The sequence below is a fragment of the Nocardia sp. NPDC023852 genome (genome assembly GCF_040639505.1).
GTDB lineage: Bacteria > Actinomycetota > Actinomycetes > Mycobacteriales > Mycobacteriaceae > Nocardia.
Map to the genome: position 1 here is coordinate 1 of NZ_JBFAAB010000010.1, position 115,343 is coordinate 115,343.

Genomic DNA, 115,343 nt, shown 5'->3' on the forward strand with positions numbered 1-115,343 from the left:
ACCGACAATGTGGATCGTGTGTCTGGTGAGGTGTTGCCGCCGGCGCGGGTGGTGCGTCGTGATGGTGATGACACCTATTTGGTGGTTGCTGCGGACAAGGGCACTGCGACGTTCTCCGATATCGCGAATGATGTCGCGCAGAGCTACGGGTTCTGGTTGGGGGATGCGTTCGCCTCTGGTGGTTCGGCGGGGTATGACCATAAGGCGATGGGTATCACGGCCAAGGGTGCGTGGGAGAGTGTCAAGCGGCATTTCCGTGAGATGGAGATCGATACGCAGACGCAGGATTTCACTGTTGTCGGTGTGGGTGACATGAGTGGGGATGTGTTCGGTAACGGGATGTTGTTGTCGGAGCACATTCGTTTGGTGGCGGCGTTCGACCATCGGCATATCTTCCTCGATCCGGTTCCGGATGCGGCCCGTTCGTTCCAGGAACGTCAGCGTATGTTCGCGCTTCCGCGTTCCTCGTGGGCCGATTACGACGCTTCGCTGATCAGCCCAGGCGGCGGCGTCTATGATCGTTCCGCCAAGGCGATTCCGGTGACTCCTGAGGTGCGCGCGGCACTCGACCTGCCTTCGGGCGTGACCACGCTGTCGCCGCCGGAGATGATCAAGGCCATTCTCTTGGCCCCGGTCGACCTGTTCTGGAACGGTGGCATCGGCACCTACATCAAGGCGAGCAGCGAAACCAATGCCGATGTGGGTGACAAGTCGAACGACGCGGTGCGAGTCAGCGCGAACCAGTTGCGGGTCAAGGTGATCGGCGAGGGCGGCAACCTGGGCGCGACGGCGCTGGGCCGGATCGAGTTCTGCCGCAACGGCGGCCGAATGAACACCGACGCGCTGGACAACTCGGCGGGCGTGGACTGCTCCGACCACGAGGTCAACATCAAGATCTTGTTGGATGCCGTCGTCTCCGGCGGCGAACTCGCCGTTGCCGACCGCAATCCGCTGCTTGCCTCGATGACCGACGAGGTCGCCGAACTCGTGTTGCGTGACAACATCTCGCAGAACTTCCGACTGGGGATGTCGCGGGCCGACGCGGCGGGCATGTCGAGCGTGCACGGCAGGCTGATCAACGACCTCGAGGCACGCCGTGGCCTCGACCGCGAGCTCGAGGCGCTGCCGACAGACGCGGAGTTGGCGCGACGTGCGGCCGATGGAGCCGGGCTCACCTCGCCCGAGCTGGCTAACCTCATGGCGCATGTGAAGCTTTCGCTCAAGGCCGATCTGCTCGCCGGTGACCTGCTCGACAGCGCGGCGTTCGCGTCGGTGCTGCCTGCCTACTTCCCCGCGCCGCTGCGTGAGCGGTTCGCGTCCGCGATCGGCAGGCACCCGCTGCGGCGCGAGATCGTGGCAACGGTGGTGGTCAACGACATGGTCGACTACGGCGGAATCACCTATGCCTTCCGCCTCGCGGAGGAGGCCGGGGCCACCACCGACGACGCGGTACGCGCCTACACGGCGGCGGTCGAGATCTTCGATCTGCACGCACTCTGGCAGCGGATCAGGCAGACCCCCATGTCCACGGCGGCGCGCAACGAACTGGAACTGGAGACCAAGCGGACCCTCGACCGCGCGTCCAGGTGGCTGCTGTCCAACCGTCCGCAGCCGATTGCGATCGGTGCCGACATCGCCAGGTACCGAGACCGGGTGTGGGCCCTGGCTGGGCGGGTGCCCGCCTTGTTGACCGGCTATCTCGCCGACGACTTGGCCGAGCGGTCGCGCCGGTCGATATCCCGCGGAGCGCCACACGAGCTGGCTGAGGAGGCGTTCGGGCTGATCCACCGCTTCCCGCTGCTCGACGTGATCGACTTGGCCGAGATCGCCGAGCGTGATCCGTCGGAGGTCGCGGTGCTGTACTACGCGCTCAACGAGCACTTCCAGATCGAGCGCTTGCTGACCGCGGTCGGCAAGCTCGAGCGGGGCGGACGTTGGAGTGCGCTGGCGCGGCTCGCGGTCCGTGAGGATCTCTACGATTCGCTGCGTTCGCTGACCCTCGATGTGCTCAGCGCCACCGAACCGCAGGAGAGCACGGCGGAGAAGATCACGTACTGGGAGTCGACCAACCGGTCTCGGCTCGCTCGCGCCGGCGCGTCGCTGGCGCAGATCTTCGCCGTCGAGACCCAGGATCTGGCGTCACTCTCGGTCGCGGCGCGACAGGTCCGCAGTATGGTGACCGGGGGTGAGTCGACCACGGTTGCACCGACGGTCGTCGGCTGAGAATCCGGACGATGCCCGGAGGGTGGACGCGCTCGGCGTCAGCCTCCGGGCATCGGCGTTCCGCAGCTCCCGCAGAACTTCGCCGTAGCCGTCGATTCCGCGCCGCAGCCGGGGCAGTGCCGCGGTTGCGGCGCGAGGGGCTTGCCGCAGTTCATGCAGAACCGTGCACCTGCCGGATTCGCGGCTTGGCAAGCAGCGCAGGGTGATTGCCCGGCTTCGGCAGCGGCGGGCGGCAGTTGCGGCGTGCCGGACTGGTTGCCCACGTGCTGTCCGATGGCATTCAAACTCAGTGCGGCACCGAGAAAACCGCCCTCGGCGCCGCGGTTGCCGTGCGCGAACCCTTGGCTCGCACCGAGCGCTAGCTCGCCCGCGGCATAGCGCTGAAAGTCACCGGTCAGGCGAATGTATTTGACGTCCTTGGCGAGTCGCTTCAGCCGGTCCGCGTCCTCCGGCGCCAGCGTGATGTCGAAGTTGCCCATCCGTGGGATGCGCAGTCCGTATTCGTACAGCGCGGTATTCGTCTGGCGCAGGACGGCGGCCTCGATCGGCTGTATTTGTGCCGAGAGCCCGAGCACCTGCCAGTCGCCACGCGAAATACCCTGAGTAACAGCGATTTTCATAGACTTGAGCAGCAGATCGGCACACCAGCTCTGCACCCGGTCCTGGTCGGTGAGATCGGCGGTGCCCGCCAGCGATGTGAGCAGTTCGGCCGGATCGCGGATGGCGAGCGCGAACTCGCCGAAGACGCGCAGAGTAACCACTTGCTCGCTGACCGGATCGAGGATGTCGGCCAGTCGTCCACCGAACCGGACGCCGGGAACTTCCCGGGTAGCGACGAAATACAGCTCGGCACGATAGAAGTTTCCGCCGGTGACGGTGTCGACGAGCGCGCCGAGCACCGGCAGTTCGTCGGCGTCGATGCGATGCCGCCCCGGGCCCAGCGCGGCGACCACCTGCCCGGACTTGACGAACAAAGCGATCTCGTCGGCGTTGACGATCGCACGGGTGTAGCGGCGGATGTTGACATCCGGCCACTTGTAGACCATTTGGTTCTTACGGTCCTCCGGGACCGCGATGAACTCCCGCTCGAACCACGCCATCTGCGCTCCATCAGCCGATTTTCACATTGAGCGTACCGATATCCAGTGGTCCGATCAACGAATGACTCGCGATCGCCCCTGCTCCGCGCGCTTTGCTCACAATTTTCGATGTCCAGGTTGTTACAGGAGCCAAGTCACTATTGAACGTGCCGCTATATAACGGTACATTGATCGAAGTTATGATCGCCGTCACCTGAAAGGCCATCCCCATGACCACAGTTCGACCTCCCTCGGAGCTGCCCGCGCCGGCGGGCACGCTCCACGAGGAGGACGCGGGGTACCACAAGTCCCTTCGCCCGCGTCAGCTGCAGATGATCGCGATCGGTGGCGCCATCGGCACCGGGCTGTTCCTGGGCGCGGGTGGGCGTTTGGCCAGTGCGGGCCCAGGATTGTTCATCGTGTACGCCATCTGTGGCGTGTTCGTATTCTTCATCCTGCGGGCGCTCGGCGAGCTGGTATTGCATCGCCCCTCCTCGGGATCGTTCGTCTCCTACGCCCGTGAGTTCTACGGCGAGAAGCTGGCATTCGCGGTCGGGTGGATGTACTTCTTCCACTGGTGCATGACCGGGATCGTAGACATCACCGCCATCGCCACCTATGTCCATTTCTGGGGAGCTTTCGAGGCGGTACCGCAGTGGCTGATCGCCCTGGTAGCCCTCGCGCTGGTGGTGAGTGTCAACCTCATCTCGGTGAAGTGGTTCGGCGAGCTCGAGTTCTGGGCCGCGCTGATCAAAGTGGTCGCGCTGGTCGCCTTCCTGATCATCGGCTCGATCTTCCTCGCGGGCCGGTTCACCATCCAGGGCCAGCACACCGGTCCCAGCGTCATCACCGACAGCGGCGGGCTTTTCCCCACCGGCATACTTCCGCTCGTCCTGGTCACCACTGGGGTCGTCTTCGCTTATGCCGCAGTGGAATTGGTTGGCACGGCGGCCGGTGAGGCGGAGAACCCGGAGAAGATCATGCCGCGGGCGATCAACTCCGTGATCGCCCGGATCGCGCTGTTCTACGTCGGATCGCTGGTGCTGCTCGGTCTGCTGCTGCCCTACACCGCCTTCAAGGAGGGCGAGAGCCCCTTCGTCACGTTCTTCTCGCGAATCGGCGTGGATGGCGCCGGCTCGGTGATGAACCTCGTGGTGCTGACCGCGGCCTTCTCCAGTTTGAACGCCGGGCTCTACTCGACCGGCCGGATCCTGCGCTCGATGTCGATGAACGGCAGTGCGCCCACCATCGCGTCGCGAATGTCGAAGGGCGGTGTGCCTTACGTCGGCATCCTCGCCACCGGCGCGGTCGCGCTCATCGGCGTCGGCCTGAACGCTGTGGTGCCGGACAAGGCGTTCGAGATCGTGCTGAACATGTCGGCGCTCGGCACGATCGTCGCGTGGGCCGCCATCGTGGTCTGCCAGCTGCAGTTGTGGCGCTGGTCGCGCACCGGTCGTGCGGAACGTCCGTCCTTCCGGCTGATCGGCGCGCCCTACACGAGCTTCGCGACACTGGCCTTCCTCGTTGCCGTCGTTGGTCTGATGGCCTTCAGTGACGACGAAGTGCAGCGCGGCGCGGTGATCGCCATGGGCCTGGTCGTGGTTCCGGCGCTGGTCGGTGGCTGGTTCCTGGCGCGGAAGCGGGTGCTGCGCATCGCAGAGGTTCGCCAGGGCGTCACCGGCCAGTTCCCGGTTCTGGCCGAGCGGCCGCCGCGCAAGAACGCGGCGGCTGGCGACACGGTGGTGATTCTCGACAAGCCCGACGAGGAGTAAGCCGGCCTCCGCCCCGGGATTACCGCCCGGGGCGGTTAACCTATTCCCAATGCAGGGAACAATACTCGCGCGCATCGACAGGTAGCGGACCAGAATGAAACCCCGATCGAACGGTGGGTCTGAGAGGTTCGTATGCCGGAGCACTCCAGCGCATCCGATCGTCCACTCACGAATCCGTGGGCGAATCGGCGAATGCGCGGCACCGAGGTGCCTCGGCGAAGTTCTCACCCATGGACGACTCGGCACCTACTCAAGACCGAGATGCCCCCACGGCTGCCCAATCCGTGGTCGACGCCTCAATTTGCCGAGGGGCAGCCGAAGCAGCGTGCCGTCGCCGTCGAGTCGGTGCCGAGCATCGTCGAACGCACGGCCGCCGCGGACATCGCGTCCCTCGCCGCCAACGCCGCCAACGCCGCCAACGACGCCAACGGCTCTTCGGAACTCACCATCAGCACCGCTGAGCTGCTCGACGGCCTCGAACCGGATCCCGGTTCCGGCCGCAGCGCTCGGTCACGACCGAGCGGGCGAAGGTTGGGTGACGGCCTCGTGTCCATGCCCAAGGTGAGCCCGCTCGATCCGCGTTCCGCGGTCATGCAGAGCCCGGAAATGCCGGAGAACAAGCGGTTTTGCTGGAAGTGTCAGCAGCCGGTCGGCCGCACCACCGACGCCGGACCCGGGGTGGTGGAGGGCGAGTGCGGCCGGTGCGGATCGCCGTTCAACTTCCGGCCCTCGCTCCAGCCAGGGGAGATGGTCGCCGACCAGTACGAGGTGCAAGGCTGTTTGGCCCACGGCGGGCTCGGCTGGATCTATCTCGCCGTCGATCGCAACGTGAGTGATCGCTGGGTGGTGCTGAAGGGGCTGCAGAATCCGCTCGACTTCGAGGCCCATGTAGTCGCCCTGGCCGAACGTCAGTTCCTCTCCGAGGTGGCCTATCCCGGCATCGTCAAGATCCACAATTTCGTCAAGCACCAGTCTCGTCGCGACGTTCCCGACGGCTATATCGTCATGGAGTACGTCGGCGGTCGCTCACTGAAGAAAATGCTCGATCTGCGTGCACCGGAACGCATTCCGGTCTCGGAGGCGATCGCCTTCATGATGGAGATCCTTCCCGCGCTGGACTATCTGCACTCCTTCGGACTGGCCTACAACGACTTCAAGCCCGACAACATCATGGTCAGCGAGGACGAGGTCAAGCTGATCGATCTCGGTGCAGTCGCCGCGATGGAGTCCTACGGAAGCATCTACGGCACGCCCGGCTACCAGGCGCCGGAGATCACCGAGACCGGCCCGACAGTGGCCTCGGATATCTACTCCGTCGGCCGCACCCTGGCCGCGCTGGTGCTGGACATGCCCAAGACCGCCGACGGCCATCAGCTGCCCGGCATTCCCTCCGCGGACGAGCAGCCGCTGCTGCTGCGCTATCCGTCGTTGGACCGGCTGTTGCGGCGGGCCACCGACCCGGATCCGCAGCACCGTTTCCCGACCGCCTACTCGATGTACGGCCAGCTCGCGGGCGTTCTGCGGATGGTACTCGCCGCCGACACCGGCATGGAGCATCCGCAGGCTTCACTCGAATTCGGCGCCATGCGTGGCGATTTCGGCATCGAAACGCTGATCGGACAGACCGACGGCATGGCCGACGGCCGCCATCGGCTCCCCGCGCTGGATGCGCCGAGCGTCGTCGCGGCCCTGCCGGTTCCGTTGATCGACAGTGAGGACCCCAGCGCCGACCTGCTGTCCACCCTGCTGCACGGCGACCCGAGGCACGCCCTCGACGCACTGCGCCGCACTGCCGACCGGATCGTCTCCGGCACGATCCGGGAGCCGGAGACCTTCGAGCTGGAGGGAACGCTGACCGCAGTCCGCGCGCACCTCGACTTGGGGGAGGTCGTGCCCGCGTGCGACCGGCTCGCCGACCTGCGGCCGAACTACGCCACCGACTGGCGCATCGAGTGGTACTCGGCCGTCGCCGCGCTGCTGGACGGCCAATACGAGCGCGCCTACGAGTACTTCGATCTGGTGCACGGCATGCTGCCCGGCGAGATCGCGCCCGCCCTTGCGCTGGCCGCCACCGCGGAACTCACGCTGCAGCATCTCGGCGAGCCCGACGACGACAACCGCTGGCATCAGCTCGCCATGGAGTATTACCGGACGGTGTGGCGGACCAACCACGGTGTAGTGAGCGCAGCCTTCGGACTGGCCCGTAGGCTCGCGGCCGATGGCGCACTGCTCGAGGCCGTCGCCGTCCTGGATAAGGTGCCGAAGGCATCGCGGTATCAGAGTGTGGCGCGGATGACCGGCTGTCTGCTGCTGGTCTCGCAGCCGATCGCGGATACCACCGAGGCCGACCTCATCGAGGCGGCGGCGCGACTCGACGCCGCGCCGGACGAGCCGAGGGCGCTGCAACTACAGGTCATCGTGGTAGGCGCGGCGCTGGAGTGGGTGCGCGCCGGCGGGCAGTCGGCGAAACCCGAGGCGACCCTGCTCGGCTTCCCAGTCACCCCGCTGGGGTTGCAGCGTGGGCTCGAGTCGAGTCTGCGCGCGCTGGCCCGGATCGCGCCGCACCGCCTGCACCGGTATCGCCTCGTCGACCTGGCCAATCACGTGCGGCCGAAGTCAAGGTGGTGACCGGACTCAGGCAGCCCGTGCTGTGAACATGAAAAGCGCTGGTGCGGCCAGGATAATGAGCAACCACAGCCAGTTGCCAGTGGACAAGGCGAGGACTACCGCCAAGACCACGGCCGCCCCCGCGAGCACCGCGAGGCGAGGCAGTGGATTGGTCGGTGGCACCTCCGGTGCCTGTGGCGTGCTGCCTGGCAGGTCGGCGAACAGTTCGGCCAGCTGACTCTTGCTGGTCGCCGCGGCGACAACCGCGCTGAGTTCGTCGAATTCGGTCAGGCTCAGTCTGCCCGCGCCGAGGTGGTGGGTCAGCTCGCGCAGTGCTCGCTCACGGTCCGCGATGCTGGCCGGGGGGCCCGCAGATTCACCCATGTCGGAAGGATAGGCGTAGCGGCAAAAGCCGTGCATCACGTGAGTTTTCCAAGGGCGGGAAGCTCGGCCTGCCGCGCAGGCACGGCCGGACGCCGCCGTGCCATGTCCGAATGAATCGGCGCGGATCACGCGGCGTTTGCTGATTTGTCGCCGGAGACCCAGTGGCCGCCAAAATGCCCGCGCACCGGCCATCCTTTCGTGTTGCGATGTGGTTTCCTTGAGGTATGACTGCGGGCGTGGAGTACACGATCGACGAGCTGGCGCGGGAGGCCGGTACGACCGTGCGCAGCCTGCGGGTTTACCACGAACGGGGCGTACTGCCGCCGCCTCAGGTCAAGGGGCGGACCGGTTTCTACGGCGCCGACCACCTGAACCGGGTGCGGACCATCAGCAGGCTGCTCGATCGGGGGATCAAAATCAATGGCATCAAGGAGTTGCTCAAAGCCTGGGATCGCGGTGACGACCTGGGCGATATTCTCGGCGTCGTCGAGCCCGACATGGCCGAGCCGGTCGTCGTCGCTGCCGGAGACATGATCGCGGCGACCGAACTCGCCGAGCGCTACCGCGACGTGCCCAACGGTCTTGCGCGAGTGGTCGCGGTGGGGCTGTACGAGCCGGTGGACGCGGCGACCTATCGGATCGCGGATCGGCGGCTGGTGCGCAGCCTTGATCGCATCGTGGATGCCGGTATTCCGGCCGACGAGGTGATCGGCGAACTGGAGAAGCTGCGCGCTGACGCCGACCGCATCGCTCGCCGTTTCGTCGACCTCTTCCGCCGCACCGCCTTGGCGTCGTTCCAGGAATCCGGCCAAGGCCCGGCGCAGGTCGCCGAGCTCGAGGGACAGTTGGCGGCGATGCGCGCGGTCCCCGGCGCGGCGACCGCCGAGCTCGTAAACTTGTTCATCACACGGTATCTCGGCCAGGACGCCGAACTCGCGGACGCGCTGCCGGAGGCATGACCTGCTCGGCCGGGCGGGCCGACCGGAGCTGTTTCTGTTCCACTTTCCCATCGTTGGAGATACGTGGCAGTAACGTGCCGTTGATTAGCGGTATATTGGTGGCATCTGGCCGCGTGCTCGCCGCACGCGCAGCTACCTATGACCATGTACCTAGGTATGCCATGCCCGATCTACTGATGCGCGCGAGTGTCGCTTTCGCTGAAAATGTCCCAGTCGCACAAGGCAGCAGATGGGTGTGGGCAATGGGAAGCGTGACCCTGTGGATGCAGATGTCGCTGGACGGCTTCGCGGAGGGGCCGGATCAGGAAATCCACTGGCCAGTGGTGGACGAGGAACTGTGCGAGTCGTTGATGGACGAACTCCGCTCGGCCGATCTGTTCCTCTACGGCCGGAAGACGTACGAGATCATGGCATCGTTCTGGCCGACCGCCGACGTGGATCCGGCGATATCGGAGTTCTATGTCGACTTCGCGCGGTGCTGGAAGGAGACGCCCAAGCTCGTCTTTTCGCGCAGCCTGCCTACCGCCGGCTGGAACACGAAGATCATCCGGGAGGATCTGGTCGAGGAGATCACCGCGCTGCGCGGGCGGCCCGGTTGCGACATGGTTCTGTTCGGCGGTGTGGAGACGGCGTCGGCGTTCATGAAGCACGATCTGATCGATGAGTACCGGCTGTTCGTCCACCCCATCCTGCTGGGTGGTGGTATCCCGTTGTTCCCGACACCCGCGGTGGTGTCCGGGTTGCAGCTCGTCGATGTGATGACGTTCGACAGCGCTGTCGTCCAGATGCATTACCAGCAGATGGCCTCAGTGTCTTCGGCCTAGCGTGCACACACATCCAGGTAGCGGCCCCGCCGCCGGAACGGTGACGGATGTCGCGTGAACTCGAGCCGGCATTGTCGAGCGCGTAGCGGCTTCGTGGGCTAACTTTCGTAATATGTCCCTGGTTCAGGTACGTGGCGGGGTGCTGCCTGCACCCACCAGTGAATTCATCGGCCGGGAAACAGAATTGGACCGGTTGGGTGCGTTGCTGGACGGTGACGCGCGCCTGGTCACCTTGGTCGGTCCGGGTGGGATCGGCAAGACGCGATTAGCGGCGGAGGGGCTACGCCGCGGCGCGCGTGCCAGGCGCAGGCCGGTCTACTGGGCCCGGCTCGCCGAGTTGGAGCCCGACAGCACCGCCACCGCGCAGGATGTGATGCAGTCGGCGGTGCGCACGGATCTCGAGTCCCGACCGCCGAGCGGCGGACCGGTACGCACGTTCAGCAGCGGCGACCGCTCCGCTGACCGCGCTGTGCTGGTGCTGGACAACTGCGAGCATCTACTCGGCGCGGTCGCCGCGATGATCGCCGATCTGTTCGAGGCCACGCCGGGGCTGACGATCCTTGCCACCAGCCGGGAGCCGATCGGCTGGGTCGACGAGCACATCCTGGCCGTGCCTCCGCTGTCCCCGTCCCAATCCCTCGAGTTGTTCCGCCAGCGGGCCCAACTCATCGGGCGGGCGATCCCCGACGCCCACGAGCAGGTTGCCGTCGCCGCGCGGATCTGCCGCCGGGTCGACCACAACCCGCTGTTCATCCGGTTGGCGGCGGCGCGCCTGCGGCATCAGCCGCCGGTCATGGTGTTGCGTGAGCTGACCGGCGACGCCGACGACAAGCGTCTGCACTGGACGCACGGGGCGCGCGCCGGCACCGTGGAGCGTCATCGTGGCGTGTATGACGTCCTCGCGTGGTCCTTCGCGCTGTGCAGCGCGAAGGAACAGTTGCTGCTCGAGCGGCTCTCGGTCTTCGCGGCGGGCTACGAGACCGACGACGAGTCTTTGCGTGGCGGCATCGAGCTCGACGCCGCGATCGCGGTCTGCGCGGACGATGCCCTACCCGCGGAGGAGATCGAACACCTACTGGAACGGCTGACCGAACAATCGCTGGTATCGACGCATCTCACCGCGACATCCGTCAGCTGGTACCTGGTGGAAAGCGTCCGCGTCTTCGCCCGCGACCGGCTACGCGACCGCGACCGCGACGCGTCCGACCGTCTCGCCGCCCGGCATCGTCGGTACTTCCGGGACAAGGTCGTCGCCGCACAGGCTCTGTGGCTCGGCCCGCAGGACGGGGCGTGGATGGAGTGGGCGCGGTCGACTTGGAACGATCTCGTGCTCGGCATCGAATCCGGCCTCGCCGATCCTGCGGAGGCCGTCGTCGCGCTGGAGACCGCCACCGTCCTGCTGTCGATGAAAGTCCCGTTCGTGAAATCCGGTGCCGGCGCGCTGACTCGGCTGACCGAACGCGCGCTGGAGGCCACCAAGAGGTTCGGACTCGATCTCGCCGGCCTGGGTGACCTGGCGACCGCCCTGCTGGGGTGGATCGCGCTCTGGCAGGGGCGCACCGATCACGTTCCGCAGCTGCTCGCGGGCTGCGTCGCCCGCCCGGGGGCGCGGGACGCCTGCACCGGCCCGCGCTCCACCGACGTCGATCTCGGACTGTCCGCTCCGGTTGAATGGATGTGGGGACTCGAGCTGATGCTGGTGCGCGGCGATCCGCACGCGATCACCGTGCTGACCCGCGCTCGGCGCAAGTTCACCGAGCTGGGCGACCGCATAGGCGCCGAACGCAGCGACGTGTTCGTGGCGTTCTGCTCGGCCCTCGTGGGCGACCGGCAGGAGGCGCTGGACAATACGGCGCGGTTCCTGGAGCGCTCGGTATCGTCTGGCTCGACGTTGTCGACGGCGTGGGCCGAGATCGCGCGCGCGGTGGCGCTGGCCAAGCACGGCTCCGCGGCCGAGGCGCTGGCGATGACCAACGGCGTGCTCACCCGCCACCGGGGTGAGCGGGACACCTGGACGGCGAGCTGGGCGGTCGGCGCGCACATTGTCGCCCTCGCCCAGGTCCTCCTCGACGACCTGGCCGCCGGCGGCGACCCGGTCACCACGAGTGCGGCGGCTACTGAAATAGCCTATCTGGTAGGGAGTTTCAAGACGCGTCAGCGTTCGATGGGCATCGCGATCGATCAGGTACCGCTGATCGCCGCCGAGATCCGCAGCGCCGCCGAGGTTTCCCGCGCGCTGCTGGGCGACCGGACGTACGCGGCGGCTGAGCGACAGACCCGACTGCGGCCGGAGCTGGACGAGTTGTGGTGGACCGATTCGATGTCTACCCGCCGACGACCCGAGCGGCCCTCCGATATTCGCCCGGTGTCGCAGCGGCCCACGTCCCGCTGGGGCGAGCTGTCCGAGGCCGAGCGCGACGTCGCCGTATTCGCGGCCGCGGGCTGGCCCAACAGTGCGATCGCCTCCCGGCGGCACAGCTCCATCCGGACGGTCGACGCTCAGGTCGCCGCCATCCGGGCGAAGCTGATGATCTCCTCCCGCGCCGACATCGTGAGCCACATTCCCGAAGAACTCGTCGACCGCGTCCGGATCGAAGCCGAGCGACGACCCCACCGTGCCCGCAAGGGAGCGCGCAGTCGATAGGCTGCCCCGACCGATGGTTTTTGATCGATAGGTGCACCTGCATGTCGGAACTGAACCGTGGCGGTGGCGACAGCCCCGCCGCGCCCAGTGAGTTCGTGGGCCGGCACGCCGAACTGCGGCAAGTCGACGCGCTGCTGGACTCGCCGAATGCCCGGCTGATCACCCTGGTCGGACCAGGTGGCATCGGCAAGACGACGCTCGCGGCCGAGGCCGTGCGCCGGTACCGGGAGGCGGCGCGGCACACGGTCTACTGGACACGGCTTGCCCGCCTGGCGCCCGGCGCGGAGACCGGACCGGTCGCCGAGGAGGTGGTGCAGTCCGTCGCGAAGGGCGGCATCGCGGGCCGGTCCGCCTGGGACGCCTTGGTGGACACCTTCAGCGGTGGCGGCGCGGGCGAAACCGACCGGACGATCCTGGTGCTGGACAACTGTGAGCACGTGCTCGACGGGGTGGCGCCGCTGATCGTCGGCCTGCTGGAAGTGGTGCCCGGCCTGACCGTTGTCGCGACCAGCAGGGAGCCGGTCGGCTGGATCGACGAGCACTTGGTGGCCGTGCCGCCGCTGTCCAGCGATCACGCCCTCGAGCTGTTCCGGCGGCGAGCCCAACTCACCGGACGGCCTATTCCGGAGGAGCCGGGACAACTTGCCATCGCCGCGCGGATCTGCGGGAATGTGGACAACAACCCGCTGTTCATCCGGCTCGCGGCAGCCCGCTTGCTGCACCGACCGCCCGCGATCGTGTTGCGCGAACTGTCCGGCGATACCGACGACCGGCGTCTGCAGTGGTCCCACGGCGCCAGGGGCGGGGTCGGGGAACGTCACCGCAGCGTCCGCGATGTGATCGCCTGGTCCTACGGTCTGTGTACCGATCGCGAACAGCTGCTGCTGGACCGGATGTCGGTGTTCGCCACCGGATGCGACACCGACAACGACGAAACCCCTTCCGGCGCGGAATCCGATGCCATCGCGGTGGTGTGCGCGGACCCGGCGCTGCCGGAGGAGGAAATCGATCGCCTGTTGGAGCGCCTGGTCGAACGGTCGCTGCTCTCCGTGCGCATCACGGCGGTCACGGTTCGGTATTACCTGCTCGAGAGCGTCCGTGTGTTCGTGCGAGACCAGCTGTCGGTCCGCCGCGACGGCTTGGACGAGGCGCGGCTGCTGGCCCGGCATCGCCGCTACTACCGGGACCGGGTTGCCGCGGGCCCTGCCACCTGGTACGGCCCACGAGAACAGGACTGGCTCGACTGGGCGCGCGCGGCGTGGGACAACATCCTCATTGCCATCGAGACCAGCCTCGCGGACCCGGAGGAGGCCGTCGTCGGCCTGGAGACCGCCACGACGCTGATGGCGCTGCGTGTCCCGTTCATTACCGGATCCAACCGTGCCATCACCGGTCTCACCGAACAGGCCCTGGAAGCCACCCGGTGGGTCGACCCGCCACCGACCCGGCTGCGGATCAACGCGACCGCGCTGGTCGGATGGATCGCCATCTGGCAGGGCAGACACGTCTACACCGCGCAGCTGCTGGACGAATGCGCCGCGGAGTGCCTGTCCGACCCCGATCTGCGCCGCCGCTGGCGCGACAGCACCGCCATCGACATCGGCTTGCCCGCCCAGGTCGAGTTCACCTGGGGCCTCGAGCTGTTACTCGTCCACCTCGACCTGCGGGCGGTCGACGTCTTGGCGAGGGCACGAAGGAAGTTCGCCGCCGCCGGTGACCGGGCCGGAGAGCAACGCAGCGAGCTGTTCGAGGCGCTCACCTGCGCGAACCTCGGTGACGCCGACTTGGCGCTCGGTGTCGCGCGCGGCCACCTGGACCGGGCCGTCGCTTCCGACGCGGGCTGGGCGATCTCCTGGGCGGAACTCGCCTGGATGATCGCTGTGTCCAGGCACGGTGACCCCGAGGAGGCGGTGAAGCTCGGACAGTCGACTCTCGAGCGCGTTCTGACGACCGGGGACACCTGGACAGCGGGCTGGGTCGCCCACTTCATCACGATGGCGCTGACCTATATCCTTTCCGCCCGGATCGCCGCGGGCGACGCAGGCCGGGCCACACTGACCGCCGCCGCCACCCGAATAGCCCATCTCCAGGGCGGAATCGCCACGCTGCACCGATCGATGGGCATCGTCGCGGACCGGGTGACGCTGGTGGCGCGCGGTACCGCCCATGCCATCGAGGTCGCGACCTCGGTCATCGGCGCGGAGCCTTATGCGGCCGCGGCTGGTCGCGGTGCCCGCCTGCGGCCAGAACGCGACGAGCTGCAACGATTTCTGCTCGGCAGGCTCGCCATCGACCACGTGCCGAGCCTGCGCCCGCAGGTCAGGGCGACCGCCTCGCGCTGGGACGAGTTGACGCCCGCGGAACGCGAGGTCGCGGTGCTCGCCGCCGCCGGCTGGGCCAACAGCGCGATCGCCGCGCGCAGGGGTAGTTCGATTCGGACGGTAGACGCCCAGGTCGCGGCGGTCCGCAGGAAGCTGATGGCGGCCACCAGGGCCGACATCACCTGGCATGTGCCGGATCACCTCGACGAGCGGGTACGGCTCGAATCCGAGCAGCGGGCGATGCGAACGCGGCTGCGCCCGTAACCCTCGCGAGGATTACGGGCGCAGCCGCGTTCGATTTCGATCAGGTCAGGGAGCCGTCGTTGCAGAGGCTCGCCGATCGCCAGGACTTCTGTGGCGCCGAGCCCGGATCGAAGGCCCACTGATCGATCGACCCGGCGGCCTTCCAGAACAGCCCGCCCCGACCGTCCGCGACCACCTGATATACGCCCTCGGAACCCTCGATGAGCTGGCTACCGACGCAGTAATCGTTGTACTCCGTGCCGAACTGGCGCGCGCCCGCGCTGAACTGGCCGGCGGGGTGGGTGTGTGCGCCAGGGTTGGGAACAGTGCTGCGCTGCCCCACCGCGTGGCCGCGGTGCCAGTACGGAGCGCCGAACTGGTCGGTTCCGCAGGAGAAACTCCAGCCGCCCGCGGCGACCGTCTCGCCCTGACCATGGGCGCCGCCCGCCCAGAGGCAGGCAGCGCTTTCGGCCTCTGCGGTGCCCGCGCCGAGGCTGAGGCCGCCCATCGCCACCGCGGCCGACGCCAGCAGCATGAGCGTGCGCGCCGAGGTGGACCTCTTCTCGGTACACGTAGACGTGGCGCGCAGCCCTCGGATTGTGATCATTTGGTGTTTCTCTTTCGTGCTAGAGCTTGGTCCGTGGATGTCGATCGGACCTGGAAATCTTGATGCTTCGAGTAGTGTGCCGCTATATAGCGGCACACTTGACGGAGAAGGTTTTATGTGGGGACCGTTCGAGTCGACGCACTCGCCGGGAACGAGTGCGTCGACTACGAGGTCACTGGCACCAGGTGGCCTGCGGGCGGCACACGGTGTAGCCGCTGCCGTCCGGCCGCTGCACCTGCGACCAGCTCGAGCTGCCGTTGTCGCCCGTGGTGTCGCTCGGCGCCGGCTGGTTCTGACGCTGGTGGTAGTCGCGAATGGCGTCGCGCTGCTGCTGTTGCCTGAGCGGGTTGCGCTCCTGGTGGTGGTAACCCATAGGGTCGATGTGGTGCCAGCCTGTCGTGTTGCCCGAGCCGTTGCGGGGGTCCGAGGGACCCGAGTGCGACTCGGCGGCGGCGAGGCCCGCACCGCCCGCTGTGATGGCGCCGATGATCGCAGCGCAGGTGAGCAGTCGCCGGGCGGCAGTGTTGGTGGTCATCGTAAGTCTCCGTTCGGATTTGAGCTGTGGTCGGCGGTGTCCTTCGCGGATCGGTCGATCCGGCGAGAGTCGGTGGACGGAGTGGCCGCCGAAGAATGGGGTGGGGAAGGGGTCCGGGCGGCAGCCGTCGCGGTCGTCGTCGCGGTCGCGGTGCGGTGCCGGTCGTCGCGGTCCCGGTCGTCGTGGTTTGAGGAGCCCGGCCTGTCGTGTCCATGGCGGCCCGGGCGTTCGGGGCTCGATGCCGCGACGGTCGCGTCGGGCTCGGCCAGCACTTCGGCCGGCGCCGGGGTTTCCGGCGTGGCCGCTATCGCGCTCACGATCAGCGGGCGGACGAGCCAGGTCTGTGTCCGTCGCTGTGGTGGCGTGATCCCGGTCATTGTTGAAGTCCGTTCTCTCGTCACCTCGGGATCGGCGAGCGGGCCGGTGTGGTCCGCTTGATCGTTCCCCATCTATCGTGCCGTTGGATAACGTCACATTAACTGACGGGTCGATCGTTGTCGAGCGATTTTCTCAGGACTGGGAAGGGTCGCGGCGGGCGGCTTGCCCCTCGGGGTATCTACCTGCGGTGATGCCGGCCGTGTTCGGGGCAGAGTTGCTCCCGGTTTCATCGAAAATACGGCCGATCGACCGTATTGCTCGAGGTGCAGTAGATGTCAGCGGTACCTCGGGCGCGAAGTTGGGCGAGTCGGCGGGGCTGCCGCCACGTTCGTTTTCGCGACCATGGCGACGGTGCCGGTGTCCCGATTGCCCGCGCATGCTTGGATACTGCGTGACAACGTCGAGTGGCCGCGAAATACGGGGATCGGTCGTGCGATCAGATTTCGGGGATCGCTTCCATCGAAGGCGGGGCTCCTCTGCCGCGGCCCGAACTTCGCGGGCAGGCGGTGCGGCGCGCATAGCGAAGCGAGAGCCGAGCCGCCCCGGCGGCGCTACCACTCCGAGAACCGAGCGTCGCCGCGCAGGCGATCATCACAGCCGCGGGTCGACCGGCTCGGATTCCAGCGCGAGGACCGCGAACACTGCCTCGTGGATTCGCCACAGTGGTTCGCCCGCTGCGAGCCGGTCCAGCGCCTCCAGGCCCAGGGCGTATTCGCGCAGCGCCAGCGAGCGTTTGCGGCCCAGGCCACGGGTGCGCAGGCGATCGATGTTGGCGGCACGCAGGTACTCGGGGCCATAGATGATCCGCAGATACTCCACGCCACGGCATTTCACGCCGGGCTGAACCAGGCGGCCGTCGCGAGCCACCTCGCCGGTGCCGGCGCGGACCAGCGAAGCCAATGGCTTCACCACCATTCCCTCACCACCTGCCGCTGTCAGCTCGGCCCACCACGAGACCGCGGCGGCCTCGCTGTCCGGATCGTCGAGATCGACATGCACGTGTCTGGTCGGCGTCAACAGCGCGGAATCGGCCGCTACCAGCCGGTCGATCCGGTCGAGATGCCATTCGTGGTCACGGACCGCGAGATTCGCGCCCTCGGCGGCGAGGATTTGAAACGGCGCCAACCGCAGTCCGGCCATGCCCTCGACCGGCCAGCAGTAGCGCCCGTATGCCGTGGTGAACGCCGCCGCGTCGTCCGCACGCGCGGACGTGCGCGCCGCGAGATCGGCGACATCCAGACCGCGCGCCGCGACAGCGCCGAGCACCTCGGTGGCGGCGCCGAGCGCGGACCTGGCCGCGGCGCCCACCGCGGCGTACTGGTTGCGGAGCAGGCCAACGGCCTTGGCCGACCATGGCATCAGCTCGGCGTCCAGAAGCAGCCATTCGCTACGCAGCTCCTCGAAGAGGCCCGCCGCGTCGGCGGCCGCGCGTACGCCGGCCAGCAGCGACTCGGTCTGCGCGGGATCGTCGAAGAATGGGCGTCCGGTGCGGGTGTAGAGCGCGCCGGTGCCGCCGTCGTCGATGCCGAAACGGTCGCGGGCCGCGGCCGCCGAACGCGCGACGAGGACGATAGCCCGCGAGCCCATGTGCTTCTCCTCGCACACAAGTCGCCGCACCCCTTCGGCTCGGTAGTAGGCGAACGCCTCGGCGGGGTATTCCAGGAAGCCCGCCAGCTGCGAGGTCGCGCACGGTGCCATGGTCGGCGGCAGGTAGATCAGCCGCCGCGGGTCGAGGGCGAAGCGGCTCATCAGCTCGAGCGCGGCGCTCGCGTTCTCCTCGCGCACGCCGACTCTGCCGTGGTAGCGGGTCTCCACGACGCGACGGCCGAGCACGTCGTCGAGGTCCAGCACGCCGGGGTCGCGGCGCACCACACCGTCCGGCGTCACACTGGTGACGGCTTGTAGCGGTCGCACCGGCTCGTACCAGACGTGTTCCGCGGCAACGGACACCGGCTCGCGCTCCGGATAGCGCAGCGCCGACAGCCGGCCGCCGAATACCACGCCGGTGTCCAGGCAGAGGGTGTTGTTCACCCACTGCAGGTCGAGCACCGGCGTGTGGCCGTACAGCACGGTGGCGCGGCCGCGATAGTCGTTGGCCCACGGGTAGCGCACCGGAAGACCGTATTCGTCGGTTTCCCCGGTCGATTCGCCGTACATCGCGAAGGATCTGACCCGGCCGGACGCGCGGCCGTGATACTCCTCCTTCAGCCCGGCGTGCGCGACGACGAGTTTGCCCTCGTCCAGCACGTAGTGGCTGACCAGCCCCCGGCAGAACTCGTGCGCCGCCATACGGAAATCCGAGTCCTCGGCCTCCAGTTGGGCAAGGGACTCGGCGAGGCCGTGCGCGACACGGACCTTCTTGCCGTCCAGCGCACGGACCAGCTTGTTCTCGTGATTTCCGGTGACGCACAGAGCTGTACCCGCGGCCACCATGCCCATCACGAGGCGCAGCACGCCTGGGGTGTCCGGTCCGCGGTCGACCAGGTCGCCGACGAACACCACAGTGCGCCCCTCCGGGTGCCGCGCGCCGACAGGTCGGTTCCGATCGTCCCGCTCCAGGACGTATCCGAGTTCACCGAGCAGCGTCTCCAATTCGCTACGGCAGCCGTGCACGTCGCCGATCACGTCGAAGGGTCCGGTGTGGTCGCGCTTGTCGTTCCACGCCTTCTCGTCGACCAACGTCGCGGCGTCGATCTCCTCGACGCCGCGCAGCACGTACACCTTGCGGAATCCCTCGCGCTCCAGTCCACGCAGGCTGCGGCGCAGTTCCCGCTGCTGCCTGGCGACAACGTGCACGCCCAGGTCGGCCCGGTCGGCGCGGCGCGCATTGCGCTCCAGGCACACTGCGTCCGGCACGTCCAGCACGATCGCCACCGGGAGCACATCGTGCGCACGGGCCAGCGCGATCAACTCCTGGCGCGACCGCACCTGCACGTTGGTGGCGTCGACAACCGTGCGCAGGCCGCGCCGCAGCCGAATGCCCGCGACGTGGTGCAGCAGCGCGAATGCCTCCGGAGTCGCCGCCTGATCGTTCTCGTCGTCGCTGACGACCCCGCGGCAGCTATCCGACGACACGATCGCGGTCGGCCGGAAATGCTTGCGCGCGAATGTCGACTTGCCCGATCCGGTGCTACCCACGAGCACCACGAGCGACAGCTCGGGTACCGAAAGCTCTGTCATGACCCGTCCCTAGTTCCGCGCTTGGTGAACACTGCCATCTGCGTCGGCGGCCCTAGTTCGGGGTCCGCCACGCCGATCGGCACGTACCACACCGTGTACCCGTGCCGTGCCGCCACGCCGCCGCCCCACTCGGCGAATTCCACACGGTTCCATTCGAATCGGTGATCGGCGTGGCGGAACTGTCCGGCCGCCAAGCCCTCGAATCGTTCATTGATCTCGGCGTTCGGAGTCGTGACCACGACCGTGGTGGGTGCGGCATCGGCGAACACTGCATGTTCGAGCGCGCCGAGTCGTGGCGGGTCGACATGCTCGATCACCTCCATCAGCACAGCGGCGTCGTAGCCGCGCAGCCGGGCGTCGGTGTAGGTCAGCGCGCCTTGCCGCAGCGTGAGGCGCCGCGACACCTGCTCCGGCAGGCGGTCGACACGCAACCGACCCTCGGCGATCCGCAATGCCCGCATCGACACGTCGACGCCGACGATCTCGCTGAACCGCGTATCCGCCAGCAACTCTCGCAGCAGTGCGCCCTCGCCACACCCGAGATCGAGCACGCGCCGCGCGCCTGCCTCGTGTAGCGCCACGAGCACTGCCGCACGGCGCGCCACCGCGAGCGTCGGTATACGCACATCGGTTTCGGAATCGTATGAATCCGAGCTGGAGGCGGCACCGGCGGTTCTTTCGGCTTCACTATCCGAAGCTCTTGCCGCCTGCGAAGATTCGCGTTCAGGCACGAGACCCGGCCCCGCGGTGGCCGCTGTGCCTACGGTGTCGAGTGCGCCGCCGACGGCGGTGCTCGTCACCGTGTCGCCGGCGTTGTGCGGCCACACCGCGTCGGCCGAGTCGGGCGACGGCACCGCGTCATCGGTCTCGTCGACCGCGTCCAACTGCTCGGGTTCGACGTCGTCTACCTCGGCGAGTCGCGCCAGCGCTGTGCGCACCAGCGACTGCCGCCGCGCCAGATACCGCCGCGTGATCCAGCCGCGTTCCGGGTGCGCTCCGAGCCATCCGCCGCCGGCCCGGATCAGCTTGTCCACCTCCGCACCAGCCACCCAGTAGTGCTTGGCTCCGTCGAGCACCGGAAGCAGCACGTAGAGGTGGGACAGGGCGTCGGAGAGTCGCACGGTACCGTCGAGTTCGACGCGGAGCAGATGCGAGTCGCCCCAGTCCGGAAAGGCCGGGTCGAGGGGGAGCGGGGTCGCCGTCACCGTCCAGCCGAGCGGTTCGAACAACCGCTCGGCCACTGCCGCGCCCCCGCGACACGGCACCGACGGCAACGCGATGCGCAGCGGCAGCGTTGTACGCACCAGTTCGGGCCGCAGATCGCAGCGACCGTGCAGCGCGGTGCGGAACACCGCCCCGATCGCCACGGACAGCAACGAAGAAGCCGCGTACGGCCGATCGTTGACGTACTGGCCGAGGCTGAAGTCGGGGGTGCTGCGCGCGCGTCCGCGCACCAATCGAATCGGGTCTACCTCGAGTAGCAGCGCCGCCGTGCACTTGGCGTCGGTGGCCTCCGGGTATACGACATGCGCTGTGCCGTAGGACTGTTCGAACGCCTGCACGCGGCCGGGGTTCTTGTGCAGCAGGAATCCGAGATCGGTCGCAGGCCACCCGGCACCGTCCGGTGGCCTGCAGGTGATCGTGAGGAGCATCCTGCGATCGTCGCCCAGCCGACCGGACCCCGCAAGGAATTTCGCGCTGCGTCAGGCGCTCCGGTACGGCCAGGTCCAGTCCGCGACCTCGGGGATGTCCGCGCCGTGCTCCCTCGTCCACGCTCGTGCGCTCCATCGCGCGTCGACCATTTCCTGGCGCAGTCCGGCAGCCTGCTCACGCAGGCTCGGCACGCGATCGATCACGTCCATGACCAGGTGATAGCGATCGAGGTCGTTGAGCATCACCATGTCGAACGGTGTCGTGGTTGTGCCCCGCTCTTTGTAGCCGCGCACATGCATCTCGCCGTGGTTGTTTCGCCGGTAGGTGAGCCGGTGGATCAGCCAGGGGTAGCCGTGGAAGGCGAAGATCACCGGCCGGTCGTAGGTGAACAGCGTGTCGAACTCGCTGTCGGGTAGGCCGTGCGGATGCTCTTCGCGCGGCTGCAGCCGCATCAGGTCGACCACGTTGATTACCCGAATCCGCAACTCGGGCAGGCGTTCTCGCAGAATCGCCGCGGCAGCGAGGGTTTCCAGCGTCGGCACGTCGCCCGCGCAGGCGAGCACGACGTCCGGGGTGGTACCGAGCGCATCGTTGTGGCCCGCCCAGTCCCAGATGCCGATGCCGCGTGCGCAGTGCTCGGCCGCCTCGTCCACCGAAAGCCAGTCGGCCTGTGGCTGTTTTCCCGCGACCACCACATTGACGTAGTGCCGCGAACGCAGGCAGTGGTCATAGGTGGACAGCAGCGTGTTGGCGTCCGGCGGCAGATACACACGCACGATCGACGGCTTTTTGTTCAGCACCACATCGAGGAAGCCGGGGTCCTGGTGGGTGAAGCCGTTGTGATCCTGCCGCCAGACGTGCGAAGAGAGGAGATAGTTCAGGCTGGCGACCGGACGCCGCCATGGCACCGCCGCGCTGGCGTCGAGCCATTTGGCGTGCTGGTTGAACATGGCGTCCACGATGTGGATGAATGCCTCGTAGCAGGTGAACACCCCGTGCCTGCCGGTGAGCAGATAGCCCTCCAGCAGGCCCTGGCACATGTGCTCGGACAGCACCTCGATCACCCGGCCCGCAGGGTCGAGTTTTTCGTCGTACGCGCCGATCTCGGCCTGCCAGTTGCGCCCGGTGAGGTCGAGAATGTCCTGCAGTCGATTGCTGGCCAGCTCGTCGGGCGCGAAGGTGAGGAAATTGTCCGGATTCTGTCTGGTGACCTCACGTAACCACCCGCCGAGCACCCTGGTCGCCTCGTGCTGAGTCGCGCCGGGCGCGGTCACCTCGACGCCGAACTCACGCCAATCCGGCAGGTGCAGGTCGCGGACCCGGGTGCCGCCGTTGGCGACCGGGTTGGCGCTCATTCGCCGATCGCCCTCGGGCACCTGATCGAGCAGCTCCGACACCGGCCTGCCCGCCTCGTCGAAAAGTTCTTCCGGGCGGTAGGACCGCAGCCACTGCTCCAGGGTCTCCCGGTGGCTCGGGTCGGCGCGCGCGGCAGGGAGCGGGACCTGGTGGGCGCGGAAGGTGCCTTCGACCTGATCGCCGTCCACCACCGGCGGGCAGGTCCAGCCCTTCGGCGTGCGCAGCACGATCATCGGCCAGATCGGCCGCACCCCGTCGGTTCCGGCGCGTGCGGCGCGCTGAATCTGGGCGATGCGCTCCATACAGGTGTCCACCGCGCCGGCCATGGCTTGGTGCACCGCCGCGGGATCGCTGCCCGCGACAATGATCGGCTCGTAGCCGTAGCCGTGCAGGAGTGCGACCAGTTCCGTCTCCGGGATGCGCGCGAGAATGGTCGGATTGGCGATCTTGTACTCGTTCAGCGCCAGAATCGGCAGTACCGCGCCGTCGCGCGCCGGGTTGAGGAATTTGTTCGCGTGCCAGCTCGTAGCCAGCGGCCCCGTCTCGGCCTCGCCGTCGCCGATCACGCAGAACACGGTGAGGTCCGGATTGTCCAACGCGGCGCCGAAGGCGTGCAGCAGCGAGTAGCCGAGCTCGCCGCCCTCGTGGAAGGAGCCGGGCGTTTCCGGAGCGCAGTGGCTCGGCACGCCGCCGGGGAAGGAGAACTGCGCGAACAGCGCGCCCATGCCGGAGCCGTCCTGCGGAATGTGGCTGTACAGCTCGGAATACGTGCCTTCCAGCCAGGCGCACGCGTTCGGACCCGGCCCGCCGTGACCGGGGCCGGCGACGAAGACCGCGTCGAGACCGCGCTGCCGGATCGCGCGATTGGCGTGTGTCCACACGAGGTTCAGGCCGGGCACGGTGCCGAAGTGGCCGAGCAGGCGCGGTTTGATGTGCTCGGCAAGCAGCGGTTCACGCAGCAGCGGGTTGCTCATCAGATAGATCTGACCGACAGCGAGATAGTTGGCGGCGCGCCACCAAGCATCGATCGACGTCAGTTCGTCGCGTTCGAGCGGGCCAGGCACGTCCGCCAGGCGGTAGGGCCGTGGCGCGACGGTGTCACCGCTGGTGGTGCCGACGTTGTCGGCCGAGGTATCGCCACCTGCACTTGCCATGTGGGTCATGCGCCGACTCTCCTCATGCTCGGGGCATCGGGGGAACGGCGCCACGAGGACCGCTGTCCCGGATCCTGCACCGCTGCCGATCGGAATCGACAACGCCGTATGGAGAATGCCCCGTCAGCCTAGCGGGATGCGCCGCACCGGGTCGGCGAAATCGCGCCGCGGTGAGCCGGAGCACGGACGGCGCGCCCCTGCGTGGTCCGCCACCACGTGGTCTAGGGTCCGCCGCATGCACACACTCGGCAGGATCATCGGGATCGGCACCATCGCGGCGACTGCCATCGCGCTGGCAGCTTGCGGCTCGGACGACGACACGTCCTCCACGACCGCCTTGTCCGCGACGACCACCGTGTCGGCGGGAGCGTCCGCCGCGCAGAGCCCGGCCGCGCAGAGCAAGGGCCGCGAATGCACCGCCGAGGACATCGGTGTGACCGGCGAGTTCGGCACCGCCCCGACGATCACCATCCCGGACAGCTGCGACCCGCCCAAGCAACTGATCGTCCACGACCTGAGCGAGGGCAGCGGGCCCGGCGCCGAGACCGGCCAGCAGCTGACCATGAACTACGCGCTGATCACGTGGTCCGACAAGAAGAAGCTGGACAGCTCGTTCGACCGCGGCACGCCGTTCCAGCTCACCCTCGGCGCGGGCCAGGTCATCGATGGCTGGGATCAGGGGTTGCTCGGCGTGCGGGAGGGCTCCCGCAGGCTGTTGATCGTGCCACCGGACCTGGGTTACGGCGCGGGTGGACGCGGCATCGCGCCGAACGAGACGCTGGTCTTCGTCACCGACGCGGTCTCGGTGGGGAAGTAGACAGGGGCCTCGGGGCCCCGGAAACACCGCCGAGTGCAGGCCCCCTCGGCCGGTCAACTAACCTGGTCGGGATGCCGACGCCGCATCCCTCGTTCGTCCTGGCCGAGGCCGGGGCCCCGGCTCGGGTCAGCGCCGATGGGGAGTGTGGCGGCCTGCACGCAGGGCCGCTTCGCCTGCCATTCCGACGTCCGGGGTGCGTGGTGGAGCCCGTAACCGAACGTCAACCAGTACGAACAACGAACAAGGAGCATGTCCGTGAAGAGCACCGTCGAGCAGCTGAGCCCGACCCGGGTCCGGATCAATGTCGAGGTGCCCTTCGAGGAACTGAAGCCGGACTTCGACCGTGCGTACAAGGAGCTGGCCAAGCAGGTCCGCATCCCCGGCTTCCGTCCTGGCAAGGCGCCCGCGAAGCTGCTCGAGGCCCGCCTCGGCCGCGGCGCGATCCTGGAGCAGGTCGTCAACGACGCGCTGCCCGGCCGCTACAGCGAGGCCGTCACCACCTCCGAGGTGAAGGTCATCGGTCAGCCCGACATCGAGATCACCAAGATCGAGGACGGCCAAGAGCTCGCCTTCACCGCCGAGGTCGATGTGCGCCCGGAGATCGCTCTGCCCGATTACGAGAGCATCGCGGTCACCGTCGACTCCGTCACCGTCGGCGACGAGGACATCGAGGAGCAGCTGCAGTCGCTGCGTCAGCGCTTCGGCACCCTGACCGGTGTCGAGCGTCCGGTGCAGGAGGGTGACTTCGTGTCCATCGACCTGTCGGCGACCGTTGACGGCGTGGATGTGCCCGAGGCCGCCACCACCGGCCTGTCCCACGAGGTCGGGTCCGGCCAGCTCATCGAGGGCCTGGACGAGGCGCTGATCGGGCTTTCGGCGGGCGAGTCCAAAGACTTCACCTCGACGTTGGTCGCAGGCGAGCACGCGGGCAAGGACGCCGTCATCACGGTGACGGTGCAGACCGTCAAGGAGCGCGAGCTGCCCGAGGCCGATGACGAGTTCGCCCAGCTGGCCAGCGAATTCGACACCTTGGAGGAGCTGAAGGCCGACCTGCGTGACCGCGTCGAGCGGGTCAAGAAAGTGCAGCAGGCGGGCGAGATCCGGGACAAGGTGCTGCAGACCCTGCTCGAGCAGGTCGAGGTGCCGCTGCCGGACGCCGTCGTGCAGGCCGAGATCGACGCCGTCACCCACGACGCGGTGCACGGCTTCGATCACGACGAAGCGAAGTTCGCCGAGTCGCTGCAAGCCCAGGGCAGCACCCGCGAGGAGTTCGACTCCGACACCAAGGAGGCCGCCGAGAAGTCGGTGAAGACCCAGCTGCTGCTGGACGCTATCGCCGAGGCGGAGGGCACCCAGGTCGGTCAGGAGGAGCTCACCGAGCGGATCTTGTTCCAGGCGCAACGCTACGGCCTCTCGCCGGAGCAGTTCATCCAGCAGGTGCAGCAGGCGGGCCAGCTCGGCGCGGTGTTCGCCGACGTACGCCGCGGTAAGGCGCTCGCGGGTGTGGTCGGCAAGGTGACCGTCACCGACTCGGCGGGCAACGCCGTGGACACCACCGAAATGTTCGGTGGCCCTGAGGATGCCGCGGACGAGGGCACGGCCGACGAGACCGCCGCCGCGAGCGCCGAATAATTCCATGGAATGCCGGCGCGATCGGCGCCCGAGGGGTGCACTGATTGCGCTGAGAGCGAAGAAGGGCGGTACCGGGAGTTCGGTGCCGCCCTGCTTCGTTAATGTTTGTGACAAAGCGAACCAGAGATGGCTGTTCGGCAATCAGCAACGAGCCGGCGAGAGAAGGCAGGTATCCGTGACAATCAACCAGGCAGGGGTCATGACAACCGCGACTGCTGGTCTCAACCTCAGTGATTCCGTGTACGAGCGCCTGCTGCGTGAGCGCATCATCTTCCTCGGCACCCAGGTCGACGACGACATCGCGAACAAGCTGTGCGCGCAGATCCTTCTGCTCTCGGCCGAGGATCCCACCAGGGACATTTCGCTCTACATCAATTCGCCGGGCGGTTCGGTGACCGCCGGTATGGCCATCTACGACACGATGCAGTTCGCCGAGTGCGACATCTCCACCTACGGCATGGGTCTGGCCGCTTCGATGGGGCAGTTCCTGCTCACCGCAGGCACCAAGGGCAAGCGCTACGCGCTGCCGCACGCACGGATCATGATGCACCAGCCCTCCGCCGGCATCGGTGGTTCGGCCGCCGATATCGCGATCATGGCCGAGCAGTTCGCGCACACCAAGCGGGAGCTGAACGAACTGCAGGCACAGCACACCGGCAAGTCCGTGGAGCAGGTCACCGCCGACGCCGACCGCGACCGCTGGTTCACCGCGACCGAAGCGCTCGAATACGGCTTCATCGACCACGTGATCAGCCACGCGAACCAGGCCAACGGCGCCGAGAAGTAACTCCCGGATCACCCACAGGCCGCCCGGATGATCGAATGTCCGTCGGCCGCAGAGACTTTGGAGACGAACATGGCCAATCCGATCGACCCGCGTGCCGGCCTGTCCGGCATCGCCCCACAGAGCCCGCAGGCGCGCTACATCCTGCCGTCGTTCATCGAGCACTCGAGCTTCGGCGTCAAGGAGTCGAACCCGTACAACAAGCTGTTCGAGGAGCGCATCATCTTCCTCGGCGTGCAGGTGGACGACGCCTCGGCGAACGACATCATGGCGCAGCTGCTCGTGCTCGAGTCGCTGGACCCCGACCGCGACATCACCATGTACATCAACTCGCCAGGTGGCTCGTTCACCTCCCTGATGGCCATCTACGACACCATGCAGTACGTGCGCGCCGACGTCGCCACCGTGTGCCTCGGCCAGGCGGCCTCGGCCGCGGCCGTGCTGCTCGCCGCGGGCACGCCAGGCAAGCGTGCCTGCCTGCCCAACGCCCGCGTGCTGATCCACCAGCCGTCGCTGGAGGGTGGCATCCAGGGTCAGGTGTCGGATCTGGAGATCCAGGCGGCCGAGATCGAGCGGATGCGTCGTTTGATGGAGAGCACCCTCGCGCGGCACACCGGCAAGGATGCCGACACCATCCGCAAGGACACCGACCGGGACAAGATCCTGACAGCCGAGGACGCCAAGGAATACGGGATCATCGACACGGTGTTCGACTACCGCAAGCTGAGTGCCCAGAAGTAACACTTCGGGACGTCGCTTCCGGGGAATCCCGGGGAGAGTGAGTTGCCGACCCCGGCGGCAGTTCACTCGTAAATCGTTCTACAACAGGGAATTCCGGCCGGGAGGTGTGCCGCTCGGGCATGTCGTCCGGCCGGACTGCTCTTCGCAGTGTCAGCGGTTCGAAACATCCTTCGGACCAGGGGCTGCGGGCAGTCGGTCGGAGCTCGCGCCGGCGATCTGAGGGACAGATCACATTCCGGTGCCGTGAGAACTCGCACAACCCGCCGGAGAAACATGCTCGAGTTGTCGACCTCCATCCCACACACCGGGTACGGTCAACCTAGGGACCTTTGTTCCCGGTTGACAGCACTGCCTGATGCTCCGAAAAACAGTCGATGCGTTTGCGGCTGCTGCGGAGGCGGCGGACAGCTGGCAACCTGGACGGACGGTTGCACGCGGACAAGGAAGTAGGGACCCACGAGATGGCGCGCATCGGAGATGGCGGCGATCTGCTGAAGTGCTCGTTCTGCGGAAAGAGCCAGAAGCAGGTCAAGAAGCTCATTGCGGGACCAGGGGTGTACATCTGCGACGAGTGCATCGATCTCTGTAACGAGATCATCGAGGAGGAGCTCGCCGAGTCCAGCGAGGTCAAGCTCGATGAGCTGCCCAAGCCCGCTGAGATCCGGGACTTCCTGGAGAACTACGTCATCGGGCAGGACACCGCCAAACGCACCCTCGCGGTGGCCGTCTACAACCACTACAAGCGAATTCAGGCCGGCGACAAGAGCCGCGACAGCCGCGGCGAGATCGTCGAGCTGGCCAAGTCGAACATCCTGATGCTCGGTCCCACCGGCTGTGGCAAGACCTATCTGGCCCAGACGCTGGCGAAGATGCTGAATGTGCCATTCGCCATCGCGGACGCCACCGCGCTCACCGAGGCGGGCTATGTCGGCGAGGACGTCGAGAACATCCTGCTGAAGCTGATTCAGGCCGCGGACTACGATGTCAAGCGCGCCGAGACCGGCATCATCTACATCGATGAGGTCGACAAGATCGCCCGCAAGAGCGAGAATCCCTCGATCACCAGGGACGTTTCCGGCGAGGGCGTGCAGCAGGCGCTGCTGAAGATCCTGGAGGGCACCCAGGCGAGCGTGCCGCCGCAGGGTGGGCGCAAGCACCCGCACCAGGAGTTCATCCAAATCGACACCACGAATGTGCTGTTCATCGTGGCGGGCGCGTTCGCGGGCCTGGAGAAGATCATTTCCGACCGCACCGGTCACCGCGGCATCGGCTTCGGTGCGGAGGTCAGGTCCAAGGCCGAAATCGACACCACCGACCACTTCGCCGACGTCATGCCGGAGGACCTGATCAAGTTCGGCCTGATCCCCGAATTCATCGGCCGCCTCCCCGTCGTCGCCTCGGTGACCAACCTGGACAAGGAATCCCTGGTCAAGATCCTCTCCGAGCCGAAGAACGCGCTGGTCAAGCAGTACGTCCGGCTGTTCGAGATGGATGGGGTCGATCTCGAGTTCACCGACGACGCACTGGAGGCGGTTGCCGACCAGGCGATCCTGCGCGGAACCGGTGCGCGTGGCCTGCGGGCGATCATGGAGGAAGTCCTGCAGCCCGCGATGTACGACATCCCAAGCCGCGACGATGTCGCCAAGGTGGTCGTCAACGCGGGCACCGTCAACGACAACGTGCTGCCGACGATCGTGCCACGCAAGGCACAGCGGGCGGAGCGCCGGGAGAAGTCGGCGTAATTTTTCGGGGTGAGGGTGTAAAGCCGGGTCTACCGGGTACACCCTACGAGGGTTGAGTAAACAGCCTAGTTCCGTGCCGTGTCGCTCGGAGCGAATTGGTATCGCGCGCAACGTTATCCGATTGCCGCGGACGACTGGACCGAGGTCCTCATGTCGACAGGTTTCGCCAGACCCTCACACTTCATCGATGCCGCCCGCAGGTCGGGCCATCCCGCCGAGCGGCTGCAGATCTCGGTCACCGCGCCCAGCGACGTGGTCACGCTGTGCGCGGTCGCCGGTGAGGCCGACTATTACACCGCCGACGTGCTCCGGAGCCGATTGATCGGCTCGCTGAACTCAGCGGGTCCACTCGTCGTCGTCGATCTGTCCAAAGTGACGTTCTTCGGTGTCGCCGGGCTGCGCGTGTTGATCGATGCACGGACCAGGGCCGGCCACACCGGTCGCCGTTTGCGACTGGTCACTGGGCCACGCTGCGTGGATCGATTGCTCGAGGTCGCCGGTGAGGTCGCTTACTTCGAGCGCGTCACCAGCCTTGCCGACGCGGTGCTGGACGCGGCGTGAGGTCGCGTCGATCACTACGATCGAACCATGTTTGGTAACCGGCGTCTGGAGCGCAAGATCGACGCGCTGAACTTCAAACTCGATCTGATCATGCAGCACCTCGGTATCCGGGAACTGCCATCGGTCGAGCCCGTTCGGACCGCGGCAGCCGTGCCCAGCGGTGATGGCATGGGCCAGATCGACGCCCTTCTGGCGGAGGGCAAGAAGATTCAGGCCATCAAGCGGTACCGAGAACTGACCGGGTCTGGGTTGAAAGAAGCCAAGGAGGCGGTTGAGCGGCGATACCCTTACTGAGCCACTACTATTCGCGGGCGAAGCTGCTCGCCGTGGGTACGAAATCATGAACTGTGCCTCGGCACAGTGGGTTTCGCGAGATTATGTGAGCCGTTAGCGCTCCAGAACGGTTCGGTGCAGGGACACGAGCAGTCGCCAGGTCTGGGCCGCCACCTGTGTGGGGCGCCTCGATTTCGCCGTGCAGCTAGTCGGCGAGTATGTCCGTGAACGTCGCCGCCACCGCCGATGCGACGAGGTCCGCCGAAGGCGCGCCTGCCAGCGTGCGTTCTCTCCGACTGCGTTCGCGTAACTCGTGGCGCAGCAGCTCTCCGAGCGGGCCGCTGCCCCCGGGGCGGCAGCAGCGCCTGGTACAGCGCGGCGTGCGGTCCGATCCCGTCGAAGAACTCCGTCAACGCCGCCGGTGGATGCGCCGGCTCCGCTGTCCGCGCCTGGCGTGCAGAGCCACCACCGCGTCTCGGACAACGTCCGCGCAGGCATCCACCGCCAGTGTCTGCGCATCGGTGTAATGCAGGTAGAACGCCGATCGGCGCACACCGGCGCGCCGCACCACGGCGGCGACGCTGACCTGTTCGAGCGAACGCTCCCTGCATTCGGCGAGCAGCGCGGCCCGTAACTTCGCCCGAGTCCGCGCCGCCTGTGGATCACCATCACTCATCCGGCGGTCAGGACCGCGACGAACCCGAGGGCCGCGGGCAGTGCCTGCGCGATCAGAATCCGCCGATTCGCCGTGATAGCCCCGTAGATCCCCGCGATCAGCACGCATAGCAGGAAGAACACCGTCACCTGAAATCCGACCGGGTCGTCCGCTATCAGCCCCCACACCAGCCCGGCCGCCAGAAACCCGTTGTACAACCCCTGATTCGCCGCCAGCGGCTTAGTCGCCACCGCCATCTCCGCATCGAACCCTGACAGCTTTCGCCCCGGCGCCCGATCCCACAAAAACATTTCCAACACCATGAAGAAAGCCTGCAACACTGCCATCAACCCGACCAGCACACCCGCGACAACCGCCATCGACCGGCTCCTTCCGCCAGATTTTCTCAACAGCTGTCCATAGATTATGGACAGCTGTCAAGTAACTCGTTCCGGCTGGAGTGTCAGCGGCATGCTAGCGGTGCGAACCGTGGGCAAACTGGATGTCGGCGTCCGACGTCGTCCACTGCGGTGCGATGCCGACGGCGACCGGCCGGTCGCCGGAGTCGTCGACGATCGACTGGGGCTCTGGTAGCGGGTCGTGCGAATTCGGGTCGGGCAGGCTTCGGACCTGCTCGGTGGCGAAGGTGATGGCACGGCCGTAGCGGGCGCTGGCGGCATCGTGGATGAGCAGCGCGACGCCGATCATCACCGGCGCCACTCCGTGCATCGCGGCGTCGAACCACCGCCCGGCACTCATATACGGGTAGGTGTTCAGGGCGACCGTCAGGGCCAGCAGCGCGACTTCGGCGGCCGCGACCTGGCTGCTGTTGTCCAGCACGCCCCATTCGGTGACCTTGTTGGTGCCGATCATGATGATGATCAGCGACACGCTGATCATCGCCTCGAGCAGATAGCTGAACCAGTACAGCGGATCGTCCGGCCCGCCCGGCGCGATGTTGTGCTGGACGTTGACCGCCGACCACAGCATACCCGCGGCTACCACGCCGGCCAGTGCGCCGAGCGACCACGATCGGTGCCGGTACAGGGAGGCCAGCCTGGCGTGCGGGCTGGACTCGCGCCGCTGTGCGGCAATGGCTTTGCGTGCCAGTAGGAGATCCCTGATGTCAGCCTTCTCGATGGCCTCCGAGGTGTTCCGCGCGCGGTCGGACGCCTCGGCGGCGGCCTCGGCCTGTTTCCAGCGCTGCTCCCGGTTCTGGGTCCGGATCCGTTCGGCGAGTTCGCGTTCGGCGTTCAGTTCTTCCTCCGACAGCGCGCCGGTCAGCGCCGGATCGAACTGGTATGCGAGGCGGCCGCGGGCCTTCTCGACCCGCGTCGCCAGCCGCGCGACGTCGTCGTCGAGGGGATGTTCATCGAGCATGCGGCTCCAAACGGTTGGGCGGAGGGGAGTCGAGAGACCGTAGACGCCGACACGGACCTCGTTCATCGAACGCGCAACGATAACTCGCTGACGGGACGCGGACCGGCGGCGTCAACACCTCCTATTCTTAGTCCATTCCCGGCCGGAACGACAGCCCGGAGTGAGACCTGGAGCTGAAGTGCCAGGTCGGCCACCATGTTTCAGGCGCCCTCGTCCGGCCGCGGCCACTCACTTCCAGGGCACACGGCACGAATCCGTGCTGAAGCCCTGCGCGGTGATTCCGAGCGCGGAGTTGAACCGGGCGCGCGAATTCTCCAGCGCGATCTGGTAACTGAGCTCCACCACGCCCGCCCGGCCGAAACGTCGCTCGAGATCGGCGACCTGCTCGTCGGTGACGGCAGTCGGGGTCGCGGTCATCGCGTCGGCGTAGGCGATGGCGGCGCGCTCGTCGTCGGAGTACAGCGGCGACGTCGCATAGTCGGCGATGTGTTCGAGCCGCTCGACATCCAGCTCGCCGAGGCGCATGAGCATGGCGCCGAAGTCGACGCACCAGGAGCAGCCGAGCGTCCACGCGGTGCGGTAGACGGCGATCTCGCGGATGGCGGCGGGGAGGACGGTGCTGGCCTTCTCGGCCGCGACCTCGTGGACCGCGCCGGCGGCGAGCAGTTTCGGGTGGTTGGCGGTAACCGCGAACGGTTCGGGCACTTCGCGGTACCGGCGCTTGGCGAGCCGATACAGCAGCTTGGTCACTGGTCCGGCCTGCTGCGGGGTGACGGGGGCGATTCGGGTGGCACCCATGTCGATCTCCTTCGATCAGCGGATGTGGTTCCTACTTCTCGGACGAGAGACCGCGACGGAATGTGATGGGACCGCGGTGTGACCTGGCGCACCAGCGTCCCCACGGCGGGCTACTCGGGCTCGACCCGACCGGGGTGCCGACCGGGTCCACCACCACCGCGTCGGGCGCGTACAGCTTGACGATCTCCAGCCTAGCGGGCCATCACACCCGTGGTCGAGGCTCGATCTCGCCCGCCTCATCCAGCACCACGACGCGGACCCCGGTCGCGAGCAGTGCGGTCGGCGACAGTCCGAACAGGGTGCGGAAGGCGTCACTGAAATGGGAGGGACTGGCGAACCCTGCGTCGACGGACGCGCTGGTGAGGCTTGCTCCCTTGGCGATCGACCGGCCGGCGCCGAGCATTCTGGCCCAGAGTCGATACCGCCGGAACGAGGTCCCGGCCTGCGATGAGAACAGATGCAGGAATCGGGATTCCGACAGGTGTGCCGCAGCGGCCAACCGCTCGGCGGTGATTTCCCGGGCGGGATGCCCGAGGAGAGTGGCCATCGCCTCCCGGACGCGGTCGTCCATCGGCGGACGGGGTGCCGCGCCGACGAGATCCGCCAGTTCCCGAGGGTCGGGCCGGTCCCGGCCTGCGGCATCCGCGAGTCTGGTCTCGCTCCGGTGCGCAAATCCGAAATCGTTGTCCCACAGCGTCATTTGCTCGCGGCATGCACGCGCCCGACGTGATCCGGGATCGAGATAGCAGAACATCAAACGGCCGCCGTCCGCGACGACCCGATGCACCTTTCGCGGTGGGATCAGCGCGCTGCGCACCGTCCGCGCGCTTCTATCCGCCTCGAGCCTGAACGCAGTATCCACCCCGATCGCCAGGCAGTCCACCGCTGTCGAATGGGCATCGAGGCGCAGCGACGGTCCGCGATAGATGGCCTGTCCGGCCCACAACCACAAGGCTGCGGGCCGGTGCGCCTCCTGCGGAATGTTCATGCTCGCCATGCTGGCACGGACGAGGCGCGGCAAGTCGTTGTTCTGTTGTCGCGCCCGCACGTGGGACACGGTGACGATCGGTCAGCCGATCGCGCCCGATGTAGGGGATCGCCGTTGATCCTCCTGGTTCGCCGTTGAACCTTGATCCCGCGTTGGAGCCGCTGTTGATCCTGTCGTGAAAAACGTCGCCGGTGTTACCGCACCGCGGCAGCCTCTTCGGTGTAGTCGCCGTACCGCGGCGCACCCGCGTTGCGATATGTGCCGATGACGACGCCGCTACTGGTCACGCGGGAATCCGTGAGTAAGAGGCCGGTGGGTTGGACGTCGGCGGTGAACAGCCGTTTTCCGGTGCCGAGCAGCACCGGGAAGGTCAGCAGGTACAGGGTGTCGACCAGGCCGTTCGCCAGCAGACTGTGCGCCAGATTGCCGCTACCGTGCACCTGGAGTTCGCGGCCGGGACGCGCTTTCAGCGTGGCCACCTCGGTGACCAGGTCGCCGCGCAGCAGTTCGGTGCCTGCCCAGTGGGCGCGGGCCAGCGTCCTGGTCGCGACGTACTTGGGCAGCGCGTTGAGCTTCACGGCGACCGGGTTTGCCGGATCGGTGATGTTCGGCCAGTAGCCTGCGAAGATCTCATAGGTGCGCCGTCCGAGCAGGAACGCGTCGACCCGGCCGAACACCTCGTCCATGAACGCGCCGAAATCCGCGTCGCCGAACGGCACGGACCACCCGCCGTGGGTGAATCTGTCACTGGGATCTTCTTGCGGCCCACCGGGTGCTTGGTAGACACCGTCGAGGGTGACGAACTGGGTGAGAGACAGCTCCATGGCGTGCTGTTCCTTTCGTCTGGTCGGCCGCCGAATGTGGGCCGGTTACCTGTTCGGACGGTGTAGACCTGGAGAAGTCATCGCTATTTCCGCTGCTGCGGCCCCGGTGTGTCGACCTTGCGCGCTTGGTGGCGTGATGTTTACTCGGTCCGGTCAATCGGATGTTCGAGTGAGTGGAAGCGGAGGAGACATGGCACTGCCTACCATGACCGCAGAGCAGCGCACCGAGGCGTTGGCCAAGGCGGCTGCGGTCCGCAAGGCACGCTCCGAACTGATCGGCAAGGTGAAGGAGGGCAAGGTTTCGGTTGCCGACCTGCTGAAGAAGGCCGACTCCGACGAACTGGTCAAGAAGACCAAGGTCGCCGCCGTGATCAAGGCCCTGCCCGGCGTGGGCCCGGTGAAGGCGGCGAAGCTGATGGACCAGGCGGAGATCCCCGAGGACCGCCGCATCGGCGGCCTGGGCGCGCGCCAGCGGGCGGCGCTGCTCGAGGCGCTGCAGGACTGACGGGCGCGGCAAGGCAGCGCACCGGACCGGGGAACGAACGCTCACGTCGGCGGCACGCGGCGCGGGCGCTCGTTTCAGGAGTTCAGGAAGAACGCGGCGTCGTAGCGCAGCCACACCGGATAACGCCCGTGGTGACGACCACCGCCCACGGGCGTCCCGAAGGGGGTCTTCCGCACCGGCAGGACCGTCCGCGGTGTCGGTCAGCGGGACGTGCGCGGACCGCGGCGCGGGAAACGGACATCGATCGGACGCGGGGCCGACAGTGGAATATCGCCGCGCGGCGGAGCGAAGACGCAGACCAGTCCGCCGACAATGAGCAGGAATGCAGCGATCAGGCTGATCGTGTAGCCGGCGACGCTCAGCCCGTCGGGCCGGTGGAAGGTGTGGTAGACGAGGTGCGGGAGGCCGAAGGTCAGCCAACCGACGCCCGCGATCCGGGCGGCCGCGGTGCCGTCGACGACGAGAGCGGCGATCGTGACTGCGGTGAGCGCTGAGAAGAACGCCCCGACATCGGCCGCCAGATGATGGTTGTAGGGACCGTCGACCGCCACCCACTGCGCGCCGAACCCGGGAAAGCTGGTGTACCAGGAGTGCGGCGCCAGCGTGGCCCAGAGCCCGATGACCGCGCCTTGGACAGCCAGGACGACCAGGACGGTCCGTGTGATCAGCAAGCGGCGCCGATACCGCTCGAATCGCATGCGCACGCGCAGGCCCTCGCCGGTCCCCTGTACCGAGATCCGCATCGGTCGCTCCGTTCTCGCCGGCCGCAGTTCCGACTCCGTGCAGCCACGGTAAGGGGGACGATCCAGTACAGGCAATAGTGAGTCACGCCAACAGTGCGTCGGCTCCCGGTTCGGCATAGACCCGCTCGGGGCGGCTGTAGACGTTCATGGTGTCTCCGCGCAGGAAGCCGACCAGCGTGAGCCCGGCCTCGGCGGCCAGGTCGACCGCGAGCGAGCTCGGCGCCGACACCGCGCCGAGCATCGGGATACCCGCCATGACGGCCTTCTGCACCAGCTCGAACGATGCGCGCCCGCTGACGATGAGCACCAGATCATGTGCTGGAATACGGTTCTCGCGCAATGCCCAGCCGATCACCTTGTCCACCGCGTTGTGCCTGCCGATGTCTTCGCGTACCGCGAGTGCCGCGCCGTCGACGGTGAACAGGCCCGCGGCGTGTAGACCGCCGGTAGCGTCGAACACCGACTGTCGGCCGCGCAGCGTATCCGGCATGGCGGTCAGCACGCGGCTGTCCACCGCCGGACCGTCCGCGGGCAGCGGGAACCGGGTGCGGGTGCGCACCTCGTCCAGAGCGGTCTTGCCGCACAGGCCGCATGCGCCGGTGGTCAGGAACGCGCGGGTCGGGACGGGGGCCGGGATGCGCAGCGTGATGTCGAGAACGTTGTAGGTATTGCTGCCCTTGTCGTCGGTGCCCGCGCAATACCGCGCCGCCATGATCTCTCCTGCGGCGGCGATCACACCCTCACTCAGCAGGAATCCGTGCACCAGGTCGACGTCGTTGCCCGGGGTGCGCATGGTGACCATCAACGACTGGCCGTCGATGCGGATTTCGAGTGGTTCCTCGACGGCGAGGGTGTCGGGCCGTTGGATTTCGCCGGAGGGGGAGATCCGGCGCATGCGGCGGCGGGCGGTGACGCGGCTCATGGCCGCCCCTCGCTGCCGTTCGGCCCGGTCTCCCACCGAAATGCCGTGTCGAAGATCGGCTCGTTCATGCTGCGCTCGGTTCGAATCGGACGGTGATCGCTTTGGACACCGGCGTATTCGAGCGTGCCGCGACATGATCCAGCGGTACGAGCGGGTTGGTCTCGGGGTAGTACGCGGCGGCGTTGCCACGCGGGGTCGGGTAGGCGACGAGGCGAAATCCTTCGACGCGGCGCTCGGTGCCGTCGGTCCATTCGGAGACCACGTCCACCAGATCACCGTCGGCGAAACCGAATTCGGTGATGTCATCCGGGTGCACCAGTACCACCTTGCGGCCGCCGTGCACGCCGCGGTAGCGGTCGTCGAGGCCGTAGATGGTGGTGTTGTACTGGTCGTGGCTGCGCAGCGTTTGGAGGATGAGTCTGCCCTCGGGCACAGGTAGCCAGGTCAGTTCGTTGATCGCGAAATTGGCTTTGCCGGTGGCGGTCCGGAACTCGCGGTGGTCGCGGGGTGGATGCGGTAGTCGGAAACCGTTGCGTTGCCTGACCTTCGCGTTGTAATCCGCGCAGCCGGGTACGACCCGGGAGATCGCGTCGCGAATGGCGTCGTAATCGCGGGCGAACCGCGCCCATGGCACCGGATGGTCCGTGCCGAACAGGGCACGCGCGAGCTCGCAGACGATCGCGATCTCGCTGCGCAGTTCGTCGCCGACCGGCTTCAATCGTCCCGTGGAAAGGTGCACCATCGACATCGAATCCTCCACCGACACCTGCTGTTTCACGCCGTCGCGCAGGTCCTCGTCGGTGCGGCCGAGGGTCGGCAGGATCAGGGCGGTCCGTCCGTGCACCACATGGCTGCGGTTGAGCTTGGTGGAGACCTGCACCGTGAGCGCGCAGCCGCGCAGCGCGGCCTCGGTCACCGCGGTGTCCGGGGTGGCGGAGACGAAGTTGCCGCCCATGCCGAAGAACACCTTCGCGCGGCCCTCCCGCATGGCGCGGATGGCCTCGACGGTGTCGAAGCCGTGCGCACGCGGGCTCGTCATGCCGAACTCGCGGTCCAGTGCGTCGAGGAACTCCTCGGGCATCTTCTCCCAGATACCCATGGTGCGGTCGCCCTGGACGTTCGAATGGCCGCGCACGGGGCAGACGCCGGCGCCCGGTTTGCCGATCATCCCGCGCAGTAACAGCAGGTTGGTGGCCTCTTCGATGGTGGCGACGGCATGCGCCTGCTGGGTCAAGCCCATGGCCCAGCAAATGATGATGTTGTGCGACCGCGCGAACAGCTGGGCGGTGTGGTCGAGTTCATCTCTGCTCAGGCCGGTCGCTGTCAGCACGGTGGCGAAATCGACAGCCCGCACGTTCTTTTCGTATTCGCTGAATCCAGCGCAATGGGCGTCGACGAACTCCCGATCGACCACCGTTCCCGGCCCGCGATCCTCGGCTTCGAACAGCAGGCGCCCGAGCGCTTGGAACAGAGCCAGGTCGCCACCGAGGCGGATCTGCAGAAAGTCGTCGGCGATCGCGACGCCGCTGGCGACACCCTTGACCGTCTGCGGGTCGCGGAAGCCGAGCAACCCGGTCTCCGGCAGCGGGTTCACGGCGATGATCCGTGCGCCCTTCGTCTTCGCGCCTACCAGTGCGCTCAGCATGCGCGGATGGTTGGTGCCCGGGTTCTGGCCTGCGACGACGATCAGGTCCGCGGCGTCGAAGTCGTCGATCGAGACCGAGCCCTTGCCGATCCCGATCGAGCTCGACAGCGCGGCGCCGGAGGACTCGTGGCACATGTTCGAACAGTCCGGCAGGTTATTGGTGCCGAAGCAGCGCACCAGCAGCTGGTAGAGGAACGCGGTTTCGTTGCTGGTGCGGCCGGAGGTGTAGAACACGGCTTCGTCCGGACCGGCCAAGGCGTGCAATTGATCCGCGATCATGCGGTAGGCGTCGTCCCAGGCGATGGGGGAGTAGTGGGTGTCGCCGGGGCGCAGCACCATCGGGTGCGTCAGTCGGCCCTGCTGGCCGAGCCAGTACCCGGATTTGTCGCTCAGATCCTCGATCGAGTGCGTGGCGAAGAACTCCGGACCGACCGTGCGTAGTGTCGCCTCCTCGGCGACCGCTTTCGCGCCGTTCTCGCAGAACTCGGCGGGCCTGCGATGGCCGGTCGGCTCCGGCCAAGCGCAGCCGGGGCAGTCGAAGCCGTGCACCTGGTTGACCCGGGCGAGGGTGCGGGCAGTGCGAATCACACCCATCTCCTCGACCGAGCGCTTCAGTGCCACCGTCACGGCGGTGACGCCCGCGGCCTGCTCCTTGGGAGGAGTCACCGTCAGCTCGGACTCGTCGATATCCCGGATCGGCGCGTTTCGGTGCATGACGTCATTGTCCTCTCCGCACAGCCCGTGTCGGGTACCGGGACCGGCTACTCGCATGGTACGAGCGCCTGCGCTACCTACGTCGCCACCGTCGCGCCCGAGACGACTGCTCAGCCTCGCCGCCGCGCGTCCGCGATGTCGGCGACACCGGTGCAAGGGTCCTCGCCGCGATAGGTGAGGACGCGCTCGCTGATGCGGACGCGCCAACCGGGTAGGAGTTCGGTGGGGGCGGTGCCGATTCGGTTCCACTGGTCGGTGCCGGGAGCAGCGATGAAGGTGCCCGAGGTGGCGGCGGCATCACGCACGTAGACCTTGCCGCCGTCGACCGACACATAGGCGTGGACACGGGAGACGCGGCGGTCCCGCTGGATGACGATCGGAGCGGCGGTCGCCGCGCGGACCGACTCGTCAACCTGCGGACCGCGCCCGATGACGTAGGGACGGTCCAGCGGATACTCGGCGCCGTTCTCTGCGACCAGCGAGCCGGCCGCTGCGTCCCCGGCCATGACCGACCGACGAATGACGTGGGTTCCACCGTTGTTCTTGTGCAGCGCTACCGGCTCGGGGCGCGCCTGCGCCGCAGGTTGTACTCGAGACCAGGCGAGCGGACGGTCCGCGACGGGCCGGGGTGGGCGCGGCTTGGCCGGTGGGCGCGCCGATTCGGTCGGCGGGGCGGGAACCGGCGCGACGGCGTCGGAAGCGCCGGTCGGCTCGGGCATCGCATCGAACCCCGACGCGGCCGTCGGTTCGGGTTCTGGCTGCGAGCCGGCGGCGCGCTTCGGGGGCGACGTCCTCGCTGCGGACTCGGTGGCCTTCCCGGCCCGCCGCACCGCGGCGTGCAGGACGAAGCCGCCGCCGGGAACCACACCCGCGCGCAGATCGGTGCGCGGCCGCGGCGTCAGCGGTGTGCCGGTATCCGCGCCGATCGTGATGCGCCGGACCGGCTCGCGCACAATCTCGTCCACCCAGGTGAAAGCCCGTGCGCCGGCCAGGTGGCGGGTGCCTTCGGCGCCCTGGATCTCGGCGGTCACCGTTCCGCGCAACAGGATCAGCATTCCGTCCGTCGTCGGCGCGACGATACCGAAGGGCGGCGGCTGCGAGGTGCTGCCGAAGATCACCGCCGCCAGGCGCTTGGCTAGCGCCGCACCAGGGTGTTCCTCGTCGGCCACAGCCTCGATGATGCCGAGTATTCGATCTGTCGAGGCGGTCTCGCCACCCAGGTAGGCGACGATCGCACCGAAGCGGGCGACCAGCCCATCGCCTGGTGCGATACCCACGGTGGACGGATTTCTACGCACCCGCGCCCTCCTTCCCGGCGCAACTACCGGCATACCGAAGCCAGCATAGAGCGTCCACGCCGTCCGAACCCTGGCCTCGGCGCACGCCGCGGTGGGTCCGTATTTCGCACACGTTGCGGTCCAGTGGTCGAATTCCTCGCTGTCGTGCGTCTTCTCGCGATCGGGCTCGACCGCGGCGAGCTGGGCTTTGTGGTCTTCGACCCATCTGAACACAGTCCATGCGTGGTCATTCGCGACTGTGGCATCGGTCTCGGCAACGGATCTTGGCGTTCGGTCGGGCATCGTGCATGATACGAACGGCGTTCGTATCAAACGATGTTCGTCGCGGGCTATGCTCGGCTCATGAGTGAGTGGAGCGAGCGTACGCCGGGCACAATCGCTATTGCGGTGATGACGGCCAGCGAGGTGGAGCCCGGATGAGCGCAGCACCTGTCAGCCGTCGAGCCCGTCCGGCCAAAGCTCCGCTGAGCCGCGAAGTGATCATCGAGACCGGTCTGCGCATCTTGGACCGGGACGGCGCGGCGGCGCTCACGATGCGCCGCGTCGCGCAGGACTTGGATACCGGTGCGGCCTCGCTGTACGTCTACGTCGCCAACCGCGACGACCTGATGGGCGCAATGCTCGACCACGTGCTGGGCACCGTTCCCGAATCGGTCGGGGCGACCTGGCGCGATCGGCTCACCGCATTGGTCGAGTCCACGGTCGAGGCGATGAGCCGCCATGAGGGGTTGGCTCTCGTCGCGCTCGGTGCGATTCCGACCAGCCCGAACGCGCTGCGCCTAGTGGAAAGGATGCTGGTGCTCCTCGCCGAGGCGGGACTGGACGACCGCACAAGTTCCTGGGCGGTGGACCTGATCTACCTGCACATCACCGCGGCGGCCGCCGAGCAGAGCGCCCACAACACCAAGGACAGCACCGAGCAGGACTACATTGCCGCCGTCGAGCAGCACTTCGCCCAACTGCCCGCCGACCGATATCCGACGATTGTGGCCATGCACGACACGATGCTGGCAGGCGACGGAGACGCGCGCGCAGCGTGGGCGATGCGGGTACTGCTCAACGGCATTCTCGCGACGCCGGCCGAACCACAGTGATGATCGTCCGCTGACGTGAGGTCGGCCGCGTCGGTCCGGAAGGGAGTGGTCACCCACGTTTGCGGCGGAAGGCGTCGACACCGTTGCGCTGCACCATCGAGTATGCCGTTCGCCACCGAGAGCGCTGGGGCGCAGGCTCGGCGCCCGCCGCCATTCGGTGCAACTGATCGGTGTGCCACTGTAGATCCACCGCTCCGGCGAGCGACCGAACGGTGCGCGAGCGTGAGATCGGGCCCGTGCGTACCCGTGACACCCGGGCGCTGGGTAGCTGCTCCTCCCCGGCGAGTAGAGCTCGGCCGGCGTCCGGGAGCAGGCACACCGGTCGCCCGAGGCCGATGATGTCGCAGTCGCCCGTTTCCAAAGCCGCCACCATGGCCGCACGCGACCGAAATCCGCCGGTGACCGCGAGGGGGATGGCACCGGCGTTGGCGCGGACGGTGTGGGCATACTCCAGGAAGTAGGCCTCACGTTGCTGGGGGCTTCCGAGTCGGTCGGTGGGACGGCCCATCATCGCCAGCGACTCGAAGCTTCCGCCGCTGATCTCGAGCAGGTCGATCCGCTCGATCGCCAGCCGGGCCACGACATCGCTGGATTCGTCCTCGGTGAAGCCTCCGCGTTGAAAGTCGGCGGAGTTGAGTTTCACCGAGACCGCGAACTGCGGGCCTACGGTGGCACGGACCCGCCGCACGATCTCGAGCAGGAAGCGTGCCCGCCGGGCGGGGTCACCGCCCCAGTCGTCGTCGCGGTGATTCGCCAGAGGTGACAGGAACTGCGATACCAGGTACCCGTGTGCGGCGTGGATCTGGACCCCGTCGAAACCGGCCTTCTCGGCGATCCGCGCCGTTGTCGCGAACCGGTCGATGATGTCGTGGATATCGCGCTCGGTGAGTGCGGTGGGAACCCGGAATCCGGGTATGTCGGCAGCTATCGCCGACGGGGCAACCGGGGCTTGTCGATTGACAACCGGATTGGCTTGGCGACCGGGGTGGCAGAGCTGCATCCAGATCGGCGACCCGCCGGCATGCGCTGTCTCGGCCCATCGCGTCAGTGTGGCCAGGTCCCGTTCGTCGTCGATGACGATATTGCCCGGCTCGCCGAGTTGTGCTCGATCGATCATGACATTGCCGGTGAGCAGCAGGCCGAATCCGCCTTCGCTCCAACGACGGTAGAGCCGCAGGATCCGTTGGTCCGGACTTTGTCCCAGGTCGCCGAGAACCTCGCTCAGCGCGGCTTTCATCACCCGGTTGGGCAGTACCCGGCCACAGGGAAGCGACAAGGGATCGGACAAAATCATCAGCCACTTTAGCTGTCGGAGTCGGTGTTCGTCCTCCTCGAACCGGTGGCACCCGGTGCCCGTCGAGGATCGGATGCGATCGATCCGGAACACGGGCACACTGACGTCCTGAGATGAGGAGGAAGTCGTGTCCGCTCCTGCCATAGCCGGTGTCCCGGGTGGTCTACCATTGTTGGGGCACGCGTTGCAGTTTCGGAAAGATCCGCTGGGATTCTTCGGTTCCCTGCGTAAGCACGGGGATATCGTCCAGGTCAAGCTGGGGCCGCGGCGGGTGTATGTGATCAACTCCGCGACGCTGGCCCACGAGATGCTGGTCGACAAGCCGCGCAAGTTCGACAAGGGTGCGTCCATCGAGATCACCCGTGACCTGGTGGGTTACGGTCTGGCCAGCTCCGAGGGCGCGAGACATCGCAGCCACCGGCGACTGCTGCAGCCGGTGTTCCGCCGGGAACGAATCGTCGAGTACGCGCAGATCATGCGGGAGCAGATCGTCGAACAGACCGGAACGTGGAGCGAGGGGCAGATTCTCGATGTCCGGCAGGAGATGGCCGCGTTGAGTTTCGCGGTGGCCGCCAAGACATTGGTGCGCTCCGACCACGGCAAGGAGCTGGAGCAGGAGATGCGGCTGAACATGCCGCGCATTTTCGAACTGCTGTATCAGCGGATGATCGCGCCGCTACCTGTGTTGAACAAGCTGCCGTTGGCACGCAACCGGGAATACGCGTCGTACCTGGCCCGGCTGCATCCGATAATCGACAAGCTCATCGTCGATTACCGCGCCGACGGTAACAGCCGTAACGACCTGCTGGCTCTGCTGCTCGAGGCGCGGGATTCCGAAACCGCGGGCGGGCTGTCCGACGAGGAGATCCACGACCAGATCATCACCATCATGGTAGCCGGGTCTGAGACCAACTCGGCCACCCTGACCTGGGTGTTCTACCTGTTGAGCAAGCATCCGGAAGTGGAGCGGCGGCTCCACGAGGAGGTAGATCGGGTGCTCGGTGACAGGCCCGCGGACTATGCGGATGTCCCGAACCTTGTCTATACCGCGCAGGTGATCAGTGAGGCATTACGGTGCTACCCGCCCGCATGGATACTCACCCGGCGGGCCAACGAAGATCTCGAACTCGGCGGTCATGCGATCCCGAATGGATCGTCGGTCATGCTCTGTACGTATGCGGTGCAACGTGATCCGAGAATTTTCTCCGACCCCGACACATTCGATCCGGACCGGTGGTCTCCGCAGCGGGTCGGAGACATTCCGCAGAAAGCCATGTTGCACTTCGGTGCCGGTCCCCGGCGTTGCATCGGTGACGTGTTCGCGATAGTGGAGGCTACCCTGGCGGTGTCGACGATCGCTGCCCGCTGGCGGCTGCGCCCTGATCCGGCCGCGACGGCCTTGGAGACGGTTGTCGCAGCGACCCTGATCCCCCGCAGCCTGTTATTGACCGTGGAAAAGCGACATTGACCTGGGGTGGCATCCTGCCCGCGACGGCTTTCACCGCCGTTGCGAACGCGTCAACCGGCCTGCGTTGATCGCGGACGCACCGGTGTTCGTCCGAGCCGGATCCTCCCCATATTGGGAAACCATCCGGTCCGGATCGTCCATACACTCCTCCACAATGCATGGCCTCCACCGAAGGACTGGGGCCGGAGGTGGGCCGCCCCCGGAGTTCTCGGGTCGGCCCGATAGGAGAGGCACAGATGACTGCCGTAGAGAATGACACACAGGTGAGCGAGTTCGTGCGCGGCGACTCGGAACGGCTGGAAACGGATCTTCGGGTATTTCTCTCCGAACTGACGGTCTCGGCGTCGCAAGTGGCCGGCGCGGCCTACGGGCCGCGAGAACTGGACACCGCACTGCGGCACTCGTTTCACGACCCGATCACCGATGCGCTCGGCTCCAAGGTGGGACAGGAGGCCCTGCGACCAGCAGGCGGTCCCGGCTACCGGCCATCGATCGTGTACTGGGTCTTCCGCAACTACCGGGGTTTCGCGAGCACCGGCGAGGCGGCTGCCGACTTGGCGGTCATCCGCAGGGTGGCGGTCGCGGTCCGAATTCTGTTGAAGGCCGCGGTCGTTCTCGACGATATCGAGGACGGTAGTGCCGTGCGATACGGCGAGCCCGCACTGCATGCCACCCACGGGGTTCCGCTTGCCCTCAACACCGGAGCCTGGATGGTGCTCGCCGCGCTGCGCCACGTGGAAACACCCGCCGTCGTGAACTACCTCGTGCGAACCGTCGAGAACGGCTTCATCGGCCAGGCGATAGATATGTCCACCCGGCTGGCCGAGGTCCGGCGCGACATCGTCGCGGCTGAGGTGAACGATCGGGTGAAGTTCTGGGAGTCGGTCGCGACGCTGAAGACCTCGACGCTGTTCCGGATGCCACTGAACGCGGCCGCGACCGCGCTGCGGGTGCCGGAGGACGAACTGACGGTTCTCGACGACGCGATGCGGCAGCTGGGCTTGGCGAGCCAGATCTTCAACGACCTCACCGACTTCGTGCCCGAGTTCGGCGGTGCCAACACCTACGAGGATTTCGACGGTCTCACCAATCGGGTATGCCTCGAACTGCTCGGCGCCGAACCCGCACTCGGCACCGACATGGTCGGAGACCGATTGAAGACGTTCACGCTCGGTCACCCTTCGCTCCGCGAGACGATCATCGAACTCGCCGCACAGGCGGTCGACCTCAAGGAAGATGCCAAGAGCCGGATTCACCAACTGTGCCGATCGACGGACAGCGCAACGTATTTCGACATGACGATCGATCGCAAGGGTCACGTGATCGACCGGCTGTATGCCGCGGTTCGCGCATGATCATGCAGCGGCTTCGCGCCGAAACCCGGGCATGGCATGACGCGCTGGAAGCAACGCCCTTCAGTCTGGAACTTCTGAGCCGAACACTGTTACTCGGCCGATATGTGGGCCAGCTGAGGGCTTACCGCATCATCCTGGACGCCCTGGAGACTCGGCTGGCCGGCACGGACGACCCGATCGTGACCGCGGTGTGGCGTGCCGACCTCGCGAAAGTGCCTCTGCTGGACCAGGATCTGGCGTTCTTCGACACCGTGCCCGCCGATGACATCGCGGCCGCGGCAATCACCGTGGCGGACCGGTTCGCGGCGGTGATCTCCGACCGCATGACGAAAGCCCCCGTCTCGTTGCTGGGGTTCCTGTACGTCATGGAAGGTTCCACGATGGGCGGACTGGAGCTCACACCACATGTCCGGGCGACATTCGGACTGGTTGACGGTCGTGGGCTCACCTACTACAGCAGCGGTGACCGACAACGCTGGGCAGCCTTCGCCACGCGGATGGATGAAGCCGTTGTCGACGAACCTCTGCAGCAACTGGTGCTGGAGTCGGCGGACAAGGGCTACCGGGCGATAGCCGACACGCTCGGCGCACTGTCTCGTCCGGATCGCGAATCGACGCCTGGTGAGTGAGTAGCCTCGATCGATAAGGATCGCGAGGGGCTGACCCTCGAAGGAGGTGCCGCGTCGGGCCGGAATGGGCGCGTCCCGGTTCCTCGTCGGCTCGGGGTCAGTGTCGGCTCGGGGTCAGTGGGCGGAAACTCGCTGGCCCGGTCGCGACCGCCGGCGCACAATGGCCCGATGATCCGCCCAGCGACGACCCATGACCTTCCAGCGCTCCGGGACATCGAGCGCGCGGCCGGTGCGCCGTTTGCGGAGGTCGGCATGACAGCCGTGGCCGACGACGAGCCGCCGGCACTGGACATGCTGCGTGAATTCCAGCGGGCCGGGCGCGCCTGGGTCTGGGGCGACGACACCGACCACCCGATCGGCTACCTGATTGTGGGCGTGGTCGACGGCGTCGCCCACATCGACCAGGTCTCGGTGCGCCCCGATTACGCAGGGCAGCGGATCGGCAAGCGCCTCATCGACCAGGCCGTGCGGTGGGCCGAAACCGAGGCAATGGTGGCGATCACACTGACCACGTTCACCGAGGTCGCCTGGAACGGGCCGTATTACGAGCGACTCGGCTTCCGCTACCTGCTGGTGCACGAGGAGACGCCCGGCCTGCGGGCGCTGCGCGCGGCCGAACGCGCCCACGGCCTCGACCGATGGCCGCGCGCGTGCATGCGCGCGGAACTCGCCGCATGGTCGATGGACCGACCGGAGCGCGGGTGCGTCGAGAACGGCCTCTAGGAGATCGGCGCGAGCGCCGCCGCGGCGGCCGGGGCGGCGGCTGCCCGGTCCTCGGCGACCAGACCGATGCGGGTGCGCCGATCCAACAAATCATCGGCGTCCAGCGCGCCCTCGTGCGATACCGCGAACGCGAATTCGGCGCCGATCACATCCATGCCGGGTGCCACCGGTTCGGCAAGCGCGGGATCGCGGCGCGCCGCGGCCAGGACAGTGGCCGCCTCACTGCCGTAGCGTTCGATCAGCACCAGCGGGGCGCCGATGCGATCGCGCGCCGCTCCGGAGACCGCGCCGACCAGCGGAATTCGCCGAGTGCGGCACGGCCTCGCAGTGAGTCCGCCGTACGCGACCGCCGCGTCGACCGCGTCCTGCGCCATCCGCCGGTAGGTGGTGAGCTTGCCGCCGACAATCGTGACGACACCGGTGGGCGAGCGCAGCACCGCGTGCTTGCGGGAGATGTCGGCCGTGCTGTCGTCGGCGTTCTGGAGTAGCGGGCGCAGGCCCGCGTACGATCCGCGAATATCGCTGCGCGTCAACGGTTCTCGCAGCACCTGGTTGATGGTATCGAGCAGGAAGTCGATTTCGGCGTCGGTCGGCTCGGGCTCGTCGGGCACGGGCCCCGGCGCGTCCTCGTCGGTCAGGCCCAGGTAGACCCGGCCGTGCGCGGCAGGGAAGGCGAAGACGAACCGGCTGGTGCTGCCGGGCACCGGCACGGTCAGCGAGGCGTTGAGGCCACCGAAGGACGCGGCGGTGAACACCAGGTGGGTACCACGGCTCGGGCGCAACTCGATGCTCGGATCGACCTGGTCGGCCCATACGCCGGTGGCGTTCACCACGGTACGCGGCCGCAACTCGACGGTCTCCCCGGTCAGAGTGTCGCGCAGAGTCGCCGACTTTCCGGTCACGTCGAGGGCTTCCGCGCGGGTCAGCACCGTCGCACCCTGCGCCGCAGCGGTGCGCGCCAGGGCGACTACCAGGCGCGCGTCATCGACGAGCTGCCCGTCCCAGAACTGCAACCCGCCGCGCAACCCGTCGCGGCGCACGGTCGGCGCGAGCCGCAACGCCTCGGCGGCGGAGACGCGGCGTGATCGGGGCAGGATCGCGGCGGGCGTTCCCGCGCCGCGCCGCAGCACGTCACCGGCCAGGAAACCCGCGCGCACGAACGCGCTCTGCGCGGGGCCGAAACCGGGGATCAGCGGCACCAGCTGCGGTAACGGACGTACCAGATGCGGTGCCGTGGTGGCGATCAGGATGCCGCGTTCCACCGCGCTCTCGTGGGCGATGCCGACCCGGCCGCCGGCCAGGTAACGCAGACCGCCGTGGATGAGCTTGGAACTCCAGCGGCTGGTGCCGAAGGCCAGATCGTGGCGTTCCACCAGGACGGTCCGCAGTCCGCGAGCGGCGGCGTCGAGCGCGGTGCCCGCGCCGGTGGCGCCGCCGCCGATCACCAGGATGTCGATCTCGGCGCCGTCGCCGAGCCGCCGCAGATCTGCGGCGCGGCGGTCGGCGTTCAGCGCGGAGTCTCCGGTGCGCACCCAATTCGTGGTCATCGCAATGCCTTTCCGATCGAGTAGGGTGCCGCGGTGCTCATCGCGGCTGGTTCGGGCCGTCGCCCAGATAGCCGTCGATCGCGCGACGGAGTTCGGTGTCGAGGTCCTCGCCCGCGAGGATCGGCGCGACGGTGCCCGCCGACTGCACCGCGGATTGAGCGATCAGCAGCACCATGGTCGCCATCCTGTCCGGATCGCCCTCGCGGATGGAGCCGTCTTGCCTGCCCTCGCGGATGCCCGCGGCGAACAGCTCGATCAGCGCCCGCTGGTTGCGGCCGAGCCTGCCGAACACATAGGTGAGCATCAGATCGGTGTCGGTGCGGAAGATCTTGCCGAACAACGGATTCGACCGGATCTTCGCCGCGCCCGCGACCACGCCTTCGACCAGTCTGGCGCGCGCCGTGCCCGCGGACGGCATGGTTGACGCGACGATGCCACGTAGCTCGCGCACCAGCAGTTCGGCCACCAGTGAGCCGGTGTCCGGCCAGCGGCGGTAGACGGTGGGCCTGCTGACGCCCGCCCGGCGCGCCACCTCCGTGAGCGTGGTGCGGCGCACGCCGAACTCCTGCACGCAGGCGCGGGCCGCGTCGAGGATCGCGAGGTCGGTGGCGGAGAGTGTGTTCTCGGCGTCGTCGGTGGTCTCATCGGGAGCGGTCAAGGTGTCACCACTGGTAAATCGGTCCGCCGGAGGCTCGGCCGCCGACAAGGGAAAAGGGACTGACATTCGTTACTTCTTGACAATACATGTCAGACTGTAACGCATGGTGGAGACACAGCACACCGTAGTCGGCTCGGCCGGCCCGGCCGACACCGCTGGCAGCGAGTCCGCGGCGAGTATGGTCTGGGATGCCTGGGGTATTCCTGCCGGACACAAACCACTGTCGGCGCGGATCCGGGGCCTTCTGACGCAGGTGTTCGGGGTGTCGGGCGACCCGGTGGCGCGGCGCGATGAGGGCGACGTGCCACTGCGCGAATCGGCGCTCACTCCTGCGCAGCGGGCGGGATTGGTCGAGGTGGTCGGCGCTGACAACCTGTCGGCCGAGCACCGCGACCGGTTGCTGCACGCGGGTGGCAAGAGCACGCTGGATCTGTTGCGCCGCCGCGTCGAGGGTCCGCAGGACGCGCCCGACGCGGTCGTCTTTCCCGCCGATCACGACCAGGTGCTCGCTGTGCTCGCCTACTGTGCCGAGAACGCCGTCGCCGTTGTTCCGTTCGGCGGCGGCACCAGCGTCGTCGGCGGCCTCGATCCCGTGCGCGGCCGCTTCGACGCCGTGATCGCGCTGGATCTGCGCAGGCTCGACACCATCACCCGGATCGATCCGGTCAGCGGCACCGCGACACTCGGCGCGGGACTCACCGGTCCGCGCACGGAGGAATTACTCGCCGCGCACGGCTTTTCGCTCGGCCACTTCCCGCAGAGCTTCGAATTCGCCAGTATCGGCGGTTTCGCTGCGACGCGGTCCTCCGGCCAGGCGTCGGCGGGTTACGGACGCTTCGACGACATGGTGCAGCGGCTGAGGATCGCCACGCCCAGCGGCACCCTCGAACTCGGCCGCGCCCCCGCCTCGGCCGCGGGACCGGATCTGCGCGAGCTGTTCGTCGGCTCCGAGGGGACGTTCGGCGTGATCACCGAGGTCACGCTTCGGGTGCATCCTGTGCCGGAAGCCGTTGCCTACCAAGCATGGTCGTTTCCCGACTTCGAAACCGGCGCCGCGGCCCTGCGCTCGGTCGTGCAGGCCGGCGCGGCACCCACTGTCCTTCGGCTGTCCGACGAGGTGGAGACCGGAATCAACCTAGCCCGCTCCGGCGACATCGGCGGCAACCCGATAGCGGGCTGTCTGGCCATCACCACCGTCGAAGGCAGCGCGGCGCACGTCGCGGCACGCAGCGCCGAGGCGAACGCCTTGTTCACCGCGGCGGGCGGCACCGCGCTCGGGCAGACGCCCGCCGAGGAGTGGGAGCATGGACGTTTCGCCGCGCCGTACCTGCGCGACGCGCTGCTGGACGTGGGCGTGCTGTGCGAAACACTCGAGACCGCGACCACCTGGTCGAATGTGATGGCGCTGAAGGCGAAAGTGACCGGCGCGCTGACCGACGCGCTCGGTGGGCAGGATACGCCGCCGCTGGTCATGTGCCACATCTCGCACACCTACCCGACCGGCGCGTCGCTGTACTTCACCGTCATCGCCAAGCAGCTCGACGACCCGATCGCCCAGTGGCAAGTCGCCAAGCGGGCTGTCGGTGACGCCATCGTGGCGGCGGGCGGCACCATCACCCACCACCACGCGGTCGGCACCGACCACCGACCGTGGCTACCCGACGAGGTCGGCGACCTGGGTGTGCGCGTCTTGCGCGCGGTGAAGGCCGAACTCGACCCCGCGGGCATCTTGAATCCCGGGAAGTTGTTCCCGTGACGGGGAGTTCACTCGTGCGGGCAGTCACCATAGTGACCAATCCGCAGTCCGGGCTCGGCAAGGGCAGCGAAATGGCGAGCGCCGCGATCGCCCGGTTCCGTGCGCGCGGCGCCGAGGTCACCGAGGTGTGTGCCCCGACGCCCGCCGAATCGGTTCGGCAAGTGCGAGATTCGATCGCGGGTCCGGGGCAGAAGCCCGAAGCGGTGGTCTGTATCGGTGGGGACGGTCTGATCAACATGATCCTCGCGGCGGTCGCCGAGACCGGCGTCCCGCTCGGTATGGTTCCCGCGGGCACCGGCAACGATCTGGCCAGGGAACTCGGTGTGCCGACGGACGACCCGATCGCCGCGGCCGATCTCGTGCTCGATGGACGGACCAGGACTATCGACCTCGGCCGCATCGAGTTTCCCGCGCCCGGCGCGACGCCGATGTGGTTCGCGACGGTGACCGGGACCGGCTTCGACGCGCGGGTCACCCTGCGCGCCAACCACATGTACTGGCCGAGGGGGCGGCTGCGCTACACGGTCGCGGCGCTGGCCGAGGTCTCCGGCCGCTTCACCGTGCCCTACCGCGTCGAGCTGACCGGTGCGGTCACCGAGGGGCTGACCAATCCGGGTGTGGGCTCCCTGCTGGAGACCGAGGCGGTCATGGTCGCGGTCGGCAACACCCGCACCTACGGCGGTGGCATGCTGATCTGCCCGGATGCGGTGCTGGATGACGGACTGCTCGACCTGACCGTGGTCGGCGCGCTGTCCAGGGTGGAAATGCTGCGCCTGCTTCCCGCTCTGTCCGCGGGCAAGCGCCGGAATCATCCGCAGGTCAAGCAGTTCCGGGCCGCGGCGGTCACGCTCACCGCGCCGGGCGCGCCCGCGACCGCGGACGGCGAGCCCGCCGGCACGTTGCCCATCACCATCCGGGCGGTGCCCGGGGCGCTGACCGTGTTGGTGCCTTGATCACGGGCCTGCACGTCCGCGATCGTGTCACGGATCGCACCGGCCTTGTCGCCGTAGGCCGGTGCGGCCAGAGTCCGGTGACGCCGAGACCGCGCGACCGCCGCGCACCACCACCGATCTTGGCTCGAGGTGGACGGCCGGAACGGTCCAGCAATCGGTTTGTTCCGTCGCCACTTCGAGACCGCAGAACGTGCACACCAGATTCGGGCCGTGCGTGCCTGCTGGTCGGCAGCACCCGGACCGCCGGAGATAGTCGGTATGCGGTTCGACACCGCGGATGTCGCTCGGGTTCACGATGATGGTGCCGCGGGTCGCGGCAGCACGGATATCCGACGGCCCGAAAGGTTCGGGATCGACGGCGAACGTGCCGGGCCGCATGAGCGGACAGTAGCCGTATGTCGAGGAAGGATCCCGGACAGCCCGGCAGGGAACTGAAACCTGGCGGAGATTCGGAGTCAGACGGCAACCGCAGCGGGCACAGGCGAATACGGTCATCGCTGCCACCCGGAATTTCGTGACGCAGGCACTTCGGCCTGCGAGCGGCTCACCGGCCCGGGCGGAAACCGCCCTTTCCACGATTGATCATGGTCCGATTCTAAGCACGGTCAAGCGACGAATTTCACGCGGCGCATCCGGTTGACGGTCGCGCGGTCGACGATGACGACCGAGCGTGACCCGTCTGCCGGCCGGCGTCGCTCGATCGTGATCGTCCGCATCAGCTGCCGCCAGCGTCGGACATGCAGTGTGAAGGCCACTCTGTTGACCCGCCGCCCGCGGGCGTACTGACCGGCCCGCGCCACGGTCGGGGGCACGTCGAGCATGATCAGGTGTAGGTCCCGGCCATAGAGCGCCGTCCAGTGTGCGATCAGCACGCGAGTCCAGCGGAAGGTGGCGCAGTCGTGGATCACGACCGGGCCTGTGGTGTCACGCAATGCGGCATGTATCGCTAGGAAGTGCACGGTGTGGACCACCGGGCGCCACAGCGGATAAGGCAACCACCACAGCCTGCGCCGCAAGCTGATGCGCGCCTGGTGCGAGTCGAGCACGATCGCACCGTCCGGGCCGTGCCGCGGCGTCTCGATGTTCGAGGTGGCGCCGAAGAACCTGCGCAGTGTGGTGCTTTTGCCCGCGCCCGGGACGCCGGCGACGACCAGCGCCGCCGAGTTCGGGTACCGCAGCTCCTCGATCAGGCCGCCGCGCAGATCGTGGACGGAGTCCGGAGCAAGGGTGGATACCAGCGGTTCAGGGGCGTCTATCGGCGGGGCTTCGAGCGAGGGCTTCACCCCGTCCAGCGTCCCGAGTCGAGATTCCTCGGACAACAGGGAAAACCCTGAAATTTCACTGAGATTCAGCGGAGCGGGAGCGCCTGGAGTATCCACTTTTCCAGCGTCCCCAGTTTTGCGCTATCCGGCAATATCGGGCCTTTCGGACATAGTGTGGCTCACGCGCGTTTTCGGTCTGCCGAGCGTGCGCGAAGATGCATACGTTCACCCTGGCTGCCGAATAGGCTCAGGATTTCCACGGTGCCCCGCCCGGCGCTGCCGAACCAATGTGGTTGACGGGTATCGAATTCCGCGGCCTCGCCGGGGCCGAGGATCAGGTCATGCGCGCCGAGGACCATCCGAAGCCGTCCGGCTAGGACGTAGAGCCACTCGAAGCCCTCGTGCACCTTCGGGTCGGGCTCGGTGCGGTCGGCTGGGATGATCATCTTGAACGCCTGCAGTGGCCCTGGTTGTCTGGTGAGCGGAACGACGGTGAGCCCGTTCATCTTGCGCGCCGTGGTGTGCACCCTCGGGTCGGCGATCTTCGGCGCGGCAACCAGTTCGTCCAGCGGCACCTGGTGTGCCATGGCGATCGGTAGCAGCAACTCCAGGCTGGCCTTGCGCTGGCCGGATTCCAGTCGGGACAGCGTGCTCTTGGAGATTCCGGTGGTCTCCGCAAGCGCCGTGAGCGTGACATCGCGGCGGGTGCGCAGCGCTTTGAGTCGTGGGCCGATGTCGGCGAGTGCCTGGGCGACGGTGGGTTGGATGGACATGCCTCCAGTGCACCTCGAATTCCCGGAATCGGCAACATTTGTTGCCGCTTCGGCGGGGCGGCGGGAGGCTGTCGGCGGAGGTGATCGCCGATGAGCGAGAGATATGACGTGGTAATCGTGGGTGGCGGCGCGGCGGGACTGTCCGCGGCGCTGGTGCTTGCCAGGGCGCGACGACGGGTCGCGGTGGTCCGTGGCGGCGCGCCGCGCAACGCGCCCGCCGAGCACATGCACGGGTTCCTGTCCCGCGACGGGATGCCGCCCGCGGACCTCCTGTCCGCGGGTGCGGCCGAGGTGGCGGGCTACGGCGCCGAGCTGATCGACGACGTCGTCACCGGTGCGGGGCCAGCGCACGACGGATACACAATCCGGCTGGGCGGTGGCGGGGCGCTGCGGGCCCGCCACGTGCTCGTCGCGACGGGACTGCGCGATGAACTGCCGGACCTGCCTGGTGTGCGCGAACGATGGGGCGTCGACGTGCTGCACTGCCCGTACTGTCACGGCTACGAGGTCCGTGACCAGCCGATCGGAGTACTCGGCGGGAGGGAGCCCGGCGCGCTCGCCCGCGCGGTACACCTGGCGCTGCTGCTCCCGCAGTGGTCGCACGACGTGGTCTTCTTCCCGCACACGATGACCCTGTCCGACACCGACCGCGCCCACCTGGACGCGCGCGGGGTGCGCGTGCTCGAGGGCGAGGTCGCGCGGTTCGCCGTCGACGGCGGGCTGCGCGGCGTGGAACTGGCCGACGGGCGTGCGGTGCCGCGGACGGTGATGTTCGTGGCGCCGACCTTCCACGCCAACGACGACGTGCTGGTCGCCATGGGCTGCGCACTCGACGACACAGGGTGGGTGGTCACCGATCCGTCCGGGCGCACCAGCGTCCCCGGCGTGTGGGCCGCGGGCAATGTGAGCAACCCGGCGGCTCAGGTGATTTCCGCGGCGGGCGCCGGTTCGACCGCCGCGATCGCGATCAACGGTGACCTGGTGTTGGCGGACACCGCCGCGCTCTCGGCAGTTCGATGAGGGAACCTCGGGGGATAGAAGTACCGGAAACTGAGAATTGGTTATGGATTACGGGGCCGCCTCCGGAACGCCGGTAGGGTGTCACTCATAGGCGGAGTATTCGGTGTCCCTCATCCACCGAAGGCTCCGCCTTTCTTTGTCTCCAGCTCGGGAAGTCGCACGTCGATCGGCAAAAGGAACCCTCGCCGACCGATCGCCGACGCTCACCGATGAAGCGCTTCGACAAATGCGGAAGGCGTCGGCGCCCGCTTCGAACGACGCCGCGACCGGGTTCCCCTGGCGCACGCACAGCCCGAACGGACGACGCCCGAGCAGAGCGGGATCGACCGACCTGAAGTGCGCGGATCGACGCGCTTTAGAATCGCGGGGTGACCAGCGCAGCCCCTGACAATACGCGTAATCGTGCCGATGCCCTGCCCAAGAGCTGGACCCCCAGCGAGGTGGAGGCCGAGCTGTACGAGCGCTGGGTAGCCGCCGGCTATTTCACCGCCGACACCTCCAGCGGCAAACCCGCGTACTCGATCGTGCTGCCACCGCCCAACGTCACCGGCACGCTGCATATGGGTCACGCGCTCGACCACACCCTGATGGACACCCTCTCGCGCCGCAAGCGCATGCAGGGCTACGAGGTGCTCTGGCTGCCCGGCATGGACCACGCGGGCATCGCCACCCAGTCCGTGGTGGAGAAGCAACTCGCGGTGGACGGCAAGACGAAGGAAGACTTCGGCCGCGAACTGTTCATCGACAAGGTGTGGGACTGGAAGCGCGAGTCCGGCGGCGCCATCCAGTGGCAGATGCGCGCGCTCGGTGACGGCGTCGACTGGAGTCGCGACCGCTTCACCATGGATGCGGGCCTTTCGCGCGCCGTGCAGACCATATTCAAGCGGCTCTACGACGCGGGCCTGATCTACCGCGCGGAGCGGCTGGTGAACTGGTCGCCGGAACTGCGCACCGCGATCTCCGATATCGAGGTCAGGTACGAGGACGTCGAAGGCGAGCTGGTCTCGCTGCGCTACGGCTCGCTCGACGACGACGAGCCGCACGTGATCGTGGCCACCACCCGGGTGGAGACCATGCTCGGCGACACCGCGGTGGCCGTGCATCCGGAGGATCCACGTTATCGGGCGTTGATCGGCACCACCTTGGAACACCCGATCACCGGGCGGCGGATCCCGATCGTCGCCGACGACTATGTCGATCCCGAATTCGGCTCGGGCGCGGTGAAGATCACACCGGCGCACGACCCCAACGACTTCGAAATCGGCCTGCGCCACGGTCTGCCGATGCCGACCATCATGGACGAGCGCGGCCGGATCACCGGCACCGGAACCGAGTTCGACGGTATGGACCGGTTCGAGGCGCGCGACAAGGTACGCGAGCGGCTCGCGGAAGAAGGCAGGGTCGTCGCCGAGAAGCGTCCGTACGTGCACAGCGTCGGGCATTCCGAACGCAGTGGCGAGCCGATCGAGCCCCGCCTGTCCATGCAGTGGTGGGTGAAGGTGGAGACGCTGGCCAAGGCCGCCGGCGACGCGGTGCGTGGCGGCGACACCGTGATCCACCCGAAAAGTCAGGAGCCGCGCTGGTTCGCGTGGGTCGACGACATGCATGATTGGTGCATCTCGCGCCAGCTGTGGTGGGGTCACCGTATCCCGATCTGGTACGGGCCCGAGGGTGAAGTGGTGTGCGTCGGCCCCGACGAGCGGGCACCCGAGGGCTGGGTTCAGGACCCGGACGTGCTCGACACCTGGTTCTCCTCCGGTTTGTGGCCGTTCTCCACGATGGGTTGGCCGGACGCCACCGGCGAACTCGAGAAGTTCTATCCCACCAGCGTTCTCGTCACCGGCTACGACATCCTGTTCTTCTGGGTGGCGCGGATGATGATGTTCGGCACCTACGTCGCCGACGACGCCGTGCTGACGGCGGGCAAGGCCGGCGCACGCCAAGTGCCGTTCAAGGACGTGTTTTTACACGGTCTGATCCGCGACCAGTTCGGCAAGAAGATGTCCAAGTCGCGCGGCAACGGCATCGACCCGCTGGACTGGATCAACGCCTACGGCGCCGACGCCCTGCGCTTCACTCTCGCGCGGGGCGCGCAGCCGGGCGGCGACCTGTCGGTCGGCGAGCCGCACGCGCTCGCCGCACGCAGCTTCGTGACCAAGCTGTTCAACGCCACCAAGTTCGCGCTGATGAACGGTGCGCGGGTCGGCGACCTACCGGACCGCGCGCAGCTCACCGACGCCGATCGCTGGATCCTCGATCGGCTCGAAGAGGTTCGCGCCGAAGTGGATTCGGCGTTCGATGGCTACGAGTTCGGCAAGGCGTGCGAGGCGCTGTACCACTTCGCGTGGGACGAACTGTGCGACTGGTACCTGGAGTTGGCCAAGGTGCAGTTCGCCGCCGACGGCGCGTGCGCCGAGGCGACCCAGCTGGTGCTCGGCGCCGTTCTCGACGCGGTTCTTCGCCTACTGCACCCGGTCATCCCGTTCGTCACCGAGGCGCTCTGGCAGGCGTTGACCGGCGGCGAGTCCGTGGTGGTCGCGCCGTGGCCGAAGACCTCCGGCGTTCCCGCTGATCAGACTGCTGCCCAACGTATTTCGGACACACAACGGTTGATCACCGAGATCAGGCGGTTCCGCAGCGATCAGGGCCTCGGCGACAAGCAGAAAGTGTCGGCCAAGCTGATCGGTGTGGACGGCGCGGACCTGAGCGCCCTGGAGGCGTCGGTGGCGAACCTGGCCAGGCTCACCGAGCCGGGTCCGGATTTCGCCGCCACCGCGTCGCTGGAGGTGCGGCTCAGCGGGGCTACGGTGACTGTGGAGCTGGACACCTCTGGCGCGGTCGACCTGGACGCCGAACGACGCCGCCTGGAGAAGGACCTCGCCGCCGCGCAGAAGGAACTCCAGGGCACCGCCGCCAAACTCGGCAATGAGGCGTTTTTGGCGAAGGCGCCCGAGCAGGTCGTCGACAAGATCAAGAGCAGGCAGCAGGTCGCCGCCGACGAAGTGGCGCGCATCGGTGCCCGCCTCACCGAGCTGAGCGGCAAATGAACAGCGAGCCGGAGCCCCAGTACGGCGACGACGAGCGCCGTGGCGATGGCGCGCGGCTGAACTCGGGCCCCTCGCCGGTGGAACTGGCCGAGATGGCGCTGGTCGAGGCGGAACTCGACCAGCGCTGGCCGGAGACCAAGATCGAGCCGTCGCTGACCAGGATCGCCACGCTGATGGACCTGCTCGGCTCGCCGCAGCAGAGCTATCCGGCGATCCACGTCGCGGGCACCAACGGCAAGACTTCGGTGACCAGGATGATCGACGCGCTGCTCACCGCGCTCCACCGGCGAACCGGCCGGATCACCAGCCCGCACCTGCAGCTGGCCACGGAGCGGATCAGCATCGACAACTCGCCGATCTCGCCGGCCGAATACGTGCAGACCTACCGCGAACTGCTGCCCTATGTCGAGATGATCGACAAGCAGTCGGCCGCCGCGGATGGGCCGGCCATGAGCAAGTTCGAGGTGCTGACCGGCATGGCATTCGCGGCCTTCGCCGAGGCGCCGGTCGATGTCGCGGTCGTGGAGACCGGCATGGGGGGCACCTGGGACGCCACCAACGTCGTCGACGGGCAGGTGGCGGTGATCACCCCGATCGGCCTGGACCACACGGACTACCTCGGCCCCGACCTGGCGTCCATCGCAGGGGAGAAGGCCGGGATCATCAAGCGCGCGCCGGAAGGCTTGATCCCGCGCGACAACGTCGCGGTGATCGCGGAGCAGGAGCCGGAGGCGATGGAGGTTCTGCTGCGGCGCGCCGTCGAGGTGGACGCCGCGGTGGCGCGCGAGGGCGCGGAGTTCCGCGTGCTCGCCAGGCAGGTCGCTGTGGGCGGGCAGCAGCTCGAGTTACAGGGTCTCGGCGGCGTGTACGGCGAGATCTTCCTTCCGCTGCACGGCGAGCACCAGGCACACAACGCGGTGCTCGCACTCGCCGCGGTAGAAGCGTTCTTCGGCGCCGGTGCCGAGCGGCAGCTCGACGTCGACGCGATTCGCGTGGGTTTCGCGAGCGTGACCAGCCCAGGAAGGCTGGAGCGAATCCGCAACGCGCCGTCCATCTTCATCGACGCCGCGCACAACCCGGCGGGTGCGCGTGCGCTTGCCGCGACGCTCACCGCCGAGTTCGACTTCCGCAAGCTGGTGGGGGTGGTCTCGGTGCTCGGCGACAAGGACGCCGACGGCATCCTCACGGCGTTGGAACCGGTATTCGACGAGATCGTCGTCACCAGCAACGGCTCGCCTCGCGCGATGGATGTGGAGACGCTGGCCGATCTCGCGGTGCAGCGGTTCGGCGACGAACGGGTGGTCCCCGCGGCGACCCTGCCCGATGCGCTGGAGACCGCGATCGCGCTGGCCGAGGAGAGCGGCGAGCAGGACGAAATGGTGTCCGGTGCGGGTGTCGTCGTGACCGGCTCGGTGGTGACGGCAGGCGTGACGCGGGCGCTGTTCGGAAAGGACCCGGCATGAGTGAGCGCAGCGAGCGATCGATGCGCGCCGCCGAGCATCGCTCGGTCATGATGGAGCCGAGCGTCAGCAAGGCGCAGGCATGAGTGAGCCCGCCGACCAGAGTGAGCGGCCGGTGCCGCCGCCCGCGACCGATCCGTGGAGGGGCTTGCGCGGGGTGATGGCGGGCACGCTGGTGCTCGAGGCGATCGTGGTGCTTCTCGCGCTGCCGGTGGTCGCCGACGTCGGCGGCGGGGTGACCTGGCTGTCGGGCACCTACCTTGTGGCGCTCGCGGCGGTGATGTTCCTGGGCGCCGGGATGCAGCGACGCTCCTGGGCGTTGGCGTTCAACCTGGGCCTGCAGGTCTTCGTCCTGCTCGGGATGTTCATCCACGTATCGATCGGCGTCATCGGTGTGGTGTTCGCCGTGGTGTGGGGCTTCATCCTGGTGCTGCGTGCCGACGTGCGGAGTCGAATGGAGAAGGGGCTGCTGCCGAGCCAGCGCATCCCTCGCTCGTAGTCCCGCTCACCAGGCCCGGTTCCCTGTCGATTCGGTGATCCGCCACGCTGCGGGCCTGGTGTGGTTGTCTCACGGTCGGTGGATTAGCTGACCGCTGGTTCGGTACCCGGGCGGGCGCCCGTTAGGCTGTGCGCCGTGACTGAGCAGACGTTGGTACTCATCAAGCCGGATGGTGTGGCCCGTGGCCTTGTCGGCGAGGTGCTGGCACGGATCGAGCGCAAGGGGCTGAAGATCGTCGCCCTCGAGCTGAAGCACGTGTCCGAGGAGCTGGCCAAGGGCCACTACGCCGAGCATGCCGAGAAGCCGTTCTTCGGTTCCTTGATCGAGTTCATCACCTCGGGACCGGTCGTCGCGGCCATCCTGGAGGGCCCGCGCGCCATCGCCGCGTTCCGGCAGATCGCCGGCGGCACCGACCCGGTCGAGAAGGCGGTGCCCGGCAGTATTCGCGGAGACTTCGCTGTGGAAACCCAGGAGAACCTGGTGCACGGGTCTGATTCGCCGGACTCGGCCAAGCGTGAGATCACTCTCTGGTTTCCCGAGCTTCCAGCCTGATCACCGTTCTTGATCGCGGGTCGTTGCGGCCGGGAGCAGCGCGAACGCGCTCCGGGCGGGGCGGAGCCGAGCGCCGATGGCGAACGCCCGGCGCCCGGTGTGGGATACTGGCATCGGCTGCACTCGACGCCGACTGTTCGCGCAGGTGCGCGCACGCGAGGTGACGATCGCAGCCGGATGACACCACGGTTCGATGCCGATCATCGCTGCCATGGACAAACAGCCCGTTGCTGGGGCTCGCTGTTCGCGTCGGCACGCTGGATGAGCGCTCGATCCGCGGAGTTCAGCCACACAGCCAGGCGCCGCGTGACCAGTTAGCCCGAACGATGAACGATATAGGTGATAACCGGGCACGCGGGGCGAGACCACTTGACCTCGCGCCACTGGGCGTGAGTCGAACAGACAGTGCCCCCGCGCCGGCCGCGTCACTCCCACCAGGGAGGGACGCGCCCGGGGGCCCGAGGAGACTTCGTGGCCGATCAAGAGCCGCTGGAAACAACATCACAGGATGCCGAACAATTGCCGGAGCGAATCCGAGTTCACGCACTAGCCAAGCTGCTGGGGGTGACGAGCAAACGCATCCTGGCGAAACTGACCGAGCTGGGGGCGGAGGCCCGCAGCGCGCAATCGAATGTCGACCGTGCCGTCGCCGAGTCGGTGCGCGAGGCCCTGGTTCCGGTGGAGGGAGGACCTCCGGCCGAGCCACCCGGGCAGGCGGATTCCGCTGTGCGGGCGAGCGACACCGAACCGGCGCCCGACACCCCTGAGCACCCCGCGCGGCAACCGCGGGCCGAGGCGCCTTTCGCCGGTCCCGGCGTCGTCTTCTCCGCGCCGGACGCGCCCATCCACGGGCAGCGGTCGGAGACAGCGAGCGGCCCGGCGCACCAGCCTTCGACGCAGCTGTTCACCCATCCGGTGCGGCAGGAACCGGAGCACCTCGCCCCCGTGGTGTTCGAGTCCACCGCCGTCGTGCAGGCACCGCTGTTCCTTTCGCCGGACGCCGCGGCCATCGAGCAGGCGCGCAGGCAGCGCCGCGCGGAACGTGAGGTCCGCCGGGTCGAGCCGACCCCGGAGCCCGTCGAGGACGAGGCCGAGGTCGCCGAGGACGACCACGAGGTCTCGGAGCAGCAGGATGACGGTGAGGGCCAGCCGCGCCGCAGGCGTCGTGGCCGTCGTGGCCGTGGCCGCGGGCGCGGTGAGCAGTCCTCCGATACCGACGGCGATGAGATCGACTCCGATGCCGAGGACGAGCCGACCGCCGAGCCCGCCGAGCAGGCCGAATCCGAGGACTCCGCCGAGACCGCCGACTCGGAGGACGAGGACGGCGTGCCGGAGGGTGCGAGTCGTCGTCGCCGCCGTCGTCGCCGTCGCAAGGTGGCGGGTGATTCCGGCGAGAACGAGCCTTCCGAGGACGATCCGCCGAACACCGTCGTGCACGAGCGCGAGCCGCGCAACAAGAGCCGCGGCCGCGTCGCCGTCGACGAGGTTCAGGGCATCACCGGTTCGACCCGGCTGGAAGCCAAGCGTCAGCGCCGCCGCGACGGCCGCGAGGCAGGCCGCCGCCGCCCGCCGATCCTGACCGAATCGGAGTTCCTGGCCCGCCGCGAGGCAGTGGACCGGGTCATGGTCGTGCGCGAGAAGTCCTTCTCGGACCACCCGACCGCCACGCAGGTCGCGGTGCTCGAGGACGACATCCTCGTCGAGCACTTCGTCACCAGCACCGGCTCCGCGTCCATGGTCGGCAACGTCTACCTGGGCAAGGTGCAGAATGTGCTGCCCAGCATGGAGGCCGCGTTCGTCGACATCGGCCGCGGCCGCAACGGCGTGCTCTACGCCGGTGAGGTGAACTGGGAGGCCGCCAAGCTCGGCGGCAAGGAGCGCAAGATCGAGCAGGCGCTCAAGCCGGGCGACCAGGTGTTGGTGCAGGTCAGCAAGGACCCGGTCGGCCACAAGGGAGCCCGTCTCACCACCCAGATCAGCCTGGCCGGCCGCTTCCTGGTGTACGTGCCGGGTGGCACCTCCACTGGTATCAGCCGCAAGCTGCCCGATACCGAGCGCAAGCGGCTCAAGGACATCTTGCGCGACATCGTGCCCGCCGACGCCGGTGTGATCATCCGCACCGCGTCCGAGGGCGTCAGCGAGGCCGAGCTGTCCCGCGACGTGGAACGGCTGCAGGCGACCTGGCGCACGATCGACAAGCAGGCGAGCAAGGACGGCGGCTCGCCGAAGACGCTCTACGAGGAGCCCGACCTGCTGGTCAAGGTCATCCGCGACCTGTTCAACGAGGACTTCTCCAGGCTGGTCATCGAGGGTGACCGGGCGTGGAGCACGGTGGAGAAGTACATCGGCACCGTCGCGCCGGACCTGCTCGCGCGAGTCTCTCGGCATGAGAACAACGGCGTGGACGTGTTCGAGACCTACCGGATCGACGAACAGCTGGCCAAGGCGCTCGATCGCAAGGTGTGGCTGCCCTCCGGCGGCACCCTCGTGATCGACCGCACCGAGGCCATGACGGTGATCGACGTGAACACCGGCAAGTTCACCGGCTCCGGCGGCAGCAACCTGGAGGAGACGGTCACCAGGAACAACCTGGAGGCTGCCGAGGAGATCGTGCGCCAAATGCGGCTGCGCGACATCGGAGGCATGATCGTCGTCGACTTCATCGACATGGTGCTCGAGTCCAACCGGGACCTGGTGCTGCGCCGCCTGACCGAGGCACTCGGTCGCGACCGCACCCGCCATCAGGTCTCCGAGGTCACCTCGCTCGGTCTGGTGCAGATGACCCGCAAGAAGCTGGGCACCGGCCTGGTCGAGGCGTTCTCCACCACCTGCGAGCACTGCCACGGCCGCGGCCTCCTCGTGCACCCGTACCCGGTGGAGCCCGGCTCCGGCGACGAGAACGCGGGGCGAACCCGCGAGAGCGGTTCGCGCAGGCGCCGTGGCCGGGACAAGGGTGCGGCGAGTGCCGCGCAGGCTCCGGTCGTGAACGGTGCCGCCCCCGTGCCGGAGAACACCGAGGAGGATGCCGCCGTCAAGCGGGCGCACCCGGTCGCGCTGGCGATGGCCGCGCAGCACACCGAGGACGCGGAGCCGGAGGAGTCGCCGGAGCAGACCTATGAGCCGGTCGACGCGGCGCAGTCGGTGGTCGCCGAGCCCGCCGTGAGCGAGGCCATGCAGGTGGTCGAGGCCGCGGGTGACCAGCCCGATACGGCTGCCGAAAGTGACGCCCTCGCCGAGACCGAGGTCTCGGGGACGGTCCATGCCGCGGTGGCGGTGCCCGCCGAAGAACCGGAGACCGAACCCGCCGAAGTCGTCGAGATCGTCGAAGAGACCGAGCCCGCACCGGCCCCGGAGTCGCCCGTCGCGTCCACGGCGAACGGTGCGTCGGAAGCGGCGGCCCGTCCGGGCCGTCGCCGCCGGGTTGCTCGTTCGGCTGCCGCGCCCGCCGCGGACAGCTCCGGCGCGGTGTTCGTGCTGCCCACCGGGGAGCAGGCGCCCGCGCCCGCTATCGATTACTCCGAGCCGGAGCCGGCCGAGTTGCCGCAGCGCAGGAGGCCGCGCAGGCGGGCGGTCGGCCGCGCGGCGGGAGCGCCTGACGCGTCGCAGTAAGTCGTCGTGCACGTACACGTGGCCCCGTCGGTGTGATCGACGGGGCCACGTGCCTGCCACGACAGCGAATCCGCAGCGTCGACAGGGCGAGCATCAGGACGCCGGTTTGGTTGTGGCGGTGGGCGTCCTGTAATCTTGGACAGTCGCTGCCCGGTGACAGCATGTTCTGTCTTCGTGGCCCGGTTCTCGACAGTTCGATACCGAGAGCCACCAGGCGCCGAGGCGGCGGCGATTACCAGACCATTTGTGTGGCGGTCTCCGGCGGCATCATTCGGCCGGAGGAACTGCCGCGTGAGCAAGTGCCGAGCACTACAGGAAGAAGGGCAGCCGACCGATGGCAACGTACGCGATCGTCAAGACCGGCGGAAAGCAGTACAAGGTCGCGGTCGGTGACCTGGTGAAGGTCGAGAAGATCGAAGGTGCGCCGGGTACCGCCGTGGCACTGGATCCGGTTCTCGTCGTCGATGGCGCCGAGCTGACCACCGACGCCGCGAAGCTGGCCGAGGTCTCGGTGGCCGCCGAGGTGGTCGAGCAGACCAAGGGCCCGAAGATCCGCATCCACAAGTTCAAGAACAAGACCGGCTACCACAAGCGCCAGGGTCACCGTCAGCCGCTGACGGTCCTGAAGGTCACCGGCATCAAGTAAGACACCCCGAGGAGATTCAGCTATGGCACACAAGAAGGGTGCATCCAGCTCCCGGAACGGACGCGATTCCAACGCCCAGCGACTCGGCGTCAAGCGCTTCGGCGGCCAGACGGTCAAGGCGGGCGAGATCCTGGTGCGTCAGCGTGGCACCCACTTCCACCCCGGTGTGAACGTCGGCCGTGGCGGTGACGACACCCTGTTCGCCCTTGCGGCGGGCGCGGTCGAGTTCGGTAACAAGCGCGGACGCAAGACCGTCAACATCGTCGTCCCGGAGCCGGTTCAGGCCTGACCGCCTCACCACTTCCGGACAACAGCGAGCGGGTCAGGGTCTCGAAGCCCTGGCCCGTTTTTCGTGCTCGAGTACGACCAGCCCGAAGTACGACCAGTCCCGAAGGAGGATGATTCGGCGTATGTCCAAGTTCATCGACCGTGTCGTACTGCATGTGCGTGCGGGGAAGGGTGGCCACGGCTGCTCCTCGGTGCACCGCGAGAAGTTCAAGCCGCTCGGGGGACCCGACGGCGGCAACGGCGGCAACGGCGGAGACGTGATCCTCGAGGTCGACTCCAACGTGCACACCCTGCTGGACTTCCACTTCCACCCGCACGCGAAGGCAGGTAACGGCAAGCCGGGCGAGGGCGGCAATCGCGACGGCAAGCAGGGCGCCGAGTTGGTGCTGAAGGTGCCCGACGGCACAGTGGTGCTCGACGACGACGGCAAGGTACTGGTCGACCTGGTCGGCGCAGGCAACCGCTTCATCGTCGCCCGTGGTGGCCGCGGCGGGCTCGGCAACGCCGCGCTGGCCTCGAAGGCGCGCAAGGCACCTGGGTTCGCGCTGCTCGGGGAGGACGGCGAAGAGAGCGACTTGGTGCTCGAGCTGAAGTCGGTCGCCGACGTCGGGCTCGTCGGCTTTCCCTCGGCGGGAAAGTCGTCGCTGGTCTCGGTGCTCTCGGCGGCCAAGCCGAAGATCGCGGACTACCCGTTCACCACGCTGGTGCCCAACCTCGGCGTGGTCGCCAGCGGCGACACCACCTTCACCGTCGCGGATGTGCCCGGCCTGATTCCGGGTGCCAGCGATGGCCGTGGCCTGGGGCTGGACTTCCTGCGGCACCTGGAGCGCTGTGCGGTGCTCGCCCACGTGGTGGACTGTGCCACCCTGGAGCCGGGCCGCGACCCGGTGTCGGATGTGGACGCGCTGGAAGCCGAACTGGCCGCCTACAAGCCTGCGCTGAGCGCCGATGCCGGTCTCGGTGATCTGGCCGACCGACCGCGCGTGGTGATCCTGAACAAGATCGACGTGCCGGACGCCGCCGAACTCGCCGAGATGGTGACTCCGGAGTTCACCGAGCGGGGCTGGCCGGTGTTCCAGATCTCGGCGGTGAGCCGCGCCGGCCTGCGCTCCTTGACCTTCGCCCTCGCCGATCTGGTGCACCGATACCGCGAGGAGCATCCGAAGGCTGCGCCCAAGCGCCCGGTCATTCGCCCGATCGCGGTGGACGAGACCGGATTCAGCGTGCTCGCCGATCCCGAGCAGCCGGGCGGCTTCATCGTGCGCGGCACCCGGCCCGAACGCTGGGTGCACCAGACCCAGTTCGACAACGACGAGGCCGTCGGCTACCTGGCCGACCGGCTCGCCCGTCTCGGCGTCGAGGATGAACTGGTGAAGCTGGGCGCGGAGCCCGGCGCGCCGGTGACCATCGGCGACGTGACCTTCGAGTGGGAACCGCAGATCTCCGCGGGCATCGATGTGGTGCCCACCGGTCGCGGCACCGACATCCGTCTGGAGCAGTCCGACCGGGTGAGCGCCGCGGAGCGCAAGCACGCGTCCCGGGTGCGCCGCGGGCTGGTGGACGAGGACGAGGAATAGGACGTGTACGTCGGTCGAGTCGCCGCGCGCGCGGGATGTATGCCGCGCGTGGCGAGTCCGATCGGCTACGGTCCGGGTCTGGTCCGGGTATTCGCCGGGACGACCGTGGATTCGATCGTGGTGCAGGGAGTTCGGTGGCGATGCAGGTGAGTTCGAGTACCGCCGAGGCGGATTCGACGTCGGGCCTGAGTCCGGCCAGGCTGGTGATCGCCTCGGCGCGCAGGGTGGTGGTGAAGATCGGTTCGTCCGCGCTGACCAGCCTGAAGGGCGGGCTGGATACCGCGCGGCTCGATCAGCTCGCGGACGCGATCGAGGCGCGGATGCGTGCCGGCTCCGATGTGGTCGTGGTGTCCTCGGGTGCCATCGGCGCGGGCATCGCGCCACTGGGACTGAGCCGCCGTCCGCGCGACCTGGCCACCAAGCAGGCCGCCGCGAGCGTCGGCCAGCTGGCGCTGGCCCACGCCTGGGGTACGTCGTTCGCCCGTTATGGGCGAACCGTCGGCCAAGTGCTGTTGAGCGCCGACGACTTCGCCCGCCGCGAGCACCACCGAAACGCGCAGCGCACCCTCGACCGGCTTCGTTCGCTCGGCGCGGTCGCCGTGGTGAACGAAAACGACACCGTCGCGACGGAAGAGATCCGCTTCGGTGACAACGATCGACTCGCCGCGCTGGTCGCCCACCTGGTCGGCGCGGACGCGCTCGTGCTGCTGTCCGACGTCGAGGGCCTCTACGACGGCGATCCGCGCAAGGGCGCGGCAACCCTCATCCCCGAGGTCCGCAGCAGCGCCGATCTGGACGGCGTGATCGCGGGCAGTGGCGGCGCGCTCGGCACCGGCGGCATGGCGTCCAAACTGTCCGCCGCCCGGCTCGCCGCCGACGCGGGGGTTCCCGTCCTGTTGGCGGCCGCCGCCTCGGCCGCTACCGCACTGTCCACCGGCACCGTCGGCACCGCCTTCGTCGCGCGCCCGGTTCGCCTGTCCGCCCGCAAGTTCTGGGTCCGGCACGCGGCCGACAGCCGCGGTGCGCTGCTCATCGACGACGGCGCGGTGCAGGCGGTGGCGCATCGGCGCCGGTCGCTGCTCGCCGCGGGCATCACCGGCGTCCGCGGCCGCTTCTACGGCGGCGACGTCGTCGACCTGGTGGCTCCCGACAATCGCCTCGTCGCTCGCGGGGTGGTCGCATACGACAGCACCGAACTCGCGGGCATGCTCGGCCGCTCGACGGCAGAGCTCCCGGACACCATGCAGCGCCCGGTCATCCACGCTGACGACCTGGTCAAGGTGTAGTCGCACGGCTCCTTCGGTACCGGCTTCCGCGGTCATCAAGGCGAGACCGCGGTGTCTCCCGTGGACGTGCCTGGTGGCGCTCGACCGATGGCCGCCGGCAACCGCGGGCGAGGCTGCGTTGCCCCTGTGGGCGCGCGGGGACTGCATCCTGGACCACGCTCGGATGCCGGTACGCCGCTGTCGGCCGGGCAGCCGAATTGATGTGCGCCGCCGAAAGCACGGAACGACAACGGGATTCCTCGATCACCGAGGCAGCTACGCGGTGCCGGTTGATCGCACGGCTGCTCGGTCAGCGGCGGGTTCGAGGTCGCGACGCGTTGGGGGGATTCCTGTGTAGGACAGCGAAACGGCTGGGAGAAAGAATATTCGATCAAGATCGACGTCGTCCGCGAATCGGCCGTCCTGGCACGGGTTTTGGTCCTTGATTGGTAGCATGCGAATGACTGCCGGCCCACTACGTCGCCGGCAAGGTAAGGGGCGTTGATGGAAGTGGAGGACGTCCACCATGCATATGGCAGGCGGTCGGTGTTGCGTGGCATCGACATCGCGTTGCCTGCGGGGGCGCTGGTGGGAATCGTCGGTGAGAACGGGGCGGGCAAGTCGACGTTGTTGAAGGTCCTCTCTGGAGGGCTGCGACCGGACCGGGGGGTGGTCCGCCACCGTGGGCGGTTCGGTTACTGCCCGCAGCAGGTGATCTTGAACGATGCGTTCACGGTTCGCCAGCACCTGAATTTCTTCGCCGCGGCCTACGCGGTCCCGGACCTGCGGCGCGCCGAGGAAACCATGGAGATTCTGCGTTTCTCCGAATACGCCGATGAGCGGGTCGCGACGCTGAGCGGCGGCACCCGGCAGAAGCTCAACCTGACGCTGGCGGTGATGCACGACCCGCAGGTTCTGCTGCTCGACGAGCCGTATCAGGGTTTCGACTGGGAAACGTATCTGCGTTTCTGGGATCTGGTCGCGCAGTTCCGTGACACCGGAGGCTCGGTTCTGGTCGTGTCGCATCTGGCCTACGACACCGACCGGCTGGATCAGGTGTGGCGATTGCGCGGCGGTGTCCTACAGGGCAGCGAGGAATCGACCGGATGAACGAGAATGTACGGCTGTTCGTGACAGCCACGCGCTACGGCCTGATCGAGCATGCCCGTAACAGGTTCGCCATGCTGTTGGTCGCTGTCTTCATCCCCTTGTTTGTCACGCTGGCGGGCCTGATCATCACCGACACACAGGTACCGTTCCGGCTTCGGGACACCGGGGTGGTCGTGCAGGCCCATGGCAATGAGCTCGCTCAGATTTCCGGCGCCCTGACCGGGGTCTGTCTGATCATCGGGTTCATGATGTTCGCGGCGACGTTCAGCAGCGGGGCGTTCGACCGACGTTTGTGTATGGCCGGGTATCCCCGGGTTGCTTTGGGTTTGGCGAAAATCGCTTGCCTGGTGGTGGCCGCGATGGTGGTCAGCGTCTACGCCACCATGGCCATCTGCCTTTCTTGGTCGCCGCAGCAGCCGGCCCTGTTGGCCGCGGCGCTTTTCTGGGACGCGATGACCTACGGGGCGCTCGGTGTCGCCCTCGGCGCGCTGCTGCGCCGGGAGGTGGAGGGCATGTTCGCGATCGCGATGATCAGCTGCTTCGACATGGTCGTGCAGAACCCCATCGCCAGTATCGGGGCGGACAGCGATTTCGTGCGGTGGCTGCCGTCCTACGGTGCCATGCAGGCCTCGACCGCGGCCGGTTTCTCCGACACCACGCCATTCGCGGTTTTGGCTGTGCAACTGGCATGGTTCACGGCGAGCGCCCTTGTCGGACTGGTCGCTTTCCATCTGCGCACCCGCTCGTCTCTTCGACCTACGATGTGGATCCGCATTCCTGGACCTCGTATCCCGACACCGACGAGGTCCGGACAGCCGGCGAAGCACTGAGGGATGTCCCGCGCGACCATCACGGTGGACCGCGCGGGACACATCCTGCTTTACCGGCCGGCGGGGTTTACGGCGCGGTAGGAGCCGGTTCGGCGGCCGGGTAGTAGTAGATCTCACGGCGCAAGCGTTCCAAGTCCGGCGCCGCAGAAACCGCGGAACCGGAGGTTTCCTCGTACCGGTCGCTCTCACGCGCCCAGAGCCCTACGTTCGTCAGGTTCACGTATATCTCCGCGTAGTCCTTCCCCTTGCCCGACAGGCCGGGAAGCACGCGCAGCAGCGCGGGGATGTAGCGGATCAGCGCCTGAAGCTGGGCGCGCTGATCCGCCACTTGGCGCTGCAGCTGCTCGACGGCTTCGCCGCGGGTGCACCCGGTCTCATGACAGACCGCCCTGACCAGGTTGTAGGGGACTTGATCGGCCTCGTCCTGATCCAACCCCACCAGGTCGTTCTCCACGAAGGTCACCCAGAAGGCGAGTTCCTCGAGACGGCGGATCACGGGGTGGCTGCGCAGCGTCGAGGGCAGTTCCCGGTTCTGGTGCACCTCCATGGCGGAGAGGGCGGTGTCGATCCCACTGGTCGACATCCGCAGCGGCAGGTAGTCGGCTGTGGGCGGGATGTAGCCGTTGATGCGATGGTGCGCTTCGCGTTCGCAGGCTACGCACCACTGCTCGAGGTTGTCGAGGAACTGCTCCTGCCAGCGGGCGGTGCGGCCCTCGCGCAGGCGCGGCCACAAACTCGCCCAGGACGTCGGGATCGCGCCGGGCCGCCACGGTTTCTCCGGGTCCTGGCGCAGTGTTGCCACCATGCCACGCCTCAACGCGGTGACGGCTTCCGGGTCGGTCAGCTGCGGATCCTCGAACAGGTCGTCCCACGCAAGGAGCAGCACGGCCATGCGGTAGGCGGTCTGTTCAACGGCCGCGTCCGCTGCCGGGACCCAGTGTCGCGGGATCCGGATCGCTCCTGTCCACCGGTGGTAGTCGGCCTCGTCCGGGGTGAGGGCAAGGCCGGTGTCCACCATCCAGCTTTTCAAGGATTGCGCGACCTGCGGCGGGAACGCATCGCTGTGAGCCCCGGGTGTCTGTGTCGCCTGCTGGGGGATCGCGGGGACAGGAGTTCGCCGGTCGAGTATGGACCGGGTGTAGGCGGTCATTGCGTGGCGGGCGCTCGAGTCGACGGGCAGGGCGGCGAGCTGGTCGGCCGCCTGGTCCATGAATTCATCGGCCCTCGCCTGTGCTTCGTCCACGGCGCCGGAGGCGATGACGAGCTTGTGGGCACGTGCGGCTTCCTCATGTGTCATTGTTCTGCGCAGCAGGCGGGCAAGGTCCTGGTCGCGGGCGGCGGCGCGGATCACGGGGAGTGTGTAGATGCCCTCGGGCAGATCCGCGTTGACGGGCTTGCCCGTTTCTTCGGTGGTCGAGGTCAAATCGAGGATGTCGTCATATAGCTGGTAGGCCAGCCCGAAGTGTCGACCGAACAAAGCCAACGCCTCTTCCTCATCCTCGGAGCGGCCGGCCTGCATCGCACCCACCCGGCATGCCAGCGAGAGCACCGCCGCGGTCTTGCCGTCGACCGCGTCCAGGTAGGACTGCTCGCTGCGGGAGGCCACATACTGGTCGGCGGCCTCGATCACCATGCCCGCGCACATCTGCTCACCCGCGGTCGCCCCCGCGAGAACTTCACGCTGACCGAGTTCGGCCAGCATGCGCACGCTCGTGAGTATCACGGAGTCCCCACCCAATACGGCCATATGCGAACCCCACACCACGTTGGCACTGGGACGGCCGCGACGCTCGTACGCGTGATCGACGACGTCGTCGTGGTAAAGCGAACCCAGATGCAGCAACTCGACGGCAGCAGCGGCGCGTACCACCCGGTCATCAGCCGGGACCGCGGGATCGGTGAGCAGGTAGTACGACAGCAACGTCAACGTGGGCCGGACCAGGCGGCGAGAGGTGTCGGGACCTTCGTCTGTCAGTGCGGTCAGTTCGGGCCTGCCTTCCAACCGTATGGGTCCGAGAACGTCTCGGACGCGGTCGAGGTCAGCATCCAGATGGGGGAAGACAGCCGAATCGATTTCACGTGGCACGCGGGCACTCCTGACTGGTTACATCGTTCATCGACAACATCGCCGATCAATGGCTATTTGACACCACCGCCTTCGGAAGGTGTTGGTATCTACCAATTTTGATGCGCACATAACTTGGGTGCGCCGGTTGGGCAGTGTCGTTGGGGGCGCGTGCCTCCCTGATCAAGCGTGCACATCCCGCCCGGTTGACAACCAGGCAGAACCCACACTGAGGACCTTGGGGAAACTATCGGCGGTGCGAAGGGCAATGACCACACCGCACCGCCCACCTCACTCGCCCCGCGGCACGGACGAGTGGCACATGAATGCGCCTGACATTCGTTGCAGCTGAGCGACTTTCGGTCACTCGTGTCGCTTCGCCGCTCACTCCGATCGCATAGCTCCGCGAACATGACGAAACCCGGAGCAGTCGGCTACTGGTTGACCGTGCCGGGCTTTCGACGGTTCTGAGTCATGCCGCGAGCAGCGTCCTCGCCCGCTCGTTGAAGTCTGCGATGAGTGGGTGCGGGCCGAATGCCATCATGCGTCGTTGTACGTCGCGGACTGCCTCTACGGAGCGTGACGACTTGACCCTGCGGGAGAGATCCAGGGTCCGTACGCCTGCGGCGTAGGCAGCTTCGAGATCGCGTTTTTGGATGTGCGTGACGGCAAGTGCTGCATGGGACAGCGCCCCGCGTCGCGCTCGGTTCTGTGTGCGTGCGTACGCGATGGAGCGACGTGCGTGCGGTTCGGCTTCGTCCGTCTGACCGAGGTCGCGGAAGGCGTTGGCCCACTCGCCGCAGATATACGCCTGGTCGATGAACCGCGCCCATTCCGGCTCTCGGTCGGGCTCGATGACGGCGAAGGCACGTTCAGCGGCATTGACTGCGTGTGCGGTGCCCACCTTGTCACCCATGACTGCCAGCGACCGGGCTTCGAGCGTCCAGAGGTCAGCGAGGCAGGCGGGAGCGTTCACCTTCGACAAACCTTGTCGGCCCGCTTGGGCAAGTCGTCGGCCTTCTTGGGGGTGTCCCAGCAGTGTTGCTTGGTCGGCCATGCCAGCGAGCACATGAGCGCCCAAAGCTGGATCTTTCGCTTCTTCGGCCAGACGAAGCGCCTGGATCAGGTAGCGCTGCGCTGTGCCGTGTTCGCCGTTATCGAACGACATCCAACCGAGGAGATAGGTCTGTTCGGCGGCTGCGCCGCATAGCGCCAGACGCACGTCTTCAGTGTGCGCCCGCCGCAGTAAGGGGTACACATGCTCGTTCATGTACGCCGCCAACACCAAGCGGCCCGATCCACCGCCCTGGAAGATGTCCATCTCTTGGAACGTGCCGAACATGTTCTTCACGGCGGTGACATCTTCGAGACGGACCCGTTGCCGTTCGTCCGGCAATTGGTCGAGCGTGTTGAGCAACCAGTCTCGGGATGGCCCGATTGCTGCGACGGCGGCAAACGGCGCGGTGGTCAGAAACTTCCTACGATCCACGTCTGCCCTTCCAAGGTCGGCAACTGCTTCGATTGTCTCAGCCCACGATGGGCTGTAGCCGAGGGCGCGATCAACAGTCGGCGCGTCACCAAAACCGAGGTCATAGGTCGTCACTCGGTATCCGAACCGTGCGGAGAACAGGTCAGCGAGAATCGCCGGAACCGGATGGCGGGGGTGTTCTCCCTCATCGATCCAACGGCGCACGCTGGATGTGTCCGGTCTGATATGGGGTTCGCCCCACTCGATCGCGAGGGAACGCACGCGGCGTGCCAGTTCCCCGCGACGATCCGAGAATCATTTCTTTCACATTGGGTCAGGCCATTGTTCCGCAGGTCACTATTACGCGGGGCGGCCTCCGGAGATCCGGGGTCGGTGCGGGTAAGTGGTGCACGTGCGGCTCGGCTGTCAGTGTGGGACGACGCCGGGTTGGTTGGTGGTAGGTACTTGCTCGGGGTGTTCCTGCACCGGGCCGGTGACGCCCGGTTGGTCGCCCGGACCGGGTAGTTGTACCGGCGGCCCGGCGGGGCCAGGGTTCGGCGGCGGGGGCGGTGCAGGCTGTGGGATCTGTGGTGCAGGTGGGGAAGTCGGGTGGGGTGGTTGTGTCGGGGGTGTGGTTTGTGGGACGGGCGGCTGAGCGGGTTCCGGGATCTGTGGTGAGGGTTGGGGTGACGGTGTTTGTTGTGTTGGCGGTGTGGGCAGTGTGGACGGTGCCTGTGGGTTCGAGGGTGCTTGCTGCGTCGGCGGAACCTGTTGCGTCGGCGGCGTATCGGGCGTCTGCTGCGTCGGCGGTGCCGGAGTCTGCGATGGTGCTCGGGATTCCGGCGCGGAGGGCGCGGGTTGTGGTGTGTTCGGCGTCGACTGGTCGCCGTCCGGGCGCACGGGGGCGGGCGTCGCATAGTCTGGCTCCGCGGGTGCAACGGCCCGCGGCGCGAACTGCGAGTTCGGAGCGGACGCCTGGGGCGGCGTGGGCAGGGCGGGCACCGATGTTCCCGCCAGGGTGTAAGCGGGCTTGTAGACCATGTTCATCGCGAGCACGGCCTCCTGCCGCAGCGCTTCCTGGGCCATCTGCGCGTTGATGACGTGCGCGGCCTCCAGAAGTTTCGCCACGGTGCTGATCGGTCCGGAGTTGCCGGGTGGCACCACAGCGAGTTTCACCGCCTCCGCGGCCGCGGCGACGCCGCCGAGCCGGGCGCCGACCTCGCCCACGACCGCGGCCAGCTCGTCTACGGACGCCGCGAAGCTGCGTGCGCTGACGTACGCGGCGTCGGCGGTGGCGCCCTTCCACTCCGTCGAGTTCAGCACGCGGTCCACGCTGTCCCGGGTGAGTGGGAACGAGGTGGTGAGCGTCCCGGCCGCCTCCAGCCAGATCGCCGAGGCGCGCAGCACCTGCGCGGCGTCGATCTGCTGCGCCTTGGCGTAGATCTCTTCGTGCCGCATCGACTCGAAGTGCTCCATCGCGCTGATGTAGGTGGGGTCTGAGCCGGTCATCGGGGCAACCTCGATTCGATGGCGCGCAGGGCGGCGGCGTTCGCGGAGTCGGCCTCTTCGAGCAGTCCGCCGCTGATCAGGAATGCCTCCTTCATTCGATAGGCGGCCTCGATGTAGTGATCGAGGAGTGCCGCGGCGTCGCGCGCCTTGTGACCGAAACCTGCCTGCAGCTGCTGCGCGGAGTTGAATCCGCCGAATCCGCCTAGATCCGCGGCGGATTCGAGGCGCTGCTTCAGGTGGATCAGCCGATCGGCCTGCTGGTCGTATTGTTCGGCGCACCGTCGCGCCGCCGCCGGATCGAACTGGACGGTCCCTGCCTGTGCCGCTTTCTTGAATCGGGCGATATCAGCTCGGCTGGTCTCGATCGTCATCGTGCACCCCTGAGATCGGTCGGTCGGACTCAGACTAACCGGAAGCGAGCGCCCGGTCAGCAATAGCCACCGGCCGGTGCAGGAGACGAGAGCCTATGCCGGAATGCGTTTTTGCAGTTGTGCTGCGATCTGTTCGGGTGAGGCAGGGGTGATGCGCACTTCGTCGCCTGCCTTGATCAGATAGCGCCCGTCATTCCGTACATCGATCCAGGTGTAGTGGATCGGCGGCGGCGGAGTCGGACGGTCCAGCCGCGGCTCGATCCGGATGTGTCCCTCCGCGGTGTGCGGCGCGAGCAGCAGCCCGCGGATCCGTGGCCCGGCTGGTTGCCGCGCCCGTACGATCTCCTCGTCGCGGACCGCGTCGGCCGGCGCGACGCGAGCAGGCTGCGTGCCCGGCGGGGTATTGGGAAACAGCGCCGTGATCCGCGCCCCGAGCTTGCCGCTGTGTCCGATCGAAACACGAACGCGGCCACCGAAATCCGGCGTCGCGCCGGGTTCCTGCACCGCGAGCACGGCGCGATCGTAGATCGTCGCGGCCAGCAGACGCAGTTCACTGCCCGGCTCGTGTGTGCTGCCGATCGCCACGATCCTGGTGTGCGGCTTCGCCAGAATGCGAAGGCAGGCAGACAGGTCCGGGTCGGAGCGGAGCGGCATCCGCTCGGCGAGTGCGATCCGCAGCTTCTCGGCCTGGTCCTCGGTTCGTGGCGTTTCCAGGATGTGCAGCGGATACGGGTGGCGATCGAGGTCGGTTTCGCGCCAGATGTGGGCGAACTCGTCCGGAGTGAAGGTCCAATCCACGGCCGAATCACATCCTCACCGAATCCGCCAATGCTGCTCGCAGCCTAGCGGTCCGAAAGGCGGATCGGGCATGTCGCACAGGTGGACCCAGGATTGTGGGCTAACGCCGCAGTGGATTATCGGATATACAACAGAGAACCCCTCTGCTTTTGCTCGGCTCAATCGTGCCGGAGCGCTGGGCTCGCAACGGTATCGGGGTGATGGGAGTGTGGCGTGCAGGTTCTCGGATCGTGGAGCGATACCGCGACGATATCCGCCTTTGGCGGCGGGAAGGCCCGTGGACTGCACCGCTTGCATCGGGGTGGGTTCCGAGTCCCCGAATGGACCGTGCTCGGCACGGACGTCTGTGCCCGATTCCTCGCCGCATCCCCTTCGGTGAACGTGACCGACGTCACGTTTGCTGTGGATCTCGACGCGGCGCTCACCGCGGCCGAGGCGACGCGCGCGGCGATCGGCGCGACGCCCCTTCCGCCCGAGATTCGTGCCCTGATCGCCGAGGCCTACGACCGGCTCGGCGCGGGATCGATCGCGGTGCGCTCCTCCATGGCCGCCGAGGATGGGGCGGAGCAGTCCTACGCGGGCCAATTCGACATGTTCTTGAATGTCCACGGCTTGGACGCGGTGCTCGACCGGGTGCGGGACTGCTGGGTCTCGGCCTACTCCGAGCGGTCGGTCCGGTATGCCTTCGCCGAGGGGAAGCCGAGGGCGGTCGCGCCCGCCGTCGTGCTGCAACGGTTGATCGCGGCGCGGGCGAGCGGTGTCGCGTTTACCGCGAACCCGATCAGCGGCGCCTCCGACGAACTCGTGATCAGCGCGGTCTACGGGCTCGGCGAGGGATTGGTGTCCGGCGCGGTGGACGCCGACTCGATGGTGGTCGACAAATCCTCCGGTACGGTGCTGGAGACCGTAGTGGGGGACAAGGACCTGTACTACGCGCCGACGGACGGCCAAGGCCTCGTTGTCACCGAGGTCGACGAGTCACGGCGGGCCGAGCCGACGCTGTCCGAGGCTGAAATCGCCGAGGTGATAACACTGGGTCGCAGGGTGGAGGAGACCTTCGGCGCGCCCCAGGACATCGAGTGGGCAATCGACGAGGACGGCCTGTGGTTGCTGCAATCCCGGCCGATCACCACCGCGGTCGCCGTGCCGGACGGTGCGATTCTCCGCGGCGCCGGTGAGGATGTCGCCGACGACGAGAAGCGAATCTGGGACAATTCCAACATCATCGAAAGTTTCAGTGGCGTCACCTCACCGCTGACCTACACGACCGCCGCCGACATCTACGGCCGCGTGTACCACGGCTACGCGAAATCGCTGCGGGTGCCACGCGAGCAGCTGCGTCAGATCGAGAACTGGAGCTCGGTGCTGCTGGGGTATTTTCACGGCCGCGTCTACTACAACCTGCTGCACTGGTACCGGATGGTGGGCATCGCCCCCGGCTACCCGCTCAACCGCAAAGTGCTCGAGGCCGCCCTCGGCGTGGACGAGCCACTCGCCGATGACATCGCAAAGTCGCTGCACCCCTTCGCTTTTCGAAGCCCATTCGCCAAGGCGCGGTCCCGTGCGGTCACCACCGCGATCTATCTGCGCAGACTGTTCGGGATCGACGAGATGGTCGAGCGGTTCATGACCGACTTCTACCGCGTCTACGACGAGTACGACACCCTGGACTACACCGCGCTCTCCGGTGAGCAGGCGTATGCCGCATACCGCAGGGTGGACCAGGATCTGGTCGAACGCTGGGGTCCGCTGATGGTGCTGGACGCGATCCTGCTGACCTGCACCGGATTGATGTACCTGCTGACCAAATTGTTCCTGCCGAAGGCGCCGGAGTGGTTCCTCTACGCCGTGGTCGGGCCGGGCGCCGACGTCGAGTCGGCCGAACCGGCGCGTGCGATGCGAGCCATGGCCGAGTTGGTACGTGCCGATCCGGACCTGGCCGTGTTGGTGAATTCGACGAAGCCGGAACGGATTTACCCCGCGTTGGCCGCCCATCCGGAATTCCGCACACGGGTCGACGAGTACATCGACCGCTACGGCTACCGCAGTCTCGACGAGCTCAAACTCGAAACCCCTGATCTGCGCGAGGATCCGGCGAGCCTGTTCGTCATGCTGCGCAGCGCCATTCCGGACGCACCGCTGGGCCGTGGTGACGACGCCGAGGAGTACCTCGACGCGCATTTGGGTGGTCTCCGTCGCCGGATCTATGAACGATTGCGCGGCAAGGTTTCCCGTTGCGCCGCGCACCGTGAGCGGCTGCGATTCTGCCGTACGAGAGCCTTCGGTATGGTCAAAAGGATGATCCGCGTGATGGGCCGAGATCTGGCCGAGCGTGGCGTGATCGACGAGTTCTCCGATGTGTTCCACCTGACCGTGCAGGAGCTGCGCGGCAGCTACGAGGGGGCCGAGACCAGCGGTCTGCGCGGGCTGGTAGCGGCGCGGAAGGCGCAACGCGCTAAGGATTCCGGGCTGTCCGCCCCGGCGCGATTCGTCACTGTGGGGTCGACCTTCGGTCGCGCGGAACTGGCGAGCCAGGGGTGGGCTCCGATCACAGACACCCCGGCGGCCGACGCGGGGACGGTGCTTACGGGGACGCCTTCGGGCGCGGGCGTCGCCGAGGGAACAGCCGTCGTGGTCGACGAGCCGCGCGACGTCGCCGGCGGAATCCTGGTGGCCTACCGGACCGATCCCGGATGGGTGGCCGCGCTGCCCTCGGCCGCGGCGCTGGTGATCGAGCGCGGAAGCCCACTCACTCATGTGGCTATTGTGGCGCGAGAACTGGGCGTTCCGACGGTGGTCCAGGTCAAGGACATCACCAAAAAGATTCGGACCGGCATGAAGATTCGGGTGGACGGCACCAATGGAACGGTTACTGTGCTGTCCGAAGGAGACCGCCACGATGCGTAGTGACAAAGACGTTGCGGCAGTGCGACATTGGCTGGCCGAGCCCACGAGTACCGCGGGTATCCACCTGGCCGACGAGGCAGACGGGTGGGAGTTCCGCAGCTACGCCGAACTTGCCGAGCAGGCCTGGTCCATCGCCGCGCTGATGCGCGCGAACGGAATGAGCAACGGTGACGGCGCCTGTGTGATCATGCCGACCGGCTTCCCCTGCGTCGCCGCGTTCTACGCAGTGTGGGCCTGTGGCGGCGTCTTCACACCCGTCGCGCCACCGATGTTCGGCGACCTGGCCCAGATCGTCGCGCACATCGCGGCGATCCTGACCGCAGCGAGTCCCCGGCTGGTGGTGACCTCCCCGGAGTTCGAGCAGCTGGTGCGGCAGGCGGCCGAGGCTGCGGGCCGCACCGACGAGCCACTCGTGATCGATGCGGCGACCCTGCCCGTGCCGCCCGAGGTGCGCGAGTTCGGCGAACCGGACGAGTGTGCGTTGCTGCAATTCACCTCCGGCTCCACCGGCGCACCACGCGGAGTGCGGGTCAGCTGGCACAATCTGGCGAACAACATCGCTATGATCTCGACGTTGATCGACTGGCGTCATGGCGAGACAGCGGTCTCCTGGTTGCCGCTTTACCACGACATGGGTCTGGTCGGCTCGTTCCTGACCATCGTGACCAACCAGGGCGAGCTGTACCTGATGCGCCCCGACCAGTTCGTTCGTGATCCGGTGCGCTGGTTGCGCGCCATGGCACACGCCCAGCATTCCTCCTCGCCGTCGTTCGCGCTCGGCTACCTCGCGCACCGGGTGCGGCACGAGGAAATCGCCGACCTCGACTTGTCCGGCTGGCGCACGCTCGCCGTCGGGTCCGAACCGGTTGAAGTGGCCGATCTGCAGTCGTTCGCGAAACTCGCTGGCAAACAGGGCTTTTCGATGAAGGCCTACACGCTGGCGTACGGCCTCGCCGAGGCGACGCTGATGGTGACCTCGTCGGCACGCAACCGGCCGATCACCGCGCTGCGGATCGACAACCCCAGCCTGCGGTTCGGCGAGCCGGTGCGCATCCTGGACGAGGAGTTGCTCGATGACACGCACCGCGTCGAGGGTGCGGGGTGGATCACCGGACTCGGCTACTCGACACCCGAATCGACCGTGCGGGTTGTGGACGAGGAGGGACGGGAGCTGCCCGACGGGGTGCTCGGTGAGATGGTGGTGGTCGGTGATTCGGTGGCCCTCGGCTATTCTGACGATTCGGCCACCGCGTCCACCCGGATCACCGACGGCGCGCTCTACAGCGGAGACGCCGGTTTCCTGCACCGCGGTGAGGTTTTCGTGCTGGGGCGGATGGGGTCGAGCCTCAAAGTGCGTGGACGCTCGGTCTTCATGGAGGACATCGAATCGCGGGTGGCCGGGGAAACCGGGATCACCAAGGGCAAGCTCGCCGCCGTCGCGATCACCGATCCCGGCTCGCAGGGCATCGCGCTGTTCGCGGAGTCCGCACCTGGAGAGTGGATCACGGAGGCGCGCAAGATCATTCGCGGTGAACTCGGGCCCGCGCAGACGGTGACCATCGTCACCGGACCGCGCGGCATCATCCGGCGTACCTCCAGCGGCAAGCCGCGCCGCAGGCATATGTGGCAGCAGTTCCGTGACGGCGAACTGGCCGAAGCGGTGGTGCACGAAGCCGACGGCATCATGACGGCGGGCACGCTGGACGCGTACTCCGACGGCGTGGCCGAGGTGACGGCGACAGGCGAGGAGAACGGATCTGTCGCCGGTCCCGCCGCCGCGGGCGGCACACCGAAACCGACGTTGCCCGCCGACCGAGTGGCCATGCTGCTCGCCCACGCCATGGACAGCGTCGAGGTTCCGGCGAACTCGACCATCCTTTTCGAGGGCTCGCTCGCCGAAGGTTTCGGCAATGAGGGTTCCGATGTGGATTTTCTGGTCCTGGCGCCCGGCGACGAGGAACTGCCGACCTTGCCGACAGTGCTGTTCGTCGACGGCCGCCGGGTGGAGATCCGCACCTGCTCGGTGGCGCAGCTGTGCCGCCGGCTCGAGCGGGTGGCGCACGCCGCGACACCCAGTGAACTCGACGAGGACGTGCTCAATCGCTGCCAACGGTTTTTGCGCGCCAACGTGGTGCGCACCGCGCCGGATGCTCCCGACGTCACCGAGTTGCGTGCTCTGCTGCCGCATCCCACCTTCGCGGGCATCATCGCGGACTGGTGGCGCCGCCGTGCGCTCCACGCCCTGCGCTATGCCGCCGCGTTGCGGATCCTGCGGGCCCGCGACGAGGCCATCGGCTGGGCGCTCGACGGGCTGCTCCAGGCGATGAAGGGGTGGGCGGCCGGTCGCGGCGAAACCTATCTGGAAACCAAGTGGCTACCCCAGCAGCTGGATCGGATCGGCGGCGGCGACCTGATCGACCGTTACCGGGACTTGAGCGACCCGGCGGCGTGGGCGGATGCTGATGAGGCATGCGCCTTCGGCGACACCCCGTCCAGCGTCCTCGGCGTCGCGACCGCTCGCGCCCGGTCCGAAGCCCGACCCTGGGAACAGCTGATGGAGTTGGCCGCGGACCTCGGCGTAGCGGAACCGGTCGACGATCCACAGCGGATCCTGTTCGCCAGGGTCCCCGGCGTCACCACCTGGACGATCGGCTCACGCATCCACGTCTTGCGCGGCGACAGCGACGTCTTCGCGCTATCCGACAGCGGCGCCCCGGCGTGGCGGTCGGTGGTGTTCCGCCACTCGCTGGCCGACGTGCTGGCGCGCGCGCACCGCGACATCTCCGTCGAGCTGACCGAGTTCCTCCGGCTCGGGCTGGTCGGATTGCAGTGGCGCGGTGGTGAAATCATCACCCCGGCGCTTGCGATGTGCGCACCGCTGCGGCCCTATACCCCGGTGCCCTCGACGATCGCGCCCGCGCTCGGAGTGGAGGGCGCGGCTCGTGCGGATGCGGTCGCCACGCTCTCGCCGCTGCCTGCACGGCGCTTCACCGAATGCGCGCTGAACCTTGTGTGGTCGAACATCGTGCTGGAGAACGCGCGCGAGGATCTGGCGGGCGCGGTGAAGAACGCCCAGAGCGCGGTCGCCGACATCGCGGCGCATCGATTGGTGGCGATGTCCGTGCGGGTAGTGTTGTGCGCCTTCGGTTTCCATCCGCTGCCCGCCGACGTGGCTCCCGCCGCGACGCTGCGCCGGATCCTTCCCTCATCTGCCGCGCACCGTGATGACCTGCTCGCGGGACTGGACTCCGCTCAGCGCGTGCGCTTCTCGAAGATCATCGCCGCAGGCGGAGACGCCATGGCTGGTCTGGCAATACTCGACGACTTCGTCACCCTGGTGCGTCGGGTCGCCGCGGGAACCGATCCGACAGCAGGTGCGGCCGATTTCCCCGCCTCGTTCGACTCGCGCGAGCAATGGCGGCGCACGCTGGCGATCGGGTACGACTGGCTGCGCATCGCGGGCTATCTCGACACCGAACTGCCCTTGGACGAGGCGCGCGACCTGCTGGCCTCGGGTGGGCAGCAACCCCATCTACGGAAAAGGGGCCGGACATGACCGCCGCGGATCTCGCAGTGGCCGAACGGGTACGCGGGCTGATCCGTGCCATGGCGCCCGATCACGGGGCGCCCGCAGGTGACGACCGGCGGCTCGTGGAGGACCTCGGCTTCGATTCGCTGCGGCTGATGGAGCTGACCGTCGTGCTCGAGCGTGCGTTCGGCCTGCCGCGCTACCGGCCGGAGGAACTGGTTGGTGTCCGCCGGGTGGGCGAGGTGATTGCCCTGGTCGGGCACAGCGTGGCGGGAGGCTCGTCGTGACAGGCGGTGACACGGTGCTGGTCACCGGCGCCACCGGACTGGTCGGCGCCGAAGTGGTCGCCCGGCTCGCCGCGGCGAGCAGGCCGGTTGCTGCCGTGCTGCACAGCAAGGCGCGCATCGTCCGTAACGACGGCACGGAGATCGGCGCGGGCACCGCGGTCGCGGGCGACATCCGCGCCCCCGGCTTCGGTCTGTCCGACCGCGACCGGAACGATCTCGCCGAGCGGGTGGGGATGATCGTGCACTGTGCGGCGACCACGGCGTTCGACGCCTCCGAAACCGAGTACGACGAACTCAACGTGCGGGGAGCGGCGAACGCGATCGCCCTCGCCCGGCAGTGGGACGTGCCGCTGGTGCACGTCAGTACCGCGTATGTGTGCGGCATGCGGGGCGGGATCATCGCCGAGGACGAACTCGATCTGGGGCAGTCCTTCGGAAACGGTTATGAGCGCGGCAAGTTTCGGGCCGAGCAGTTGGTGCGCGCCGCGAGCGAGCAAGGTGTGCGCTCGGCCGTCGTGCGGCCCGGCATCGTGACCGGAGCGAGCGACACCGGCGTGATCCGCGAGTACAAGAACCTCTACACCGTCGTCAAACTCATGGTCGAGGGCAAGTTGCGCTCGCTGCCCGGTCGCTACGACGCGACCCTGTCGCTGGCGCCGGTCGACCACGTCGCCGACGTGGTGGCCGCGGCGGTCTTGGATTTCGACTCGGCACACGGGCGCACGCTGCACGCGCTCGGCCGCGACACGCTGTCGGTGCGCGAGATTTCGGATGTCCTGGCCGAGTACCCGTCGTTCGAGGTCGCGACGTTCGTGCCGGCAGCGACCTTCCGCGAGGAGGACCTCGGTGCGATCGAACGCGAATACTACCGGCGAATCGGGAAGCTCTACACCAGTTACTTCCACCGCCGCCTGGTCTTCGACACCACACACGCCGAGGTGTTGACCGGCAGACCATCCCCGCCGACCGGCAAGGAGTACCTGCGGTTGCTGCTCGACCATTGCCTGGAATCCGGCTACCTCGGTGTCCCGCTCCCGAGTATCGAGGAAGTGCTGGCCGGCAACGACTTCGACGGAGCAGGCCGGTGAACACTCCGCCGCGCGAGCTGCTCGCCGCGCTGACGCCGCAGCCGGAGAAGGTGGACGCGTATCTGGGTGACACCTACCTGCAGGAGACCGTCGATCAGCTGGATCATCTCGGCATCGATGCGGGGAAGTTCGCCAGGGAGCATTCCCTGCTGCTGCTCAAGCCGGACGCGGTCGTCGCGAGGGCGATCGAGCCCACACTGCAGTGGCTGGGGGAGAACGGGTTCCGGGTCGTGTCGGCCCGCCGCGTCCTGGCGGACCGGCACCTGGCCCGCGCGTTGTGGTACTTCACATGGAACATCGCCTCGCCCGAGCGCAGGCGGCTGGCCGATCTGCTAGTTCGCATCGCGGACGTGCTGGTGCTGGTGGTGCGAGGCGAGGACGGCGACCTGCCGGTCCCGGTCCGGCTCACCGAGGCGAAAGGCGCGACCGACCCGCGCAAGCGCAAGCCGGGCGAATTGCGTTACCTGCTCGGGCGCCACAGCTATCTGCTGAATCTGGTGCACTCGCCCGACGATCCCGCCGACGTGCTGCGGGAACTCGCCATCTACCTCGACGAGCGAAGCAGGGCGACGGTGCTCGCGCAGATCGCGACCGGCGCCGACCGTGCGTCCGACGCCGTCGCGATCGCCCGAGACCTCTACGCGCACGTGCCCGCCCGCAGCTTCGACCGGGGCGACGCACTGGAGCGCATCCTGCGTGACCTCGAGCGGGCCGGGGTGTCGGTCCCGTCCGAGTTCGATCCGACGGCGGACGCGGACTGCGCGCGCCTGCTGGACGCCGCGTGGGCCGAGGATCGAGAGCTCGACCCGTGGTCGGTGATCGTGCTCGGGTCCCACGTACTTCCCATGCGGACGGGTACGCAGCCGCAGGCGCTGCGGCCGGTGTCGGCGCAAGAATGGTTGGAGAAACGACCGTGAATGTTCAAACTGTGAAGACAGCGACCCACCTCCGCACGATCTCCCGCGAGTTGGCGCACCGATGCGCGGTGTCGGAGGTGTTCGTCACCTCGCTGGATGCCCTCGGCGAGGACGAATTCGTGGTCGGCGCCCAACTTCCCAGAATGCATGCTTATTACGGTGACCACGCCGGACAGCTGGGCCTGCACTACGACCCACTGTTGGTTATGGAGGCGGCTCGGCAGGCCGCCATCGCGCTCACCCACGAGTTCTATGGCGTGCCGCCGGAGATGGCCTTCATCGTGCGCACCTTCAACGGCACCGGCGCCGGCACCGCTGCGTGGAATATCGCCACGGCGCCGGCGGATCTGGTGATGAAGGTCCGGGTGCCCCGACGCCACCACAGCGGTGACACGCTGATCGGGCTGGACATGGTGCTCGAAATCGATGCCGGCGCCGAGTCGATGATGACGGTCGACGGATCGTTCTCTTGGACGACGCCGCAGCACTGGTCGGCACTGCGCTCCACGTTTCGCGACAGCCTCGGCCTCGGCCCATTCGCCGGCGCCGCCGCGCACACCGAACGCGCCGATTGCGCCGCGGTGGGCAGGGAGAACTGGCGCAACGTGGTGATCGGCCCGCCAGAGCTGGCCGGCGCGGTCGCTCGTGCGGCGCTGGCGCCGGACCTCAACCACCCCTTCCTGTTCGACCACCAGCTCGATCACGTGCCGGGCAGCCTGCTGATCGAGGCGTGCAGGCAGACCGCGCTGGCCATGGTGATCCCGCAGCTGCCCCGGCTCGAGTGCGTCGGCAGCATGTTCGAGCGGTTCGTCGAATTGGACCGTCCCGCCGAATGCGTCGCCGAGATCACCGGCAGCCAAGCCGATCGGACCGTGGTGCACTGCGAGATCCGCCAATGCGGCGCGGTCGCCGCCGCGGTCGACCTCGAATTCGCCGAGGACGACCTGGTCACCGACCAGGAGGACGTGGACCTGAACGTGGACGGCATCTGATGGGCATCGAACTGCTCACCACCACCCGGGCCTTCCGTCGCCGGTTGGACCTGACCCGCACGGTGGCCCGCCAGGATCTGCTGGACTGTGTGCGGATCGCGGTCCACGCGCCGAGCGGAAGCAATCGCCAGCCGTGGCGCTTCGTGGTGGTGCAGGACTACCAGACGAAGCAGCGGATCGCCGAATACTACCGAAAAGCGTTCGCCGCCAACATTTCCGGTCGCACCCCGCGCCCCGACGAGCTCGGCGACCTGTCCTCCGCCCGCCACCTGGCCGACCATCTGCACGAGGTGCCCGCGCTGGTGCTCGTCTGCTCGATCGGTCGCCCGCCAGAAGCCGCCTCGCCGCTGCGCCTGGCGAGTTTCTACGGCTCGATCTATCCGGCGGTGTGGAACTTCATGCTCGCGCTGCACGAGCGCGGGCTCGGTTCCTGCCTCACCACCGCGCATCTGTACTACGAGCGCGAGATCGCGGAGTTGCTCGGCATCCCGTTCGACGAGGTGGGACAGGTGGCGCTGATCCCGGTGGCGCATCTGCGGCCGGGGCCGTCCGTGGCCGCTCGACGCGCGCCCGCCACCGAGGTGACCATGTGGGATCGGTGGGGCACAGCATGAGCGTGCTCGCCTCCGCCACGCGGATCACCCGCTTCACCGCGGTGATGTACAAGCCGCATTATCTGCTCTACGGCATCCTCTGGGTGCTCGCACTGGAGGGCACCGCCGCGCTGGTGACCGGCCTGGACTGGCATCCGGCCGTTGCCACCGTCGTGCGCATCGTGGTCGTCGCGTTCGTGCTGTTGTACCTCCGCATGGTCGACGAGCAGAAGGATCTCGAATACGACCGTGTGCACAATCCCGATCGTCCCTTGGTCACCGGCGCGGTCAGGGCCGCCGACCTGCGTATTGCCATGGTCCTCATAGCGGTCGGCGCCGGCGCCGCGAGTCTCGCGCTGTCGGTCGGATCGGCCGTGATGATCGCCACGGCACTGGTTTACGGGCTTGCGCTGTGGGGCATGGAGCGCCTTTTCGAGATGATCCGGACGAACATTCTGCTCAACCTCGTTGTCACCTATCCGGTGCAGCTACTGGTCACCGCATATGTCATCGTTTCGGCGATCGACACCGGCGCCGTCGGCGCGCGGTGGCAGGCCGTGGCTGTCGCTGTCGTCTTCGCGGGGGCTTTCCTCCAGTTCGAGTTCGCGAGGAAGACGACCCGGGCCGGGCGTTCGGACGCGATGCTCTACTCGAATGTCTTGGGCGCAAAAGGCAGTGCGGCCGCCGCGCTGCTGTGTGCCGCGGTGGCCGTGGCGGGCGATCTCGCGTTGGTCCGGCCGTGGGAGCGTTCGGGGCTCGGAAGTGTGATCGCCTGGATCGCGTTGCCGCTGTTGCTGATTCCTGCCTTCGGCTCGTGGCGGTTCGTCGCCGGGGTTCGGCCGGATCATCCGGTGCTTCCCGCGGTCGTGTTCATTCTCGCGCTCTACCTCGTCCTCATCGCGCAGGCTCTGGTCCTTCCCTGAACGGCGCGCTTCGGTCGGGTCGAACTCGACCGGTCTGCCCGATTCTGGTGAGATTACCTCTGAGGGATTGCGACTCCAGGATGGTGCGATGGCCCCGGCCCCGGGCGGGCCACACCGGAGTTGCTGAGGAAAGGGTTGCGGTGCACACCATGATGCGGCGGATAAGCGGAGGCGGTGGCCTGCTGGTAATCGCGGCCGGACTCGTCCTCACGGGAGCCGGGACCGCCTCGGCCGAACCGGCGGGCTGTTTCGTCGACCGCGGGCTCACCGACGCCGCCGCGCTCTGCCATAGCGGCGAGGGGACTTCGGTGCTGGAGGCCGAGTGCCTCGGCTTCTTCGTCCCGCCTGCGCGGTCCGAACCGGTGTTCGGCTACTACAGCGGATTCGAGTCACAACAGACGCCGGTCGGCAGGGCGATGCGCGTCACATGCGTATCCGACAACACACTGGGTATCGCGACCGCCGCGTTCGTGATGCCTACCGCGCCATAAGCCGTGCGGCAGGAACGGAACCAGGAAGGCGCTAGCTCGGCCGGGCCTCGAGCACATTGTCGGGCGCCACGGTCGGCACGAGGCTCGTCAGCGTGAACCCGTGGCGGGCGAGGAACTCGCGGTACTCGGTCTCGGTTCGCTCCCGGCCGCCTGCGTTGACCAGCATCTCCAGGTCGATGTACTTGCTCGGGTGCGGACCGGTGTGTTCGGGAATGACCAACTCGATGATCAGCAACCGCGTGTCGGGCGTCATCGCCGCCCGTACCGCGCGCAGAATGCGGCCCGCCTCCGGCTCGGCCCAGTCGTGCAGGATGTGTTTGAGGATGTAGGCGTCGCCGCCCTTCGGGACGGTGTCGAAGAACGATCCGCTCTCGACCGAGCAGCGGTCGGCCAGGCCGAGTTCGGCGAACCGGGCAGGCGCGGACTCCACCACCTCGGGCAGGTCGAACAGGACCCCGCGTGAGCGTGGTGCGCGGCGCAGGATTTCGGCGAGCAGGGATCCTTCTCCGCCGCCTACGTCGACGATGGTCTCGTAGCGGCCGAAATCATAAGCCGCGAACAGCGGTTCCATTGCCAGGGTGCTGATGCTCGTCATCGCGCGGTCGAACAGCTCGCCGAGTTCGCGATCGCTCTGCACATAGTCGAAGAACGGCATCCCGTCCAGCTCCTCGCCGACCGGTTTGCCGGTGCGGACGGCGTCGACCAGGTGCGACCAGTGGTTGCGGTGGCCAGGCGAACCGAAGAACAGCACTGCGTCGCGCAGCGACACGTCGGCGTCGCGGCGCAGCGCCCGCGCCATCGGCGTCAGTGCGTACCTGCCGTCCCGGCGCTGGGTGAAGATGCCGTGGCTGATCAGCAGCCGCAGCAGCCGCCGCAACGCGTCCTCGTCGGCGCCGACCGCCGCGGCCAACTCCGCACTCGACCGTGGCCCCGCCGCGAGCTCGTCGGCTATCCCGAGCGCAGCCGCGGCATGGATCGCCTGGGTGATCCATCCGGCGGCGATCAGCTCCATCAGCGCGATATGTCCCGGCACCAGCTTGCGGAACGCTACCGCCAGCACAGTGCGGACCGATTCGACAGCGTGCACCAGCCGCTGCGGTGGGATTCTCGGCCGGTTGGACGCCATAGTGACTCCCTCCGTCGAAGGTCGGCGCTCTGTGCTCGTCTAGGAGCGTACGTCCCAGTGGGTCCGTTCGGGCTCACACACGGGAATGCGCGCTCTGACCTGCGGACCGGGATGGTCGAGGGCCGGTGGTAGTCATCGGTCGTTTCGGGCAGCTGAGCTCGGGTCTCCACTCGTGCGCCCGTGGAGATCACTGGTGTGCGATGCGCCCAGAGGCGGGAATCATCGCGGAATCGATGGTGGTCGTGGCAGTGCCGAATCAGCGCAGGGTGTCGGACGAGGAGTACCTACATCATCGACGTCGACACACGCGGCGGTTCGGGTGTGTTTTCCTCTCAGTACCCGCGGGCGGGATCGATCGGTGCAAGCAGCTCGCGCCCGGCGAGGAACCGCGTGACATTCTCACCGACGTGATCCGCGAACGCCGCGAACCGCAACTGCGGCGGATTCGAATCATGCGGCGTGACAATGGCATTCGGCAGCTCCCAGAGCGGGTGGCCGTCCGGAAGCGGTTCCGGGTCGGTGACGTCCAGCCCGGCGCCACCGATCGCACCCGACGCCAGCGCCGCCACCAGGGCGTCGGTGTCGATGAGGCTGCCGCGAGCCACGTTGACGACCCAGGACGACGGCTTGAGCCGGGAGAGTTCGTCCGCGCCGAGGAGGTGCCTGGTGTCGGGAGTGGCGGGCGCCGCGATGACCACATGGTCGGTGCGCGGCCAGATCCGGGCGAGATGGTGGGCGGAGAGCGTCTCGACGGTGTCCGGGATGCCGGGACCGGTGACCGGTCGCCCGCTGCGGTTGACCGCGATCACGTGTGCGCCGAGCGGAACCAGCATCGGGATCAGTGCGCGGCCGATTCCACCCGCGCCGACGATGGTCACCGTCTTGCCGCGCAGCGTGCCGACGTGCGGAAAGAAGTCCTGTTGGCGCCAGCGCGCGGCACGCAGGTGTTCGGGAAGATACCGGACGCCCGCGAGCAGCAGCATGAGCGCGTGCTCGGCCACGCTTGCCGCGAAAGCGCCTGCGGCGGAGGTGAATCGGACATCGGGATACTTGGCGAAGATGCCCGTGGCGAGCCAGTCCTCGATGCCGGCGGCGGGAAGCTGCACCCACTCGACGGTGGCGGGCAGCTCGTCCGGGAACTCACCGGGACCACCGGCCCAGACCAGCGCGCGCGCTTCGTCGAGTTCCGACACCGTGGCCCCCGCCTCCTGCACCGCCTTCTCCACCAGCGCGGGAGGAGGTTCGGCCGGGCCCACCGCGATCGGTACTGCCGGTCGGCTCATGGATGGACCTCCTTCGGTGCGATACGGCGTGGTCGGTGGTGGTGCGAACAGGTGAACGACGACCCACGGTCGCCGCAGCGACGGTAGCATCGCCGCCTGGTCGTGGAACGGCGCAGTGTCGCACAGCACCCGCCCACATCGGCCCTCGCTAGTTCTCGTCCAGATCTGTCTGCGCGTCCAACTCGGCGTCCACCTTGTCCCGGTCGGCCCACTCCAGCAGTCGATCCAGGTGGAACACCGCGTCATCGATGCCCGCATGCAGGTCGCCGAGTTCGGCGAAGCGGGCGGGGACGGTGGACATGGTGAAGTCGCGCGGATCGATGTCGGAAATCTCGTCCCACCGCACCGGTGTGGAGACCGTCGCAGCGTGGACGCCGCGCACCGAGTACGCGGCGGCGATCGTGTGGTCGCGTGCATTCTGGTTGTAGTCGACGAACAGCAGTTCCGGGTCGCGGTCGCGGCGCCACCAGGTGGTGGTCACGTCGTCGGGCGCACGCCGCTCGACCTCGTGGGCGAAGGCGAGCGCGGCGCGGCGGACGTCCTTGAATCCCCAGTTCGGCGCGATCCTGACGTAGATGTGCAGACCTTTGCCACCGGAGGTCTTCGGCCAGCCGACCGCGCCGAGTTCGTCGAGCACCTCGTGCACGACTCCGGCCACCCGCCGCACTCGCGACCACGGGCAGTCCGGCATCGGGTCCAGGTCGATGCGCCACTCGTCAGGCCTTTCGGTGTCAGCGGCGCGGGAGTTCCACGGATGGAACTCGACCGTCGACATCTGCACCGCCCAGATGACATCGGCGAGTTCCGTGACGCAGAGCTCGTCGGCGTGCCTGCCGTAGCGTGGGAAGAATACCCGCACGGTGGTAATCCAGTCCGGCGCGCCCGCGGGCAGCCGTTTCTGGTGCACTTTGTTTCCCGCCAGCCCTTTAGGGAACCGATGCAGCATGCATGGCCGGTCGCGCAGCGCGTTGACGATGCCGTCCCCGACGCTCAGGTAGTACTGCACCAGGTCGAGCTTGGTCGCGCCGGTCTCCGGAAAGTAGACCCGGTCCGGGTTGGAGATGCGGATCGTGCGGCCGCCGACCTCGAGTTCGATAGCCGGCGCCGCAGACTTGCTGGCCACGCGTCCGACCCTAACCGATGCCCCGGACAGGTTTCGGGCGTTGCACCGTTCTGGTATGCATACGAGTATGAGCAAGGCGGCGCGCGTGACGGTCACACTGGATCCCCAAGTGGCCGCATGGGCCAGGGAGGCCGCCGATCGCCAGAACCGCAGCCTTTCCTCCGTGATCAACGCCGCGCTGCGCACCACGCTCGTGCACGAGAGCCTGACCGCGCTGGTCATCGATGAGGAGGCCGAGCTGGCCGCCGCGTACGACGACGTGCGGCTCACCCAGGCCGCCGAGCGCGATGCCGGTGGCGCGGCATGAAGCGCGGCGAGGTCTGGCGCTACTCTCCTACGCTGCGCGACGGCGCCTTGTTTCCGCGGCGTCCGACCGTCGTGCTGGTGTCCGACTCGGCGGTGATCACCTCGCATTACCGCTGGCTGCACGTCGTCCCGCTGCGCGACGCGGACCCGGGCCATGTACTGGCCACTCGGACCGAGCACGGCTGGGCGGACACCCTCGAGCTGCTCCGCGCCTACCGGCCGTGGCTCACCGAACAGCTCGGCGTCCTGACCGCGGCTGAGACGGAATCCCTCGACGCGAGACTGCGGGCGACGCTCAGTCTGTGAGTGCCCTTGTGCGCCAGGGAGTTTTACGATCCCAATGCCCGAGATGCCGCTCTCCGAGGTGCCGCAACGCAGGTCCAGCGCTCGAAGAGAACCGGCCACGGGTCGTCGTCGAATCCGGCGGGCGCCGGACACGCGATCGGCCGACCAGCCGGGGACGGCCGCGGTGCGGCGATCCGAGCGGCTGTCGGCCTAGCGGCCGTCATCGACTGCCGCCGAGTGGGGATCACGAATGTTGCTGCACCCAAAGGCGGTAGCAGGCCGCGGGCGTGCGGGCGCGCGCCTGTTTCGGCACCTGCGCACCGCTATGTGGGCATGGCCAGAGCGAACGGCAGGACCGCGTCGGCTCCTGCGGCCCGTAGCGCGTGGGCGGTGACGGTGAACGTCCAGCCGGTATCGGTGAGGGTGTCCACCAACAGGATCGGGCCTGTTACGTCGATGAGGTCGGGAACCTCCCATGCGTCGAACAGTCCCGCGACCCGGTGTGCGGAGTTCGCCGCGGAGACCGGCGGCCGGTCCGGACGGGTCCGCAGCGTGCCGAGGTCGCGTAGGCGGCCGACTTCGGCGAGCCGCGCGGCGAGGCTGGCGGTCAGCACGGGATAGCGGGGGGATTCCAGCGCCATCACCGCGGCGGGGCGTGCTGCCCAGTTCCATTCGCGCAGCACGGCGATGCACGCGTCGAAGACCGGGTCGGGGACGGGGGCGTCCGGGCCGTCGAGCAACGCGCGCAGGCGCTGTCCCCAGCCGAGGTCGGTGAGCCTACCGAGGACACGGCCGGTCTCGGCGCCGCCGGAGATCTTGCCGGACAATGGGATTCCGAGCTTCGCCATGCCGGTGGGCCACTGCTTGCGTGGAGCGAGGTCGATGCCGGGGCGATCGAGGCGAGCTCTGGTCGCGGCAACGGCATCGGCGGCCACGGTGCGGTCGGGGCGGGCCCCGGTGCAGTTGTCGCAGCGGCCGCAGCCGGGCGAATCCGCTCGGCCCGCGGGCAGTCCAGGGTCGTCGAGCTGACGCCGCAGGAACTCCATCCGGCAGCCGGAAGTCGACTGAAAGTCGACCATGGCCTGCTGTTCGACCTCGCGGGCGGCGGACAGGCGCTCATAGCGTTCGGTGTCGTAGATCCACGGCTGTCCGGTGGAGATCCAGCCGCCGCGTACCCGGCGCACCGCGCCGTCCACGTCGAGCACTTTCAGCACCATGTCCAGCCGGGAGCGGTTCAGCTCCACCAGCGGTTCCAGCGCCGCCGTCGACAGCGCCCGGTCGGAGTCCAGCGCGTCGAGTACCGCGCGCACGATATGTTCGCGCGGAAAGGCTACGGAGGCGAAGTAGCTCCAGATCCGCGCGTCCTCGGGGCCGGGTAGCAGGATCACCTCGGCACGGTCGGTGCCGCGCCCCGCGCGACCGACCTGCTGGTAATAGGCGATAGGCGAGGACGGCGCGCCGACGTGCACGACGAACCCGAGGTCGGGTTTGTCGAATCCCATGCCCAGCGCCGAGGTGGCGATGAGCGCCTTCACCTCGTTGTTCAGCAGCGCGGCCTCCAACCCCTCGCGTTCGGCGGGGTCGGTCTGGCCGGTGTAAGCGGCGACCCGATGGCCGTGCGAGTTCAGCACGTCGGCCAGATCGTGCGCGGCGGCGACGGTGAGTGTGTAGACGATTCCGGAGCCGGGCAACCGGTGCAGATGGCCGCTGAGCCAGGCGGTGCGCTCCACCGCGTCGTCGAAGCGGACCACCGACAGGTGCAGCGATTCGCGATCCAGCGTGCCGCGCAGCACCAGGGTGTCGGTGCCGATCTGGGTGGCGACGTCGGTGACCACTCGGTCGTTGGCGGTCGCGGTGGTCGCGAGCACGGGCACGTCCGAACCGAGATCGGCGATCAGGGTGCGGATACGGCGATAGTCCGGCCGGAAATCGTGGCCCCAGTCCGACACACAGTGGGCCTCGTCGATCACCACAAGTCCCGCGTCCGCGGCGAGCCGGGGCAGAACATGGTCGCGGAAGTCCGGGTTGTTCAGCCGCTCCGGGCTGACCAGCAGCACATCGACCGCGCCATCGGCGACCCGCGCGTGGATCTCGTCCCATTCGGTGACGTTGCCCGAGTTGATGGTCGCGGCGACCACCCCCGCACGCTGGGCCGCCGCCACTTGGTTGCGCATGAGGGCCAGCAGCGGCGAGACGATCACCGTCGGCCCGCGCCCGGCCCCGCGCAGCAGCTTGGCCGCGATGAAGTACACCGCCGACTTCCCCCAGCCGGTCCGCTGTACGACCAGTGCCCGGCGTCGCCGCACGACCAGCGCCTCGATGGCGGTCCACTGGTCCTCCCGCAGCCGCGCGCCCGGTCCGGCCAGCTCGCGCAGCAGATGCTCCGCGCGCTCGCGCAGGTCGGGGGCGGTGAGGTCGATCGCAGGGACATCGGTCGCCGTGGTCATGCGCTTCATCGTGCCCGACGGTACCGACAGACGGCGATGCGCCGCGACCGCGGAGCCCGACCGGCGTGACATCCGCAACTCCGAGGCGCGGCGCCCGCACCTGAATGACGGGGCCGGTACGACGTGCGGCCATCAGGCATGGAAACTCTCGGGGCCGCGGCGGCCTGGTCGTCACGCGGCCGCGCGAGCCGCCACTGACGCGTTCCGGCCGGAGTGCGGGGTAGACCCCGCCGAAAGGACCGCGTGCGGTCAGTCGGGCCTGGTAGCCGCCGCCAATTCGACCAACCGGGCGCGGACCAGGTCCGGCCGTTCTTCTGCGATGAAATGGCCGCATTTCTCCACCAGCTCCAGGCGATAGTCGTCGGCCCGTGCCGTCTCTTCGGCGGCGAGTGAAGGGTGGATCGCCGCGTCTTCGACACCGAACAGGGTGCGGATTGGAACGGTTGCGCGGCGTCGCTCACCGCGCCCTGCGGATCGGGGTACTTCACGCAGCAGGAAGGTGCGATAGGTCTCGGTCGCGGTGCGCGCGCAGACCGGGTCACGGAAGCGGTCCGCGTACGCGCGAACCACCTCGGGCCCGAACTCCGCACGATGGCGTACAGCGCCGGGGAAGATCAGCTGTTCCAGGAACCTGGTGCGCTGATGCAGGTACCGGCCGAACGTCGCGACCGGCGGCTGATAGACCAGGAACCGCCACGCGTGCGGGAGGAAGACGCGCGGCGTCTGCCACGGGTGGGCGATGTTCAACGCCAGCAGCGCGTCGAACCGCTCCGGCGCACGCAGTACGAGCAGGTGGGCGATGTACCCACCCCAGTCGTGCCCGACCAACAGGACGCGGTCGAGGCCGAGGCCGTCGAGCAGCGCGAGCACGTCCGACGCGACGTCTTCCTTCGCCCACCGATGCGGCGCGGCACCCGACCAGCCGTAACCCGGCAGATCCGGTGCGATGATCCGCAGCCCGTCCGGCGGCTCCGCGAGCAGATGGCGGTAGGCGTAGTGGTGTTGTGGCCAGCCGTGCAGCGCGAGCACCGGCCGTCCGTCGGAGGGGCCTGCCTCCGTGACGTGGAAGCGAACGCCGCGCGCGGTGACGAACGACCGCCGCACGCCGCGGATCTCCGGCGGACCGGCCGCCGGGTCGGAATCAGAAGCGGGCGAGAAGAACGATGGCCGCCAGGGCATAGCCGATCGTATCGGGTGAACTGTCGCGAAACCCAGACCGGGCGCCCCGTTTTCTCGCGTGCGATTGATACCGCATCCACCGCGAATCCACCCTGCGGGACGGACAATGGGCTGAAAATATTTCCGTCACAGGGAAACCGCGCAGGAGGCCAGAATGTCGAGTAACTATCAGCCGCCTGCGGGCTGGGCTCCGCCGGGAGCCCAATTCCGTACCAGCGGAAATTTTTCGCGTACCGCGCTCGGCACCCTCGTCAGTGTGGTGGTGACGCCGATCGGAATCGGCTTGGCAGCCAAAGGCGCACTCGACACCAGACAGTGGGTGATCGTCGGCAGTGCGGGCGACAGATGGGGCTCCAACGGGCAGATCATCGGCGGCGCGCTGCTGCTGTTCCTGGTCGCGCTATCGGCTGCGTACGCACCCGCGGGCACGGTAATCGCGGGCCTGGTGTGGGGTCTGCTGCCAGGCGTCATGCAGATCGTGTCTCCGGAAGACACCTGGCGATTGATCGACGAGTCATCCGTGCTCTCGCCGGAACTGCGCCTGGCCGTGCACAACTGGGTGCTCGGCGGCTTCGCCCTCGTCATCGGCCTGATGCTGATCGCGGCCGGTATCGCGGCCACGTTGCGCAGGCGCTGAACACCTGCGGATCTCGCACCGGGCGAGCCCAACTCGCCCGCCGCGAGATCCCGCCGGTGTGTTCACCCCTTCACGCAGAGCACCTGGTGCAGCGTCGCCACTACGTCGACCAGATCGCGCTGTGCGGCGATGACCTCGTCGATGTCCTTGTACGCGGCCGGGATTTCGTCCACGACGCCCGCGTCCTTCCGCGACTCGACACCCTCGGTCTGGGCGATGAGATCGGCGACGCTGAACTGCCGCTTGGCCGCGTTGCGGCTCATCCGTCGCCCCGCGCCGTGCGACGCCGACTGGAAAGAGGCCGGATTGCCCTTGCCGCGCACCACATACGAGCGGGTGCCCATGGAGCCGGGGATCAACGCCAGATCACCCTCGCCCGCGCGCACGGCGCCCTTGCGGGTCACCAGCATCGGCACGCCGTCGATGAGCTCCTCCGCCACATAGTTGTGGTGGCAAGTGATCGGCTGCTCGAAACGCACCCTGCGACTGGTGAATTCGTCCTGCACCGCGCGGCACACCAGGGCGAGCATCACCGCGCGGTTGCGTGCGGCGTACTCCTGCGCCCAGGTGAGGTCGCGCCGGTAGGCGTCCATCTCGGCTGTCCCGGAAACGAATACGGCCAGATCGCGGTCGGGCAGATCGACGTTGTGCGGCAGCGTCCGCGCGATCGTCATGTGCCGCTCGGCGAGCTCCTTGCCGATGTTGCGGCTACCGGAGTGCAGCAGGATCCATACCGTGTCGTCCTGGTCCAGACAGATCTCGATGAAGTGGTTTCCGCCGCCGAGCGTGCCCATCTGCTTGTGCGCCTTGGACTCTCGCGCGTGCACTCGGTCGTCGAGGGCCTTGAACGAACCCCAGAAGCGATCCCAGCCCGTGCGCAGCGTCGCGGTGCTCGCGCCGAGCGCGGCCACGTCCCCGCCGAGCTTGGTCACATTCACCGCGTCCGCGTGCGCCTGGAAACCGACCGGCACCGCGGCCTCGATCCGCGATCGCAGCGAATGCAGGTTGTCCGGTAGGTCGGCGGCGGTGAGATCGGTCCGCACGCTCTCCATGCCGCACCCGATGTCCACACCGACCGCGGCGGGCGACACCGCGCCCTTCATCGCGATCACTGAGCCGACCGTGGCCCCCTTGCCGAGGTGTACGTCCGGCATCACGCGGACGCCGTGCACCCATTTCAGCCCGGCGATGTTCCGCAGCTGCCGCAGCGCGGCCTGGTCGACCTCGTGCTCGTGGGCCCACATCAGCGTCTGCGCCCTGGTACCACGCAGCTCGACGGGAAACATGGTCTCGATCCTTTCGTTGGTCCGCACGATCAACGGTAGGCATCGAGGACGGGCGACGCACCCCGATTATCGACCGACCGGACCGTTTCGCCTCAGCCGCCGAAGCGATGCTGCGGCCGGTCCAGCGCCGCGCGGTAGGCGCGCTCGGCGTTCCCGTGGGCGAGCGCGGTGACCAGCTGCTCGGCGTCGGCGGCGGTGATCGCGTCGGCGGCGATCCACTCGTCGATCAGCGTGCCGAGTCCGTGCCGCCAGAGCAGGGCGCCGAGGTAGTGCAGTTCCGGCAGCCGGTACCCGCCCGAGGCGTAGCACAGCGCGCGGAACGGAGCGAGTTCCAGCGCCTCGGCGAGCACAGCCCCGGCGCGCTGTCCCACGTACGGGATGGTGAGGCCCAGGTCCAGGTGGACGTGCTCGAAGACGTGCGCGAGGTAGGCGGCATGGCGATAGAAGGGCCAGCAGCGCAGCAGCAGCACCGAGAGCCCGGTGCCGGTTGTCTTGCGCAGAAAGTCGTCGAGCAGCAACGGGTCCGAACGGTGCAGTCGAAGATGCGAGTCGCCGAACCCGGTGTGGACCTGCAACGGGAGGCCGAGTTCGGCCCCGATACGCGCGCCGAGACCGACCAGCCAGCCGAGTAGGTGCGGGTCGGTGAGTTTGCGTTCGGGCGCGAAGCTGGTGGGCGGATGATCGCGCAGCGGAAAGTCCAGACCGCACCGGTAGGCGACGGTCGTCTTCAGCCCGACGGCATTCGTGGCCCGGGCACGCAGCTCCGCTTCGATCCGGTCGTAGACGCCCGACACCGCGCCGACCTCGGCGACGACCTGTTCGGCGACGTCTTCCAGACGCACGATCTCGTGGACCGCACCGCCCGCCAGCTCGCCGAAATCTTCCGTGCCGCCGCCGATGCCGGTGTCGAGAAACCATCGGGTCACGCCTGTCGCGCGCAGCAGCCGCGCGGCGACCTCGCGTCCGCCGAGCCCGGCGCGATGACGGAGGTAGACGTCCGGACCGACATGGGCGGGCAGGTCGAGCGCTGGGGCGCACCAGCGGCGCACCGCGAGCCCGATCGCGGAATCGAAACTGCCGGATGCGCCTTCGCCGAGCAACCGCTCGAAGCCGGGCCGGTCCAGATCACCGGTGACCACGCCGTGACAGTGCTGGTCGGTGAGCGGAACGCCGTCGGTGAGCACGCTAGAACCGCCAACGGGTCACGGCGACGAGCTCGTCCGCGCTCGCGGCGGTGTACCGTTCCGCTTCGGCTCGGCGCACGGTGAGCAGCGCGTCGTGCAGCTCCACGCCCATCGCGGTGGCCAGCACCGTGGACTCGGCGAGGCGGTCGGCGGCTTCGGCCGGCGTGGTGGGCAGTCGGCGCACACCCGACATCATGAGCGCTTCCGCATCGAAAGTCGCAGGGTCACCGTTGATTTCGGTGGGCAGGCGTAGTTCCTCCGCGATTCCGGACAACCCGGCCGCGATCACCGAACCGACGATCAGATACGGGTTTCCGGTCGCGTCGAAACATTTGATCTCGGCGTTGGCGGCCCAGTGCTCGGTGCCACGCACCCCGGTGATGAAACGCAGCGCTGCCTCCCTGGCCTCGCGACCCCAGCACTGCCACACGCCGGCCCAGCGCGAGGGCTCCAGCCGCAGGAAGCTCGCCGGATTGCCCGCGCCGATCGCGACCAGCGCGGGCAGTTCGCGCAGCACTCCGGCCAGAAACGCTTCGCCGGTCCGCCGCATGCCGTACGGGCCCGCACCGCCGGCGAGCAGTGGCCCCTCGTCGTCGTGCACGGACAGGTGGAGGTGTGCTCCGGAACCGGTGCCATCCGGCGTGATACATGGTGCCAGCAGCGCGCGCCACCCATGGCGCGCGCTCACCTGGCGAATCGTGTGCCGAACCAGCACCGCCTCATCGGCGGCGGCGACCGGCGGTGACGGTTCGATCGACAGTTCCAGCTGAGCGAGCGCGGATTCGGGGTGGAACTGGTTGACCGTGATGCCCTGTTTGGCCAGCGTCGCGACCAGGTCCTTGGCGTACTCGGCGACCTGACCGAGCCGCACGATGCCGTACGCCGGGCCGCGGATCGCGGGCGTGAAGCCGTCCGTGTCGTCGTCCCGGCCGACGGACCATTCGGTCTCGAAGGCCATCGACAGGTGAAGCCCCGTCGCGTGCGCCGCCTCGGCCTGGCGTGCCGCGAAGTAGCGCTGGCAGGCGGCGAAGCGCGTGCCGTCCTGGGTGAACTTGTCGGCGGGCGCCCACGCCCAGCCCGGCTGGCAGGCCAGCTCGGTCAGCATCGACAGGTCCGGGACGAGCCGCAGATCACCGTCGGGACCGCCCAGATATCGCCCGACCGTCATCACATCGTCGAAGGTGAAGGTCTCGAAGCACGGTGAGACGCCGACCCCGAATCGGGCCGCCTGGTGCAGCCGCTGCTCGGGCACTGCCTTCACCCGCGTGATGCCCGCGTTGTCGACGAAACTCAGAGCGACCATCGACGCATCCAACCTGCCGATCAATACGTTGGCGTCACCGTCGGCGGGGATTCGATCCGGCGTCCTGACCATGTGCACCACGATAAACCTTACGGGCGCAAAGCAAGTCGAAACTGTGTGGGCTGGTCGCGCTGATCAGAGGCGGTATATGGCCGCACCGAGCAGGTGGAATCGGTGGTTTACCGGGTGCGTAGGCTGTACCCCATGACGGTAGGAACGACAACCGATCCGGATGTGCGCGCGGTGGTGCACGAGGCCGCGCGCAAGGCTCGGGTCGCGTCGCGGGCGCTGGCTCAGCTGACGACCGCGCAGAAGAACGACGCGCTGCACGCCGCCGCCGACGCGCTGCTGGCCGCGGCCGACCGGGTGCTCGCCGCCAACGCCGCCGACATCGCCGCGGCACAGGCGGCCGGTATCGAGGAGTCGCTGCTCGACCGGCTGCGCTTGACCGAGGCCCGCATCGACGGGATCGCCTCCGGGCTGCGCCAGGTGGCCGGGCTGCCTGATCCGGTGGGCGTGGTCGTCCGCGGCTCGACGTTGCCGAACGGCCTGGAGATCAAGCAGGTCCGGGTCCCGCTCGGCGTGGTCGGGATGGTGTACGAGGCCAGGCCCAACGTCACCGTCGACGCGTTCGGGCTCGCGCTCAAGTCCGGCAACGCTGCCCTGCTGCGCGGCTCGTCCTCGGCGGCTCGCTCCAACGCCGCACTGGTTGCGGTGCTGCGGGAATCGCTTGTGGCACAGGATATTCCGGCCGACGCCGTGCAACTGCTGCCGAGCGAGGACCGCTCCAGCGTGACCCATTTGATCCAGGCGCGCGGCCTGGTCGACGTGGTCATTCCACGCGGCGGCGCGGGCCTGATCAACGCGGTCGTCCGCGACGCGCAGGTGCCCACCATCGAGACTGGAACCGGCAACTGCCACGTCTACGTGCATGCCGCCGCCGACCTCGACATGGCCGAGCGGATCGTGATCAACGCCAAGACCCGCCGCCCCAGCGTCTGCAACGCGGCCGAGACCGTCCTCATCGACGCCGCGATCGCCGACACGGCCGTGCCCAGGCTGACCAAGGCACTGGAGGAGCACGGCGTCACCATCCACGGCAACCTGCCCGGACAGATTCCGGCCACCGACGCCGACTGGGGTGAGGAGTATCTCACCCTCGACATAGCGCTCGAGGTGGTCGACGACCTGAACGCGGCGGTAGAGCACATCAATACCTGGGGCACCGGCCACACCGAGGCCATCGTCACCGGCGAGTTGGCCGCCGCCCGTGAGTTCACCAGCCGCGTGGACGCCGCGGCCGTCATGGTGAACGCCTCCACCGCCTTCACCGACGGTGAGCAATTCGGCTTCGGCGCCGAGATCGGCATCTCCACCCAGAAGCTGCACGCCCGCGGCCCGATGGCCTTGCCGGAACTGACCTCCACCAAGTGGATCGTCTGGGGTGCGGGGCAGATTCGGCCTGTCTAGTCGCGGACAACGCACCGGAAGCCGAGATGGCACGTCGCGATACTTCTCATAGCCCCTATCGAACCGGCCGCGGTATTTGTCAGCCCATTCCCGCGGCACGTAGTGCGGCGCGCCCGCGCCCCGGGCACAGGTACATGAACCACGGCTTGCCGGTGGCGATCACCTTCGCGTCCCACACCGCCGATGTCCGTTGGACTTTTGCGTCATCGCGGACCTGAGCGGTGTGCACTCAGCGAGGGCCGAGCCGCGGCGTCGGTGCTCTCATCCAGTGGCAGGACCACAGACCCCGACGTCGAGTCGGCGTCTTCGAGGCGCTGCCGTAGCGTGGTGGGTGGTTGGAAGGGAAGGTGGTGCGTGGTGTCGGAGAGTGCAGGTCAAGAACCGGTCTTCGGATCGGTGGAAGACGTGGTCGACCGGTTGGCGAGCACGGGATACCTGGCGGACAAGGCCACCGCGACCTCGGTGTTCCTCGCCGATCGGCTGGGCAAGCCGCTGCTGATCGAGGGGCCGGCGGGTGTCGGCAAGACCGAGTTGGCGCGCGCGGTCGCGCAGGCTTCGGGCGCCGAGCTGGTCCGTCTGCAGTGCTATGAGGGCGTCGACGAGGCGCGCGCGTTGTACGAGTGGAACCACGCCAAGCAGATCCTGCGCATCCAAGCCTCCAGTGAAAACGACTGGGAGGAGACGAAGGCCGACGTCTTCACCGAGGAGTTCCTGCTCTCCCGGCCGCTGCTCACCGCGATCCGGCGCACCGAGCCGACGGTGCTGCTGATCGACGAGACCGACAAGGCCGACGTCGAGATCGAAGGGCTGCTGCTCGAGGTGCTCAGCGACTTCGCGGTGACCGTCCCGGAACTGGGCACCATCACCGCCAGCCGCAAGCCGTTCGTCGTCCTCACCTCGAACGCCACCCGCGAGCTATCCGAGGCGCTCAAGCGCCGCTGCCTCTACCTGCACCTGGACTTCCCGGACGAGGAGCTCGAGCGCCGCATCCTGGCCAGCCGGGTCCCTGAGCTGTCCGCCGCGGTCGCCGCGCAGCTGGTGCGGATCGTGCACGTCCTGCGCGGCATGCAGTTGAAGAAGCTGCCCTCGGTCGCTGAATCGATCGACTGGGGACGCACGTTGCTCGCTCTCGGGCTGAAGGATCTGGACGACACCACGGTCCGTGCCACCCTCGGTGTCCTGCTCAAACACCAGAGCGACCACCAGCGCGCGTTGGCCGAACTGAAGCTGGCCTGAACCATGGCGGCGGGATCGGTCCCCGCGGATGTCGGGCCACTGCGCGTGCCGCACGGACTGCCTGGGCATCTGGTCGGATTCGTCGAGGCCCTACGGGCGCGCGGGATTCCGGTCGGTCCCTCGGAAACGGTGGACGCGGGTCGCGTGGTGACTGTGCTCGACCTGATGGACCGCGAGGTTCTGCGCGAGGGCCTGGCCTGCGCGCTGCTGCGGCGCATCACGCATCGCGCGACCTTCGACGGGCTGTTCGACCTGTGGTTTCCGGTCGCGATCGGTGAGCGCACCGCGGCACCGGACGAGGTCGAGATTCCGCACACACGCACAGGTGACGTGGACATTTCGGCGCTGCGCGAGCTGCTCGCGGAACTGCTGGGGCAGGAGCAGGCCGCCCCGCAGCTGGAAGCACTGGCCGCGCAGCTGGTCGAACAGCTCGGTCAGTACCAATCCACCCGTGGCCCTTCGTTTTCGGCGTACCAGGCGTTGCGCGAGGTGCAGCCGCAGACGTTGCTGGCCAAGATCGTCGCAGGGCTGGTCGCCGGACCGAACACCAGCGACTTCGACACCGAGATCGCCCGCCGCGCGGTGCGGCAGCGCATCGACCGCTTCCGCGCGACCGTGGAGGCCGAGACCAGGCGGCGGGTCGCCGAACAGATCGGCCGCGAGCGCGTCGCGATCTACGGCGTCGCCCGCCAAGCCGAGGAGGTGGACTTCCTGCGCGCCTCCGAGGCCGAGCTGGCCGAGCTCAAACGTGGTACGCAGCGCCTGGCGCGCATCCTCGCGGCACGTCTCGCGGTGCGGCGAAGGCACTCTCGCCGCGGCGAGATAGATCTGCGGCGCACCCTCCGCAAATCCATGTCGACCGGCGGAGTGCCGATCGACCTGGTGCACCGCAAGCCGCGTCCGGGCCGCCCCGAGCTGGTGCTGCTCTGCGATGTGTCCGGCTCGGTGGCCGGCTTCAGCAACTTCACGTTGCTGCTGGTGAGCGCGTTGCGCGAACAGTTCTCCCGGGTGCGGATCTTCGCGTTCGTCGACCAGGTGGACGAGGTGACCCGGTTCTTCGATCCACACACTCGGCTGGACACCGCGATGGCGAAGATCTTCACCGAGGCGAGCGTGGTCGGTGTGGACGGACACTCGGACTACGGCAACGCGCTGACTGGATTCGCCGGGGACTATCCCGACGCCGTCACCAGCCGAAGTTCGTTGCTGATTCTCGGCGATGCCCGCACCAATTACCGAGACCCGGAACTGGCGACGCTGCGGTCGCTTGTCGATGTCGCCAAACACGCGCACTGGCTCAACCCGGAGCCGCGCAACCAGTGGGGTTCGGGCGATTCCGCCGCCGACAAGTACGGGCAGGTGATCGAGATGCACGAGTGCCGCTCGGCGAAACAGCTGACCGCCGTGGTGTCCCGGCTGCTGCCGGTCTGAGCAGACGGCCGCGAACGAGCGAAGGTCGTCTTGTCCGCCGCTGGACGGCCGAGACGACCTTCTGGCTAACTGGGCTCAGAGAGGCAGCCTTCAGCCTGGAGCTGGGTGTACATCTCGTCGGAGACGGTGATCTTGCCGCCATTACCGGCTGTCAGCACCGCATCCGCGTCCACGTCCACCCCCGAATCGATGGCGCAGTCCAGCAGGTCGGCGGAGACGGTGACGGATTGGTCGGCGTGTGCCGCACCGGCTCCGATGATGGTTGAACAGGCGAATGCCAGAGCGATAGCACCTGTATTGACGAATCGCACGAGTGTCCTCCTTCGAATAGCGGTTGTGCACAGCTTGCGTTGGTCTCTCGTCCGGGTGATCGAACTGTCCTGAGGATGTCAGGCTCCCGGGCAGGCGTCTCGCCGCCTGCGGTTGCAGACCCTGACCAATCGATGTCGTCTCTGGTCGAACGCATCGGCGGCTCCGGCGATTCGTCGCACGATGTCAGCCCGGCTGGGTCGGGGCGAATGAAGCGAACCCCAACCCCGCCGAAGGGTCGTGCCCTGCGCTCTACCGCTGATCGAAAAGGGTTCGTTAAGCGAACCATTGGCGTACGCCGACAAGATCGGTTGCATGGTGAACAGAACGCCGAATGGTTCAGCGGCAGTGGGGACCAGCTATTCGTTCCAGGTCGATCTGCGCGGAATCGTCGATCTCCTATCCCATCACCTGTATTCCAGTCCCAGGGTCTATCTGCGTGAGCTGCTGCAGAACGCCGTCGATGCGATCACGGCGCGTTCCCAATCGGATCCTTTGGCGCCCACCTCGATTCGGCTGGTCGTGGACGAGACAGGTCTGCGAATAAGCGATCCCGGCGTCGGGTTGACCGAGGCCGATGTGCACCGCTTCTTGGCCACCATCGGGTGCTCGTCCAAACGCGATGACATCGAGGGAGCGCGGCGAGAGTTCCTCGGGCAGTTCGGCATCGGGCTGCTGGCCTGCTTCACGGTCGCCGAGACCATTCGGGTGGTCACTCGATCGGCTATGGACAGCTCGGCCCTTCCGGTCGAGTGGCTGGCCGCCGCGGACGGTACCTACACACTGCGCGCGCTCGACCCACGGGAGCACCCGGAGCCGGGTACGACGGTGTGGCTCACCCCGCGCGCCGGGACGGAGTCGTGGTTCGCGCCGAACCGGGTGATCGACCTGGCGCGCGAGTTCGGGTCGTTCCTGCCCTATGCGGTGACGGTCGAGTCCGACGGGGTCGTCGCGCCGGTCACCGAGGGCATACCGGTATGGCGGCGCAATTATCCGACGGCTGGGGAACGCAGAACCGCGCTGCTCGACTACGGGGTGCGGGCACTCGGCTTCGCGCCGCTCGACGTAATCGAGCTCGATGCCAGAGCGGCCGGGGTGAGCGGTGTTGCCTACGTGCTGCCGCAGCCCGGAAATCCGGCCGAGAGCAGCGCGCACCGGGTGTACCTGAAGGGCATGCTGCTGGGTGACGCGGTGCGCGGCGTGCTGCCGGACTGGGCGTTCTTCGTGCGCTGCGTGATCGACACCGATACGCTGCGGCCCACCGCGTCGCGGGAGGGACTCTACGAGGACGAGCGGTTGGCCATCGTCCGGGAGGCGCTCGGCGACCAGGTGCGTGACTGGCTCACCGAGATCGCCGCCGCGCAGCCGCAGCGGCTGGCGGCGTTTCTGTCGGTGCACGCGCTCGGGGTCAAGGCGATGGCCAGCCACTCGCCGGATCTGTTGCGAATCATGCTGCCGCACTTGATATTCGATACCACCGACGGCCGGGTGCCGCTGACCGAGTTCACCCGTAACCACCGCACGGTCCGGGTGACCTCGACGGTCGAGGAGTTCCGCCAGGTGGCGCCGACCGCCGCCGCGCAGGGGATCGGCATCGTCAACGGCGGCTACACCTACGACCGCGACCTGGTGGCGCTGCTTCCGAGGCTGCTGCACGGCATCGAGGTGGTCGACCTCGATGCCGACGCGATTACCGCGGCGCTCGATCCGGTCGATCCGGCTGAGGAACTGGCATTCACGCCGGTGCTCGGTCTCGCGCGCACCGTGCTCGACCCGCTGTCTTGCGATGTGATCCTTCGGGCTTTTCATCCGGTGTCGGTGCCCGCGCTCTACCTGGACGGTCGCGCGGCCCGCAACGAGCGCACCAGAACCGAGACCGTCGAGGACGCCGACGAGCTGTGGACCGAAATTCTGGGCGCCCTGGAAGCGGCCGCGCCGCGCGCCCGGCTCGTCCTCAACTATCACAGCCCGATCGTGCGCAGGCTGACCCGCATCGAGGACCCAGGCTTTCTGAAGACAGCCGTGGAATCGCTGTACGGCCAAGCCCTGCTGATGACCCACCGCCCGCTGCGCGCAGCCGACACGGCGCTGCTCAACCGGGCCTTCGGCGAATTCCTGGGCTGGGCGACGCAACATGCCGCGGGCCGCGGCGAAGGGACGGAGTGAGCATGGATTCCGCCGAGATCACTGCCGCCCTTGCACAGGCCTGCGCCCTGCCACCGGGCCGGATGCGTACCGAACGACTCGAAACGCTCTCCGCTGCCGCGAAAACGGGACCGGACCGCGCGCTCGAGGGTCGTGTGCTGCTGGAGCTGGCCAAGTCCTATACCTATGCGGGCGAACGTGATCTGGCGCCGGTCGCATACGGCAGGCTGCTGCGCAGCTACGACGACAACCCCGCGGAGATGGGATCGATGACTCATTTGGTGCACTGGTACTTGAAGTGGATGACCTGGGGGTTGATCGACAACCCCGCGATGCCGCTGCCGACGGTGTATCGCTGGTTCGACGAACTGGAGGACCGCTACCGCCAGCGCGGGTACAGCCTGCGCCCGGTGCTCGCATTGCGTTCGGAGCTGGCCCGTGAGATCGGGGACCGTGAGGGTGCCGCCGCCCTGCTGGAGTCAGCGCTCGCGGCGCCGCGCGACAGCATGTCCGATTGCGATGCTTGTGAGCGCAACGAATGGGGCACCGCCAGGGTGTATCTCGGCGACGACGAGGCCGGTCTCGCCCACTGGCAGCCCGTGCTGGACGGCGATCGGACCTGCGCCGAGGAACCGCACCGGGTGCTCGCGCAGGCCCTGCTGCCGCTGGTGCGCACCGGCCGCGTCGCCGCCGCGCGCAGCGCGCATCTGACCGGGTACCCGTTGGTGCGGCACACCGAGGACCTGCGGCCCTCGGTCGCGCTGCACCTAGAGTTCTGCGCGCTGACCGGCAACGAGGCGCGCGGGCTGGAAATCCTCGCCGAACACCTGAGCTGGCTCACCGACCCGGGCGCGGACGCCGCCGCACGGCTCGCCTTCGCGACCGGCGTCTGCGTGCTGTTGCGCAGACTGGTAGCGCGCGGCCTGAATGATCTGCCGCTCGGGGCGGAGACCGTGGAATCGGTGCGTGCGGACCTGGAGGTCGAGATCGGGGACTTATGCGCCAGATACGACGCACGCAACGGCAACAGCACGGTCAGCCTGCGGACAGCCGCTCGACTCGCCGCGCAACCGCTGCTGGACCAGCTGCCGCTCGGCGTGGGCAGCAGGCTGCCTCATCCGACGAGCGTCCCGGCCGCGATTCCCACCGCTGACGACTTCACCGGCGACCGGGTCGCCGAGGCGCGGCGGCTCGCCGAACTCGGTTCCGCCCGGCTCGCCGCCGCGCCCGAAGAGGCGGAGGCACACCTGCGGGAGGCGCTGACGTTCGGCGCGGCGGTGCTGCCCGATGATCACCTCGCCCGGCTCGGCTCGCAACTCGTCATCGCGATCGCGAGCCGGCCGGACCGCACGCTCGACTTGGCCGACGCCGCGGTCCGCGCCGCCGCCCGATGGGAGGGCCTGTCCGAACCGGACGTGCTGCACCACACCATGGTCGCCGCGCGCGCCTTCCATCGCGCCGAGCGTCACGGCGAGGCGGTCGCATTGTTCGACCAGGCGTTCGCGGGAGCGGAAATTCCCTACCCGCCCGCCGAATTGGCCGTGGTGCGAGCGCAGTTCGGCCGATCGCTGACCGCGCTGAACCGGCACCGCGACGCGGCGCACCACTTCATCGAGGGGGCTCGCCTCGTCGAGCACGACCCGGATCGCAAGGAACTGCACGCTGATCTCGCGTGGTCGGCCGCCGCCGCCCTGGAGTGCTGCGGGCAGGACGACGAGGCGGTGTCGGCCTACCGCCGCGCGGCCGAGCTCTGGGCAGACTTGGGCCGAGTGGTGTCCCAGGCACGCTGCCAGCGGTCGGCGGCCTGGCTCCAGGTGTACGCCAGCGGCGATCCGGAGCGCTGGCTCCCGTCGATGCGGGCGCTCACCGACGAACTGGCGGCGCTGGCCGATCACTCGACCGAAGCGGCCGAGGAACTCGCGCACACCCGCGAGCAATTGGCTCGGATGCTGGCGATCGGCGATGAAGCGAAGCTGAGCCCTTAGTACCGCATCGGCATGCCGACACGTTCGACATCACTTGGGCCACGCGTTCCCGCTTCTGGGGAGTCTTTCGGCGAGGGAGGCATGCAGACTAGCGGTCGTGCATTGATATCGTCGGCAAGAAGGGCCCTGATGTCGCAAAGCCTCTCCGTGGAGACTTTCTCGCACAACGAGGTCGGCTACATTCCCGATCCGTTCCCTTTCTATGCGAAGATGCGTTTCGCGCAGCCTGCGTATTTTTCGGAAAGAATCTTCGGCGGCACGTGGCTTTTCTTTTCGTACGCGGATTGCCGGGCGCTCATGTCGGATGAGCGATTGTCCAACTCACGGGCGGACGTACCCCTGCGGTTCCTGCCGCCCGATCAGCAATCCGGCTTCGGCGATATGCTCAGCGTGTTCGAACGCTGGTTGGCCTTTCACGACGGCGCGAGCCATACCCGGTTGCGGCGGCACGCCAACCGCAGCTACGCCCCGTTTCGCGACGAGCGGGTCGAGCCATTGATCCAGCGTGTGGTCGCCGATTTGCTCGACGGTATCGACCAAGACGAATTCGATATGATGTCGGATTTCGCCTTTCCGCTGTCGGCCATCGTTATCGCGGACCTCCTTGGTGTGCCGAGCGAGGCCCATGCCGATCTCACACGGTGGACCGACGATATCGCCCATTTGTTCGGGTCCACTCAGGTATCCACCGAACACGTCCATCGAACGCAGCGCAGTACTCGGGAGCTGGTGCGGTTCCTGTCCGCGCCGGAGTCCGCGAGACGGTCCGAACAGCGCGGCGGCTTGATGCACCAGATGCGCCGTACCGAAAGCCACGGTTACCGATTCGATGAGGAAGAAGTCATTGCCCAGTCCGCCTTGTTGCTGTTCGCCGGTGCCGCATCGATCCGATATCTCATCGGAAACAGCGTGCACGCGCTCGACCAACGGCCACCGCATGAGCGGCAGTTGCTGCTCGAGGAGAACACCGCGGCCACGGCTGTCGAGGAACTGCTGCGGTACTGCAACCCGGTCCAGTTCATCGGTCGTGTCGCAGGCGCCGACTTCACCTACCTCTGTCGCAACGGTGTGGAAGCCCCTATTCGGGAGGGACAGCCATTGTTGCTGTACATCGGATCGGCTAATCGGGATGCCGAGAAGTTCTCCCGAGCGGACGAGCTCATCCTCACCCGGCCGAGCCCCAACGAACACCTGACCTTCGGAGCCGGCCGGCACCTGTGTTTCGGCGATCCACTGGTGCGCTCCACGACCCGAATCGGGTTGGCATCGCTCTATCGCCGAATGCCCCATCTGCGGGTGTGCCGGCAAGATCTCGACTGGAACAACAACCTCGGATTTCATGGCTTTCAGTCATTGCGCGTCACCGCGCGTGCGTGAGCGAGACAGACTCGATACGGCACTTCGGACGAGAGGGTTGTGCATGGTTACCGATGCCCTGGAGAACTTCGTCGATGGCGAATTCGTGACGCCGAAGGACGCGGTCTACCAGGATGTGATCGACCCGTGCACCGCGGAGGCGTACCTGCGGGCGCCGATCTGCGGCGCGGCCGATGTCGATGTGGCGGTGCGGGCCGCGACGGCCGGCTTCGAGAAGTGGCGGTCGACAACGCCCGCCGAACGGCAGCTGGCACTGCTGCGTATCGCCGACGAGTTGGAGCGGCGTGCGGACGAGTTCACCGAGGCGGAGGTCCGCAACACCGGGAACCGGGCGGCGTCCGATGTGTCCCTTGTCGTCGACCAGCTGCGCTTCTTCGCCGGCGCTGCGCGGATACTCGAGGGCAAGTCCGCCGCCGAGTACGTGCCGGACCACACCTCGTATGTGCGGCGCGAGCCGGTGGGCGTTTGCGCGCAACTGGCCCCCTGGAACTATCCGTTGATGATGGCGGTCCTCAAGGCGGCTCCCGCGATCGCCGCGGGCAACGCCGTGGTGCTGAAGCCAGCGGAGACCACACCGACCACCGCGCTCATGTTCGCCGACCTCGCGGCCGCACACCTACCCGCCGGGGTGTTGAACGTCATTTGCGGCGGGGACGACACCGGGCGCCGCATGGTGGCACATCCGACTCCGAGCCTCGTGTCGTTGACCGGATCCGTCGAGACGGGGATCGAGGTCGCCAGAACCTCGGCGCCGCACCTCAAACGGTTGCATTTCGAGCTCGGCGGCAAGACACCTGTGATCGTGTTCCCGGACGCGGACATCACGGCTGTCACGGCGACCGCCATCGAGGCCGGATTCGGCAACGCCGGGCAGGATTGCACGGCGGCGACCCGCATCCTCGCCCACCATGAGATCTACGACGAACTGGTGGACGCACTGGTCACCGCCGCCCGCTCGTGCCGGACCGGACCACCGTCGGATCCGGGGGCGCTGTACGGACCGCTGAACAACGCCCGCCAACTCCAGCGGGTATCAGGTTTCCTCGAGCGGCTCCCGTCGCACGCCCGCGTGCTGACCGGAGGCGCGGTCGCCGGTGACATCGGCTACTTCTTCCAGCCGACGGTTGTCGCTGACGTGCGCCAAGACGACGAGATCACACAGCGTGAGGTTTTCGGACCGGTGATCACCATCCAGCGATTCGCCACCGAAGACGACGCCGTCCGGGCAGCCAATGGAGTCGACTATGGGCTCGCCGCCGGTGTGTGGACGCGCGACGACGCGCGGGCGATGCGGCTCTGCCAGCGGCTCGATTACGGCACCGTGCGGGTCAATACGCACTTCGCCTATCCGTCCGAAATGCCCCATGGTGGCTTCAAGTATTCCGGGTTCGGTAAGGACCTGTCGACGTACTCCTTGGATGACTACTCGCGAATCAAGCATGTGGTACACCACACCGGATCATCCAACTAGCACATGAGGAACTCGCGGATGGAAGCGATCGAACGGGCGATCTCCGGTTGGCGCGCCGCGCTCGGTGCCTCGGCGGTCTCCACCGACCCGCGCGAGCTCGCGCACTACGGGATGAATGTGTCGGAGTTCGCGGCGCGCGACCTGCACGCTGTGCTCCGGCCCACCTCGCTCGACGAGGTGCGCGGCGTCATGGACGTCGCACGCGCCACGGATGTTCGGGTGCATCCGGTGAGCACCGGACGCAACTGGGGATTCGGCTCGGCGCTGCCGAGCCTCGGTCCGGTTGCCCTGGTCGACCTGGCAGGCATGAACCGGATCGTGGACATCGATACCCGCTTCCGGTATGCGGTGATCGAATCAGGTGTGACCCAGGGACAGTTGTCCAGGCACCTTGCCGAGCACGGAACTCGGCTCAAGCTGAACGTGACGGGCGCGGGCACCGACACCAGCATCGTCGGGAACGTGCTGGACCGAGGCTGCGGCAATCTCGGTGCTCGGGTGGACGACTTGCTCGGCGTCGAGGTGGTGCTCGGGAACGGGGGAGTCGTGCGGACCGGCCTGTGGCATCTACCCGACCACGGAACCGTGGTTCACCACTACCCGCCCGGCCTCGGCCCAGACCTGCGCGGGTTGTTCGTGCAGTCCGGCTTCGGCATCGTCACCAAAATCGTTCTGCGCCTGCATCCGGTCGCGCCGCTGACGGTAGTGACATTCGAAGTGGCCGAGAGCCGCCTTACCGAGGTGGTCGACGCACTGTGGCTCGCCAAGGACGACGGTGTCATCACCGGACACCTGCGGATCACCGACGGCACCGACCCGATCATCCGGTATTTCGGCAATACCGATCCGTCCGTGTGGAAGGCGCAGGTCGTGCTCAACGGAGTCGCCGCCATGCGGGCCGAGGCAGTGCGCGAACTCCGGCGGCGACTCGACGGTTCGACGGATCACTTCGTTGCGGCCGACACCGAAGGTGACCAAACCCCGCCGGAGAATACGCAGGACCGGTTACTGGCGCAGGCGCGACTGGGGCTGGTGAACGGCACGCCCTCCGACCGCCTGCTGATCGGGTTCGCCGACATGGCCGGCAAGTCGGTGCCGCCGGACTCGGTGGATCTCGATCACGACCGTGACCTGCCGGGCATGTTGTGCGCGAATGTGACACTGCCGTTCGCCGGGGGCCGGATGGCAGCATGCTCCTCGATCGTGCGCGCGACGGCCGAGGAGGCGAGGATGCCGACCTCGCAGCTGTACGAAAGAGCCGGTGCCACAGCGCTGTTCGGCTTGTTCCCGTTCTACTTCGACCGGAACGACGCACGTGCGGTGGCCGCGGCGCACGCCTACAAGGATCTGTTGCTGCGCCGACTCGAAGCCGGGGGAATCTATCCGGTGCGGATGGACGTGGACTCGATCGACCGGTTCATCGAGCGAACAGACGACGATTTCTGGCGCTGTGTCGCCGCCATCAAGCGAGTCCTCGATCCGCACGACATCCTGTCCGGCCGATACACCCCGACCACAAGCTCTTGAAGTCGCCCCGGTTCTTTCGAGCGGAAGTCGCAGAAGCGGGGTCAGCCTGTCGAGGACCGCTATCCGAACCCCGAGCAGCTCGGGGCGATGGCGAAGGCGATCACGCTGTCGCGCACTGTTTGCAGACATTCGCTCCGAACTACTGGTGCGGCTCGATGCTCAGGACACGAGGGGTTGCTCGTCCGATTCGGTCAACTTCACGATGTACAGTCCACCGCGCTCGGCCTTGACGTCCGTCACCTCCAGTTGAGTGCCCGGCAAGAGGATGAATTCCTCTTCGTCGGTGAACGCGGAGAAATTCCGGATGCTCACCGCCCGGGTGGGGAGCACCTCGAAGAGTGTCCGCTTACCGCGACTACCGAGGAATGCCCGCGCCACGCTGGGCTTGGACGTGCAGGAGGACACTCCCCACCAGGTCACGGTCCGGCCTGGCGAATACTGCGCACGCAGGTCCAGCGATACCCCGCGCCACAACGGCTCGCTGCGGGTGGGAAGCTGCGACACCGCCGAGAACAGCAGTCGCAGGTACGGGAGGTATGGGAGTAGTTTCGCCCGGTCCGGGGCGCGCAGGACGGTGTTGATCTGCCGATAGAAAGCGGACTCGCAGGTGTAGAGGTGGAGCGCGGCAATCGCGTCGGCGGACGGACTCCCGCTCGTCTGGTCCGCCCGCCTCTTGCCGAACTCGTGCGACGGCGCGGCGTGCCGGTCGAGACCGGACAGCAGCTTGGCGACCGGGGCGATGGCGTCGTGGAAGTCCATGAGCGGGGTCTCGAACACACCGGTGATCGCGGGGAGGACGAGCCCCTCGTCCTTGACGCTCGCGAGCCGTTCGAGGTACAGCTGATGCAGCTCCATGGTGGACGCGATGAACGCGCCCATGCGTTCGGCAATACCGTGGTCCGTCCCGCCGGCTTCCGCCGCAAGCTTGTTCCACCCGGTGCTCGGCAACCAGTCGATCTCCTCGGCGCCCAGCGCTGCGAGGGCCGCGTTCACCGTTTCGAAATGGTCACCGTTGCAGAAGATGTCGCCCTGCGCCGCGGGATTGGCGTGGTCTACATGCCGGACCTCGACCTGGGGATACTTCTTCTGGAGTCGCAGGACAACATTTTTCAGACTGCGTGCGTGGGCACCCCACCACGCGAAGACGACACCACGGTCGGCCTCGTCGGCGTTCTGCTTGGCCCTGAGGATCTCTTCGACGATCCGCTCGGCAACGGGACGCCAGAACGCCGTGTGCTGGTCGGTTCCCATCGCCCCGTCGCCACTGGCGGTGAGCGCCGCGTTCAGCAGCAGCACGCCCTGGGTGAGCATCGCCTGGAACCATTCCGGCGGCTGGACGGTATCCTGCTCGTGCAGCAGTGCGCGAATGTCGGCAATCGGGGTCTTCTTGGGTATGCCGTACTTCCACATCGCCGCTGCTTTGATAATGCAGCGGATGCTGACGACCCTTCCGAACTGGCTGTCTTTCCAGTTGTGGAAGCTGTTGTCGAACATGGCGATGCCGGTGGCGCTCTCCGGCCGCGGGTACGGGTTCTGGCCGAAGACGACGACCTTCCACTTGTGCGGTGGATTGGGCTTCAGCGCCTGGAAGGTCAGTTCCCGAACCGGAACCACGTGCGGGCTTCTGCCCGGACCCATGAACATGGCCGCGTCCGGCTGTGCCTCAATGACCGGCTTCAGCAGTGGAAGCCACGGTTCACCGCCGCCTTTGAACAATTCAGCAAGGGCAAGCGGATCGTTTGTGCTCACCATCGGCACTATATGTCATGAAATACGCTCGGGGAGCGGCCATGTCAGTGGGGCGCTGTAGCGTCGCGAACGGTGGAAGAACCGGATCTCTATTGGAGTGGATCATGAGTATGAACCGAGTGCAGGCGCCGCTGAGGGTGGTGTTGACCGACATCAACCCGCACGTTGTAGAGGCGTGGCGGGCGGCATT

At 67.7% G+C, this 115,343-nt stretch carries 94 protein-coding genes (1 of these 94 running past the window's edge); 55 read left to right on the forward strand and 39 right to left on the reverse strand.

Annotated features, from left to right (window positions below):
* Positions 1-2,223: NAD-glutamate dehydrogenase domain-containing protein (locus AB0H00_RS15800; protein ID WP_357266265.1), on the forward strand; the 2,223-nt coding region annotated here is incomplete at its 5' end.
* A 38-nt stretch (positions 2,224-2,261) separates the two neighbouring features.
* Here the strand turns inward: AB0H00_RS15800 and AB0H00_RS15805 are convergent.
* Together AB0H00_RS15805 and AB0H00_RS15810 are read right to left on the reverse strand one after the other, a co-directional pair.
* A complete protein-coding gene (locus AB0H00_RS15805) occupies positions 2,262-3,323 on the reverse strand; it encodes an SPFH domain-containing protein (protein ID WP_357266267.1) in 1,062 nt (353 codons plus the stop codon).
* Between the two features lie 10 nt (positions 3,324-3,333).
* Entirely contained in the window at positions 3,334-3,540 is a 207-nt protein-coding gene (locus AB0H00_RS15810) for a hypothetical protein (protein WP_357266269.1), read from the reverse strand.
* Between AB0H00_RS15810 and AB0H00_RS15815 the strand changes: the two genes are divergently transcribed.
* A complete protein-coding gene (locus AB0H00_RS15815; RefSeq protein WP_357266270.1) occupies positions 3,533-5,074 on the forward strand; it encodes an amino acid permease in 1,542 nt (513 codons plus the stop codon). The genes AB0H00_RS15810 and AB0H00_RS15815 overlap by 8 nt on opposite strands.
* Before the next feature lie 261 nt (positions 5,075-5,335).
* Positions 5,336-7,702, forward strand: a complete 2,367-nt coding sequence (locus AB0H00_RS15820) for a tetratricopeptide repeat protein (RefSeq protein ID WP_357266272.1) — start codon at positions 5,336-5,338, stop codon at positions 7,700-7,702.
* A 6-nt stretch (positions 7,703-7,708) separates the two neighbouring features.
* Here the strand turns inward: AB0H00_RS15820 and AB0H00_RS15825 are convergent, their stop codons facing one another.
* The gene (locus tag AB0H00_RS15825; protein WP_357266274.1) at positions 7,709-8,065 is read right to left on the reverse strand and encodes a DUF1707 domain-containing protein; all 357 of its coding nucleotides are present in this window, start codon (positions 8,063-8,065) and stop codon (positions 7,709-7,711) included.
* A gap of 224 nt (positions 8,066-8,289) precedes the next feature.
* On the opposite strand from AB0H00_RS15825, the gene AB0H00_RS15830 reads away from it, so the two are divergent.
* The 4 genes from AB0H00_RS15830 (at position 8,290) to AB0H00_RS15845 (ending at position 15,077) form a co-directional block, all read left to right on the forward strand.
* Positions 8,290-9,024, forward strand: a complete 735-nt coding sequence (locus AB0H00_RS15830) for a MerR family transcriptional regulator (protein WP_357266276.1) — start codon at positions 8,290-8,292, stop codon at positions 9,022-9,024.
* 242 nt (positions 9,025-9,266) lie between these two features.
* A complete protein-coding gene (locus AB0H00_RS15835; protein WP_357266278.1) occupies positions 9,267-9,848 on the forward strand; it encodes a dihydrofolate reductase family protein in 582 nt (193 codons plus the stop codon).
* A gap of 112 nt (positions 9,849-9,960) precedes the next feature.
* Entirely contained in the window at positions 9,961-12,492 is a 2,532-nt protein-coding gene (locus tag AB0H00_RS15840) for a hypothetical protein (protein ID WP_357266280.1), read from the forward strand.
* Positions 12,493-12,533: 41 nt separating this feature from the next.
* A complete protein-coding gene (locus tag AB0H00_RS15845; protein ID WP_357266282.1) occupies positions 12,534-15,077 on the forward strand; it encodes an AAA family ATPase in 2,544 nt (847 codons plus the stop codon).
* Positions 15,078-15,117: 40 nt separating this feature from the next.
* Here the strand turns inward: AB0H00_RS15845 and AB0H00_RS15850 are convergent, their stop codons facing one another.
* From AB0H00_RS15850 to AB0H00_RS15870, 5 genes are all read right to left on the reverse strand, one after another.
* Positions 15,118-15,663: a hypothetical protein gene (locus AB0H00_RS15850; RefSeq protein ID WP_357266283.1), complete on the reverse strand. Its 546-nt coding sequence runs from the start codon at positions 15,661-15,663 to the stop codon at positions 15,118-15,120.
* A 172-nt stretch (positions 15,664-15,835) separates the two neighbouring features.
* Positions 15,836-16,198, reverse strand: a complete 363-nt coding sequence (locus AB0H00_RS15855) for a hypothetical protein (protein WP_357266285.1) — start codon at positions 16,196-16,198, stop codon at positions 15,836-15,838.
* 969 nt (positions 16,199-17,167) lie between these two features.
* The gene (locus AB0H00_RS15860; protein WP_357266287.1) at positions 17,168-19,756 is read right to left on the reverse strand and encodes a polynucleotide kinase-phosphatase; all 2,589 of its coding nucleotides are present in this window, start codon (positions 19,754-19,756) and stop codon (positions 17,168-17,170) included.
* Positions 19,753-21,408, reverse strand: coding sequence for a 3' terminal RNA ribose 2'-O-methyltransferase Hen1 (locus AB0H00_RS15865; protein ID WP_357266289.1), 1,656 nt, complete (start codon positions 21,406-21,408; stop codon positions 19,753-19,755). Before AB0H00_RS15865 ends, AB0H00_RS15860 begins: the two co-directional genes overlap by 4 nt.
* 51 nt (positions 21,409-21,459) lie before the next feature.
* A complete protein-coding gene (locus tag AB0H00_RS15870) occupies positions 21,460-23,928 on the reverse strand; it encodes a phosphoketolase family protein (protein ID WP_357266291.1) in 2,469 nt (822 codons plus the stop codon).
* A gap of 226 nt (positions 23,929-24,154) precedes the next feature.
* Between AB0H00_RS15870 and AB0H00_RS15875 the strand changes: the two genes are divergently transcribed.
* The 7 genes from AB0H00_RS15875 (at position 24,155) to AB0H00_RS15905 (ending at position 30,490) form a co-directional block, all read left to right on the forward strand.
* Positions 24,155-24,736 carry an FKBP-type peptidyl-prolyl cis-trans isomerase gene (locus AB0H00_RS15875; RefSeq protein WP_357266293.1) on the forward strand — a complete coding sequence of 194 codons (582 nt, stop codon included), beginning with the start codon at positions 24,155-24,157 and terminating at the stop codon, positions 24,734-24,736.
* A 255-nt stretch (positions 24,737-24,991) separates the two neighbouring features.
* Positions 24,992-26,368, forward strand: a complete 1,377-nt coding sequence (gene tig / locus AB0H00_RS15880; protein ID WP_357266295.1) for a trigger factor — start codon at positions 24,992-24,994, stop codon at positions 26,366-26,368.
* Between the two features lie 199 nt (positions 26,369-26,567).
* Positions 26,568-27,155 (forward strand): ATP-dependent Clp protease proteolytic subunit, encoded by a 588-nt coding sequence (locus AB0H00_RS15885; RefSeq protein WP_357266297.1) that lies wholly within the window; start codon positions 26,568-26,570, stop codon positions 27,153-27,155.
* Positions 27,156-27,263: 108 nt separating this feature from the next.
* Entirely contained in the window at positions 27,264-27,893 is a 630-nt protein-coding gene (locus AB0H00_RS15890; protein ID WP_327121661.1) for an ATP-dependent Clp protease proteolytic subunit, read from the forward strand.
* A 461-nt stretch (positions 27,894-28,354) separates the two neighbouring features.
* Positions 28,355-29,635, forward strand: a complete 1,281-nt coding sequence (gene clpX / locus AB0H00_RS15895; RefSeq protein WP_327121663.1) for an ATP-dependent Clp protease ATP-binding subunit ClpX — start codon at positions 28,355-28,357, stop codon at positions 29,633-29,635.
* Positions 29,636-29,713: 78 nt separating this feature from the next.
* Positions 29,714-30,196 (forward strand): STAS domain-containing protein, encoded by a 483-nt coding sequence (locus AB0H00_RS15900; RefSeq protein WP_357266299.1) that lies wholly within the window; start codon positions 29,714-29,716, stop codon positions 30,194-30,196.
* A gap of 27 nt (positions 30,197-30,223) precedes the next feature.
* Positions 30,224-30,490 carry a ribosomal protein L7/L12 gene (locus AB0H00_RS15905; RefSeq protein ID WP_357266301.1) on the forward strand — a complete coding sequence of 89 codons (267 nt, stop codon included), beginning with the start codon at positions 30,224-30,226 and terminating at the stop codon, positions 30,488-30,490.
* A 388-nt stretch (positions 30,491-30,878) separates the two neighbouring features.
* Here AB0H00_RS15905 and AB0H00_RS15910 read toward each other — a convergent pair whose 3' ends face one another.
* The 6 genes from AB0H00_RS15910 to AB0H00_RS15935 form a co-directional block, all read right to left on the reverse strand.
* Positions 30,879-31,145: a TetR family transcriptional regulator gene (locus tag AB0H00_RS15910; RefSeq protein WP_357266302.1), complete on the reverse strand. Its 267-nt coding sequence runs from the start codon at positions 31,143-31,145 to the stop codon at positions 30,879-30,881.
* The gene (locus AB0H00_RS15915; protein WP_357266304.1) at positions 31,142-31,504 is read right to left on the reverse strand and encodes a DUF1304 domain-containing protein; all 363 of its coding nucleotides are present in this window, start codon (positions 31,502-31,504) and stop codon (positions 31,142-31,144) included. Before AB0H00_RS15915 ends, AB0H00_RS15910 begins: the two co-directional genes overlap by 4 nt.
* Positions 31,505-31,598: 94 nt before the next feature.
* The gene (locus AB0H00_RS15920) at positions 31,599-32,504 is read right to left on the reverse strand and encodes a hypothetical protein (protein WP_357266306.1); all 906 of its coding nucleotides are present in this window, start codon (positions 32,502-32,504) and stop codon (positions 31,599-31,601) included.
* A 228-nt stretch (positions 32,505-32,732) separates the two neighbouring features.
* Positions 32,733-33,302, reverse strand: a complete 570-nt coding sequence (locus AB0H00_RS15925) for a carboxymuconolactone decarboxylase family protein (RefSeq protein ID WP_357266308.1) — start codon at positions 33,300-33,302, stop codon at positions 32,733-32,735.
* 202 nt (positions 33,303-33,504) lie between these two features.
* Complete coding sequence (locus AB0H00_RS15930; RefSeq protein WP_357266309.1) at positions 33,505-34,290, reverse strand: AraC family transcriptional regulator; 786 nt, start codon at positions 34,288-34,290, stop codon at positions 33,505-33,507.
* Between the two features lie 194 nt (positions 34,291-34,484).
* A complete protein-coding gene (locus AB0H00_RS15935) occupies positions 34,485-35,114 on the reverse strand; it encodes a dihydrofolate reductase family protein (protein ID WP_357266311.1) in 630 nt (209 codons plus the stop codon).
* A 190-nt stretch (positions 35,115-35,304) separates the two neighbouring features.
* Here AB0H00_RS15935 and mihF point away from each other — a divergent pair, with 190 nt between their 5' ends.
* Positions 35,305-35,619 carry an integration host factor, actinobacterial type gene (gene mihF, locus AB0H00_RS15940; RefSeq protein ID WP_357266312.1) on the forward strand — a complete coding sequence of 105 codons (315 nt, stop codon included), beginning with the start codon at positions 35,305-35,307 and terminating at the stop codon, positions 35,617-35,619.
* Positions 35,620-35,819: 200 nt separating this feature from the next.
* Here mihF and AB0H00_RS15945 read toward each other — a convergent pair whose 3' ends face one another.
* The 4 genes from AB0H00_RS15945 to AB0H00_RS15960 form a co-directional block, all read right to left on the reverse strand.
* The gene (locus tag AB0H00_RS15945; RefSeq protein ID WP_357266314.1) at positions 35,820-36,362 is read right to left on the reverse strand and encodes a hypothetical protein; all 543 of its coding nucleotides are present in this window, start codon (positions 36,360-36,362) and stop codon (positions 35,820-35,822) included.
* 82 nt (positions 36,363-36,444) lie between these two features.
* Positions 36,445-37,284 (reverse strand): formate dehydrogenase accessory sulfurtransferase FdhD, encoded by an 840-nt coding sequence (gene fdhD, locus AB0H00_RS15950; protein ID WP_357266316.1) that lies wholly within the window; start codon positions 37,282-37,284, stop codon positions 36,445-36,447.
* 64 nt (positions 37,285-37,348) lie between these two features.
* A complete protein-coding gene (locus tag AB0H00_RS15955; protein ID WP_357266318.1) occupies positions 37,349-39,643 on the reverse strand; it encodes an FdhF/YdeP family oxidoreductase in 2,295 nt (764 codons plus the stop codon).
* Between the two features lie 110 nt (positions 39,644-39,753).
* Entirely contained in the window at positions 39,754-41,154 is a 1,401-nt protein-coding gene (locus tag AB0H00_RS15960) for an FHA domain-containing protein (protein ID WP_357266320.1), read from the reverse strand.
* A gap of 203 nt (positions 41,155-41,357) precedes the next feature.
* Here AB0H00_RS15960 and AB0H00_RS15965 point away from each other — a divergent pair, with 203 nt between their 5' ends.
* Positions 41,358-42,035 (forward strand): TetR/AcrR family transcriptional regulator, encoded by a 678-nt coding sequence (locus AB0H00_RS15965; RefSeq protein WP_357266322.1) that lies wholly within the window; start codon positions 41,358-41,360, stop codon positions 42,033-42,035.
* Between the two features lie 49 nt (positions 42,036-42,084).
* On the opposite strand, the gene AB0H00_RS15970 is transcribed toward AB0H00_RS15965, so the two are convergent.
* Complete coding sequence (locus tag AB0H00_RS15970) at positions 42,085-43,329, reverse strand: NADH:flavin oxidoreductase/NADH oxidase family protein (RefSeq protein ID WP_357266323.1); 1,245 nt, start codon at positions 43,327-43,329, stop codon at positions 42,085-42,087.
* A gap of 127 nt (positions 43,330-43,456) precedes the next feature.
* Between AB0H00_RS15970 and AB0H00_RS15975 the strand changes: the two genes are divergently transcribed.
* The 4 genes from AB0H00_RS15975 to AB0H00_RS15990 all read left to right on the forward strand — a co-directional run bounded on the left by AB0H00_RS15975 (position 43,457) and on the right by AB0H00_RS15990 (position 47,504).
* On the forward strand, positions 43,457-44,797 hold the full coding sequence (locus AB0H00_RS15975) for a cytochrome P450 (protein ID WP_357266325.1): 1,341 nt from the start codon (positions 43,457-43,459) through the stop codon (positions 44,795-44,797).
* A gap of 236 nt (positions 44,798-45,033) precedes the next feature.
* Positions 45,034-46,152, forward strand: coding sequence for a polyprenyl synthetase family protein (locus AB0H00_RS15980; RefSeq protein WP_357266327.1), 1,119 nt, complete (start codon positions 45,034-45,036; stop codon positions 46,150-46,152).
* Positions 46,149-46,781: a biliverdin-producing heme oxygenase gene (locus AB0H00_RS15985; RefSeq protein WP_357266329.1), complete on the forward strand. Its 633-nt coding sequence runs from the start codon at positions 46,149-46,151 to the stop codon at positions 46,779-46,781. Before AB0H00_RS15980 ends, AB0H00_RS15985 begins: the two co-directional genes overlap by 4 nt.
* 168 nt (positions 46,782-46,949) lie before the next feature.
* Positions 46,950-47,504, forward strand: coding sequence for a GNAT family N-acetyltransferase (locus tag AB0H00_RS15990; RefSeq protein ID WP_357266330.1), 555 nt, complete (start codon positions 46,950-46,952; stop codon positions 47,502-47,504).
* On the opposite strand, the gene AB0H00_RS15995 is transcribed toward AB0H00_RS15990, so the two are convergent.
* Positions 47,501-49,051, reverse strand: a complete 1,551-nt coding sequence (locus AB0H00_RS15995; RefSeq protein WP_357266332.1) for a glycerol-3-phosphate dehydrogenase/oxidase — start codon at positions 49,049-49,051, stop codon at positions 47,501-47,503. The genes AB0H00_RS15990 and AB0H00_RS15995 overlap by 4 nt on opposite strands.
* Before the next feature lie 37 nt (positions 49,052-49,088).
* Positions 49,089-49,709, reverse strand: a complete 621-nt coding sequence (locus AB0H00_RS16000; protein ID WP_357266334.1) for a TetR/AcrR family transcriptional regulator — start codon at positions 49,707-49,709, stop codon at positions 49,089-49,091.
* A gap of 178 nt (positions 49,710-49,887) precedes the next feature.
* On the opposite strand from AB0H00_RS16000, the gene AB0H00_RS16005 reads away from it, so the two are divergent.
* Positions 49,888-51,465, forward strand: coding sequence for an FAD-binding oxidoreductase (locus AB0H00_RS16005; protein WP_357266610.1), 1,578 nt, complete (start codon positions 49,888-49,890; stop codon positions 51,463-51,465).
* Between the two features lie 14 nt (positions 51,466-51,479).
* Complete coding sequence (locus AB0H00_RS16010) at positions 51,480-52,418, forward strand: YegS/Rv2252/BmrU family lipid kinase (protein ID WP_357266336.1); 939 nt, start codon at positions 51,480-51,482, stop codon at positions 52,416-52,418.
* Between the two features lie 605 nt (positions 52,419-53,023).
* Here the strand turns inward: AB0H00_RS16010 and AB0H00_RS16015 are convergent.
* The gene (locus AB0H00_RS16015) at positions 53,024-53,737 is read right to left on the reverse strand and encodes a hypothetical protein (protein WP_357266338.1); all 714 of its coding nucleotides are present in this window, start codon (positions 53,735-53,737) and stop codon (positions 53,024-53,026) included.
* Between the two features lie 122 nt (positions 53,738-53,859).
* Entirely contained in the window at positions 53,860-54,453 is a 594-nt protein-coding gene (locus AB0H00_RS16020; protein ID WP_357266340.1) for an XRE family transcriptional regulator, read from the reverse strand.
* Between the two features lie 90 nt (positions 54,454-54,543).
* Here AB0H00_RS16020 and AB0H00_RS16025 point away from each other — a divergent pair, with 90 nt between their 5' ends.
* The 12 genes from AB0H00_RS16025 (at position 54,544) to AB0H00_RS16080 (ending at position 70,356) form a co-directional block, all read left to right on the forward strand.
* The gene (locus tag AB0H00_RS16025; RefSeq protein ID WP_357266341.1) at positions 54,544-55,473 is read left to right on the forward strand and encodes an NAD(P)/FAD-dependent oxidoreductase; all 930 of its coding nucleotides are present in this window, start codon (positions 54,544-54,546) and stop codon (positions 55,471-55,473) included.
* 368 nt (positions 55,474-55,841) lie between these two features.
* Positions 55,842-58,520 (forward strand): valine--tRNA ligase, encoded by a 2,679-nt coding sequence (locus AB0H00_RS16030; protein WP_357266343.1) that lies wholly within the window; start codon positions 55,842-55,844, stop codon positions 58,518-58,520.
* 92 nt (positions 58,521-58,612) lie between these two features.
* A complete protein-coding gene (locus AB0H00_RS16035; protein ID WP_357266613.1) occupies positions 58,613-59,983 on the forward strand; it encodes a folylpolyglutamate synthase/dihydrofolate synthase family protein in 1,371 nt (456 codons plus the stop codon).
* Between the two features lie 79 nt (positions 59,984-60,062).
* Entirely contained in the window at positions 60,063-60,479 is a 417-nt protein-coding gene (locus AB0H00_RS16040) for a DUF4233 domain-containing protein (protein ID WP_357266345.1), read from the forward strand.
* A gap of 135 nt (positions 60,480-60,614) precedes the next feature.
* Entirely contained in the window at positions 60,615-61,031 is a 417-nt protein-coding gene (ndk, locus tag AB0H00_RS16045; protein ID WP_357266347.1) for a nucleoside-diphosphate kinase, read from the forward strand.
* Between the two features lie 471 nt (positions 61,032-61,502).
* Positions 61,503-64,640, forward strand: coding sequence for a translation initiation factor IF-2 N-terminal domain-containing protein (locus AB0H00_RS16050; RefSeq protein WP_357266349.1), 3,138 nt, complete (start codon positions 61,503-61,505; stop codon positions 64,638-64,640).
* Positions 64,641-64,974: 334 nt separating this feature from the next.
* Entirely contained in the window at positions 64,975-65,286 is a 312-nt protein-coding gene (gene rplU, locus AB0H00_RS16055; protein WP_043688633.1) for a 50S ribosomal protein L21, read from the forward strand.
* Positions 65,287-65,308: 22 nt separating this feature from the next.
* Positions 65,309-65,575 carry a 50S ribosomal protein L27 gene (gene rpmA / locus AB0H00_RS16060; protein ID WP_327113721.1) on the forward strand — a complete coding sequence of 89 codons (267 nt, stop codon included), beginning with the start codon at positions 65,309-65,311 and terminating at the stop codon, positions 65,573-65,575.
* A gap of 121 nt (positions 65,576-65,696) precedes the next feature.
* On the forward strand, positions 65,697-67,151 hold the full coding sequence (gene obgE / locus AB0H00_RS16065) for a GTPase ObgE (RefSeq protein WP_357266351.1): 1,455 nt from the start codon (positions 65,697-65,699) through the stop codon (positions 67,149-67,151).
* A gap of 185 nt (positions 67,152-67,336) precedes the next feature.
* A complete protein-coding gene (proB, locus tag AB0H00_RS16070) occupies positions 67,337-68,437 on the forward strand; it encodes a glutamate 5-kinase (protein WP_357266616.1) in 1,101 nt (366 codons plus the stop codon).
* Positions 68,438-68,920: 483 nt separating this feature from the next.
* Complete coding sequence (locus AB0H00_RS16075; RefSeq protein WP_357266353.1) at positions 68,921-69,526, forward strand: ABC transporter ATP-binding protein; 606 nt, start codon at positions 68,921-68,923, stop codon at positions 69,524-69,526.
* Positions 69,523-70,356: a hypothetical protein gene (locus AB0H00_RS16080; RefSeq protein ID WP_357266355.1), complete on the forward strand. Its 834-nt coding sequence runs from the start codon at positions 69,523-69,525 to the stop codon at positions 70,354-70,356. Before AB0H00_RS16075 ends, AB0H00_RS16080 begins: the two co-directional genes overlap by 4 nt.
* A gap of 67 nt (positions 70,357-70,423) precedes the next feature.
* Here AB0H00_RS16080 and AB0H00_RS16085 read toward each other — a convergent pair whose 3' ends face one another.
* The 5 genes from AB0H00_RS16085 to AB0H00_RS16105 form a co-directional block, all read right to left on the reverse strand.
* Entirely contained in the window at positions 70,424-72,442 is a 2,019-nt protein-coding gene (locus AB0H00_RS16085; protein ID WP_357266357.1) for a polyprenyl synthetase family protein, read from the reverse strand.
* 451 nt (positions 72,443-72,893) lie between these two features.
* On the reverse strand, positions 72,894-73,910 hold the full coding sequence (locus tag AB0H00_RS16090; RefSeq protein ID WP_357266359.1) for a hypothetical protein: 1,017 nt from the start codon (positions 73,908-73,910) through the stop codon (positions 72,894-72,896).
* 405 nt (positions 73,911-74,315) lie between these two features.
* Entirely contained in the window at positions 74,316-75,398 is a 1,083-nt protein-coding gene (locus AB0H00_RS16095; protein ID WP_357266360.1) for a hypothetical protein, read from the reverse strand.
* A complete protein-coding gene (locus tag AB0H00_RS16100) occupies positions 75,395-75,769 on the reverse strand; it encodes a hypothetical protein (RefSeq protein WP_357266362.1) in 375 nt (124 codons plus the stop codon). Before AB0H00_RS16100 ends, AB0H00_RS16095 begins: the two co-directional genes overlap by 4 nt.
* 93 nt (positions 75,770-75,862) lie before the next feature.
* The gene (locus AB0H00_RS16105) at positions 75,863-76,567 is read right to left on the reverse strand and encodes an ESX secretion-associated protein EspG (protein WP_357266364.1); all 705 of its coding nucleotides are present in this window, start codon (positions 76,565-76,567) and stop codon (positions 75,863-75,865) included.
* 213 nt (positions 76,568-76,780) lie between these two features.
* Here AB0H00_RS16105 and AB0H00_RS16110 point away from each other — a divergent pair, with 213 nt between their 5' ends.
* From AB0H00_RS16110 to AB0H00_RS16150, 9 genes are all read left to right on the forward strand, one after another.
* Positions 76,781-79,474: a phosphoenolpyruvate synthase gene (locus AB0H00_RS16110; RefSeq protein ID WP_357266366.1), complete on the forward strand. Its 2,694-nt coding sequence runs from the start codon at positions 76,781-76,783 to the stop codon at positions 79,472-79,474.
* Complete coding sequence (locus AB0H00_RS16115) at positions 79,467-83,030, forward strand: AMP-binding protein (protein ID WP_357266368.1); 3,564 nt, start codon at positions 79,467-79,469, stop codon at positions 83,028-83,030. The genes AB0H00_RS16110 and AB0H00_RS16115 overlap by 8 nt, the downstream gene beginning before the upstream one ends.
* The gene (locus AB0H00_RS16120) at positions 83,027-83,290 is read left to right on the forward strand and encodes an acyl carrier protein (RefSeq protein WP_357266370.1); all 264 of its coding nucleotides are present in this window, start codon (positions 83,027-83,029) and stop codon (positions 83,288-83,290) included. The genes AB0H00_RS16115 and AB0H00_RS16120 overlap by 4 nt, the downstream gene beginning before the upstream one ends.
* Positions 83,287-84,378, forward strand: a complete 1,092-nt coding sequence (locus AB0H00_RS16125) for an SDR family oxidoreductase (RefSeq protein ID WP_357266372.1) — start codon at positions 83,287-83,289, stop codon at positions 84,376-84,378. Before AB0H00_RS16120 ends, AB0H00_RS16125 begins: the two co-directional genes overlap by 4 nt.
* A complete protein-coding gene (locus tag AB0H00_RS16130) occupies positions 84,375-85,295 on the forward strand; it encodes a nucleoside-diphosphate kinase (protein WP_357266374.1) in 921 nt (306 codons plus the stop codon). Before AB0H00_RS16125 ends, AB0H00_RS16130 begins: the two co-directional genes overlap by 4 nt.
* Positions 85,296-85,306: 11 nt before the next feature.
* Complete coding sequence (locus AB0H00_RS16135) at positions 85,307-86,287, forward strand: ScbA/BarX family gamma-butyrolactone biosynthesis protein (protein ID WP_357266376.1); 981 nt, start codon at positions 85,307-85,309, stop codon at positions 86,285-86,287.
* Positions 86,287-86,901, forward strand: a complete 615-nt coding sequence (locus AB0H00_RS16140) for a nitroreductase family protein (protein WP_357266377.1) — start codon at positions 86,287-86,289, stop codon at positions 86,899-86,901. Before AB0H00_RS16135 ends, AB0H00_RS16140 begins: the two co-directional genes overlap by 1 nt.
* Complete coding sequence (locus tag AB0H00_RS16145; RefSeq protein ID WP_357266379.1) at positions 86,877-87,803, forward strand: hypothetical protein; 927 nt, start codon at positions 86,877-86,879, stop codon at positions 87,801-87,803. The genes AB0H00_RS16140 and AB0H00_RS16145 overlap by 25 nt, the downstream gene beginning before the upstream one ends.
* A 140-nt stretch (positions 87,804-87,943) precedes the next feature.
* Entirely contained in the window at positions 87,944-88,294 is a 351-nt protein-coding gene (locus AB0H00_RS16150; protein WP_357266381.1) for a hypothetical protein, read from the forward strand.
* A gap of 31 nt (positions 88,295-88,325) precedes the next feature.
* Here the strand turns inward: AB0H00_RS16150 and AB0H00_RS16155 are convergent, their stop codons facing one another.
* The 3 genes from AB0H00_RS16155 to ligD all read right to left on the reverse strand — a co-directional run bounded on the left by AB0H00_RS16155 (position 88,326) and on the right by ligD (position 91,826).
* On the reverse strand, positions 88,326-89,420 hold the full coding sequence (locus AB0H00_RS16155; protein WP_357266383.1) for a methyltransferase: 1,095 nt from the start codon (positions 89,418-89,420) through the stop codon (positions 88,326-88,328).
* A 332-nt stretch (positions 89,421-89,752) separates the two neighbouring features.
* Complete coding sequence (locus tag AB0H00_RS16160; RefSeq protein ID WP_357266385.1) at positions 89,753-90,703, reverse strand: D-isomer specific 2-hydroxyacid dehydrogenase family protein; 951 nt, start codon at positions 90,701-90,703, stop codon at positions 89,753-89,755.
* Between the two features lie 148 nt (positions 90,704-90,851).
* Positions 90,852-91,826, reverse strand: a complete 975-nt coding sequence (gene ligD / locus AB0H00_RS16165; RefSeq protein ID WP_357266387.1) for a non-homologous end-joining DNA ligase — start codon at positions 91,824-91,826, stop codon at positions 90,852-90,854.
* A gap of 55 nt (positions 91,827-91,881) precedes the next feature.
* Here ligD and AB0H00_RS16170 point away from each other — a divergent pair, with 55 nt between their 5' ends.
* Together AB0H00_RS16170 and AB0H00_RS16175 are read left to right on the forward strand one after the other, a co-directional pair.
* Entirely contained in the window at positions 91,882-92,133 is a 252-nt protein-coding gene (locus AB0H00_RS16170) for a hypothetical protein (protein WP_357266389.1), read from the forward strand.
* Positions 92,130-92,438, forward strand: a complete 309-nt coding sequence (locus AB0H00_RS16175; RefSeq protein WP_357266391.1) for a hypothetical protein — start codon at positions 92,130-92,132, stop codon at positions 92,436-92,438. The genes AB0H00_RS16170 and AB0H00_RS16175 overlap by 4 nt, the downstream gene beginning before the upstream one ends.
* Positions 92,439-92,740: 302 nt before the next feature.
* Here the strand turns inward: AB0H00_RS16175 and AB0H00_RS16180 are convergent, their stop codons facing one another.
* A complete protein-coding gene (locus tag AB0H00_RS16180) occupies positions 92,741-94,864 on the reverse strand; it encodes a RecQ family ATP-dependent DNA helicase (protein WP_357266393.1) in 2,124 nt (707 codons plus the stop codon).
* 249 nt (positions 94,865-95,113) lie between these two features.
* A complete protein-coding gene (locus AB0H00_RS16185) occupies positions 95,114-96,043 on the reverse strand; it encodes an alpha/beta hydrolase (protein WP_357266395.1) in 930 nt (309 codons plus the stop codon).
* Positions 96,044-96,197: 154 nt separating this feature from the next.
* On the opposite strand from AB0H00_RS16185, the gene AB0H00_RS16190 reads away from it, so the two are divergent.
* On the forward strand, positions 96,198-96,680 hold the full coding sequence (locus AB0H00_RS16190; protein WP_357266397.1) for a hypothetical protein: 483 nt from the start codon (positions 96,198-96,200) through the stop codon (positions 96,678-96,680).
* Between the two features lie 62 nt (positions 96,681-96,742).
* Here the strand turns inward: AB0H00_RS16190 and AB0H00_RS16195 are convergent, their stop codons facing one another.
* The 3 genes from AB0H00_RS16195 to AB0H00_RS16205 all read right to left on the reverse strand — a co-directional run bounded on the left by AB0H00_RS16195 (position 96,743) and on the right by AB0H00_RS16205 (position 100,525).
* Positions 96,743-97,966 (reverse strand): RtcB family protein, encoded by a 1,224-nt coding sequence (locus AB0H00_RS16195; RefSeq protein ID WP_357266619.1) that lies wholly within the window; start codon positions 97,964-97,966, stop codon positions 96,743-96,745.
* A gap of 92 nt (positions 97,967-98,058) precedes the next feature.
* Positions 98,059-99,150 (reverse strand): amidohydrolase family protein, encoded by a 1,092-nt coding sequence (locus AB0H00_RS16200; protein WP_357266399.1) that lies wholly within the window; start codon positions 99,148-99,150, stop codon positions 98,059-98,061.
* A 1-nt stretch (position 99,151) separates the two neighbouring features.
* Positions 99,152-100,525, reverse strand: a complete 1,374-nt coding sequence (locus tag AB0H00_RS16205; RefSeq protein ID WP_357266400.1) for a glutamine synthetase family protein — start codon at positions 100,523-100,525, stop codon at positions 99,152-99,154.
* Positions 100,526-100,657: 132 nt separating this feature from the next.
* Between AB0H00_RS16205 and AB0H00_RS16210 the strand changes: the two genes are divergently transcribed.
* The gene (locus tag AB0H00_RS16210; RefSeq protein WP_357266402.1) at positions 100,658-101,923 is read left to right on the forward strand and encodes a glutamate-5-semialdehyde dehydrogenase; all 1,266 of its coding nucleotides are present in this window, start codon (positions 100,658-100,660) and stop codon (positions 101,921-101,923) included.
* A gap of 79 nt (positions 101,924-102,002) precedes the next feature.
* Here the strand turns inward: AB0H00_RS16210 and AB0H00_RS16215 are convergent, their stop codons facing one another.
* The gene (locus AB0H00_RS16215; protein ID WP_357266650.1) at positions 102,003-102,152 is read right to left on the reverse strand and encodes a hypothetical protein; all 150 of its coding nucleotides are present in this window, start codon (positions 102,150-102,152) and stop codon (positions 102,003-102,005) included.
* A 125-nt stretch (positions 102,153-102,277) separates the two neighbouring features.
* On the opposite strand from AB0H00_RS16215, the gene AB0H00_RS16220 reads away from it, so the two are divergent.
* Together AB0H00_RS16220 and AB0H00_RS16225 are read left to right on the forward strand one after the other, a co-directional pair.
* Positions 102,278-103,159 (forward strand): MoxR family ATPase, encoded by an 882-nt coding sequence (locus AB0H00_RS16220; protein WP_357266404.1) that lies wholly within the window; start codon positions 102,278-102,280, stop codon positions 103,157-103,159.
* Between the two features lie 3 nt (positions 103,160-103,162).
* Positions 103,163-104,590, forward strand: coding sequence for a VWA domain-containing protein (locus AB0H00_RS16225; RefSeq protein ID WP_357266406.1), 1,428 nt, complete (start codon positions 103,163-103,165; stop codon positions 104,588-104,590).
* Between the two features lie 65 nt (positions 104,591-104,655).
* On the opposite strand, the gene AB0H00_RS16230 is transcribed toward AB0H00_RS16225, so the two are convergent.
* Positions 104,656-104,901, reverse strand: a complete 246-nt coding sequence (locus tag AB0H00_RS16230) for a hypothetical protein (RefSeq protein ID WP_357266408.1) — start codon at positions 104,899-104,901, stop codon at positions 104,656-104,658.
* Positions 104,902-105,214: 313 nt separating this feature from the next.
* Here AB0H00_RS16230 and AB0H00_RS16235 point away from each other — a divergent pair, with 313 nt between their 5' ends.
* The 5 genes from AB0H00_RS16235 to AB0H00_RS16255 all read left to right on the forward strand — a co-directional run bounded on the left by AB0H00_RS16235 (position 105,215) and on the right by AB0H00_RS16255 (position 113,404).
* On the forward strand, positions 105,215-107,065 hold the full coding sequence (locus AB0H00_RS16235; protein WP_357266409.1) for an HSP90 family protein: 1,851 nt from the start codon (positions 105,215-105,217) through the stop codon (positions 107,063-107,065).
* A 2-nt stretch (positions 107,066-107,067) separates the two neighbouring features.
* Positions 107,068-109,029: a hypothetical protein gene (locus tag AB0H00_RS16240; protein WP_357266411.1), complete on the forward strand. Its 1,962-nt coding sequence runs from the start codon at positions 107,068-107,070 to the stop codon at positions 109,027-109,029.
* A gap of 129 nt (positions 109,030-109,158) precedes the next feature.
* Complete coding sequence (locus AB0H00_RS16245) at positions 109,159-110,406, forward strand: cytochrome P450 (RefSeq protein WP_357266413.1); 1,248 nt, start codon at positions 109,159-109,161, stop codon at positions 110,404-110,406.
* Between the two features lie 43 nt (positions 110,407-110,449).
* Positions 110,450-111,877 (forward strand): aminobutyraldehyde dehydrogenase, encoded by a 1,428-nt coding sequence (locus AB0H00_RS16250; RefSeq protein WP_357266415.1) that lies wholly within the window; start codon positions 110,450-110,452, stop codon positions 111,875-111,877.
* Between the two features lie 18 nt (positions 111,878-111,895).
* Entirely contained in the window at positions 111,896-113,404 is a 1,509-nt protein-coding gene (locus tag AB0H00_RS16255; protein ID WP_357266417.1) for an FAD-binding oxidoreductase, read from the forward strand.
* A 159-nt stretch (positions 113,405-113,563) separates the two neighbouring features.
* On the opposite strand, the gene AB0H00_RS16260 is transcribed toward AB0H00_RS16255, so the two are convergent.
* Complete coding sequence (locus tag AB0H00_RS16260) at positions 113,564-115,153, reverse strand: ADP-ribosyltransferase domain-containing protein (protein ID WP_357266419.1); 1,590 nt, start codon at positions 115,151-115,153, stop codon at positions 113,564-113,566.
* 104 nt (positions 115,154-115,257) lie between these two features.
* Here AB0H00_RS16260 and AB0H00_RS16265 point away from each other — a divergent pair, with 104 nt between their 5' ends.
* Positions 115,258-115,343 carry the start of a macro domain-containing protein gene (locus AB0H00_RS16265; protein ID WP_357266421.1) on the forward strand. The gene runs 592 nt beyond the window's last position, so 86 of the gene's 678 nt are visible here — the first part of the coding sequence; its start codon is at positions 115,258-115,260; its stop codon lies beyond the right edge, outside the window.

Coding starts and splice junctions, on each gene's coding strand:
- AB0H00_RS15805 (WP_357266267.1), bottom strand. CDS start 3,323: ATGGCGTGGTTCGAGCGGGAGTTCATCGCGGTCCCGGAGGACCGTAAG.
- AB0H00_RS15815 (WP_357266270.1), top strand. CDS start 3,533: ATGACCACAGTTCGACCTCCCTCGGAGCTGCCCGCGCCGGCGGGCACG.
- AB0H00_RS15820 (WP_357266272.1), top strand. CDS start 5,336: ATGCCCCCACGGCTGCCCAATCCGTGGTCGACGCCTCAATTTGCCGAG.
- AB0H00_RS15825 (WP_357266274.1), bottom strand. CDS start 8,065: ATGGGTGAATCTGCGGGCCCCCCGGCCAGCATCGCGGACCGTGAGCGA.
- AB0H00_RS15830 (WP_357266276.1), top strand. CDS start 8,290: ATGACTGCGGGCGTGGAGTACACGATCGACGAGCTGGCGCGGGAGGCC.
- AB0H00_RS15835 (WP_357266278.1), top strand. CDS start 9,267: ATGGGAAGCGTGACCCTGTGGATGCAGATGTCGCTGGACGGCTTCGCG.
- AB0H00_RS15840 (WP_357266280.1), top strand. CDS start 9,961: ATGTCCCTGGTTCAGGTACGTGGCGGGGTGCTGCCTGCACCCACCAGT.
- AB0H00_RS15845 (WP_357266282.1), top strand. CDS start 12,534: ATGTCGGAACTGAACCGTGGCGGTGGCGACAGCCCCGCCGCGCCCAGT.
- AB0H00_RS15850 (WP_357266283.1), bottom strand. CDS start 15,663: ATGATCACAATCCGAGGGCTGCGCGCCACGTCTACGTGTACCGAGAAG.
- AB0H00_RS15855 (WP_357266285.1), bottom strand. CDS start 16,198: ATGACCACCAACACTGCCGCCCGGCGACTGCTCACCTGCGCTGCGATC.
- AB0H00_RS15860 (WP_357266287.1), bottom strand. CDS start 19,756: ATGACAGAGCTTTCGGTACCCGAGCTGTCGCTCGTGGTGCTCGTGGGT.
- AB0H00_RS15865 (WP_357266289.1), bottom strand. CDS start 21,408: ATGCTCCTCACGATCACCTGCAGGCCACCGGACGGTGCCGGGTGGCCT.
- AB0H00_RS15870 (WP_357266291.1), bottom strand. CDS start 23,928: ATGACCCACATGGCAAGTGCAGGTGGCGATACCTCGGCCGACAACGTC.
- AB0H00_RS15875 (WP_357266293.1), top strand. CDS start 24,155: ATGCACACACTCGGCAGGATCATCGGGATCGGCACCATCGCGGCGACT.
- AB0H00_RS15885 (WP_357266297.1), top strand. CDS start 26,568: ATGACAACCGCGACTGCTGGTCTCAACCTCAGTGATTCCGTGTACGAG.
- clpX (WP_327121663.1), top strand. CDS start 28,355: ATGGCGCGCATCGGAGATGGCGGCGATCTGCTGAAGTGCTCGTTCTGC.
- AB0H00_RS15905 (WP_357266301.1), top strand. CDS start 30,224: ATGTTTGGTAACCGGCGTCTGGAGCGCAAGATCGACGCGCTGAACTTC.
- AB0H00_RS15910 (WP_357266302.1), bottom strand. CDS start 31,145: ATGAGTGATGGTGATCCACAGGCGGCGCGGACTCGGGCGAAGTTACGG.
- AB0H00_RS15915 (WP_357266304.1), bottom strand. CDS start 31,504: ATGGCGGTTGTCGCGGGTGTGCTGGTCGGGTTGATGGCAGTGTTGCAG.
- AB0H00_RS15920 (WP_357266306.1), bottom strand. CDS start 32,504: ATGCTCGATGAACATCCCCTCGACGACGACGTCGCGCGGCTGGCGACG.
- AB0H00_RS15925 (WP_357266308.1), bottom strand. CDS start 33,302: ATGGGTGCCACCCGAATCGCCCCCGTCACCCCGCAGCAGGCCGGACCA.
- AB0H00_RS15930 (WP_357266309.1), bottom strand. CDS start 34,290: ATGAACATTCCGCAGGAGGCGCACCGGCCCGCAGCCTTGTGGTTGTGG.
- AB0H00_RS15935 (WP_357266311.1), bottom strand. CDS start 35,114: ATGGAGCTGTCTCTCACCCAGTTCGTCACCCTCGACGGTGTCTACCAA.
- mihF (WP_357266312.1), top strand. CDS start 35,305: ATGGCACTGCCTACCATGACCGCAGAGCAGCGCACCGAGGCGTTGGCC.
- AB0H00_RS15945 (WP_357266314.1), bottom strand. CDS start 36,362: ATGCGGATCTCGGTACAGGGGACCGGCGAGGGCCTGCGCGTGCGCATG.
- fdhD (WP_357266316.1), bottom strand. CDS start 37,284: ATGAGCCGCGTCACCGCCCGCCGCCGCATGCGCCGGATCTCCCCCTCC.
- AB0H00_RS15955 (WP_357266318.1), bottom strand. CDS start 39,643: ATGCACCGAAACGCGCCGATCCGGGATATCGACGAGTCCGAGCTGACG.
- AB0H00_RS15965 (WP_357266322.1), top strand. CDS start 41,358: ATGAGCGCAGCACCTGTCAGCCGTCGAGCCCGTCCGGCCAAAGCTCCG.
- AB0H00_RS15970 (WP_357266323.1), bottom strand. CDS start 43,329: ATGATTTTGTCCGATCCCTTGTCGCTTCCCTGTGGCCGGGTACTGCCC.
- AB0H00_RS15980 (WP_357266327.1), top strand. CDS start 45,034: ATGACTGCCGTAGAGAATGACACACAGGTGAGCGAGTTCGTGCGCGGC.
- AB0H00_RS15985 (WP_357266329.1), top strand. CDS start 46,149: ATGATCATGCAGCGGCTTCGCGCCGAAACCCGGGCATGGCATGACGCG.
- AB0H00_RS15990 (WP_357266330.1), top strand. CDS start 46,950: ATGATCCGCCCAGCGACGACCCATGACCTTCCAGCGCTCCGGGACATC.
- AB0H00_RS15995 (WP_357266332.1), bottom strand. CDS start 49,051: ATGACCACGAATTGGGTGCGCACCGGAGACTCCGCGCTGAACGCCGAC.
- AB0H00_RS16005 (WP_357266610.1), top strand. CDS start 49,888: ATGGTCTGGGATGCCTGGGGTATTCCTGCCGGACACAAACCACTGTCG.
- AB0H00_RS16020 (WP_357266340.1), bottom strand. CDS start 54,453: ATGTCCATCCAACCCACCGTCGCCCAGGCACTCGCCGACATCGGCCCA.
- AB0H00_RS16025 (WP_357266341.1), top strand. CDS start 54,544: ATGAGCGAGAGATATGACGTGGTAATCGTGGGTGGCGGCGCGGCGGGA.
- AB0H00_RS16035 (WP_357266613.1), top strand. CDS start 58,613: ATGGCGCTGGTCGAGGCGGAACTCGACCAGCGCTGGCCGGAGACCAAG.
- AB0H00_RS16040 (WP_357266345.1), top strand. CDS start 60,063: ATGAGTGAGCCCGCCGACCAGAGTGAGCGGCCGGTGCCGCCGCCCGCG.
- rplU (WP_043688633.1), top strand. CDS start 64,975: ATGGCAACGTACGCGATCGTCAAGACCGGCGGAAAGCAGTACAAGGTC.
- rpmA (WP_327113721.1), top strand. CDS start 65,309: ATGGCACACAAGAAGGGTGCATCCAGCTCCCGGAACGGACGCGATTCC.
- obgE (WP_357266351.1), top strand. CDS start 65,697: ATGTCCAAGTTCATCGACCGTGTCGTACTGCATGTGCGTGCGGGGAAG.
- AB0H00_RS16075 (WP_357266353.1), top strand. CDS start 68,921: ATGGAAGTGGAGGACGTCCACCATGCATATGGCAGGCGGTCGGTGTTG.
- AB0H00_RS16080 (WP_357266355.1), top strand. CDS start 69,523: ATGAACGAGAATGTACGGCTGTTCGTGACAGCCACGCGCTACGGCCTG.
- AB0H00_RS16095 (WP_357266360.1), bottom strand. CDS start 75,398: ATGACCGGCTCAGACCCCACCTACATCAGCGCGATGGAGCACTTCGAG.
- AB0H00_RS16100 (WP_357266362.1), bottom strand. CDS start 75,769: ATGACGATCGAGACCAGCCGAGCTGATATCGCCCGATTCAAGAAAGCG.
- AB0H00_RS16115 (WP_357266368.1), top strand. CDS start 79,467: ATGCGTAGTGACAAAGACGTTGCGGCAGTGCGACATTGGCTGGCCGAG.
- AB0H00_RS16120 (WP_357266370.1), top strand. CDS start 83,027: ATGACCGCCGCGGATCTCGCAGTGGCCGAACGGGTACGCGGGCTGATC.
- AB0H00_RS16140 (WP_357266377.1), top strand. CDS start 86,287: ATGGGCATCGAACTGCTCACCACCACCCGGGCCTTCCGTCGCCGGTTG.
- AB0H00_RS16155 (WP_357266383.1), bottom strand. CDS start 89,420: ATGGCGTCCAACCGGCCGAGAATCCCACCGCAGCGGCTGGTGCACGCT.
- AB0H00_RS16160 (WP_357266385.1), bottom strand. CDS start 90,703: ATGAGCCGACCGGCAGTACCGATCGCGGTGGGCCCGGCCGAACCTCCT.
- AB0H00_RS16170 (WP_357266389.1), top strand. CDS start 91,882: ATGCATACGAGTATGAGCAAGGCGGCGCGCGTGACGGTCACACTGGAT.
- AB0H00_RS16175 (WP_357266391.1), top strand. CDS start 92,130: ATGAAGCGCGGCGAGGTCTGGCGCTACTCTCCTACGCTGCGCGACGGC.
- AB0H00_RS16180 (WP_357266393.1), bottom strand. CDS start 94,864: ATGACCACGGCGACCGATGTCCCTGCGATCGACCTCACCGCCCCCGAC.
- AB0H00_RS16185 (WP_357266395.1), bottom strand. CDS start 96,043: ATGCCCTGGCGGCCATCGTTCTTCTCGCCCGCTTCTGATTCCGACCCG.
- AB0H00_RS16190 (WP_357266397.1), top strand. CDS start 96,198: ATGTCGAGTAACTATCAGCCGCCTGCGGGCTGGGCTCCGCCGGGAGCC.
- AB0H00_RS16195 (WP_357266619.1), bottom strand. CDS start 97,966: ATGTTTCCCGTCGAGCTGCGTGGTACCAGGGCGCAGACGCTGATGTGG.
- AB0H00_RS16205 (WP_357266400.1), bottom strand. CDS start 100,525: ATGGTCAGGACGCCGGATCGAATCCCCGCCGACGGTGACGCCAACGTA.
- AB0H00_RS16210 (WP_357266402.1), top strand. CDS start 100,658: ATGACGGTAGGAACGACAACCGATCCGGATGTGCGCGCGGTGGTGCAC.
- AB0H00_RS16225 (WP_357266406.1), top strand. CDS start 103,163: ATGGCGGCGGGATCGGTCCCCGCGGATGTCGGGCCACTGCGCGTGCCG.
- AB0H00_RS16235 (WP_357266409.1), top strand. CDS start 105,215: ATGGTGAACAGAACGCCGAATGGTTCAGCGGCAGTGGGGACCAGCTAT.
- AB0H00_RS16240 (WP_357266411.1), top strand. CDS start 107,068: ATGGATTCCGCCGAGATCACTGCCGCCCTTGCACAGGCCTGCGCCCTG.
- AB0H00_RS16245 (WP_357266413.1), top strand. CDS start 109,159: ATGTCGCAAAGCCTCTCCGTGGAGACTTTCTCGCACAACGAGGTCGGC.
- AB0H00_RS16250 (WP_357266415.1), top strand. CDS start 110,450: ATGGTTACCGATGCCCTGGAGAACTTCGTCGATGGCGAATTCGTGACG.
- AB0H00_RS16255 (WP_357266417.1), top strand. CDS start 111,896: ATGGAAGCGATCGAACGGGCGATCTCCGGTTGGCGCGCCGCGCTCGGT.